At 51.7% G+C, this 109,907-nt stretch carries 134 protein-coding genes, 3 tRNA genes and 1 pseudogene (2 of these 138 running past the window's edge); 59 read left to right on the top strand and 79 right to left on the bottom strand.

What is annotated here, in order from left to right:
• The 4 genes from fliD to amyA all read left to right on the top strand — a co-directional run.
• Positions 1–765, top strand: partial view of a flagellar filament capping protein FliD gene (gene fliD, locus IMQ48_RS09890; RefSeq protein WP_196208890.1) — the 3' portion only. It extends 636 nt beyond the left edge of the window; only the last 765 of its 1,401 coding nucleotides appear in the window; its start codon lies beyond the left edge, outside the window; its stop codon occupies positions 763–765.
• Positions 766–780: 15 nt separating this feature from the next.
• A complete protein-coding gene (fliS, locus tag IMQ48_RS09885) occupies positions 781–1,188 on the top strand; it encodes a flagellar export chaperone FliS (protein ID WP_137399410.1) in 408 nt (135 codons plus the stop codon).
• Positions 1,188–1,556 carry a flagella biosynthesis regulatory protein FliT gene (fliT, locus tag IMQ48_RS09880; RefSeq protein ID WP_137399409.1) on the top strand — a complete coding sequence of 123 codons (369 nt, stop codon included), beginning with the start codon at positions 1,188–1,190 and terminating at the stop codon, positions 1,554–1,556. Before fliS ends, fliT begins: the two co-directional genes overlap by 1 nt.
• A gap of 71 nt (positions 1,557–1,627) precedes the next feature.
• Positions 1,628–3,115, top strand: coding sequence for an alpha-amylase (gene amyA / locus IMQ48_RS09875; RefSeq protein WP_196208889.1), 1,488 nt, complete (start codon positions 1,628–1,630; stop codon positions 3,113–3,115).
• 39 nt (positions 3,116–3,154) lie between these two features.
• On the opposite strand, the gene yedD is transcribed toward amyA, so the two are convergent.
• Positions 3,155–3,568 (bottom strand): lipoprotein YedD, encoded by a 414-nt coding sequence (gene yedD / locus IMQ48_RS09870; RefSeq protein ID WP_196208888.1) that lies wholly within the window; start codon positions 3,566–3,568, stop codon positions 3,155–3,157.
• Positions 3,569–3,732: 164 nt separating this feature from the next.
• On the opposite strand from yedD, the gene yedE reads away from it, so the two are divergent.
• Positions 3,733–4,959 (top strand): selenium metabolism membrane protein YedE/FdhT, encoded by a 1,227-nt coding sequence (yedE, locus tag IMQ48_RS09865; protein ID WP_370551846.1) that lies wholly within the window; start codon positions 3,733–3,735, stop codon positions 4,957–4,959.
• Positions 4,956–5,189: a sulfurtransferase-like selenium metabolism protein YedF gene (gene yedF, locus IMQ48_RS09860; RefSeq protein WP_000790504.1), complete on the top strand. Its 234-nt coding sequence runs from the start codon at positions 4,956–4,958 to the stop codon at positions 5,187–5,189. The genes yedE and yedF overlap by 4 nt, the downstream gene beginning before the upstream one ends.
• 666 nt (positions 5,190–5,855) lie before the next feature.
• On the opposite strand, the gene IMQ48_RS09855 is transcribed toward yedF, so the two are convergent.
• A complete protein-coding gene (locus IMQ48_RS09855) occupies positions 5,856–7,826 on the bottom strand; it encodes a phage tailspike protein (RefSeq protein WP_196208886.1) in 1,971 nt (656 codons plus the stop codon).
• Positions 7,827–7,993: 167 nt separating this feature from the next.
• Here IMQ48_RS09855 and IMQ48_RS09850 point away from each other — a divergent pair, with 167 nt between their 5' ends.
• Positions 7,994–8,215 carry an Arc family DNA-binding protein gene (locus IMQ48_RS09850; protein WP_230326352.1) on the top strand — a complete coding sequence of 74 codons (222 nt, stop codon included), beginning with the start codon at positions 7,994–7,996 and terminating at the stop codon, positions 8,213–8,215.
• Positions 8,216–8,267: 52 nt separating this feature from the next.
• Here IMQ48_RS09850 and IMQ48_RS09845 read toward each other — a convergent pair whose 3' ends face one another.
• From IMQ48_RS09845 to IMQ48_RS09835, 3 genes are all read right to left on the bottom strand, one after another.
• Positions 8,268–9,011, bottom strand: a complete 744-nt coding sequence (locus IMQ48_RS09845) for a hypothetical protein (protein WP_196208885.1) — start codon at positions 9,009–9,011, stop codon at positions 8,268–8,270.
• Positions 9,012–9,094: 83 nt separating this feature from the next.
• Positions 9,095–9,724 carry a BRO family protein gene (locus tag IMQ48_RS09840; RefSeq protein ID WP_349111784.1) on the bottom strand — a complete coding sequence of 210 codons (630 nt, stop codon included), beginning with the start codon at positions 9,722–9,724 and terminating at the stop codon, positions 9,095–9,097.
• Positions 9,725–9,797: 73 nt separating this feature from the next.
• Positions 9,798–9,959 (bottom strand): hypothetical protein, encoded by a 162-nt coding sequence (locus IMQ48_RS09835; RefSeq protein ID WP_165362053.1) that lies wholly within the window; start codon positions 9,957–9,959, stop codon positions 9,798–9,800.
• Between the two features lie 108 nt (positions 9,960–10,067).
• Here IMQ48_RS09835 and IMQ48_RS09830 point away from each other — a divergent pair, with 108 nt between their 5' ends.
• Positions 10,068–10,427: an Arc family DNA-binding protein gene (locus IMQ48_RS09830; protein ID WP_196208883.1), complete on the top strand. Its 360-nt coding sequence runs from the start codon at positions 10,068–10,070 to the stop codon at positions 10,425–10,427.
• Positions 10,428–10,480: 53 nt separating this feature from the next.
• The gene (locus IMQ48_RS09825) at positions 10,481–10,906 is read left to right on the top strand and encodes a hypothetical protein (protein WP_196208882.1); all 426 of its coding nucleotides are present in this window, start codon (positions 10,481–10,483) and stop codon (positions 10,904–10,906) included.
• A gap of 17 nt (positions 10,907–10,923) precedes the next feature.
• Here IMQ48_RS09825 and IMQ48_RS09820 read toward each other — a convergent pair whose 3' ends face one another.
• The 34 genes and pseudogenes from IMQ48_RS09820 to IMQ48_RS09655 form a co-directional block, all read right to left on the bottom strand.
• Positions 10,924–13,161, bottom strand: a complete 2,238-nt coding sequence (locus IMQ48_RS09820) for a hypothetical protein (protein WP_196208881.1) — start codon at positions 13,159–13,161, stop codon at positions 10,924–10,926.
• On the bottom strand, positions 13,161–14,342 hold the full coding sequence (locus IMQ48_RS09815) for a phage DNA ejection protein (RefSeq protein WP_196208880.1): 1,182 nt from the start codon (positions 14,340–14,342) through the stop codon (positions 13,161–13,163). Before IMQ48_RS09815 ends, IMQ48_RS09820 begins: the two co-directional genes overlap by 1 nt.
• Complete coding sequence (locus IMQ48_RS09810; RefSeq protein WP_196208879.1) at positions 14,342–14,986, bottom strand: DNA transfer protein; 645 nt, start codon at positions 14,984–14,986, stop codon at positions 14,342–14,344. Before IMQ48_RS09810 ends, IMQ48_RS09815 begins: the two co-directional genes overlap by 1 nt.
• A complete protein-coding gene (locus IMQ48_RS09805) occupies positions 14,970–15,353 on the bottom strand; it encodes a hypothetical protein (protein ID WP_196208878.1) in 384 nt (127 codons plus the stop codon). The genes IMQ48_RS09810 and IMQ48_RS09805 overlap by 17 nt, the downstream gene beginning before the upstream one ends.
• A 2-nt stretch (positions 15,354–15,355) precedes the next feature.
• Complete coding sequence (locus tag IMQ48_RS09800) at positions 15,356–16,222, bottom strand: tail needle knob protein (RefSeq protein ID WP_196208877.1); 867 nt, start codon at positions 16,220–16,222, stop codon at positions 15,356–15,358.
• A complete protein-coding gene (locus tag IMQ48_RS09795; RefSeq protein ID WP_196208876.1) occupies positions 16,222–17,640 on the bottom strand; it encodes a packaged DNA stabilization protein in 1,419 nt (472 codons plus the stop codon). The genes IMQ48_RS09800 and IMQ48_RS09795 overlap by 1 nt, the downstream gene beginning before the upstream one ends.
• Entirely contained in the window at positions 17,600–18,103 is a 504-nt protein-coding gene (locus IMQ48_RS09790; protein WP_196208875.1) for a packaged DNA stabilization gp4 family protein, read from the bottom strand. The genes IMQ48_RS09795 and IMQ48_RS09790 overlap by 41 nt, the downstream gene beginning before the upstream one ends.
• Positions 18,087–18,341, bottom strand: a complete 255-nt coding sequence (locus tag IMQ48_RS09785; RefSeq protein WP_196208874.1) for a hypothetical protein — start codon at positions 18,339–18,341, stop codon at positions 18,087–18,089. Before IMQ48_RS09785 ends, IMQ48_RS09790 begins: the two co-directional genes overlap by 17 nt.
• Before the next feature lie 53 nt (positions 18,342–18,394).
• Positions 18,395–19,687 (bottom strand): P22 phage major capsid protein family protein, encoded by a 1,293-nt coding sequence (locus IMQ48_RS09780; protein ID WP_117343720.1) that lies wholly within the window; start codon positions 19,685–19,687, stop codon positions 18,395–18,397.
• Positions 19,687–20,601 carry a scaffolding protein gene (locus IMQ48_RS09775; protein WP_117343719.1) on the bottom strand — a complete coding sequence of 305 codons (915 nt, stop codon included), beginning with the start codon at positions 20,599–20,601 and terminating at the stop codon, positions 19,687–19,689. Before IMQ48_RS09775 ends, IMQ48_RS09780 begins: the two co-directional genes overlap by 1 nt.
• Positions 20,602–20,614: 13 nt before the next feature.
• Positions 20,615–22,785, bottom strand: a pseudogene (locus tag IMQ48_RS09770) (portal protein).
• On the bottom strand, positions 22,786–24,285 hold the full coding sequence (locus IMQ48_RS09765; protein ID WP_196208873.1) for a terminase large subunit domain-containing protein: 1,500 nt from the start codon (positions 24,283–24,285) through the stop codon (positions 22,786–22,788).
• Complete coding sequence (locus IMQ48_RS09760) at positions 24,263–24,751, bottom strand: DNA-packaging protein (protein WP_196208872.1); 489 nt, start codon at positions 24,749–24,751, stop codon at positions 24,263–24,265. Before IMQ48_RS09760 ends, IMQ48_RS09765 begins: the two co-directional genes overlap by 23 nt.
• A gap of 2 nt (positions 24,752–24,753) precedes the next feature.
• Positions 24,754–25,140 carry a hypothetical protein gene (locus IMQ48_RS09755; protein WP_196208871.1) on the bottom strand — a complete coding sequence of 129 codons (387 nt, stop codon included), beginning with the start codon at positions 25,138–25,140 and terminating at the stop codon, positions 24,754–24,756.
• A gap of 2 nt (positions 25,141–25,142) precedes the next feature.
• Positions 25,143–25,385, bottom strand: a complete 243-nt coding sequence (locus IMQ48_RS09750) for a DUF2560 family protein (RefSeq protein ID WP_182269456.1) — start codon at positions 25,383–25,385, stop codon at positions 25,143–25,145.
• A 63-nt stretch (positions 25,386–25,448) separates the two neighbouring features.
• Complete coding sequence (locus IMQ48_RS09745; RefSeq protein WP_172971197.1) at positions 25,449–25,727, bottom strand: DUF2829 domain-containing protein; 279 nt, start codon at positions 25,725–25,727, stop codon at positions 25,449–25,451.
• A 185-nt stretch (positions 25,728–25,912) separates the two neighbouring features.
• Entirely contained in the window at positions 25,913–26,119 is a 207-nt protein-coding gene (locus IMQ48_RS09740) for a lysis system o-spanin lipoprotein Rz1 (RefSeq protein WP_196208870.1), read from the bottom strand.
• A 225-nt stretch (positions 26,120–26,344) separates the two neighbouring features.
• Complete coding sequence (locus IMQ48_RS09735; protein ID WP_196208869.1) at positions 26,345–26,785, bottom strand: lysozyme; 441 nt, start codon at positions 26,783–26,785, stop codon at positions 26,345–26,347.
• The gene (locus IMQ48_RS09730) at positions 26,772–27,077 is read right to left on the bottom strand and encodes a phage holin family protein (protein ID WP_122008274.1); all 306 of its coding nucleotides are present in this window, start codon (positions 27,075–27,077) and stop codon (positions 26,772–26,774) included. Before IMQ48_RS09730 ends, IMQ48_RS09735 begins: the two co-directional genes overlap by 14 nt.
• 320 nt (positions 27,078–27,397) lie before the next feature.
• Positions 27,398–28,177, bottom strand: a complete 780-nt coding sequence (locus IMQ48_RS09725; RefSeq protein WP_196208868.1) for an antitermination protein — start codon at positions 28,175–28,177, stop codon at positions 27,398–27,400.
• Entirely contained in the window at positions 28,174–28,296 is a 123-nt protein-coding gene (locus tag IMQ48_RS09720) for a hypothetical protein (protein ID WP_196208867.1), read from the bottom strand. Before IMQ48_RS09720 ends, IMQ48_RS09725 begins: the two co-directional genes overlap by 4 nt.
• Positions 28,293–28,895 (bottom strand): recombination protein NinG, encoded by a 603-nt coding sequence (locus IMQ48_RS09715; protein ID WP_370551845.1) that lies wholly within the window; start codon positions 28,893–28,895, stop codon positions 28,293–28,295. The genes IMQ48_RS09720 and IMQ48_RS09715 overlap by 4 nt, the downstream gene beginning before the upstream one ends.
• A complete protein-coding gene (locus IMQ48_RS09710; RefSeq protein ID WP_032612199.1) occupies positions 28,885–29,055 on the bottom strand; it encodes a NinE family protein in 171 nt (56 codons plus the stop codon). The genes IMQ48_RS09715 and IMQ48_RS09710 overlap by 11 nt, the downstream gene beginning before the upstream one ends.
• Complete coding sequence (locus IMQ48_RS09705) at positions 29,055–29,492, bottom strand: recombination protein NinB (protein ID WP_196208865.1); 438 nt, start codon at positions 29,490–29,492, stop codon at positions 29,055–29,057. The genes IMQ48_RS09710 and IMQ48_RS09705 overlap by 1 nt, the downstream gene beginning before the upstream one ends.
• A 206-nt stretch (positions 29,493–29,698) precedes the next feature.
• On the bottom strand, positions 29,699–30,439 hold the full coding sequence (locus IMQ48_RS09700; RefSeq protein ID WP_196208864.1) for a hypothetical protein: 741 nt from the start codon (positions 30,437–30,439) through the stop codon (positions 29,699–29,701).
• The gene (locus IMQ48_RS09695; RefSeq protein ID WP_115257959.1) at positions 30,436–30,672 is read right to left on the bottom strand and encodes a hypothetical protein; all 237 of its coding nucleotides are present in this window, start codon (positions 30,670–30,672) and stop codon (positions 30,436–30,438) included. Before IMQ48_RS09695 ends, IMQ48_RS09700 begins: the two co-directional genes overlap by 4 nt.
• 1 nt (position 30,673) lies before the next feature.
• Complete coding sequence (locus tag IMQ48_RS09690) at positions 30,674–31,537, bottom strand: ead/Ea22-like family protein (protein ID WP_196208863.1); 864 nt, start codon at positions 31,535–31,537, stop codon at positions 30,674–30,676.
• Entirely contained in the window at positions 31,534–31,791 is a 258-nt protein-coding gene (locus IMQ48_RS09685; protein ID WP_196208862.1) for a DUF4752 family protein, read from the bottom strand. The genes IMQ48_RS09690 and IMQ48_RS09685 overlap by 4 nt, the downstream gene beginning before the upstream one ends.
• Complete coding sequence (locus IMQ48_RS09680) at positions 31,788–32,255, bottom strand: hypothetical protein (protein WP_196208861.1); 468 nt, start codon at positions 32,253–32,255, stop codon at positions 31,788–31,790. The genes IMQ48_RS09685 and IMQ48_RS09680 overlap by 4 nt, the downstream gene beginning before the upstream one ends.
• Before the next feature lie 122 nt (positions 32,256–32,377).
• Entirely contained in the window at positions 32,378–32,833 is a 456-nt protein-coding gene (locus IMQ48_RS09675; protein WP_196208860.1) for a helix-turn-helix domain-containing protein, read from the bottom strand.
• Positions 32,833–34,266: a DnaB-like helicase C-terminal domain-containing protein gene (locus IMQ48_RS09670; RefSeq protein ID WP_196208859.1), complete on the bottom strand. Its 1,434-nt coding sequence runs from the start codon at positions 34,264–34,266 to the stop codon at positions 32,833–32,835. The genes IMQ48_RS09675 and IMQ48_RS09670 overlap by 1 nt, the downstream gene beginning before the upstream one ends.
• On the bottom strand, positions 34,256–35,152 hold the full coding sequence (locus tag IMQ48_RS09665) for a DNA replication protein (RefSeq protein WP_196208858.1): 897 nt from the start codon (positions 35,150–35,152) through the stop codon (positions 34,256–34,258). The genes IMQ48_RS09670 and IMQ48_RS09665 overlap by 11 nt, the downstream gene beginning before the upstream one ends.
• Positions 35,153–35,327: 175 nt before the next feature.
• Positions 35,328–35,627, bottom strand: coding sequence for a CII family transcriptional regulator (locus tag IMQ48_RS09660; RefSeq protein WP_196208857.1), 300 nt, complete (start codon positions 35,625–35,627; stop codon positions 35,328–35,330).
• Between the two features lie 120 nt (positions 35,628–35,747).
• Entirely contained in the window at positions 35,748–35,963 is a 216-nt protein-coding gene (locus tag IMQ48_RS09655) for a helix-turn-helix domain-containing protein (RefSeq protein WP_196208856.1), read from the bottom strand.
• Between the two features lie 98 nt (positions 35,964–36,061).
• Between IMQ48_RS09655 and IMQ48_RS09650 the strand changes: the two genes are divergently transcribed.
• The 20 genes from IMQ48_RS09650 to IMQ48_RS09560 all read left to right on the top strand — a co-directional run bounded on the left by IMQ48_RS09650 (position 36,062) and on the right by IMQ48_RS09560 (position 45,867).
• A complete protein-coding gene (locus IMQ48_RS09650) occupies positions 36,062–36,694 on the top strand; it encodes a LexA family transcriptional regulator (RefSeq protein WP_196208855.1) in 633 nt (210 codons plus the stop codon).
• Between the two features lie 667 nt (positions 36,695–37,361).
• Positions 37,362–37,610 carry a hypothetical protein gene (locus IMQ48_RS09645; protein WP_230326351.1) on the top strand — a complete coding sequence of 83 codons (249 nt, stop codon included), beginning with the start codon at positions 37,362–37,364 and terminating at the stop codon, positions 37,608–37,610.
• Positions 37,611–37,933: 323 nt separating this feature from the next.
• On the top strand, positions 37,934–38,083 hold the full coding sequence (locus IMQ48_RS23200) for an antirestriction Ral family protein (protein ID WP_196208854.1): 150 nt from the start codon (positions 37,934–37,936) through the stop codon (positions 38,081–38,083).
• Positions 38,084–38,129: 46 nt separating this feature from the next.
• Positions 38,130–38,558, top strand: a complete 429-nt coding sequence (locus tag IMQ48_RS09635; protein WP_196208853.1) for a hypothetical protein — start codon at positions 38,130–38,132, stop codon at positions 38,556–38,558.
• A 154-nt stretch (positions 38,559–38,712) separates the two neighbouring features.
• Positions 38,713–38,961, top strand: coding sequence for a hypothetical protein (locus IMQ48_RS09630; protein WP_196208852.1), 249 nt, complete (start codon positions 38,713–38,715; stop codon positions 38,959–38,961).
• On the top strand, positions 38,958–39,116 hold the full coding sequence (locus IMQ48_RS09625) for a hypothetical protein (protein ID WP_196208851.1): 159 nt from the start codon (positions 38,958–38,960) through the stop codon (positions 39,114–39,116). The genes IMQ48_RS09630 and IMQ48_RS09625 overlap by 4 nt, the downstream gene beginning before the upstream one ends.
• A gap of 133 nt (positions 39,117–39,249) precedes the next feature.
• A complete protein-coding gene (locus IMQ48_RS09615) occupies positions 39,250–39,552 on the top strand; it encodes a hypothetical protein (RefSeq protein ID WP_196208850.1) in 303 nt (100 codons plus the stop codon).
• Positions 39,553–39,632: 80 nt separating this feature from the next.
• Positions 39,633–40,637, top strand: a complete 1,005-nt coding sequence (locus IMQ48_RS09610) for a hypothetical protein (RefSeq protein WP_196208849.1) — start codon at positions 39,633–39,635, stop codon at positions 40,635–40,637.
• Between the two features lie 8 nt (positions 40,638–40,645).
• Complete coding sequence (locus tag IMQ48_RS23195) at positions 40,646–40,834, top strand: hypothetical protein (RefSeq protein ID WP_370551843.1); 189 nt, start codon at positions 40,646–40,648, stop codon at positions 40,832–40,834.
• A gap of 7 nt (positions 40,835–40,841) precedes the next feature.
• Positions 40,842–41,471, top strand: coding sequence for an ERF family protein (locus IMQ48_RS09605; RefSeq protein WP_196208848.1), 630 nt, complete (start codon positions 40,842–40,844; stop codon positions 41,469–41,471).
• Positions 41,468–41,935 carry a single-stranded DNA-binding protein gene (locus IMQ48_RS09600; protein ID WP_370551842.1) on the top strand — a complete coding sequence of 156 codons (468 nt, stop codon included), beginning with the start codon at positions 41,468–41,470 and terminating at the stop codon, positions 41,933–41,935. The genes IMQ48_RS09605 and IMQ48_RS09600 overlap by 4 nt, the downstream gene beginning before the upstream one ends.
• A gap of 13 nt (positions 41,936–41,948) precedes the next feature.
• Complete coding sequence (locus IMQ48_RS09595) at positions 41,949–42,233, top strand: hypothetical protein (protein WP_196208847.1); 285 nt, start codon at positions 41,949–41,951, stop codon at positions 42,231–42,233.
• Positions 42,233–42,826 carry an MT-A70 family methyltransferase gene (locus IMQ48_RS09590; protein WP_196208846.1) on the top strand — a complete coding sequence of 198 codons (594 nt, stop codon included), beginning with the start codon at positions 42,233–42,235 and terminating at the stop codon, positions 42,824–42,826. Before IMQ48_RS09595 ends, IMQ48_RS09590 begins: the two co-directional genes overlap by 1 nt.
• Complete coding sequence (locus IMQ48_RS23030; RefSeq protein WP_230326350.1) at positions 42,823–43,041, top strand: hypothetical protein; 219 nt, start codon at positions 42,823–42,825, stop codon at positions 43,039–43,041. The genes IMQ48_RS09590 and IMQ48_RS23030 overlap by 4 nt, the downstream gene beginning before the upstream one ends.
• A gap of 97 nt (positions 43,042–43,138) precedes the next feature.
• Positions 43,139–43,357, top strand: coding sequence for a TraR/DksA family transcriptional regulator (locus IMQ48_RS09585; RefSeq protein ID WP_196208845.1), 219 nt, complete (start codon positions 43,139–43,141; stop codon positions 43,355–43,357).
• Positions 43,357–43,719 (top strand): hypothetical protein, encoded by a 363-nt coding sequence (locus IMQ48_RS09580; RefSeq protein WP_196208844.1) that lies wholly within the window; start codon positions 43,357–43,359, stop codon positions 43,717–43,719. The genes IMQ48_RS09585 and IMQ48_RS09580 overlap by 1 nt, the downstream gene beginning before the upstream one ends.
• On the top strand, positions 43,682–43,921 hold the full coding sequence (locus IMQ48_RS09575) for a DUF4222 domain-containing protein (RefSeq protein ID WP_117343686.1): 240 nt from the start codon (positions 43,682–43,684) through the stop codon (positions 43,919–43,921). The genes IMQ48_RS09580 and IMQ48_RS09575 overlap by 38 nt, the downstream gene beginning before the upstream one ends.
• Before the next feature lie 9 nt (positions 43,922–43,930).
• Positions 43,931–44,173, top strand: a complete 243-nt coding sequence (locus IMQ48_RS09570) for a hypothetical protein (protein WP_196208843.1) — start codon at positions 43,931–43,933, stop codon at positions 44,171–44,173.
• 107 nt (positions 44,174–44,280) lie between these two features.
• Entirely contained in the window at positions 44,281–44,526 is a 246-nt protein-coding gene (locus IMQ48_RS09565) for an excisionase family protein (RefSeq protein WP_196208842.1), read from the top strand.
• A 45-nt stretch (positions 44,527–44,571) separates the two neighbouring features.
• Entirely contained in the window at positions 44,572–45,867 is a 1,296-nt protein-coding gene (locus IMQ48_RS09560) for a site-specific integrase (protein WP_196208841.1), read from the top strand.
• Between the two features lie 26 nt (positions 45,868–45,893).
• Here the strand turns inward: IMQ48_RS09560 and fliE are convergent, their stop codons facing one another.
• Complete coding sequence (gene fliE, locus IMQ48_RS09555; protein WP_196208840.1) at positions 45,894–46,208, bottom strand: flagellar hook-basal body complex protein FliE; 315 nt, start codon at positions 46,206–46,208, stop codon at positions 45,894–45,896.
• A 216-nt stretch (positions 46,209–46,424) separates the two neighbouring features.
• Between fliE and fliF the strand changes: the two genes are divergently transcribed.
• The 14 genes from fliF (at position 46,425) to rcsA (ending at position 57,918) form a co-directional block, all read left to right on the top strand.
• Positions 46,425–48,095: a flagellar basal-body MS-ring/collar protein FliF gene (gene fliF, locus IMQ48_RS09550; protein ID WP_196208839.1), complete on the top strand. Its 1,671-nt coding sequence runs from the start codon at positions 46,425–46,427 to the stop codon at positions 48,093–48,095.
• Positions 48,088–49,083 carry a flagellar motor switch protein FliG gene (fliG, locus tag IMQ48_RS09545; RefSeq protein ID WP_135322317.1) on the top strand — a complete coding sequence of 332 codons (996 nt, stop codon included), beginning with the start codon at positions 48,088–48,090 and terminating at the stop codon, positions 49,081–49,083. The genes fliF and fliG overlap by 8 nt, the downstream gene beginning before the upstream one ends.
• Entirely contained in the window at positions 49,076–49,783 is a 708-nt protein-coding gene (fliH, locus tag IMQ48_RS09540; RefSeq protein ID WP_196208838.1) for a flagellar assembly protein FliH, read from the top strand. Before fliG ends, fliH begins: the two co-directional genes overlap by 8 nt.
• Positions 49,783–51,153, top strand: a complete 1,371-nt coding sequence (fliI, locus tag IMQ48_RS09535; protein WP_196208837.1) for a flagellar protein export ATPase FliI — start codon at positions 49,783–49,785, stop codon at positions 51,151–51,153. The genes fliH and fliI overlap by 1 nt, the downstream gene beginning before the upstream one ends.
• Before the next feature lie 21 nt (positions 51,154–51,174).
• Positions 51,175–51,618 (top strand): flagellar export protein FliJ, encoded by a 444-nt coding sequence (gene fliJ / locus IMQ48_RS09530; protein ID WP_196208836.1) that lies wholly within the window; start codon positions 51,175–51,177, stop codon positions 51,616–51,618.
• On the top strand, positions 51,615–52,826 hold the full coding sequence (fliK, locus tag IMQ48_RS09525) for a flagellar hook length control protein FliK (RefSeq protein WP_196208835.1): 1,212 nt from the start codon (positions 51,615–51,617) through the stop codon (positions 52,824–52,826). The genes fliJ and fliK overlap by 4 nt, the downstream gene beginning before the upstream one ends.
• A gap of 104 nt (positions 52,827–52,930) precedes the next feature.
• Positions 52,931–53,398 carry a flagellar basal body-associated protein FliL gene (fliL, locus tag IMQ48_RS09520; protein WP_181619156.1) on the top strand — a complete coding sequence of 156 codons (468 nt, stop codon included), beginning with the start codon at positions 52,931–52,933 and terminating at the stop codon, positions 53,396–53,398.
• 4 nt (positions 53,399–53,402) lie between these two features.
• Positions 53,403–54,407 (top strand): flagellar motor switch protein FliM, encoded by a 1,005-nt coding sequence (gene fliM, locus IMQ48_RS09515; protein ID WP_115258830.1) that lies wholly within the window; start codon positions 53,403–53,405, stop codon positions 54,405–54,407.
• Complete coding sequence (fliN, locus tag IMQ48_RS09510; RefSeq protein WP_196208834.1) at positions 54,404–54,817, top strand: flagellar motor switch protein FliN; 414 nt, start codon at positions 54,404–54,406, stop codon at positions 54,815–54,817. The genes fliM and fliN overlap by 4 nt, the downstream gene beginning before the upstream one ends.
• Positions 54,817–55,194 carry a flagellar biosynthetic protein FliO gene (gene fliO / locus IMQ48_RS09505; protein ID WP_196208833.1) on the top strand — a complete coding sequence of 126 codons (378 nt, stop codon included), beginning with the start codon at positions 54,817–54,819 and terminating at the stop codon, positions 55,192–55,194. The genes fliN and fliO overlap by 1 nt, the downstream gene beginning before the upstream one ends.
• Positions 55,194–55,931 (top strand): flagellar type III secretion system pore protein FliP, encoded by a 738-nt coding sequence (gene fliP / locus IMQ48_RS09500; protein ID WP_196208832.1) that lies wholly within the window; start codon positions 55,194–55,196, stop codon positions 55,929–55,931. The genes fliO and fliP overlap by 1 nt, the downstream gene beginning before the upstream one ends.
• A 9-nt stretch (positions 55,932–55,940) precedes the next feature.
• Positions 55,941–56,210: a flagellar biosynthesis protein FliQ gene (fliQ, locus tag IMQ48_RS09495; protein WP_003030425.1), complete on the top strand. Its 270-nt coding sequence runs from the start codon at positions 55,941–55,943 to the stop codon at positions 56,208–56,210.
• A gap of 8 nt (positions 56,211–56,218) precedes the next feature.
• Positions 56,219–57,013 (top strand): flagellar biosynthetic protein FliR, encoded by a 795-nt coding sequence (fliR, locus tag IMQ48_RS09490; protein WP_196208831.1) that lies wholly within the window; start codon positions 56,219–56,221, stop codon positions 57,011–57,013.
• Positions 57,014–57,294: 281 nt separating this feature from the next.
• Positions 57,295–57,918 (top strand): transcriptional regulator RcsA, encoded by a 624-nt coding sequence (rcsA, locus tag IMQ48_RS09485; RefSeq protein ID WP_196208830.1) that lies wholly within the window; start codon positions 57,295–57,297, stop codon positions 57,916–57,918.
• A gap of 55 nt (positions 57,919–57,973) precedes the next feature.
• Here rcsA and dsrB read toward each other — a convergent pair whose 3' ends face one another.
• The gene (gene dsrB, locus IMQ48_RS09480) at positions 57,974–58,162 is read right to left on the bottom strand and encodes a protein DsrB (RefSeq protein ID WP_170974186.1); all 189 of its coding nucleotides are present in this window, start codon (positions 58,160–58,162) and stop codon (positions 57,974–57,976) included.
• A gap of 154 nt (positions 58,163–58,316) precedes the next feature.
• Here dsrB and yodD point away from each other — a divergent pair, with 154 nt between their 5' ends.
• Entirely contained in the window at positions 58,317–58,544 is a 228-nt protein-coding gene (gene yodD, locus IMQ48_RS09475) for a YodD family peroxide/acid resistance protein (RefSeq protein WP_196208829.1), read from the top strand.
• 202 nt (positions 58,545–58,746) lie between these two features.
• Here yodD and IMQ48_RS09470 read toward each other — a convergent pair whose 3' ends face one another.
• Positions 58,747–58,926: a YodC family protein gene (locus tag IMQ48_RS09470; protein ID WP_196208828.1), complete on the bottom strand. Its 180-nt coding sequence runs from the start codon at positions 58,924–58,926 to the stop codon at positions 58,747–58,749.
• A gap of 78 nt (positions 58,927–59,004) precedes the next feature.
• Positions 59,005–59,952, bottom strand: coding sequence for a DUF808 domain-containing protein (locus IMQ48_RS09465; RefSeq protein WP_196208827.1), 948 nt, complete (start codon positions 59,950–59,952; stop codon positions 59,005–59,007).
• Positions 59,953–60,095: 143 nt separating this feature from the next.
• Between IMQ48_RS09465 and yedA the strand changes: the two genes are divergently transcribed.
• Positions 60,096–61,016 carry a drug/metabolite exporter YedA gene (gene yedA, locus IMQ48_RS09460; RefSeq protein ID WP_196208826.1) on the top strand — a complete coding sequence of 307 codons (921 nt, stop codon included), beginning with the start codon at positions 60,096–60,098 and terminating at the stop codon, positions 61,014–61,016.
• On the opposite strand, the gene IMQ48_RS09455 is transcribed toward yedA, so the two are convergent.
• The 3 genes from IMQ48_RS09455 to IMQ48_RS09445 all read right to left on the bottom strand — a co-directional run bounded on the left by IMQ48_RS09455 (position 61,008) and on the right by IMQ48_RS09445 (position 63,655).
• A complete protein-coding gene (locus IMQ48_RS09455; RefSeq protein WP_196208825.1) occupies positions 61,008–61,475 on the bottom strand; it encodes a very short patch repair endonuclease in 468 nt (155 codons plus the stop codon). The genes yedA and IMQ48_RS09455 overlap by 9 nt on opposite strands.
• Positions 61,456–62,886, bottom strand: a complete 1,431-nt coding sequence (locus IMQ48_RS09450; RefSeq protein WP_196208824.1) for a DNA cytosine methyltransferase — start codon at positions 62,884–62,886, stop codon at positions 61,456–61,458. Before IMQ48_RS09450 ends, IMQ48_RS09455 begins: the two co-directional genes overlap by 20 nt.
• A gap of 73 nt (positions 62,887–62,959) precedes the next feature.
• Positions 62,960–63,655 carry a phosphohydrolase gene (locus IMQ48_RS09445; protein WP_196208823.1) on the bottom strand — a complete coding sequence of 232 codons (696 nt, stop codon included), beginning with the start codon at positions 63,653–63,655 and terminating at the stop codon, positions 62,960–62,962.
• Between the two features lie 399 nt (positions 63,656–64,054).
• On the opposite strand from IMQ48_RS09445, the gene ompC reads away from it, so the two are divergent.
• The gene (ompC, locus tag IMQ48_RS09440) at positions 64,055–65,233 is read left to right on the top strand and encodes a porin OmpC (RefSeq protein WP_196208822.1); all 1,179 of its coding nucleotides are present in this window, start codon (positions 64,055–64,057) and stop codon (positions 65,231–65,233) included.
• A 170-nt stretch (positions 65,234–65,403) separates the two neighbouring features.
• On the opposite strand, the gene IMQ48_RS09435 is transcribed toward ompC, so the two are convergent.
• Positions 65,404–65,493 (bottom strand) — tRNA-Ser (locus tag IMQ48_RS09435).
• Positions 65,494–65,586: 93 nt separating this feature from the next.
• On the opposite strand from IMQ48_RS09435, the gene mtfA reads away from it, so the two are divergent.
• Both mtfA and IMQ48_RS09425 read left to right on the top strand, forming a co-directional pair.
• Positions 65,587–66,384, top strand: a complete 798-nt coding sequence (gene mtfA, locus IMQ48_RS09430) for a DgsA anti-repressor MtfA (RefSeq protein WP_196208821.1) — start codon at positions 65,587–65,589, stop codon at positions 66,382–66,384.
• A 100-nt stretch (positions 66,385–66,484) separates the two neighbouring features.
• Positions 66,485–66,560, top strand: a tRNA-Asn gene (locus IMQ48_RS09425).
• Positions 66,561–66,602: 42 nt separating this feature from the next.
• Here the strand turns inward: IMQ48_RS09425 and cbl are convergent.
• Positions 66,603–67,556, bottom strand: a complete 954-nt coding sequence (gene cbl / locus IMQ48_RS09420; protein WP_196208820.1) for an HTH-type transcriptional regulator Cbl — start codon at positions 67,554–67,556, stop codon at positions 66,603–66,605.
• Positions 67,557–67,657: 101 nt separating this feature from the next.
• A complete protein-coding gene (nac, locus tag IMQ48_RS09415; RefSeq protein ID WP_196208819.1) occupies positions 67,658–68,575 on the bottom strand; it encodes a nitrogen assimilation transcriptional regulator NAC in 918 nt (305 codons plus the stop codon).
• A 326-nt stretch (positions 68,576–68,901) separates the two neighbouring features.
• Here nac and IMQ48_RS09410 point away from each other — a divergent pair.
• Positions 68,902–68,977, top strand: a tRNA-Asn gene (locus tag IMQ48_RS09410).
• A 560-nt stretch (positions 68,978–69,537) separates the two neighbouring features.
• Here the strand turns inward: IMQ48_RS09410 and IMQ48_RS09405 are convergent.
• From IMQ48_RS09405 to IMQ48_RS09395, 3 genes are all read right to left on the bottom strand, one after another.
• Positions 69,538–70,176, bottom strand: coding sequence for a 2OG-Fe dioxygenase family protein (locus tag IMQ48_RS09405; RefSeq protein WP_196208818.1), 639 nt, complete (start codon positions 70,174–70,176; stop codon positions 69,538–69,540).
• Positions 70,177–70,258: 82 nt separating this feature from the next.
• The gene (locus IMQ48_RS09400) at positions 70,259–70,468 is read right to left on the bottom strand and encodes a 2-hydroxymuconate tautomerase family protein (RefSeq protein WP_196208817.1); all 210 of its coding nucleotides are present in this window, start codon (positions 70,466–70,468) and stop codon (positions 70,259–70,261) included.
• 162 nt (positions 70,469–70,630) lie between these two features.
• Positions 70,631–71,842, bottom strand: coding sequence for an MFS transporter (locus IMQ48_RS09395; RefSeq protein ID WP_196208816.1), 1,212 nt, complete (start codon positions 71,840–71,842; stop codon positions 70,631–70,633).
• 107 nt (positions 71,843–71,949) lie between these two features.
• On the opposite strand from IMQ48_RS09395, the gene IMQ48_RS09390 reads away from it, so the two are divergent.
• The 4 genes from IMQ48_RS09390 (at position 71,950) to IMQ48_RS09375 (ending at position 77,761) form a co-directional block, all read left to right on the top strand.
• Positions 71,950–72,822, top strand: a complete 873-nt coding sequence (locus IMQ48_RS09390) for a LysR family transcriptional regulator (RefSeq protein WP_196208815.1) — start codon at positions 71,950–71,952, stop codon at positions 72,820–72,822.
• 249 nt (positions 72,823–73,071) lie between these two features.
• The gene (shiA, locus tag IMQ48_RS09385; protein ID WP_196208814.1) at positions 73,072–74,394 is read left to right on the top strand and encodes a shikimate transporter; all 1,323 of its coding nucleotides are present in this window, start codon (positions 73,072–73,074) and stop codon (positions 74,392–74,394) included.
• Between the two features lie 118 nt (positions 74,395–74,512).
• On the top strand, positions 74,513–75,967 hold the full coding sequence (locus tag IMQ48_RS09380; RefSeq protein WP_196208813.1) for an AMP nucleosidase: 1,455 nt from the start codon (positions 74,513–74,515) through the stop codon (positions 75,965–75,967).
• Between the two features lie 15 nt (positions 75,968–75,982).
• Entirely contained in the window at positions 75,983–77,761 is a 1,779-nt protein-coding gene (locus tag IMQ48_RS09375; RefSeq protein ID WP_196208812.1) for an aminopeptidase P family protein, read from the top strand.
• Between the two features lie 55 nt (positions 77,762–77,816).
• Here IMQ48_RS09375 and ptsG read toward each other — a convergent pair whose 3' ends face one another.
• From ptsG to yceD, 14 genes are all read right to left on the bottom strand, one after another.
• On the bottom strand, positions 77,817–79,250 hold the full coding sequence (gene ptsG, locus IMQ48_RS09370; RefSeq protein WP_135322338.1) for a PTS glucose transporter subunit IIBC: 1,434 nt from the start codon (positions 79,248–79,250) through the stop codon (positions 77,817–77,819).
• A gap of 417 nt (positions 79,251–79,667) precedes the next feature.
• Complete coding sequence (locus IMQ48_RS09365; RefSeq protein WP_196208811.1) at positions 79,668–80,465, bottom strand: metal-dependent hydrolase; 798 nt, start codon at positions 80,463–80,465, stop codon at positions 79,668–79,670.
• Positions 80,466–80,475: 10 nt separating this feature from the next.
• Positions 80,476–81,480, bottom strand: coding sequence for a DNA polymerase III subunit delta' (holB, locus tag IMQ48_RS09360; RefSeq protein WP_196208810.1), 1,005 nt, complete (start codon positions 81,478–81,480; stop codon positions 80,476–80,478).
• The gene (tmk, locus tag IMQ48_RS09355; RefSeq protein ID WP_196208809.1) at positions 81,477–82,118 is read right to left on the bottom strand and encodes a dTMP kinase; all 642 of its coding nucleotides are present in this window, start codon (positions 82,116–82,118) and stop codon (positions 81,477–81,479) included. The genes holB and tmk overlap by 4 nt, the downstream gene beginning before the upstream one ends.
• Positions 82,108–83,130 carry a cell division protein YceG gene (gene yceG, locus IMQ48_RS09350; protein WP_196208808.1) on the bottom strand — a complete coding sequence of 341 codons (1,023 nt, stop codon included), beginning with the start codon at positions 83,128–83,130 and terminating at the stop codon, positions 82,108–82,110. Before yceG ends, tmk begins: the two co-directional genes overlap by 11 nt.
• Positions 83,127–83,942, bottom strand: a complete 816-nt coding sequence (pabC, locus tag IMQ48_RS09345; protein WP_196208807.1) for an aminodeoxychorismate lyase — start codon at positions 83,940–83,942, stop codon at positions 83,127–83,129. The genes yceG and pabC overlap by 4 nt, the downstream gene beginning before the upstream one ends.
• A 129-nt stretch (positions 83,943–84,071) precedes the next feature.
• Positions 84,072–85,313 carry a beta-ketoacyl-ACP synthase II gene (gene fabF / locus IMQ48_RS09340; protein WP_196208806.1) on the bottom strand — a complete coding sequence of 414 codons (1,242 nt, stop codon included), beginning with the start codon at positions 85,311–85,313 and terminating at the stop codon, positions 84,072–84,074.
• Between the two features lie 85 nt (positions 85,314–85,398).
• On the bottom strand, positions 85,399–85,635 hold the full coding sequence (gene acpP / locus IMQ48_RS09335; RefSeq protein ID WP_000103754.1) for an acyl carrier protein: 237 nt from the start codon (positions 85,633–85,635) through the stop codon (positions 85,399–85,401).
• 155 nt (positions 85,636–85,790) lie between these two features.
• Positions 85,791–86,525, bottom strand: a complete 735-nt coding sequence (gene fabG / locus IMQ48_RS09330) for a 3-oxoacyl-ACP reductase FabG (protein ID WP_196208805.1) — start codon at positions 86,523–86,525, stop codon at positions 85,791–85,793.
• A gap of 12 nt (positions 86,526–86,537) precedes the next feature.
• On the bottom strand, positions 86,538–87,467 hold the full coding sequence (gene fabD / locus IMQ48_RS09325) for an ACP S-malonyltransferase (RefSeq protein ID WP_196208804.1): 930 nt from the start codon (positions 87,465–87,467) through the stop codon (positions 86,538–86,540).
• A gap of 15 nt (positions 87,468–87,482) precedes the next feature.
• On the bottom strand, positions 87,483–88,436 hold the full coding sequence (locus IMQ48_RS09320) for a beta-ketoacyl-ACP synthase III (protein WP_196208803.1): 954 nt from the start codon (positions 88,434–88,436) through the stop codon (positions 87,483–87,485).
• A gap of 77 nt (positions 88,437–88,513) precedes the next feature.
• The gene (gene plsX / locus IMQ48_RS09315) at positions 88,514–89,593 is read right to left on the bottom strand and encodes a phosphate acyltransferase PlsX (protein ID WP_196208802.1); all 1,080 of its coding nucleotides are present in this window, start codon (positions 89,591–89,593) and stop codon (positions 88,514–88,516) included.
• A 122-nt stretch (positions 89,594–89,715) separates the two neighbouring features.
• On the bottom strand, positions 89,716–89,889 hold the full coding sequence (gene rpmF / locus IMQ48_RS09310; RefSeq protein ID WP_003036242.1) for a 50S ribosomal protein L32: 174 nt from the start codon (positions 89,887–89,889) through the stop codon (positions 89,716–89,718).
• 16 nt (positions 89,890–89,905) lie between these two features.
• The gene (yceD, locus tag IMQ48_RS09305) at positions 89,906–90,427 is read right to left on the bottom strand and encodes a 23S rRNA accumulation protein YceD (RefSeq protein WP_135322349.1); all 522 of its coding nucleotides are present in this window, start codon (positions 90,425–90,427) and stop codon (positions 89,906–89,908) included.
• Positions 90,428–90,624: 197 nt separating this feature from the next.
• Between yceD and IMQ48_RS09300 the strand changes: the two genes are divergently transcribed.
• A complete protein-coding gene (locus tag IMQ48_RS09300) occupies positions 90,625–91,209 on the top strand; it encodes a nucleoside triphosphate pyrophosphatase (RefSeq protein WP_196208801.1) in 585 nt (194 codons plus the stop codon).
• Between the two features lie 100 nt (positions 91,210–91,309).
• Here the strand turns inward: IMQ48_RS09300 and rluC are convergent, their stop codons facing one another.
• A complete protein-coding gene (rluC, locus tag IMQ48_RS09295) occupies positions 91,310–92,260 on the bottom strand; it encodes a 23S rRNA pseudouridine(955/2504/2580) synthase RluC (protein ID WP_196208895.1) in 951 nt (316 codons plus the stop codon).
• A gap of 699 nt (positions 92,261–92,959) precedes the next feature.
• Here rluC and rne point away from each other — a divergent pair.
• Complete coding sequence (gene rne, locus IMQ48_RS09290) at positions 92,960–96,220, top strand: ribonuclease E (protein ID WP_196208800.1); 3,261 nt, start codon at positions 92,960–92,962, stop codon at positions 96,218–96,220.
• 40 nt (positions 96,221–96,260) lie between these two features.
• Here the strand turns inward: rne and IMQ48_RS09285 are convergent, their stop codons facing one another.
• Positions 96,261–97,196 carry a LysR family transcriptional regulator gene (locus tag IMQ48_RS09285; protein ID WP_196208799.1) on the bottom strand — a complete coding sequence of 312 codons (936 nt, stop codon included), beginning with the start codon at positions 97,194–97,196 and terminating at the stop codon, positions 96,261–96,263.
• Between the two features lie 111 nt (positions 97,197–97,307).
• Here IMQ48_RS09285 and IMQ48_RS09280 point away from each other — a divergent pair, with 111 nt between their 5' ends.
• Positions 97,308–98,507: an MFS transporter gene (locus tag IMQ48_RS09280; RefSeq protein WP_196208798.1), complete on the top strand. Its 1,200-nt coding sequence runs from the start codon at positions 97,308–97,310 to the stop codon at positions 98,505–98,507.
• Between the two features lie 77 nt (positions 98,508–98,584).
• Here the strand turns inward: IMQ48_RS09280 and flgL are convergent, their stop codons facing one another.
• The 11 genes from flgL to flgB form a co-directional block, all read right to left on the bottom strand.
• Entirely contained in the window at positions 98,585–99,538 is a 954-nt protein-coding gene (gene flgL, locus IMQ48_RS09275; protein ID WP_196208797.1) for a flagellar hook-associated protein FlgL, read from the bottom strand.
• Positions 99,539–99,552: 14 nt separating this feature from the next.
• A complete protein-coding gene (flgK, locus tag IMQ48_RS09270) occupies positions 99,553–101,205 on the bottom strand; it encodes a flagellar hook-associated protein FlgK (protein ID WP_196208796.1) in 1,653 nt (550 codons plus the stop codon).
• Positions 101,206–101,269: 64 nt separating this feature from the next.
• Entirely contained in the window at positions 101,270–102,220 is a 951-nt protein-coding gene (gene flgJ / locus IMQ48_RS09265; RefSeq protein WP_196208795.1) for a flagellar assembly peptidoglycan hydrolase FlgJ, read from the bottom strand.
• Entirely contained in the window at positions 102,220–103,296 is a 1,077-nt protein-coding gene (locus IMQ48_RS09260; protein ID WP_196208894.1) for a flagellar basal body P-ring protein FlgI, read from the bottom strand. Before IMQ48_RS09260 ends, flgJ begins: the two co-directional genes overlap by 1 nt.
• A gap of 33 nt (positions 103,297–103,329) precedes the next feature.
• Positions 103,330–104,028 carry a flagellar basal body L-ring protein FlgH gene (locus IMQ48_RS09255; protein WP_196208794.1) on the bottom strand — a complete coding sequence of 233 codons (699 nt, stop codon included), beginning with the start codon at positions 104,026–104,028 and terminating at the stop codon, positions 103,330–103,332.
• Positions 104,029–104,085: 57 nt separating this feature from the next.
• Complete coding sequence (gene flgG, locus IMQ48_RS09250) at positions 104,086–104,868, bottom strand: flagellar basal-body rod protein FlgG (RefSeq protein ID WP_196208793.1); 783 nt, start codon at positions 104,866–104,868, stop codon at positions 104,086–104,088.
• A 13-nt stretch (positions 104,869–104,881) separates the two neighbouring features.
• Positions 104,882–105,637 carry a flagellar basal body rod protein FlgF gene (locus IMQ48_RS09245; protein WP_196208792.1) on the bottom strand — a complete coding sequence of 252 codons (756 nt, stop codon included), beginning with the start codon at positions 105,635–105,637 and terminating at the stop codon, positions 104,882–104,884.
• Positions 105,638–105,657: 20 nt separating this feature from the next.
• Positions 105,658–106,869: a flagellar hook protein FlgE gene (flgE, locus tag IMQ48_RS09240; RefSeq protein ID WP_196208791.1), complete on the bottom strand. Its 1,212-nt coding sequence runs from the start codon at positions 106,867–106,869 to the stop codon at positions 105,658–105,660.
• A gap of 26 nt (positions 106,870–106,895) precedes the next feature.
• Positions 106,896–107,594, bottom strand: a complete 699-nt coding sequence (gene flgD, locus IMQ48_RS09235; protein ID WP_196208790.1) for a flagellar hook assembly protein FlgD — start codon at positions 107,592–107,594, stop codon at positions 106,896–106,898.
• Between the two features lie 11 nt (positions 107,595–107,605).
• A complete protein-coding gene (gene flgC / locus IMQ48_RS09230; RefSeq protein WP_196208789.1) occupies positions 107,606–108,010 on the bottom strand; it encodes a flagellar basal body rod protein FlgC in 405 nt (134 codons plus the stop codon).
• Positions 108,011–108,013: 3 nt separating this feature from the next.
• A complete protein-coding gene (flgB, locus tag IMQ48_RS09225) occupies positions 108,014–108,430 on the bottom strand; it encodes a flagellar basal body rod protein FlgB (protein ID WP_096757563.1) in 417 nt (138 codons plus the stop codon).
• Between the two features lie 157 nt (positions 108,431–108,587).
• Here flgB and flgA point away from each other — a divergent pair, with 157 nt between their 5' ends.
• The 3 genes from flgA to flgN all read left to right on the top strand — a co-directional run.
• Entirely contained in the window at positions 108,588–109,247 is a 660-nt protein-coding gene (gene flgA / locus IMQ48_RS09220) for a flagellar basal body P-ring formation chaperone FlgA (RefSeq protein WP_196208788.1), read from the top strand.
• Positions 109,248–109,340: 93 nt separating this feature from the next.
• On the top strand, positions 109,341–109,634 hold the full coding sequence (gene flgM / locus IMQ48_RS09215) for a flagellar biosynthesis anti-sigma factor FlgM (protein ID WP_196208787.1): 294 nt from the start codon (positions 109,341–109,343) through the stop codon (positions 109,632–109,634).
• A 3-nt stretch (positions 109,635–109,637) separates the two neighbouring features.
• A protein-coding gene (flgN, locus tag IMQ48_RS09210; protein ID WP_196208786.1) for a flagella biosynthesis chaperone FlgN crosses the window boundary here: on the top strand, positions 109,638–109,907 show its 5' portion. The gene runs 153 nt beyond the window's last position; the window shows 270 of its 423 coding nt (coding positions 1–270); the start codon lies at positions 109,638–109,640; the stop codon falls past the right edge of the window.

The following is a 109,907-nucleotide window of genomic DNA, read 5'->3' as shown; positions in this document are numbered from 1 at the left end:
ACCGGTAAAATGAGTGAACTGGTTGAAGCGCAAAATGCCCAGTTAACCATGAACGGCATTCCTATTGAGCGACAGAGCAACAAAGTGACTGATGCCCCACAGGGCGTGACGCTGGAACTGACCAAAAAAGTCACCGACGCGCGGGTAACTGTCACTAAAAGCAATGAAAAAGCGACGGAAGCTATCAAAGGTTGGGTCGATGCTTATAACTCACTGATCGACACCTTTAATACGTTGACCAAGTATAAAGAAGTTGATCAGGGCGCGGAAGGTCAGGATAAAGACAACGGCGCACTGGTAGGCGATAGCGTGGTACGTACGATCCAGACCGGTATCCGGGCGCAATTTGCTAACTCGGGCAGCGAAGGTGCCTTTAAAACCCTGAATGAAATCGGCATCAAGCAAGATGGCAAAACCGGCAAGATGTCCATCGATGATACCAAGCTGAAAAAAGCGCTGGACGAAAACACCGCTTCAGTACGTGAACTGCTGGCAGGCGATGGTAAAGAAACCGGGATCACCACCAAGATTGCCGCCGAAGTAAAAAGCTATCTGGCCGATGACGGCATTATCGACAGTGCGCAGGACAGCATTAACTCAACGCTGAAAAAACTGACCAAGCAATATCTCTCCGTCAGCGCCAGTATTGATGACATGGTTGCGCGCTACACGGCACAGTTTACCCAGCTTGATAGCATGATGAGCAAATTGAATAACACCAGTACCTATCTGGGCCAACAATTTACAGCGATGAATAAATCCTGATAACACGAGGTAAGCATGTATACCGCGAGCGGTACCAAAGCCTATGCACAGGTCAGTGTGGAAAGCGCCGTAATGAGCGCCAGCCCGCATCAGCTGATCGAAATGTTGTTTGATGGCGCGAACAGCGCCCTGGTGCGCGCTCGCCTGTTTATGCAGCAGGGTGATATCGTCGCCAAAGGCGAGGCCTTAAGCAAGGCCATTAATATCATCGATAATGGCCTGAAAGCGGGACTGGATCAGGACAATGGTGGTGAAATCGCCACCAATTTGTCAGCGCTGTATGACTATATGATCCGCCGCCTGCTGCAAGCTAACTTGCGCAATGACAGTCAGGCCATTGAAGAAGTCGAAGGGTTGCTCAGCAACATTGCGGATGCCTGGAAACAGATCTCACCCAAAGCATCTTCCCAGGAGTCTCGTTAATGACCTCAGCCGTGGAGTTCGTCAACCGTTGGCAGCGCATCGCGCTACTCAGTCATTCGCTGCTGGAACTGGCACAGCGCGGTGAATGGGACCTTTTACTGGAACAGGAAGTTAGCTATCTGCAAAGTATTGAAGTGGTCATGGAAGACGAAACTCCACCAGGCATAACGCGAAGTATTCAGGACATCGTGGCTGGCTATATTAAACAAACGCTGGATAACGAGCAGTTACTTAAAGCATTGCTGCAACAGAGGCTGGATGAACTGAGCGGTCTGATCGGTCAGTCAACCAAGCAGAAAACGTTGAATAATGCCTATGGTCGTCTTTCCGGCATGCTGCTGGTACCCGACGCCCCCACCACGCCGTAAAATTTTCCCGTCTCGCCTGAATAATCTTCCATACTCCAGAGGTCGGCCAAACGGCTTCTGGAGCACGGAAGATGAAAAATCCCACGTTATTGCAGTACTTCCACTGGTATTACCCTGAGGGCGGGCAACTGTGGCCCGAACTGGCCGCACGCGCAGGCGGCCTCAACGATATCGGCATCAATATGGTGTGGCTGCCTCCTGCTTATAAAGGCGCGTCCGGCGGCTATTCCGTTGGCTATGACTCCTACGATCTGTTTGATTTAGGCGAATTCGACCAAAAAGGCACCGTCGCCACCAAATACGGCGATAAAAATCAGTTACTGGCAGCAATCGACGCGTTAAAGCACAACGACATTGCGGTACTGCTGGACGTGGTGGTTAACCACAAAATGGGTGCCGATGAAAAAGAAGCCATTCGCGTCCAGCGCGTGAACGCGGATGATCGTACGCAGATTGACGACGAAATCATCGAATGTGAGGCCTGGACGCGCTACACCTTCCCGGCCCGTGCCGGGCAATATTCACAGTTTATCTGGGACTACAAATGCTTCAGCGGCATCGACCATATTGAAAATCCTACCGAAGACGGCATTTTCAAAATCGTCAACGATTACACCGGCGAAGGCTGGAACGATCAGGTCGATGACGAGCTCGGAAACTTTGACTACCTGATGGGCGAAAATATCGATTTTCGTAACCACGCCGTCACCGAGGAGATCAAATACTGGGCGCGCTGGGTGATGGAGCAAACCCAGTGCGACGGTTTTCGCCTCGATGCCGTCAAGCACATCCCGGCCTGGTTTTATAAAGAGTGGATCGAACACGTGCAGGAGGTGGCCCCCAAACCGCTGTTTATCGTCGCTGAATACTGGTCCCACGAGGTCGACAAACTGCAAACTTACATCGATCAGGTAGAGGGAAAAACCATGCTGTTCGACGCTCCCCTGCAAATGAAGTTTCACGAAGCATCGCGTCAGGGACGCGATTATGACATGAGCCAAATCTTCACTGATACGCTGGTGGAAGCCGATCCGTTTCACGCGGTGACGCTGGTCGCCAATCACGATACTCAACCGTTACAAGCACTGGAGGCCCCGGTCGAGCCGTGGTTTAAGCCGCTGGCCTACGCGCTGATCCTGCTGCGCGAAAACGGTGTGCCGTCGGTGTTCTACCCCGATCTGTACGGCGCGCACTATGAGGATACCGGCGGGGATGGCGAAACCTATCCCATCGACATGCCGATCATTGAGCAGCTTGATGAGCTGATTCTGGCCCGCCAGCGTTTCGCCCACGGCGTGCAAACGCTGTATTTTGATCACCCCAACTGTATCGCCTTTAGCCGTAGTGGTACCGACGACGACCCTGGCTGTGTGGTGGTGTTGTCCAACGGCGATGACGGTGAAAAAAGCATCACGCTCGGGGCAAACTACGGCAATAAAACGTGGCGTGACTATCTGGGCAATCGAGAAGAAAGCGTGGTAACGGATGAAAACGGCGAAGCAACGTTTTTCTGCAACGGCGGCAGCGTCAGCGTGTGGGTGATTGAAGAGGTGTTGTAATATTCTCCCCGGTAGCGGTCAGCTACCGGGGTTAAACGCTTACGGCAGCGGTGTGGCCAGCGGCGTTTTCTGTAACACCTCGGCGCATTCCTGCGTTGGCCGGTCGACCCGTTGCAGCGTCATCCCGTCATATTCAAGCGTATTGCCTTCACGCTCAATCTCATACAGCTCACGTTTTACCGTCACGTTAGTGAGATCGCCGGAGAGCATCGTCAGTTTCCCCGGTAACGCAATCACCCGCTGCCACTGACGGCAATCCAGCGTATCGCCCTCTTTCGTTACCACCAGAGAGGCGATGGCTTCCGGACTCACCAGCGCACGCTGCGGACCTTTTGACTGCCAGTAGCCTTCCAGACCGGCGGGCGCTGGCGTTTTCACGACATCGTTATAATTTTCAACTTCGGCACATCCGCTAAGAAGCAGAAATGCACCAACGATTGCTAATTTTTTCATCATTCATCCTGCATGCGAAGAAAATGGGATTGTGGCATTAAACCCCTGATGTCGCCAGCCTTTCGCGGCGGCGGATAAAGATTGATCCCGTCGGGATTACTTCTTATTACTGATAGGCAAAAATATGGATCGGTGTAATATCCACACTTCTTGTTACATACCTTCTGAGTTCAGAGGCAAAACGCATGTCATGGCAACACTTCAAACAGGCCTGGTTAATTAAATTTTGGGCCCCTGCCCCTGCGGTCATCGCGGCGGGTATTCTCTCCACTTACTATTTCGGCATTACGGGAACCTTCTGGGCGGTAACCGGTGAATTTACTCGCTGGGGTGGTCAAGTCCTGCAGTTATTCGGCGTTCACGCCGAAGAGTGGGGTTACTACAAACTGATCCACCTCGAAGGCTCTCCGCTGACCCGCATCGACGGCATGATGATCCTCGGCATGTTCGGCGGCTGCTTTGCGGCAGCACTGTGGGCCAACAACGTGAAATTACGTATGCCGCGCAGTCGGGTGCGTATTATTCAGGCCATTATCGGCGGGATGATCGCCGGCTTCGGCGCGCGTCTGGCGATGGGCTGTAACCTCGCGGCGTTCTTCACCGGGATCCCACAGTTCTCCCTGCATGCGTGGTTCTTTGCGCTGGCGACGGCAATTGGCTCATGGTTTGGCGCACGCTTCACCCTGCTGCCGATGTTCCGTATTCCGGTCAAAATGCAGAAAGTCTCTGCCGCCTCGCCGCTGACGCAAAAACCGGAGCAGGCACGTCGGCGTTTTCGCCTCGGCATGCTGGTGTTTATCGGCATGATCGGCTGGGCGCTGTTGACTGCCATGGATAAACCCAAGCTCGGATTAGCCATGCTGTTCGGCGTGGGATTCGGTCTGCTGATTGAACGGGCGCAAATCTGTTTCACCTCGGCATTTCGTGACCTGTGGATTTCCGGGCGTACCCATATGGCAAAAGCCATTATCTTCGGCATGGCGGTCAGCGCCATCGGGATCTTCAGCTACGTGCAACTGGGCGTGGAGGCGAAGATCATGTGGGCCGGCCCCAACGCGGTGATTGGCGGCTTGCTGTTTGGCTTCGGCATCGTGCTGGCGGGCGGGTGTGAAACCGGCTGGATGTACCGCGCGGTTGAAGGTCAGGTGCATTACTGGTGGGTCGGTCTGGGCAACGTGATCGGCTCGACCATCCTGGCCTACTACTGGGATGACTTCGCCCCGGCGCTTGCCACCAGCTGGGATAAAGTGAACCTGCTCAACACATTCGGTCCGCTCGGCGGCCTGCTGGTAACTTACCTGCTGTTGTTTGCCGCGCTGATGCTCATCATCGGCTGGGAAAAACGTTTCTTCCGCCGTGCAGGGCTAGCGCCTGCTAAGGAATCCGCATGAAAAATATCGTCCCTGATTACCGTCTGGACATGGTGGGTGAACCGTGTCCCTACCCGGCTGTCGCCACGCTGGAGGCGATGCCGCAGTTGAAGAAAGGTGAAATTCTGGAAGTGGTGAGTGACTGCCCGCAATCGATCAATAATATTCCGCTGGATGCGCGTAATCACGGCTATACGGTGCTGGATATTCAGCAGGATGGACCCACTATTCGCTATCTGATTCAGAAGTAAGTGTTTGCCGGATGGCGCTACGCTTATCCGGCCTACATTTTCTGCACGTTGCACCTACACCTGCATGGACATCATATGACCATGTATTTTTCATAAATGACAAAGATCGTCCAAGAGCGCACCAAATAACAGATGGTTAGAGTAGTCGAAAGCATCAGTCGTCTAAGTTCACCTTAGAGCGAGTGCTGTTTTGTGCCACATCCATGCCCCATCACACATCCCATCATGAGCACACAAAGCCTTGCAAACCGATGCAAAGCTTTGTGTGTCCCGTTTTTGTCTCACGTCACCGGACACTCATCAAAACCAGTACGACCATTCCCGTGTACAACCACGATACACATCTGGATACGCGACTGGAGATGATGCAGTGGTGGATTGATTGGCTTGATGAGAATATTGTCTAATGTATAAGCCTAAATCCGTGCATGAACTTAAGTTTTCTCTACTTGTTTATTTTCACATCTGATATTAAAAGCCAGTTATGCAGTACGTGGTCCTTTCCATCAGGCGACTCTGCGGTAAACATATCAGAATCGCGAATATTCCCCCTTGCGATTCACTAGTCCTTCGCCACCATCAGGCTGGACAGTGGACTTTCATCCCAGAACTGCTAAGCATGCCCAGCACACAACAAAAAGCCCACTCAGTGGGCTTAAATTAAAATTATATTATTTCTTGGATAATTATATTCGATTGAGGGTTGATATTAAATACTGACCCAATATTAAGCATATCAAATGCTATGTTTGCGCTTGCATCTAGCGCGAGAGTTAAAGAATGTGATGCGCCAGCAGCGTTAGCTCCTCCAGATGATGCCACGCTAATAGTTGTGTTACCAACTAAAATGCGAAGAATTCCTCCGGCGTTACCTGACAAACCAGAACCAACTGCTAGCATAGAAACAGACAACATAACTGTGCATGGTCTTGAAAAACTGATTGCATTGTTAGCTACGGTAAACAGCCCGTTATCACTAGCAGTTGTCAAGCTTATTGACGTATATGCCCCTGAATTGTTTGGTATCAATTGCCCGGAAACAATCCCTACGCCATAAAGAGTTCGCCAACTGGTATCAGGTGAAACATTCAATCCATATCTAACAGTAGGAGCTCTAATCAATATCTGATCACCAGCTGATGCAAATGTTACCCTAATAAACTGAAGAACTCGGTCTACGGTGCTGCCAATTTGCTGAGCAGCACTATATCGCCTGTAAAGATTATCCAGACCGACAATGGAATACTCAGCAGTTTTAGTTGTTGATGAGCCAGAAAAAGCATTCAGACCTATTGATGCAGAAGTAACGGAACCAATCATATTTCGTACTGCCGCAGAAAAATTGACTGTTTCTCCATTTTTCATGCGCATTGGTATACTTCTCTGTACTAAGCATGAACCAGGAGCGGTGGCTGTTACATAAATATCGCCATTAGCAGAAACTGAAACAGACCCGTTAGTAGCAGTCCAGCCACTGGTATTGTTAACCAGTGTTCTTCCCTTAATATATATCATTGATGGGATGCAGGGAGATACCGTAGCTGAAGCAGCGGCAATGGATGGTGGAACAACATCAACATCATGCGCAACGGCATAATCAATAACATCTGATATTAGCTGAAGCTTATCACTATCGGCAGGAACGTCATGCGCATAAAATACCACAACGCCTGATGCTTCTACTGCCGAATCAATTATCGCTTGGGCAGTGGATAATGAAATAATACCATCTGATGTTTCAAGACCATATCGATACAATTCGGTAGGAAGCATGTTTTTCATTGGCGTAGCATTGGGGGCCGTTGTAAACGCATACTCGAACATACTCCTAATTAATGGTTGAAAAGAATCATCAGCAACAGAACTGGGAGATTGCATAATCCTTGGATTAATCCCCATTTCGTTAAAAAATGATTGAGCTGTCTCAAGCTCAGCTCTAACAAATGTAGCGTTAACTGATGAACTGAATGGTACAGATGAAAATGAATGATTAATAATCTCAAATCCTTGCGCTGCAAGCTCAATTATCTCAGTTCCACTCATGTCACTAGTTAAGTTGACATTTCCAGTATTTACAGCAAATCCGCATGATTTTCCCTTTGAGGCAAACAGTGGAGCTACTACTGAATAATGAGATTCTTTGGCATCATCAAAAACAAAAGAAATACATGGAGTATAATTTTTCTTTGAGCTAAGTGAATCTTGGTGAAGATTATCTATTTCTTCCTGCACGCTCTTACCACTTTCACTTCCAATAAGGCCTGCTCCATCATCACTTTCCAACTGATTCCTGAACTGATCAGGATCATACTTCAAGACGTTCGGATAGTAGAACTGCTGAGTTCCATATGCGTCATAAACAGCCATAGAATGGCCCTGCACGGTAACAAACTTTGCAATCTGTCCGTTATATACCGGATATCCTCCGGCGTTGATGATAAGCGGCTGGGCGACAGGCACATGGCTGCCATCTTCATTCTCAAGGTATACCTGAATCTGGTTCGCAGGGTTAACCGGATCCGTATCAATCTGGCCGATGTAGATTTTACCGTTAGCCACAGCTTTGAATGAGCGCGGCATAGTGAACAACTGCGAAGGCATGCTTACAACGACATTGGCGGTTATATAATCTGACATTTACTGTGCTCCAGGCGCAAGTAATCCCCACAGGCGAGCTGCGGTGAGATATAGTTACATACCGAAATAGTACGATTGTTGATTTATCCAGTAGGTTTTACGATGCCATTCCACCCACTGGTGAGGCATCAAGGATGTATAGCAAATAGGATGAGGCGCAGTTCCACTTGAGGCTTACACACGAGTTGCACGCTAAGATTAAGCAGCGTGCAAAAATGAACAACAGGTCTATCAATGCAGAGATTGTGGCAACGATGGAAGAGTCATTGGCCAGGCCGTCACCGGTACGCGGGTACCGTGATGATGCTGAGCGATTGGCCTCCTTGATTTCAGAGCAGGTAAAAGAAGTAGCTGCTGATATTCTTAGGAAAGAAAAAACCCGCGATTAAGCGGGTTTACTTAGCAGAGTGCAAAAATGCACTCTGGATAAATATCAATTAGTTATGCTACATCAGCACCATGGATCAGGTGGCGCAGCGCTTTCACACCCTCAGCATTGTAGCGGAACGCTTCAACCTGCTTGCTGGAATGGGCCGATTTGTCCAAGAAAAACTTACCATGCTGCTCAGTCTTGAGGTTATTGGCATTGGCAGTGCGTCCGATCTTCTGAGCAGACACGCCAAGCATCTCGCCCACTTCGCCAGCGGTATGGTAATGCTCCTCCAATACCGGCAGCGGAATCGCATCATAGCCGATGAGTGGATTAATCAAAGATGCTGCAAGAACCTGATGCGCCATTGGATCAAGGCGCGGCAGCATAGCCATAATCTCACGGGCGCTGGCAATGTTCTTTTCCAATGCCTGAGCTTTCAGCTGATCAGCCTTTGCTAGGCGATATTCAGTGATACCAGACTGGCTTTTCGGCATTGCCGGGATCGCCTGCATATCTTCGAGCTTATCTACCAATGAGCGGCGAACAGCTTTCGACTCGCGGGCGGCCACGCGGAGAGCCTGCTTGATGGACATTTCAACGACTTCAATTTCTGAGCCGTTTTTTTGACCTACAAAAATTTTGTAGGTCTCGCCATCAAGTTCATCCTTAATGCGGTCAATGAATACGTTATTACGCACCACCCCTTCCCCGCACTCCTTGCGAGCCTTATTGACCATCTCCAGCAGATACTGGCTATCAATAGTTTTCTCGGTGACAACAGAACCAGTAACTGCTAAATTCATCTTAGTCATATACGTTCCTATGCGTTGTTAGACTTCAGTAGACCGCCAGCTGTAACTGGCGGTTTTTCTTTTTGCGCCATCCCATACGCCCATCAGTGAATCCATCCTTCTTCTCCGCGGAGTTTTGCCAGCACAGGCTGAGCGCGACTTACGACAAAATTCGAGTTATCCAGGTTCTGCGTTTCGCGGAGTAATAACTTTTTGGTTTCGTCCGTCATGTACCTGGTTTCATGTGCGATATCGCGTAGCTTGCCTGAAAGTTCAGATCCCAGTTCGCGCATCGCAGGATAGAGCTTCTTGCTGATCTGCTGGCTCTTTTCCATCCAGAGCTGCAAGTAACAAAGACTCACCAACTCCTCATCAGAAAACTGCTTAGCGATCGGTGAGTCCTGCACCTCGCGATCCAGGATATCCAGCACCCAGCGACGAAACTCTTTGGCTACATCGGTACGGGCAAACATCGCGATTAGGTGAGCGCCGCGCAGTGAGAAAACGCGCACCTTCTTGCGGTAATTTCCTGAGGTACTCACTTCGAGTACCTGAGTCATTCCGTCGCTAAATTCATCCGCGTACTTATTGTAAATCATGGTCACAGCGCGACTGTTTGAGTATTCCAGCGCAGAAGCAAGATCCGATGACGTGAACCAAACGCCTTGCTTATTTTCTACTGGCACCAAATTAACTCCGTGGAAGTTGTAATCTGATTTTGCTACAATATTCATGTTGGTTTCCTTGCATACGGTTTCCGACATAGAGGCCCGGTTAGTGTTAGCGCACTGCTGGGCTTCGCTATTTTTAGAGAGCATTCTGCATTTTCTCCCGGTACTTCAACCACCAAGCCAATCCTTGAACCAACACAGAGTTTTCTGACATTCCCTCTTCCTCTGCGATACGTTTAACTTCTTCCTTAAAGCGGTACGGATAGCGAAGAGTTGTCTTCACTTCATTCTTTTCCATGCTGTCTCCTCATCTCATCAATGAAGGCAAATTGCCTTTAGAGTCAATTTACCACGATTGCGCATGAAGTCAAGTTGCCTCTACAATGATTTTTATTTGAGGTGAATCATGTCTGAAAAATTCCCGAGCCAGATGCAAGATAAGTTCACGGTAAGATTCCCTGATGGGATGCGTGATGTAATTGCCGAAATGGCTAAAAATGACGGTAGATCTATAAACTCTGAAATAATTGCGTTGCTAGAATTGGCGATTAGAGTTTGTCGTGATTTTGGTCCAGATGATGGTCCGGTCGTTCAACAGTTCAGGGAACGGCTAAGTGCATTAGATAAAAAAAGTGATGACATTGAAAAAACTGTAACGTTATCACATAAGGAGATGGAGAAAATGCTTGATAGATTCAGCGATAATCTACTCGGTATGATCAACGAAAAATACGAACTGATACCTAAAAACAAAAAGCCTACCTGAGTAGGCTTCCGCTTTTCACCCGTGCTACAGTAATGGAACCTAAGGAGGTTGGTGTGTTTGGTCTATCAAAAAAAGAACAAATCGCTTCTCTTCAGAAGCAGCTAACAAAAGCAAAAAGCGACGCAAAGCATTTCTACAGCGTGAAAGGCGAGGTTGAAGAGCGTGCTTTCTATGACCTTGCTGAATTGGCTCGCGAAAAAAACACATCAGCCAGAGAGGCCGCCAAAACAAAAGAAGGATTGATTATCCTTTCTGAAATTGTGCTTAACCGCCAATGGGCCTTTTACCTGAACGAGCATGCCATCCAGATCCAGGCGCAAATCAATTCACTGATAGATCCGGATTACCTTAATGACCTTGCCGATAAATCCATCTGGTTTGATAAAGTGGTCACGCCCGCAGGATTAGATATTGTGATAGATCAGCTAGAGCCGATGTGTGGAAAGCTAATTGGCGAAGTCGACGATTACATCAGTTAGCCTTCCGTGGCCAATGGTTAGTTCCCGCCTTCCTCAGCCTCACCTGATAGCCAGCCGATAATTCCCGCCCTGGCTATTCTCTCTTTCTGCTCTGCCGGAAGTGAGCGATAAAACTCTTTCCATGCAGGAATTGCAGCAATTCTCTTTTCAAAATGGGCGGCGATTTTTTCCTGTGCCTCTGCGCTAGGTCTCCGTTTGGCGGCAGAAACCATATCCTTCCACACCGGGCTAGTCATCAACTCCTGCGCAGCATCAGCCCCTGTTTTCCTAATAGCCTCCTTCGCCCCCATATGGGCGGCAACGGATGTATTCAGGATTGGGCCAACTACAGGAACATGCCCCAATGCAGTGGCGATTATCGCCATTTTCCCATGCCTTGAAAGCTGATCAATAAATCCTCCAGGCTGGTCTAGTTTTTTTAGAAATCCATTTAATTTTCCGTTGGGTATGTGAAATCTATTTGTCGCTTTAACTTCACGTCCCAGTTTGTAGAAATCATTGAGTTCGCGCATCGTTTGCGCTGGAAGTTCCTTCTCGAGAAGGCGGATGGTGCCCTTTCTTTTAAGCTCCCCATAAAAATCAACCAATCCATTTATATTATCAGCCAGATCCGATCTGCTCCCTTTGCGCAGCATGTCGCGCATTCCGGTAGCTATAAGTTGGCTGCGCATGTCCTTGTCTGGCATAGAGCGCATCAGTTGAACGAATGGTTTTGTATTCCCGCTATAAAGCCCATCAAGTGCGCTTTTAGCTTTAACCGTCACATCGCCCGTCAAATCCTTGCCAATAAGGTTGTAAACTCGTTTCTCCATCATTTTTCGCTGTGCGGTAACAGCATTGGCGGCCTTTAACTGGTCTGATAGCCCGTGAGAAATAGCCACGGCATCACGGTCTTTCGATAATGTGGAATAAAGGGCGCTAAGGTTCCTCTCTTTAGTGCTGCCAAATGGTGTTCCCGCCTTTTCAAGTTCAGCGCCAACCATAGACATCATGTTCCTAAGTCGCCGGTATGTTAACGGGCCTGCCTTGTCAGTGGTCGGGGATATTGCCTCGTACACTTCCTTTTCAACAGGTGAAAGATATTGATAACCGCCAACATCATCAGCCATATCATCAAGCATGCTTTTGGTATTTACTGACTCAACAGGTGTGCGCGGAGAAATGGCGTTATTAATAGGTGTAAAAAGCTCCTTTTCTTTTGCCTTTAACGCCCTTCTCGTGGTCTCAAATCCTGTTTTGAACTTGTCATCCATTGCTAGCCGATCGGGCATGGCCCCGGCATCGTCAATGATTTTTGAAGCTCGCTCAGATATCCGCTTAATGCTATCCCTCTTAACCGCAGCCAGTACCGACTCGTCTTGCGAGGCAAGCCCCATCTGAACCGCCTTGAAAGCATCATTCCCGGAAGTGTATGCCTCAAGCATATCATCAGGATCAAGGCCGAGATTCTTGGTGGCATCAATTACATCCTGCTTTGGCTGAATGTCGTTAACAACGTCAGCTATACGACTTGGCTTGCCTGATTGCGCAGCCTCGCCAACCTTTGCGGCGGTTTCCTGCACTCCGGGCGTGGGGATGGCTTCCTTAGCGGCGGTCGCAGCACCCGCGCCTTCATCTATCGCTGATGTTGCAGCTGATATTGGCGCGGCTTCCGCCCCTCTTCCAATCAGTGCTTTTGCACCACGATATAGGGAGGGGATGCCCATTAATGCGGTATTTATCGCCATTTCCTTTGTGGCGTTTTCCGCAAAATCGCCAGGCTGATTGCCAGCGTTTGCCACCGAACCAATCATTGCGCCACCCACAGGGCCAGCGCCTGGTATCAAATAGTTGCCAATCTCTTCACCAATCTTGGCGTATGGATCTATTGGCTGATCGATAGGGCGATAAACATCTTGTATAGGAGTAAAGCCACCATCGTTTACACCTAAAACTCCATTTGCCCATGCCGCCGCCTTGCCTACAGTATTAAGAATGTTGACCCCACCCTGAGCCAAGTCTGCTGGAATGTTGGCAATCCCTCTTGCGGCCTGTTCGGCTGCCCCGGGGAAGTCTTCTCCGATACTCCGGCCAGCGGCTTTAAGCGCGCCAATCATGCTGCTATCCAAACTATCTGAACCCTGCTGACTTTGTGGTTGCGGAGATTCTGGCTGAGCCTGCGCTTGCTGATACTTCAGCCATGGCTCAGTGCTACTGCCAGTATCTGCTTCATCTACAGCGGTTGCTCCTTGGTATTTCTCCCATGGTTTAGCCATTATTGCGCCTTCCAGTTTTTAGAGTTAGACGGATCGCCGCCGAGGAAAATATGCCCACCATCCACCGTACCTATCTGTGGGGCTCCAGGGTAATTCCTCTGCGTGTAGGAGTCAGTTACCGGAATGCGTGAGGCTGCATTTTCAATTTTCTGCTGAATGGCATTTAGCCGCTTATCAAACGCATCAGTAGGCATGCTGGTATTAAGTCCACTTGCGGCATTTCTTACCAATTTCATGTCTGATTCTGAAAGCGTACCTTTCAACACGCCTGACTTATCCAGTGAAAGCATGGCGTTCAGCCGTTCAACCTTATCCCTGTAGGCCGCCCCTACAGTGCCTGGAACGCGGGGAAGAATGCCTGCTTGCCCTTCAAGTCCACCGTAGCGCCCATCCTTGTCTGTTTTTAAATCACCAATGAGGTCAAGAGTTTCCTGCAACCCTTCCCTTTGCGTGTCATAGGCGCTATCTCGCTCTTGTCTAACTCGTGTAATTTCTTGCTGGTTTTGCTGTCGTTTATCCTGCAAGTCAGCAAGCTTAATGGCATTTGTTTCCCTGGCGATCTGTCGGTCAAATCCCTTATCAGCCAGCTCCATGCGCCGCAGGTTAACGTTCTGCTGCGCGATGCTGTTATTCGCCCACTGGACAGCATTGCTTTCCCGATTGTTACGAGCGGTTTCATCTAACTGCTGCTGCTTTTGCTGCGCATCAACCTGCTTCTCGAAAGGCATAGTCGCGTACATAGACGCCTTAAGGAGTGATCCAAATTGCTGCGGGTCGTTTTGGGCCATTTGAATGGCTTCCTGCGGATCAACGCCGAAGCTCATTAGCGCTGGTTTGTTTTGCTCTATTGCGGTTTGAATCATTGCCGGATTGCCGGTTGCTGCCGCTACAGATATTTTGTTGAGCGCCTTGTTAACAAACGTAGCGTGCTCAGCATCCTGCACGCCGATCTCCTTCTGGATGAGATCCGCAAATTCAGGGTATTGTCTGCGAAGCGCTGGTAAATCCTCCGGCTTTGCATTCTGCAGCGCAGCGTAAGCACTGTCTTGCCGCTCCTTCGCCGCAGCCGCTTTCTGATTTTCCAGCTCCTGCTGGTTTGCCACACCCATCAGGCCGCCGAGTCTCGCCCCGTTCGCAATGGAGCGATCCAGACCTGCGGTATAATCAATTGGATCAACCATCAGTAACCTCCTTTTAGGCCGCTACCATATAGGCTTTTGCCACCTGTCGCCCAGGCAGCGCCAAGGCCAGCAAGCGTGTTAAAGCCTGCGGTCGCCGCTCCGGCATTGGCCGCGCCGATTTGCCCCATATTCTGACCGTAGGCGTTTGAGTAATTCCCTGCCGCCGCATTGTTGGCACCTGCTGCTGACAGCCCGACATTGCTCAAACCGAGCAACTGGCCGTACATGTTGTTCTGTTGATCGGTCATCATAGACAGGTAGTTTTGCCCAAGCTGCGGAGCAATTGATGAGAGCATATTGCCGGTGGCGGTTGAGCCAAGGCCGCCGGTTGCTTCGGCAGCATTCAGCGCCTGATAGCGCGCCTGATCGCTCTGCATCTGATATTCGGGTGAGGCGTAGTATTGCGACAGCATCTGGTTTCGGTCGATTGGCTGACCAGCGATACCCTGCAACCCGTTAAGCCCCTGCAACCCAGCCTGGAGGAATGGCTGGTTGGTTTTCTTCTGGTCCTGGTAGATATTCCAGGCCATCTGATTGGAGTCTTTCGCCGCGCTAACCTGAGCGCTAGCTGCTTGATTAGCGCCGGTGATACCGCCGACGACGCTACCGACTGCGTTACCAATACCTTTAGCGATACCGCCCATTTGCATACCTCTTCATTAGAATTATAACGCCGCGGGTATCGTCGATATACTCGACCTCGCCGCGCCACGTTTCGATGAATCCAAACTTTTTCGCCAGGTTGCACACCTGCTTATGCTCGATGCGGATCGGCGCATGCACCTCACGCCCGCCAATCATCGTCAGCGCATCAGCCACAGCATCACGGCATCGATGGCGCTCACCGGGTTTCATTGCCATATGCAGATCGACATGCGAACCGTGGTCGATAGTCACGAACACGCCGCAGCCATCAAACAGCCAGTAGTCAGCATCGAAATCCGGCCACGACGGGACACCCCACAGGCGCATTAATGCCTGCCCGGTGAGAGCATCGATATTCGTTAGCATGGTTACTGTTCCGCTATGATTTTGATGGTCGTTGCGGTGAAGACCGCGCCGTTGGCCTGAATGGTCAATGTGCTGCCGTTGGTGGCGAGGAACCCGCCCTGGTCGACACTGAAAAAAGTAGAAAGAAGAATGTTGCTGGTAGCTGTTGCTGCGTTACGGCTGTCAACAAGCGTGTCAGGAACCGCTCCAGAGAAAGTCAACTGCATAGATCGGTTTGTCGTTCCCCCAGGCCAGGTTCCGACGATGGATAGCTTGAAATTAAGCGTCTTGTTCTCGTTAAAGACAACCATTTTGTTGGATGTCGTATTGAAGAAAGGTGCTAGCGTTCCTGACGTCGGCGTCAATGCCTTGAGCATCGTCACCAGGTTGGTGGCGGTAGTTGGGATAACCTGCGATATGCCGGTATAAACCACCTCTGACTTCTTGCGCGTTACAGCGTATTCAAGCGCATCTATCCGAGTTTCGTGGTCTGCCAGCTCCGCCTCATTGGCAGTGATGCGCGTCTCATGGTCTGCCAGCGTCGTCTCAATGTCAGCGACTTCATCAATCAGGAGATCGACATCGTTACGCAAGACATCAATCTTACCTTCTGCTGTCGTCAGCCGTACATCGAGCAACTGAATAGCATGGGTGTTGGCGGTGATCCTCCCCTCGTGGTCAGCAAGGGTAACGTCCTGCTCATCGTTCTTAACCTGCGCATCGTATGCGCCTTTTCCGGCTTCGTTAGCCTTTCCAGTAACGCTGGTGAAGTCAGCAGCCTGAGACAGAATATATTGCTCATACGCAGGGCTATAACCAGCTGGTAATGATTTTGCACTTAAGCTAATTGCCCTAATCATTACCGGATTATTTAGGGACTCATCAGCCATCACTCAATCCTTATCTGGCAGCCTGACAGAGTTACAGGTGATTTTGTTATGATTCGAATCTTGAAGCCGATGTTCTTTCGAACCCTTCCAACCCTTCGCCATATCTGCCTTTTGTCATACTGGAAAGGTGCATTCCATGGGACCATCTGCTCCCTTCCATAATTTATTCCGTCAGTGGTTGCAGAATAAAAAAGTCGTTCAGCAAATTGAGATACTCCGGTAGAAGACTCAAGTTCAAGATCGAAAATGCGCCCGTTGTCCGCCTTGAATAGCGGCGTGAACAACAAAAATTCCTGTTGTTTTTCATACTGTGAAGATATGTCGAACTTGAGCGCACCCTTCACGGGCTCCAGCTTGTCGCCGCAGGTTATCGAGTTGCCTTCATACATGAAGTCGATAGCGCGGTACACATCGTCATGCAGTCCTGTTTTCAGGATGCACCACTGGGCCCCGTTCAGTGATGCTGTGCCGTCGTATACCAGCACATGGCGCGGCAGGTGGATCATCAGCAACTCGTGAGAGTCGAAGCGCAATGACTCCATCACCACTGTGGATAGCTCGGATGATGTGTAGCTGCGGATTATCTTCTCGATGCTGGCGGTGGCGATCGGAGTCGCCCGGCCCGAGTCGATGATATATACCGACGGTGCACCGGTAGCAGGGTTGCTGACGATGGCATACGCATCCATGAACACGCATTTACAGAATGTACCGGCGATACCTTTCGGCACCATATATGCCAGGTTGGCAACGTACAGCGCCGCGCCTGCCGTGCTGGCGCCAGTCAGTGAGAAGAACTCTGTTGTTGTGGCACCGAAGCAAACAACGAAATCACGCCATGTACCAATGCCGATGATGCCGTCGGGTTGCGACTCGGCCCGGTACTCCGCCGCGTTACGGTCAGGGTGCGACTCGTCCTGCAGGTCAGAGATAAACCATGAATCCGTCCCATCCTTCGCCCAGGCATAACGTCCGCGCAGCCGGGTTACGTCACGCGCGGATCCGAGTTCGTACTGAGTGAACCCGCTATCAACAGGCCAGTTGGCAATCGTCTTAACCGTTCCGTCATACCGGTACTCGACGATATTCCCGTTCACACAAACAGCCTGAGACGTGCGACCGTGCGCCAGAGATACGCGCGCCGAACCGCCAACATCACCAACCGTTGCGTCTGACCGGTATAGCTTGCCACCCATAACGCGATATACGGCATTCTGAGAGGTGTTGTACTCTGCCCCGCGTGATGTTCCAGCAACGTCTGATAGCTTCGTTACGCCGGGGAATGAGCGAAGATAGCCCGATGCATTGAGCACCTCCTTCGGCGTCGCCAAAAGGTTAACCGGAAGGAAGTCGATATAGTCGGCGTTGCGAAAGTCTTTACCCGTTCCCTTCATCAGAGGAAGTTGCTGGATCGGCATCTTGTTTCTCTCCCGGGAAGAAATGCCATCCATTCAGGGTGGCTAATTGATTTCCGCTGCCAATAGGCATACGGCTTGGATAAGGTGCGCGTTTGGCGCGTGATATAGCGGTCTGCTTGTACAGCAACTCTTTGCCGTATCTGGCGGTGGTGATAATTTTTGCTGTCGCTTCCAGCGCGTAGTCTGGAGCAATACGGCAGGCCAGATTGTGGTATACGGCACTCACTGCGCTCGAACGTAATCCGTGGTCATCGCCTTCGGCTGGAGGATTATCCGGGTCCGCGAATACATAGCCGGTGATAATGCCCTTTCCGTCCTGGTACCACTCAGCCATCATCGACTCAAGGTCATCTACCGCATCCTGCATAGACTGCGGTTCAACGTCGGTTAGGGTGGCGTTTGATGCAATTGCTAACTTGCGCAGCGCCGCTCTAACCAGGTCACCTTTAGTTGCTATCAGCATCTTTATCCGCCTTAGGTTTTGGCCCCGGCTTGTTCTTTGGCTTAACTTCTGGCTCTGGCTCTGGCTCTGGCTCTGGCTCTGGCTCTGGCTCTGCAAGAGAGTTCACCAGATCATCAGGATGCGCAAACCAGCCAGCATCGAGATATTCCTGCAGATCGTCTTCCTGGATAATCTCGAAGTCGTAGCCCACACCCTTCCACTTCTTCATCTCGCCATGGCGAAATACCATCTGTGTCATGCCTTGCTCCAGAATGAAAAAAAAGGGGCCAAAGCCCCTGGGTGGTTTAGTTATTACGCCTGACCAGGAAGGCCGACGACGATTGCTTCCGGGCGAACAGCGCAAGCTGAATACCAGACCGCGATACGGCACTTACCAGTCAGGGTGTTGATATCACCCTGGGTAGCAAAGATGCCGTTAATGCCAACGCCAGGAATGCTGAACGACTGGGTTTTCATGCCAGAGAACAGCTCATGGTTAAGCGGGATCGGCTGTGACAGCAGTCGAATAGAGTCATCAGCCCAGCCGATGTTGGCGGTGGTCGTGGTGGTGTTCAGCAACGTGATCGGTGCAGCTGCAGCCAGCGAAGTGTTCACGTTGGCGTAGGCCTTCTCTTCCGCAGTCAGCGCGGCGTCGTCGAGAGCTACCGGTTTCGGAGTGATCTCGATGTGAGTACCATCGATAACACGGGTGATAGAGAAGGTGGCGTCGTCGGTGAGGACGTTCTTCGCCATCTGCGACAGGTATTTCACGCCAGCAAAGCTGATCTTGTCGCCACGCTTCAGGCCCGCAGATGCTGATACAACTACCGTTGCGACACGGTTATCAACGTTCTCGTTGTTGCCGTCGGTGTCAGTAATGTAAGCCTGTGGCTTAAACTTCTGCGCGCCGGTGACGGTGATGCCGGTGACGGTGGAACCAACGACAGTTGGCAGTTTTGGCGAACGCAGGACGTCATCAAAGCCAGCAACTTGCTTCTGGATCGTTCCGTTGCGATATGCCTCTTCCGGTACGCGCCCGAAGATATCGCCAGCAGTCAGATCACGACCGGACTTGCGATAGTCAGATGGGTTCAGGAAGTAGCTGATGCCCATGTCTCGGTTAAGTTCGCGCGCAAACATCAGTTCTTCAGCGGAGGACAGGAAATCCCAACCGCTCAGGCCGGTAGCCGGACCAATAGATCGCGAGTCATGCACGACCAGTGATCCCATTTCCGTGGCCTGCTTGGCGATAGCCGTTTCGATGTTGTTCGCCAACTTCTTGGCTGATGCCTGGATGCGACGGCGGTACGAGCGCTCATCACGCAGATCGTCAGCGCGCAGCTGGAAGAAGTCGTTATCCGGCAGGCCCATGTTGCACTTAACTGACAACTCCAGAACGTTGGTTGACTTGTTGGTCAGATCCCAACCTTCCTGAGTTGGCGCTTCCTGCTCGAGTGGCATCCAAACGGTGTTACCGGAACGCTGCATTGAGTCAGCTTCCGGGGTGTACTTGGTGGTTTTTGACGCCATTGGCGTCAGGTTTTGAACAGTCTCGATGATCTCATCGATTGCATACGTGACCAGTTGGCCTTCTTTTAAGCTCATTATTTGATTCCTTTAAGCTGAGATTTCAGCTGGCGGTAAAGCACTACGTCGCCTTTGTTAGCTGCGGCTTCCATCTTCTTCTGGAGCGCTGCAACGTTGGCGGCGACGGCCTGGCCCTGCACCGGTTCGTCAGGGGCTGGGGCTTCGGATACTTGCTTACCGCGCGGCTTGAGAGTTAAACGTTCAGAGAGTCGAGTGAGTTCAATCAGCGCTGACTGCCCATCCATCGACAAGATTCGACGGGTGGTCTCCGGGTTTGCACCCAGGTGATATACGAGCGCCGCGGATTTCTCAGGGAAGAGGCGCATGATATCGACGGTTACCTGTGGCGGAACCATCTGAGAAAACGCATCTTCTTTCGCCTGGTAATCAGGAAGGTTGAGTTTTTCCGCAGCGTCGTAGTGTTTACGGGCTGCCTCGACGTGTTGCGTTGATTGCTGGGTGTACTCCTGAGTCTTGCGCCCCTGCTCGGCTACCGCATTGCTGCGCGCGTCCTGAGCTTTGGTACTCCATTCGTTATTGGCCTGCTGGAATGCAGCCGACGCCATGGCAGTGTCACCGTTGTACTTGCTGTATAAGGCATCATCACCAAAGAAGTCGTTAACGTTTGGCTGTGGAGGGAGATCTGGGGTAACCCGTAAGTTCTCCGGCAACTCGCCACGCTTAACAGCTTCCGCCTGTTGCTCAAGGTCGCGTTGACGCTTGCGCTCCAGGCGCTTAGCTGCAAATTTCGCGTTGGTTTCCGGGTCTTGTTTCTGCTTACCCTCATCGTCACTCAGGACAACATCGAAGCCTGTATCCAGTTCTGCGTTATCGTTGGCATTATCGATAACTAAGCCATCAGCGGGTGCGGCCGCCTGAGTGCCGGACAGGGTTGAGTCTTCAGTTGCCTGAATTACGTTGGTATCTTTCATGTTTAGCTCTCTCTTATTGAGGAATCTCGGCTACGCCGCCGGAGGGGGTGTTTGTCTCTGCGATTGCAGGAGGTTGGCTACGTCCAGCTGCTGCTTATGCCGCTGTCCAGCGCCTTTGAGTAGAAGATCTGCGTTTGCTCGCGCATCAGCAGCGCTTTCGTTCTGAGCGCGCTGCATGAGGTCGAGGAAGTCGCGGAATGCGGCTTGCTTATCGAGATCCATGTTGTTGAAGATTTCAGCAATCTTCGCCTGGTTGAGCTGGTTGACACTTTCAACCTTGGCTGCGTCAACCTGCAGTTGCTGTTGCTTAACCTGCGCGTTGAGTAGATCGGCCTGACCGGTAAGCAGGACACCTTGAGCCTGTAGCTGCTCTGGTGATGGCTGCTGCGGTTGCTGTTGCGCCTCCTGAACCATCTGCATTTCTTCAGGTGTTTCAGGTTTCTTAAGGCCCATCGTGACGAGTTGCTTGTTCGCGTACTCTCGCATCATCTCGACACCCTTACCGTCGAGCAGCGTGAAGTACTGGAGCAGCAGCATCTGCCATTCCGGCGTGCCTGGCGGAACCTTGGCGAGCAGCTCCTGAATCTCTGCGCGGTTCTGGTCTTTCATGCTCTGGAATGACGGGCCAACGTCGGTATAGCACTCGTACCGGCCGCGAATATCGTTGAGCGTCACCACCTGCCCGGACTGATAATCGACAACCTGAGTAAGCAGTTGAACCTGCTTCTCGCTGCCGTCTTCCAGCGTCATCATCACGTTGCGCGGAACGTCGTAGATGTCGTTAACCATCGAGGCGTAAATCTCCCCGTCACGGCGCATAGCAGTGGCGAGGTTATCCTGAAAGACGTACGTCTCAAGGTCGGCACGCATGTTGAGCTGGTTGACGGTATCGAATGCCACCTGACCGTTAGCGGCGTCAGCATCAACACCCATCGTCGCAACATGATTAACCGACTGAGTTGCGGCTTCAAGCATGTAGGCGTTGGCCTGAGGAACGGCTGGCTCCTCCATGTATGCAACCGGAGTAGGTGGCAGGTCGCCACCATTCTCGTCAGTTCTGTTGATCAGGTAATACGGGTAGGCATCAGTGCCGCTGTACATGTGCTCATATCCGGCGATCTGCTCGGGATAGAAGAACGGCTTCTTCTGCGGGTTTCGCGCGACGATGTCAGCGTTGAACGACATGATCATGTTGCGCAGGCGTTGCCCGTCTTTCGTCAGGCGAACTACACCCTCATACACCTCTTTGTCGCCTGCGAATGACCACTCGCCAAAAACCGGCACAATCGGGATATGCTCACCGGCGATAAGCTCGCGATCCTTCAACACTGAGGTGCAGGTGATGATTGATTTGTACACCCGGCGCCGGGTTACTTTCTTCTCCGCCACCTTCTGCATGCCGCGCTCGGCCAGTTCGTCGATCACATCTTTGATGTCACGCTTGAAGTAGCTGACAGGTTCGCCCGTCATCGGGTCGATGTAGATAAAGACAGTTTCTTTCTTCTCTTCTACCTCGTAATACTCGCCGACGTAGACAACATCTTTGCTGATCCACGGGAAAAGCCAGTTGCTATCAGGTGACTGAAAGCTAGGCATTTCCTCTTCATCAAGCCCATGCTCTTCAGCGTACTGTTTCCAGCCGTCCGTGCTCATTGGGTTGATGATGGTGCAGTGCCGGGCATCGCTCTTGTCCATCTGCTTACTGTTGCAGTCCCAGATTACATGGGAGCAAGCTTCGTGGATCGGAACGCGACGGATCACCTGGTTATTGCTGGTCGGGTCCTGGTCTTCGTGCTCAGCAACCAGACGCCAGGCACCTACGCCAGCCTCAATCTGCTCACGAACGCCAACGTTTACCGATATCTTCGCGGTGTTGTGGCGCATATCAGTACGGTACATGCCCATGAGGACATCGGCACTATCAGGTGCTGCGCCATCCTTCGGGCGGTACATGACATCAATCGGGTTCTTGCGCATCTCAGCGACGAGCTTACGCACGACAGGACGGACAACATCGAATTGCCCGCGGTACTGCAAGGTGGTGTATTCAGATAGCCAGTCATCCCATTGACTAACCCGGCTGAAATACAGGTCGTTGGTCGCCTCGGTTCTGGCTTCATCACTCGACATCCAGTCCATGTCGAACTTGCACAGGATGGAGTTGAGTCTTTCGTTATCGGCCATTTAAGTTCTCCGTGCGATGGGCCTGATTGGTGCTGGGGCTTTCTTCTCTTTTGGCTTCTTAATGTCCCGCATCGTTCTGGCAAAGCGGCGCATCATGTAGGCGTATCGAACAGCCGAAAGCACGTCATCATTGAGCTTGACGATCTTCCCGTTCTCATCGCGGTGGTACAGGCGAAACTCTTCGAAGAATGGTTCGCAGGTGTTGAACACTTTGAAGCGACCATCGAGCATCATGTCGCGCAGTTCGGTGATACCAGGCTCGACGGCGTTGCCGCCATCAGGCCATGTCGCGTGCTCTGGCAGCATGCTGAATCCGGCGTCGGCGTACTGGCCTTTTAGCTGCTCACCGCCACCCTTCTCATGCTGGTTCCCATCGTGTGGCCACGAAGTGGGTATTTTCTGCGCCCAAGCCTTCACTGCGCCCCACGCCTGCACAGCCGTTTGCTCTTTCTTCTTCCACGTGCGAGCGACGTAGATGGTGTCTGCGTCTTTATCCCACCATAGCTGAATCTGTGCCTGAGGGTGATCCCAGCCAAAGTCCATTGCGTTGATGACGTAGAAGTGTTCAGGGCATTCGAACGGCTGGCACTTAATGGTCTCTTCCGGTATCTGGAATATGCGGCCACTACCCATCGTCGGAATACCACGGGCCCGAGCTTCACGCTCATGCTCAGGATACGAGGCGACGATCTGCTCTTTCTGGTCGTCGCTGTAGTGGTCTGCGTCGTAGATTGTCATGGTGACAACCTTCTGCGCCTTGCTCGGGTTCTTGATGAATTTGGTAACGACGTCTGACATACCCATTAGTGGGGTAAACGTCAGCATTGAGAACTGACCGTATTTGTTGGTACGGGTCAGGCCTTCACCGTAGATACTGTATGGCGGCTCCTCATCGAACCAGACGCCGTGGATTGTGTCACCCTGCCAGCGGGCGCGGCCCTGTGAGTACGGCTTGAAGTAGCAGATGGAGATGCCATCTTCTGCGCCGTCGGCGTTGTGGTGCTTAATCAGCAGGTGATCGACAAGGTTTGGGAAGAATGGCGACTTCTTCCAGCTAATGATGTCCTCTTTCGGGATTGACCCGTAGCCAGGCTCATCATTCTCTTCGATGCGACCGCACAGAATGCGCTGTGTCGTCTTCGTTACGGTTTCGTTGGTCTCACCACCAACCCAGAATACGACGGGCTCATAGAAGCGTTTACCGCCCCACGATTCGCCATATGCTCCATCAGTCGGATAACCTTTCGTGCCGGGATAGCGGCCGGTGAGATGGAACGCCACCTCTGCGCCGCCAGTGTAAGACTTACCCAACTGGTTACCGGCCATGAAGCAACGCTCAGGGAATTCAGATCCAGCATCAATAAACTCACGCTGTTTGCCATACGGGGAGAACTCATACAACAGGTGAGTTTCCCGGTATCGCTCCTCTTCTTCCAGTTGCTCAAGCAATTCTATCTGCTCGTCTTCTGTCAGCTCATCAAGTATCGCGTCCAGTTCCACGGCTTAGTAACTCCTTGATACGAGAGCGGCGCTTATCGCGATCTCCCTTGTCAGGTGTCACGTCTTCAACTTGCGACTGCTCTTTGAGGCCCAAATCACGGGCGATGATATTGGCGTTAAGCAGGTCAGCAGCTGCGCCAGAGAACTTCTGGTCGTAGATGATTTCCTCTGCTCGCGTAGTGACCGTAAGAAAATCTTCGCGAGCCTTATACGTCGCCCATGTCTGCCTGGTGATATCGAGGAAAATAATCATCCCCCCGAGTGTCATTGCTCGCATCTTGGCGATCGGCTCTTGTGTCACCTCACCCTGATACGAAAACGCCTTCATCTCCCACAGCGGATTCTCTTCCACCCATGTGAAATACTCACAGCATGCATCCCACAGCGCCTCAGGCGACTCGAACTTCGGGTTGCGCCCATGACTACTGCGGGCCTCCCAGAATCGGTTACCCTTTGGTGCTGCCATAGTTACTTACCTTCTGTTGTGATTTCCTGAATGGATGGCAGGAAATGGCTAAACATGCGGTCAAGCATGTAGCAGTAGGTTTCGTTAGCGTCGCCAGGATAAGTGGTTACACCAACATCTCTGCACACGTAGAATGCAACGTGAGCACACTCATGAACCAGTGTGGCCGCATCACCATTGAATACACCAAGCAGGTAAAGATTCTCGCCTGTTTCGGTATTGCAATATGACTGCGTTGCACCCGCGAGCATTTCATTGCCACCACTATCAACGCCAAGATGGGCGCAAGCATGCTCCCACTCTTCCTTTGACCGGCAAAGATAGACATTGGCGCAATGGAATAATGGGACGAAGAACCGGGGTAATTTAGGCCACTTCGCCTTTGCCATGGTTATGCTCCGGTAGTGAACAGGTCCAGTGCTTCTTTAGCTTCGCGGATCGCCTTCTCAGCACGAGCCAGCGCGGTACCTTCACCGGCAGCCAGTACCAGTTGGTCTTTGAATAGCTCAAAGTTCAGCTTGCTACCCTTAACGAAGGTGATTGCCTTTTCTGCTGCTGCGGTATCACTCTGCACCAGGCGAAGGATGTCGAGGTTCATCTGCTGTAATTCTGTCAATGCGGTAATCTCTGCCATTGTTGGCTCCGGTTGTTGGGATAAGCCATTATCAAGCGCCCCAGTAGAGACGCTTTGGAATGGCTATTCCGCTACGGGTTCAGCAAGCCAGTCTTCGGCAAACAGATCGCCTTGTGATGGCACCCAGCCCGGCTGCATATGGCCTTGTGCATTCTTCAGGTCGAGATGAGGCTGAATAGTGAATTCGCCGACGATACCAGCGCGCGCATAATCAGAACCAGGCCGCGCCTCGCTTACTGTGTAGCCGCCAGCTTTGATGACGAATTGACCCTTGCCATTCCAGCCTTCACGGTAAATCTTTGCGCCGCTCTTAACGGCCTCAAGTGCTTGTCCAAAATTCATTGTCATATCCTGTGTGTTCGTTGGGTTGTTCGCCGCATTGCCACGTATTCCCATAGTTGCGCCGCCACTTCTCGTCTGTTCCGAGCCGTCAAGATAGTGATCACCTCCTACGGGGTTACACAATCTGGTCCTTGTCGGGAGGATTCATTTCAGGCACTGCGTGTTGATGTATTCCTGCAGCGTTCTCAGTGATGTTTGGTCACTGACGATTCCGGATCGGATACCGAGAACGTTTCGTCCAGCAACTGGAGAGAGTTCGATGGAGGCATCATTGCCCATGCTGGAGGTGCCGGTGGTTTTGGTTGTGGCAGACACTGGACACTTGCCTTTGACGAGCACCCGGCCACCATTATCAAGCTTGCGCTGCAGAGCAGCATTCTCAGCATTCGCATCAGCGAGCTCCTTCGTGTATTTGGCATCCAGAGCAGCAACATCACGCTGGCGTGTCTGCATGTCTTTAATGGTGGCGTTCGCCAGGCTGAGTTTCTCAGTGGCCTTATCGCGCTGGTCTTTGTAGTTGATAGCGTTGTCGCGGTAGTGGTTCACGAAGAAAGCCAGTGCGCCGATTAACGCCAGCACCAGCAACTGCAGCCAGTAACGCTTAACCAGTGCGCTAATCATGACAGGAACAGAGCTCGCTCTGCCTCCCGCCGACGGGTCAGCCCGTTCAGCACTTTGCCACCAGCTTTATTCCAGCGCAGGAACTCATCGGCAGCGCCAGCATAATCACCGGCGTTGAGTTTTCGCAGGAGAGTCGATGTCGACAGTGACCTGGCGCCAAGGTTATACGTGAACGACACCAGGGCGTCGAATTGCCCCTGAGTCACGCCGACTTTAACCAGGCGGGACACGTCACTTTCGTAGCTGACCAGTCCGGTCTTCAGCAGACGTTCTGCTGTTTCCTGCTTAATCGTCATCCCGGCGCGGATTGGTTTCCCGTCAACAGGCTGAGTCCAGCCATAGCCGATCGTCCAGACGCCAACGCTGTCCTGGTACGCGGTAAGCTTGCAGCCTTCGAACTCTTTGATCAGGGCAATGCCTTTATCACTGGTTTGCATTCTTCATCCCCGTCAGGCGTTCCCAGAAGTACGTCAGTGCCACGGAACCCATCGCCCCGCTAATGCCTGAAGTAACCAGAATCATATAAAGGCTAAGCCCGCTTTCAACGCTGATCAGGCCACCAATGAGACCGGTAAAGCCGGACACTGCAATTTGCGCCAGCGCGTTGATCCAGCTCCAGGTGGCTTTGTTCTGCTTAACGTCAATAAGGTATCGGACAAGCCCGCCCCAGCATGACAGAGCAAGGACAATCAGCCATGACACTCCGGCAATGCTTTCTTTATCTTGCATACGTTTAGCCATATCACCTCCGAAAAAACGGGGTGCTGTTTGTAGTAAGGGATCAGGCCCTCGGGACGATTTAACAAGTAGGCATGTCGAGGATGGTTCACGGGGCCTGGAATAAAAAACCTGGCGACAAGCCAGGAAGGTGAGGGTGTGGCAATGTCAGCTCTGCGGCTGAAGATACCCTGGCTGGGATTTGGCAATAAAAAAGCCCGAGGCGTTAACCTCAGGCTTGAATTCTTTACCGTAACAATTCACGGATTTTTAGTGTTAGGGCGATGATATTCTAACTTTCGTCATTATGCAAGCTGCAATCGTTATCGGAATCAAACTTTGCTAGTAACTTTCGATAAAATCGCATTTGCCGCTGATTCCGCCTTTTCAATCTCTGCAATTAAAGTCTCATAGAATGGCTTAACGGCCTTGTCCCATACACCTGGTGAAATAGCGTCAGTAAACTGGCGGATGGATCGATAGCAGGACGCTGCCGGAAGGCGCTCATATCCCCTGCCTGAGCATTGACGGCAAGCGCTCATAACTGGAACACCCTGCTCCTCTGACTTCTTGCGATCCAATGCCATACCTCTTCCTCTGCACTTCACGCAGGATGTTGAAATGACGCCTCGGCCACTACATTTCTTGCACGTCTCTTCTACCTGTTCATTCGCTGTTTTTGCAGGCGTTTTTTCTCCACATCCGGGATGCTTAACTACCAGTGTTTCCTTCCTGATTACGCCGCGACCTTTACAGCATGAGCAGGTAACCTGGCTGGCTGCTGACCGGCAATAATCCTGATATGCAAAAGTTGCGAGAGTTTGCAGAACCTTGCCCTTAACATTAGTCTCAAGCTTGCGAATGGCTGCCACCTTATCGCAGTGCTTTATCCCGTATTGCATTAGCAACTGAACGGATTTCTTTTTATCAGCATCACTCAGATTCATCTTTCCGCTAAAAGCACTGAATCCAAGCGGGGCGCGACTTTGCACCATGCCGAATGCCGCCATAACATCAGTACCAGTTAAAGAATCTGATGTGGTCGCCCTTGGTGAATCTGATAGTTGCGGTGATTTAGGAGAGTGAAATTTAACTGTGCTTTCAAGATTCATGCTGCTTCTCCTAATGGCTGTTTGGTTTTGGTCTGGTTCTGGCTGTGCTTTGCTACTGGCGGCAGGTTGGCGCGCATGACGCTTTCGGCCTGGTATCGGGCTATCTGGTCACGGGTCATGCTGCCTCCTGCTGTTTCAGTTCTTTGAGTTTTGCGCGGTACTCATCTCGGATCCGGATGTAGTCGTCGCGTTTCCATTTCGGTAATTCGTGCGGCCCCATCAGGGCATCAAAGCGGGATTGGCCTATCTTGGCGATAAGTGCTGGCTGATAGGCGATCAGGTTGCCTGAAAGGTGGTTATTACAGGGGGCACACTGGCGATGGCAGTTGTCTTCGTTAAAGCGCAACTCCGGGTTAGCGCCGGTCGTGCGGAAGTGTCCTGCGTGGTATTGCCCGTCATGGTAGCGACCGCAGCTGATGCATGGCTGATGCCGATCCCGGTACCGGATAAACTCGTTGAAAGCCTGCTGTGCCTGCTTTGCGAAGTAACTTAGCGGCTTAACCTCAAGGCGTTTTTTGGCCTGGCGATCCCTACTCTCTTTCTCGGCCTGATGCTTCTCCCTGATGCGCTTAGCCTCAGCCTTAATCTTCTCCTTGGCACGCAACTCCAGCGCGTAGATAGCGCCGTGAGCCGGGCAGCACCATCGGATGTTGTCGTATTGCGGGGTGAACTTCTCTCCGCACACCTTGCACTTACGGCGGGCTGGCTTACGCATGATTTCTCCTCGCTGCCAGGCGCAGCCATTTCTGATCGACGAGACGGGCGGTGTAGCCCTTGAGGGTTGGGATTTCAGATGGCTTCAGTTCCGGCTTGCGCTTGCGGCGAGTCCGGACCCGGTAGATTTCGTTGGTGATGATGCGAGCGAGAGGGCTAGCCATTACGCAACCCTCCCGAAGTAATCACCTGAGTAGCGAACTTCACGGAGTTGCACGCCGTTTTGCACAGCAAATGCCTGGCTGTATTCGATGAGACTGGTCATGCGACGGATGCCCATCTTCGCAGTGCTTTCCCGGATGGCGCAGAACTCCCCTTCCAGACCCGGCACCACTTCACCAGGCTTACCGGTGGCAATGGCATGGCCTGAGACATACAGGACTTTCCATGAAGCGAGGTCGCGCGACTTGCCAGCCCATTGCAATTGCTTCGCTGTATCTCCACAGAGAGCGTGGAAGAGGTCGTTTTGGGCGAGAGTGCGGTCAGCCTCAGAAAACTTCACCACGAGCGGCAGAGCGTCGTTAACGGGAAGCTTCCTGATGTAGCCGATGAGGTTATCGCGAACGCGTTCGTCGCGGAGGTAGAAAACAGGCTGTTTCATACGCCACCTCCGAGAGGTAACGCAGAATGCAGAAAATCGCAGGTGCATTTCTGCATCTGTGACAGGTGGTTTGAAGTACTCTTTGTGTTTCGCATCTAATTTCCCAATCAGATGCAGAGGTCACAACCAGTTGCTCAGACTGGCTGCGACATAATTATAACACTAATTTTGAGGGTGAGTAATGTTGCTTGACGTTGCGTTATCTATCACTTATCCCCTTCTGACAGTTTTTGCATAGCACCGGCGTAACGCTGCATTCCATGTTCAAGCGCGGATTTCACCTCCTGCTGCGGTGCTGCTGGGTATGCACTACCTTCCTGCCCCGGCTCGTTACTTCCAGTGCAATCATTCCTGTGGTCATTGGCATGCGGACAGCGCTTGTTTCCGCAATCCGGGCAAACGACGAATCGCATGTCACTCATTGTTACGGGGCGGCAAGTGCGACACCAACAATCCGTAGTTACCGGATAGTTGCCAGCCTGAAGCATGGCGGCGCGGCAAGCTTCATCTATGCGGCATTGAATACGAGACAGCAACTGAACATCACCACCGAGAAACTCATGTCGGCGGTTTACGTCACACATAATTTCTGTGGCCACCTCAAGCGCAATCGTATCGAAATGCTGAGTTATCGATTTGTTGTCAGGCACTACTGGCGCTGGCTTGGCGGTGTATAGCGGCGTCGAATGAAGACCCAATATTCCCTCAGCATTAGCAACGTAATTTCCGTCAGTGGTTAACTGGTCACCGGTACGAGCGTGAACTATCCACGCTACAGGCTCCGCATCCTTCACTGCCAGCACTTCATCAATCACCTTCACAGCATCAGCCATTGCGTAGCCGAGATTACCGCCGTCGCTTTGTGCTGCTGCTTTGCTGAGTATTTTGCTTATCTGATGCAGGCGATCGAGTGATAATGGACCGTGCGCCGGGTGGTTAGTTGTCATGGGTTAGTCCTCACGGTTCTAAACAATACTGATTGCTGAAAGCCGGTAAGAAACCATAGCCCATCGACTCGCTGGCTCATCTCGTACCAGTCTTCCGGGTTAAGGTCGGACACGAGGTCGTCACCACAAATACAAATATCAGGTCCGCGTTTCTCGGAATCATAAATATCACCTGGTGAAAACCACTCAGGATTAGTGGAATGAACGCACTCCATTTTGGTTACGTCAGCCATCTCAATCCCCCTTCACGCCAATGCCAGCGGCGGCGACACGTGATTGAATATCTGCTTTCGCAACACCTTCCCACTTATCGCCATGCTCTAGGTAAATGCCAAGAAACCAGTGGATAACAGCGGCCTGTTCATGCTCAGATTTACGTCTGATTTCGTCGCCACTTTTGCGCATAAGCTCCGCCAAGTGTGAGCATGTAAAATTAGGCCGGCCTAATATCGCGATCAGGTCATCATTCAGCGGGGGCAGTGTTACCTCCCGAGCCTCCAGTTCAGCGATGCGACTCCGTGCCGTCGAAAGCTCTGATATGTGCTCATGAAGGCTCTCGGTCGCAGCTTCAAGCGCATCCCAGTCAGGGTTGAAGTTGGCTAGCTGTGCCATCCGGCCTTTCAGAAAACCGATGCGCTTCTCTGCGGCTTCCAGCTTGGCCTCAGCCTCTTCTGCTCTTCCCCTCCAGATGGCGCGTCGTCTATGGGTGTGGTCTAAAGACTTCTGCATCTCGTCTACCTCCCTAAACGCCTCTTCTCGACCAGCGCATGCGCGGGCAAGCTGCTCCTTCATCTCGGTTGCATATTTTATTGCTTCGTGGGCCTCTTCCTGATTTGCAATGAATCCCTGCTGTAATTCATCTTTTTCATGCTGAGCGGCTTCCAGTTCGTCCAGCAGCGCCAGGACTGCTTGAGGGTTGGCAGCGGCGATGAATGCTGCATGAACCTTTAGGCAGTGCTGGGCAACTGCATTCACCCCAACCTTTACCTCATAGCCTCTCGCGCCTTTGTGCGGCTTATACGCTTCCCATTTTCCAAATGAGGCGATGTTTGCTGCATTAGCCGCTTCACGCAGCGCCTGTTTGTTGAGTGCTGTCATTGTGCTGCCTCCTTGCGAAACATCAGTATTGTCAGGTCGCCTTTGGTGGCTAGGCGAACGGTAGAGCCAGGTTCCAGGCTGTTAAGCTCAAAGGCGTCATAAAACTCATTCACAGCTTTCTGGCGGCGAGATTCCTTATGACGCTTGTCCCACTGCCTCAGAGCATTTTTGGTAATCCACTGGCCTGTTTTAACCATGATGTATGCCCATCCAAGAATGGCTAAACCTGTATTGAGATAAGTGGCGATGCTCATTTGTCGGCCCCCTCGCGCAGCAACTCTGCGTATTCAGATGCCGCTCTGCTTGCTCTGGCTTTCCAGCCGGTTGTAATGTTGTTGTCTTTGATTGCCTCTTCAGCAAACATCAGAGCAAACATCTCCACACCCTGCGCCCGCACTTCAGCCAGGAAAGCTTGATATGCTGGAATCTGCAATACAGCCAGTGAGCGAATCATCTTCTGAACTTCTGGCGGGCATTGTTCGTAATGGTCGTCGGTGATGAATACCGCTTCGTTGTGAATTTTATCTACAGCGCTTAATTCCGCTGCCAGTTCCCTGCACTTGCTCTCTGCGTTAGCGAGCTGTACTGCCATGCCTGTGAGTTTTTGCTCGAGCTCTGCGTAATCGCTATGCCGAACCATGTCAGTGCAAAATGATTCGCCAATAACTGGAGGTGAAAGCTCGTCACTTACCAATGTATAAATTTTTACTTCGCTCATAACCCTACCCTCATAAAAAAGGCCCGCGATGCGAGCCTGTTAATCGATGTTTTTGCGTATTGCATAAAAAAGGCCGGCTATCACGGCCACGCTGGCAGATAGCTCTGCTATGTAAGGTTCAGTCATGACGCCCTGACCTCTCTCAGTGCATTGTTGATGAATGCGGTCAGATGGTTAGCGCAGCCAAATACAAACGGTGCTGATTTGCTGTATACCCACAGTTTGCGCTGACCATGCCATTCCCTGTGCAATTCGCCCTGCTTATTCAGCGAAATCAGAATCTGTGTGACCGTTGTTTTGTCCAGTCCGGTAATGTCCGAAACCTCGCCAGATGTTGAGCTACTTCCATCTTCGAAATAATCCAGAACAGCTTTCACGCGCTGATTATGTAAATCAGTAAGCCGGTAGTGATTAACCTTGTTGGTGACGCTGTGGATTTCTAACTGGCCTGATTCGAGGAGGTCGCGCACAACCTGATTGATGCGGTTAACTGGTAATTTTGTTACTGCGATAAGCTCTTTCTTTGATGCAGGCTTGTGAGTTTCAAGGTAAGTGATGATTTTGTCTTTAGCGTTCATCAGAATCCGCCTTTCTGTTTTGGTTGGTTTTCACGTCCGCGTCTGGTTGCCGCTGCGGATTGCTGGTCTGTGTCGTAGATAGCGCCGTTGTACTGGTTGCAGTAGACGGTTCCGGTGTTTCCATGACGGTTTAGCCTCAGGATTAACTCGGTTTCACCTGCCGGAACGCTGTCATCAAATGCGCCTTCTCGGTGAATACCTACCCAGTAATCACAATCCTGCTCAATCTGTCCGGTATCACGTGAATCACTTGGTAAAGGCCGCTTGTTAACGCGCTTCTCCAGCTCACGGTTTAGCTGAGTCAGCAGCACAACGACGCAACCAAGCTCTTTGGCGAGGTTCTTGAGGCCTTTGGTTATCATCCCGTATGCAAGGTCGTTACGGTCGGCTTTCTCGGCGGTCATGAGCGTCAGGTAATCCACAAGAATCATCCCGACAACGCCTTTCTCTCGCTTGATTCGGCGGCTTTCGCTAACGATGTGCGCCAGTGATAAACCGGGCGTGTCGTCGATGTAGAGCATGTCGATTTCACTGAGTCTCCCGGCGGTCGCCATGGCTTTCTTGAAATCACCGTCATAATCGCCATGGTATTGATCGTCAGCATCGTCGGTTACCGGCATATAGAAAATGCTCGGGTTAACGCCTGACTTCTGACCGACAAGCTTTTCCAGAATCTGATCGCCTGGCATTTCAAGGCTGAACATCAAGGCTGGCTTGCGTTCTCTCACGGCGCAGTTGATAGCCATCTGACCGTAAAGCGTCGTCTTACCCATCTTCGGACGGGCACCGATGACGAAGAGCGAACCTTTAACCAGCCCTTTCGGTGCAAGCATCCGATCTAGCGATGGGATACCGGTACTCATTCCACGCTGCTCACCAGATGGGTCGAATCGCTTTTCCAGATCTGTCACCCAGTCATCCATAACCTCACCGAACGAGCGCAAGCCGCGACGACTGCCAGTCTTTGAGTGGTCGGCAAGTTGGGTGAATATGCTCTGAATGGCTTCGTACTTCTCGTTGGCGCTCATGCCGTTTCGGGCGTAAAGCAACTCGGTAGCCTCAGTCATACGCTGGATGCCGTATCGTTCCATTGCAGACTCACGAACGGAGTGGGCGTAGTGGACAATGTTTGCCGCGCTGGGCGTGTTTTTCGCAATCTGGGCGATGTAAGCGAAACCGCCGATCTGCTCAGTAAGGCCTTTGCTTTCCAGCGTGTCGAACAGCGTCAGGCCGTCTACCGGTTTGTTGGCGCGGAACATGTCACGCATTTCAGCGAAAACTATCTGGTGAACTCTGACGTAGAAAGACTCTGGCTTGAGCATTGCCAGAACACGCTGTACGCGGTCGCTGTTGTCGTCATCCAGTAACAGACCACCGATAACGCTTTGCTCTGCCTCAAGGCTGTGCGGCGCAGTGATTATGCTATCGGTCATCACGCTCTCCTTCACGAACCTGCGCGTAAAGTTCCGCGTTCAGAATGAATTCGTAATTACGCTTCTGCCAGGTCTTGCCAGTTTTCTGGTCAGGGCGAGATTCGAACATCCATCGGCAGGAGGTGTGCAGGTATTCCAGATACTTCCTGAACGATGTCATACCAAATGGCTCCGCATCACCAAGCTGTTTAGCAATCGGCTTTGCCTCTCTCCAGAATTTCTGGATCAGCTGACGGCGCTTAGGAGTAATTGCCTCCCACCCTCTGGCATCAGGAACGCATTCTTTCAGTGCAGACCAGACTTCTTCGCAGGATAGCTTGGTGACTTTCCTGTCTGAACTTTCATCTGCTGTGGCGACATACTTACTACCTTTAGGTAGTAAGTTATTTAAAGACTTATTGTTTATGGACAACCGTTGGACAACCGTTGGACAATCTTCGCTGAGAGGTGCTTCGTTACTGGTGTTCCCGTTGGACAACCGTTGGACAACCGTTGGACAATTTTTTACCTGAAAATCGTCATATTTTACGATAGTTAGCAGGCTGAATTTCTTTCCCATCGAGCTAATGTGAAGCATTCCCTTTGCTTCGAAACTCCGTAGCAAACTCCTCACCTTGTTGTCAGGGATGAAGGTCTCACTGACCAGGGTTGGTCGTCCTGTAAGCATCTGCCCGCGACCTACTGTTATCGGGCCAATGTCAGTGTTAACTACTGCATCATCGTGATTGGCTTTGAGGATCAGATGAAGCCACAGGTGAACTGCCTGAGAGTCCTTGTAAAGACGGCTATCCATAAACTGACGATGTATAGAGACATACCCCATACTGGCTGCCTCCTGCGTTGGTACGGCGATATGCCTGTAATCAGCTAATCTAACGACGCCCATGCTTCACTCCTGACTTAGCCATTGCGATTCGGATAACGCCTACCAGGCGCTCTGCGAATGCCTGATTTTTAGAAGCAGCTACGACCAAACCATCAGGTGAATCGGGATGGCGACGTTCCTCTTTTTCCTGGTACTTCGTGCATTTTCGTGCCATTATTTACTCCTGATTGAGCCATCAAAATTCAATCGTTAGTTGGTCTGATCGCTCGGTTGCCGCCGGGCGATTTTTCTTTGTGAGAACAGCAGCTACTTCCTTCGCAAGACGGGCCATGTCGTCATCGACAACACCCCACTCGAGAACAGCGAGAAGCATTGATAGCTTCGGCAGCATGCTTTCCTTCCATCGCGTAATACCTGATTTATCCATCCCCAGTGCTTTGGCGATATTTGTCGTTCCTCGCATAGCAATCTGATTCAGGATCCATGACTCGATTTTTCGAGCCTGGTCTTTGTTTCGTGTCGTTGTGGTTTCCATTGAGTAAAATTCCTTTGTGTTGAAATAGTTAATGCGCATCCTGTGATGCGTAGTTGTTATCTCCACATGGGCGGAGAGGATGTGCAGCGATGTTAAAGAGCGGTGGTTCTTATCTTTGAATCAGTGCTGGGCTTGGCGGTTATCGCCAAAGAGCAGCCATTCCGGATCGCACTTAAGCGCACGAGCCAGCTCAACCAAATAACGTGGACGCTTCGTAGTCCCTGCCTCGATGGCCTGAAGGGACTGTTGTTTCATTCCTGCCAGTGTTGCCAGCTGGGACTGAGACAAATTCATCTCTTCACGTTTTTGCTTGAGGCGCTGAGAAATTGTTTCCATATCACCTCCACAGTTTTATCTGTATTCTGTGACAGTTATTTCTGTTTGTCAATTACAGTTTTAGCTGTGACTATCAAGGCATACAGAAAGAGGTATTTATGAGCCTTGCAGATCGCGTTAAACAAAAAAGAAATGAGCTTGGCATGACTCAGACAGAGGCCGCTGAGAAGGCCGGCATTCGTCAGCAGTCATGGCAGAGCATTGAAGATGGGAAAACTCTGAAGCCACGTAATATAATTGGCATAGCCAAGGCACTGCGTTGCGATGCTGAATGGCTTATGAATGGCGGCGCATTTATGCCTATGGCTGAAGTGAACAGCAGGAGAGTTCCTTTGATTAGTTACGTGCAGGCTGGTGCGCTTGCAGAGAAGAACCCTATTGAGGCATTCGACGGAAGCCTTGAATATATCCTGACAGATCTGGATTTGTCAGAGCACAGCTTTGCTTTACGCATTGAGGGTGACTCAATGGAGCCAGACTTCAAGGCTGGTGACGTGATCATCGTAGACCCAGAGGTTGAGCCTGTCCCGGGGGAGTTTGTGGTGGCTAAGAACGGCGGTGATCAAGCTACATTCAAAAAATATCGCCCTACCTTCACCGACATGAACGGCTGCCAGCACTTCGAGCTTGTGCCATTGAACGATGATTACCCTGTAATTAACAGCAGCATCCAGCCCCTGACAATCATAGGCGTGATGATTGAGCACAGGATATACCGCCGCAAGCGTTAACCTTCGTCAACCCCTTCTTACAGAACCGGCTTAGGCCGGTTTTTTTTCGTCTATACAAAAATAAATATCACTTAATTACAGGCACATATGTTTATCACGAGAATAAATACAGTTTTGTCTGTTGACGATAATACAGTTTTATCTGTATCTTTATCCCATCGGCAGGACGCACTACCGAGACACGGAACGAAGTCTCAGCTCTTTAACATTGATGGGGTTACTTCTCCCGCCCTTGTGGGAGACAGAAAGTTTAACCAAACAGGAGGTGCCAAATGGTGCACTAACGCGGTTAGACCGCAGCCGAAAGGCAATGCAGCAGTCATGATGCTGCCCTGAGTCGCCATTGAGCGAGCCTGCTTAGCATCGGGTCAAGGTTCTAATTAAAAGCAGCTCCGGTAGAGCAGCGCGAACGCCAGACGCGCACCGGTTATCAGCGGCGATGAAGCGACACAACCTCAAAGGCATGAGCGCCGCCACTGCGAGAGTGTGGCCCAAAGGAAGTTGCTTTGGGGTGTGGCTGGGTGAGCCATACGAGATGCGAGCTAAGCCACCTGAGTAACGCTGCAAGTGCGTTTAACCAAGACGGATGCAAGCAAGACTCGCCAATCTGCTTGAGCACAGAAAAGCAATAGCCCAGCACACCACCAAAGCAACCACTGGAGGATGTATGACCAAATTTATCGCAACCAACAGCGTTACACGGCGTTATCTGAAACGTGGCGAGCTGATGGCTAAACGACGCGCCGAAGCAGCTCAGAGCGCGTCACAGGAAGTTAAGCATGACATGGGCCGCGTTGACCGGGCTACTTCGCTCGGCAGTCTGCGAGATAAGGAATCAGGCAGCGCGATGTGCTTGCCAGATGTAGCAATATTCGCTGCCGGTCACCGCCGGAGCAAACAGGTAACTGCGAGATAAGTGAGGTGAGATGTGAATCAAACGTATATGCCACGTTGCCTTAGAAACTTGCCGAAGAAAAAGGTCACACCTCGTAAGCAAGCCATCAGAGAAGCAAAGTCGGATGTTATTAATAAGGCGATTTCAATGCTCAGAGATGAGTTAAGAAGTGGAAAGCTGGATGGAATGATGATGCCGTACCAGAGGGGTTATTTGTCGGCGATAAGTCATCTTGAACAGTTGCGAGATGAGGTTTGAACGTTCCGGAATTTCCGGATAGTTGGGTCGCATAACGCGGCCTTTTCTTTTGGTTACGGCACGTTAATTAACTTATGAGGTGAGGCGTGGCAGAGAAATGGTGCTCACAGTTCAAGCTCTGCAAAGGATGCAAGTTCGTAGGCAATCAGTGCGTTGTTAAGCCTGGTGAGACAGGAAACAACAGCAGATTTTACGAGAGGATGATAGCTCTCATTAAAACAGAAACGGCTGCCTAACTGGCGGCCTTTTTATTAGCTCACGATACAAACAGAGGGTAAGGCGATGGAAAAACTCGGTTATTGCGAGGGTGAACAATGCGAGCGAGACGGGTGCTCTGGAATCATTGAACTTGAGGAAGCTGAGGACTGCAGTTGCCACCTTTCCGCCCCATGCCATTACCATACTGATGCAGATATGTGGTGCCCTGAGTGTGGCTGGCGCGCAGCTGATGACCCTCTTTGCGTTCGCGACATATCAGCTATCAGCGTAGGCGGCCCGTTTGCATTAGTTGAAACAAAACGCAGGGTTCTGGATCCGACGAAAATCGACTGGATATCAAAAATGCACAGCGGTTGCTCAATGATAAAGGAAGGTGTCTATCCAGAGCATCTTACCTGGCAAGAAGTAGAAAAAGAGGTGAAGGGAACCTTCGGAGGGCGATTCGAGCACTTTGGAAATGGCAAGTTTAAATACATTGCTTACACAGACTAACCCGCTCCGGCGGGTTTTTTATTACTGATACCACAGCGCCTTCACGAGGGTGCTCTGTTATCACGGCGGCTATCCACCGCTTAATTTTGCAGCGATGAAAATTGCATGCAGAGGTCTTTACGTTCAGCGGCGCGGCTTAAGCGCGGAGATGATTATGAGCAATCAAAATAATGGCGGTCCAGCTTTCCCAGAATTAGGCAATGTTGGGCACAACTCAGATTGGCAAAGTGAATCCGGCATGACTCTGCGTGACTACTTCGCAGCTAAGGCCGTTGGTTTGTGTTTCGCGCAATACCTCAATCATGCGGAAGTTGAAGGATTCCAAGATGGATGGAGAGACGGAGTTGCGGCTGACGCATATTTAATGGCCGACGCAATGCTCCGCGCCCGGGAGACATCATGAAAGTCACCCACAATGGCAAGCAGTACCACGCATCAAAACTCAACGACAACGAGTGGCAACTCTCATCAGTCGATAAACCTCGCGAGAAAATCACAATGACAAGTCGGCAGATGCACATTGCCGGGTTATTGCAGCAGGTGGAGGGTAAATCATGATTAATCACAACATGCTTCGTGCAGCTCAGAACAAAGCGCTAATCGCCAGATTCATAGGTGATTCGGTGATGTGGATGTCGGCCTACAACGATATGAAGGCGGCAATTGGTTTTCCGTGGCACAGGAAATGATTATGGACCCTTTATCTAAATGGCTAGTAAGTGGTGAATATCTTCCTGAGTTCATGCGTGACTTTCACGACCAGAAAGATGTGTTCAAAGCCATGCATAACACCATTAAAAATGCAGACGAAAATGGCAACCCGCGTGATGGTCATATCTATGTGGTTGACACCTTCCTTTGGTATATGGCCCGCTGCGGATACACGCTGCAAAAATCGCGAAAAAACGTCACATTCAAAGATATGCAATCTGATATTGACCTCTTCAAAAGAGAAATGACCGACGCCTTCTCCAAGATGCTATCTGACAAGTAAATACTAAATTCAACCCCACCCCCCCCTACTCGTCCGGCTATCGCAGACGGGAAGCGCACAACCAAATTTCAGGAGAGACCATGAGTGAAGTAACGGATTTAACCGTCATCGAGATTAAAGCGGAACAGGCTCCAGCGCTGTACAAGTCTGGCGGCCTTGATGATTACCTTGAGCAGATCCGCCAGGCTGTTAACGAAGTGCCGGATCTGAGCACGAAGAAAGGACGTGACCGTGTGGCATCTCTGGCGGCGTCGGTATCACGCAGTAAGACGGCCATCGAAAAGCCAGGGCGTGAGTACCTGAAACGTCTGAAAGAAGCCGTGCGCCCCGCTGAGGCTGAAATTAAGCGCTTCGTTGATGCGTGTGATGAGCTTCGCGATGCCACCCGCCGACCGCTTACCGAGTGGGAAGCCGAGCAGGAACGTATTGCAGCAGAGAAAGCTGCTGAAGAAGAGCGTCTGCGTATTGAGGCTGAAGAAAAGGCAGCAGCCGAAGTTCTTAAAAAGCAGCGTGAATCAGACCATGAAATGGCCCTGCTGATGAACGACGCATTTGACCGCGAAGTGGAAGAGAAGAAAGCCGAAGCAGAACGCCAGCGAGTTGCTCATGAAGAAGAGTTGAAGCGTCAGGCTGCAGAACAGGCCAAGCGCGAAGCCGAAGAGAAAGCTGCTGCTGAACTGGCGGCAGCGAAGAAACGCGAAGAGGATGCGATTGCAGCAAGAGCACAGGCTGAATTACTGGCTAAGCAAGAGCGGGAACGCGCTGAATATGCGGCAGCAGCAGCGGCTGCTCGTGCAGAACGTGAAAAGCAGGAAGCTATTGAAGCAGAGAAGCGTAAAGCCCAGGAAGAGGCAGATCGAATTAAGCGTGAAGCTGAAGCGAAAGAAGCTGCCCGCCTGGCAGAAGAGAAGCGCATCGCCGACGAAAAGACAGCTCGTGAAGCTGATGTTAAGCACCGCAAGGCTGTTGGTACTGAAATCGTTAACGCACTCACCGCTAATACCAGCATTTCACGCGAACAGGCGATCGAAGTCCTGAAGGCGATGATGGATGGCCTGGTACCGAGAACACAAATTAACTACTGAGGTGAAAGATGATCCCAGTTGATTTAGCAACAACACCAGAGCTCAGTCGCATTAAGCGCCAGTACCACGTTACAGAGGCGCTTTACTGGCGCAAGTCAGGTAACAAGTCGATGAAAAGCTTCTGCCTTTCTATGGCTAAACGTGAGCGCCTGAATAAATGCGAGTTCCTGGCTAACACTTCCGAACTTCCATTCTGAGGAAATTATGGAACAGAAAAAAGTTTACGCAGCGATTAGCGCGGTAGCCCGGGATATGGCTGAAGTTGGAATCAGCAAAGACCGGGAAAACCGGCAGCAAGGATTTTCATTCCGTGGAATCGACCAGGTATATAACGCTCTGGCACCGATGCTAGCTAAGCATGGCCTTGTCATCCTTCCACGCATTACAGAGCGCACCGTAACGGAACGTGTAACGCAGAAAGGCGGCGTTTTGTTCTACGTTGTCGTCAAGGCTGAATTCGATTTCGTGGCTACTGAGGACGGTAGCATGCACACGATTGTGACGTATGGAGAAGCAATGGATAGCGGCGATAAGGCCACGAACAAAGCTATGTCGATCGCCTACAAATACGCGGCGTTCCAGACCTTCTGTATACCGACAGAACAGACTGCCATTGATGCTGATGCTGATATTCACCACGTATCTCCACAACAGGCAGAAGAGGCTCTCAAAGAGTTTGCTGGTAAGGCGGCGGTGAGTGAATCACTTGAAGAGCTGATCGCAGCATACAAAGAAGCATGGCCTAAGTTGGGCGGATCAAAGCCTCACGAAGAACGCTGTACAGAAACCTACCGTACACGCGGCAAAGAACTTAAAACACAACAGGCGGCATGATGGCAATTAACGTAATTACAGTATCAGGCAATGTCGGTAAAGACGCGGTTCTCCGTGTCACTCCGAATGGCAAGAACATTAGCTCATTCTCCATTCCTGCAAAGACCGGGTTTGGTGAAAACGAGAAAACATCGTGGCTCAACTGCAAAATGTTCGGGGCTATGGCCGAGAAGTTATCTGTAGCCATCGTCAAAGGCGCGAAGGTAACGGTCTCAGGTGAGTTCGTTATTGAAGAATGGACTAAGCAGGACGGAACGCAGATGCAGACGCCGACTATCCTGGTGCGGGATATCGATTTGCCTCCTCGTGGTACTTCTGGAAACGACCAGCCCCGTCAACAGCAATCACGGGCGCAACAACCACCGGCAAATCAGAACAACGAGCCGCCGATGAATTTCGACGATGAAATTCCCTTTGCACCGGTAACTCTTCCCTTCCCTCGTCACGCTATCCACGCCATTTAATCAGGAGCATCAAATGTCGGCACCTCTCACCGTGGCGGGATATCTGCGCCCGCCTAAAAAATCAGGCACCAAAGCTGAGGTGCTGGCACGATGTTTCGCAGCTATCGCTAATGACGATTTCAAGAAGCCAACCATGGAAGACAGGCTTCTGGAGTTGCACGAAAAGGAAGTCTGGTACGCAAACTTAGAGGCGTCATTCAGGCCGATTTGGATGGCAGTCGGACCGGTTCAACCAACCTACGTAGACGACCGCATGCGCGAGCATCGTGGAAAGTTCGGGCATACAAGGAGCGACTGATGACAGGCAAATACACTCTTATCTACGCCGACCCACCATGGACATACCGAGATAAAGCCGCCGACGGAGATCGGGGTGCCGGGTTCAAATACCCAGTGATGACAGTGCAGGATATCTGCCGGCTACCGGTATGGGATCTGGCGGCTGATAGTTGTCTTCTGGCGATGTGGTGGGTTCCGACTCAGCCGACTGAGGCGCTGAAGGTTGTCGAAGCGTGGGGATTCCGCATGATGACCATGAAGGGATTCACCTGGCATAAGACGAATAAGCACAAGGGTAACAGTGCGATCGGAATGGGCCACATGACCAGGGCGAATAGCGAAGACTGCCTGTTTGCAGTGCGCGGCAAGTTGCCAGAGCGCATGGACGCTTCCATCTGCCAGCACATCACCGCGCCGCGGCTGGAAAATTCCCGCAAGCCGGATCTAGTTCGCGAGAAACTGGTGCAACTGCTCGGAGACGTTCCTCGAATTGAGCTATTCGCTCGCCAGTCGTCGCATGACTTCGATGTATGGGGTAATCAGTGCGACGGTCAGGCGGTTCAGTTACTCCCAGGCTACGCGATTGATGTGATGAAAACGGAGTCAGCATGACACCAGAACAGGATAACGCTATCCGCACACAGGGACGTAAATGCGTGGCAGAGATTCAGCAGGCACTGAAATGCAGGCCTAAGCCGAAATGGAATGCAGTCGTGCCGCCTACCCTCAAGAAGCATCACCAGAAAATTGCGCCGCTTGGTATCAGCCTGGTGGCATTCGTTAGCAGCATCGGTCGAATGCAAGGCCGGTACGGAGTCGAATCATGACGCTAACCAAACGAATCACAAGGTCGCTAATGCGGCCTTTTTATTTTCTCGCGTTCACCTTCAACCGAATTAACCGACAGTTCATGGAGCACTGACTATGGCTGACATTATCGATAACGCATCACAGCTTGAAGATTTGCAGCGTGACGCGGCACTGAGCATGCACAGACTCAACCACTCAGCAGTATCAGCAACGCACTGTGAGGAGTGCGGTGACAAGTTACTTGATGCGCGCCGGAAAGCGTATCCGGGATGCACGATGTGCGTTGAGTGTCAGGGTGAGCAGGAATTGCGTAAGAAAATTGGGAGGATGTGATGGATTACAGCAAGCTGAGTGATGGGGAGATTAGCGTCAGGCTGGCATATTTCCTCAAACCAAAATACAGCGCCACCATTCACCCGTATGAAACTACCGGCGCCAATCTGTCATGGAACTGGTTCAACACAGTACAGAACACCGGTTATTTCCCGCTACGTCGTGCTGAAGAGCTTTTCCCGGTAATGAAGAAACATAGGATCGGACTTTCCCCATCAGGTAAGACGGTATGGCAGGCATCACACGAATCTGGAATTAGTGTCATCCATCGTAACCCACTTCGCGCCGTGGCAATCGTCTTCCTTCTTTTGCAGGAGTCAGCCAATGTTCCAGCTAATTCAACGGGGTCAGATATACGCTGACCAGCATAACTGGCCCGTCATAATCCATTCAGTCACATCACAGATAGTCCGCTACTGGCGACAAGGCCGGGTCAACACCGCTTCAATAGACCGCTTTAATAACGATTTCGAGCACCTCGACCCACACGAGGCGGCACAGATACGCGCCGAACTTGAAACAGCAGAACACTTAAAACGCCTCCGCGCTATGCGGGCGGCATGAGGAGAGAGTATGGGGAAGATGACATTTGTCGTTGAGTTTGAAGATGGAAAGGAACCGCCAGTTAGCGCCGACATGGATATTGCCGGTGGTCGAGTTGTTGCCGCGGCATTCTATGACTATCGCAAGGACTATTTTACTGATGAACAGAAAGACGTAATCGCTGACTTGATTAGCAATGACGAAATGGAGGGATTTCTTAGTAGTGAGTCAGCGACAGAATTGAATGCAAAGCTTGACCTCCTTACCTACTGAACGCAACTGATAGCCAGTTATGAGCTGGCTATTGGGTGCGATGCACTGCCACGTTATCCCCCATTTGCCCTCCATTGCGAGGGCATTCTTTTTGCCTGGAGACACCCATGAGCAAAATGACCTTAATTGTGCCCAACGACTGGGTAACACAAGAGAAGCTCGTCGAGATTACCGGACTTCGCCCGGGAACTATCGAGGCAGCTCGTAAAAAGTCTTGGATGGTTGGACGCGAATATCTTCACGTTGCACCTGACGGAAATCCAAAAGAAAACAGTGAGTGCATGTACAACCGCAAGGCTGTCGACCAGTGGGTTGAGAGCATGTCAAAGAAACAGCCGGGTGCGCGCCAATGAAGATCCGTTTATGCTTAGCGGGCTCTTGGACGTCAGGAGGGAATAATGGCTAAGTCAGCATACCCAACAGGCGTGGAGAACCATGGCGGAACGCTCCGCATATGGTTCATCTATAAAGGCGGCCGGGTGCGTGAAAGCCTAGGCGTGCCGGATACACCAAAAAACAGGAAGATCGCTGGCGAGCTGCGCGCGTCGGTGTGCTTCGCGATAAAGACCGGTAACTTCAACTATGCGACCCAGTTCCCTGATTCGCCGAACCTGAAGAAATTCGGAGTCGAGAATAAGGAAACCACTGTGCTCGAGTTGGCGAACAAGTGGCTTGATTTGAAGCGCATGGAGATCAGCACCAACGCGATGTCACGCTATTCATCTATAGCGCGCAACATGATACCGAGAATTGGTGGGGACAAGCTGGCATCTGCGGTGACACAAGAAGACCTGCTGTTTATCAGGAAGGAGTTGCTAACCGGTTATCACGTATTGAAGACAGGACAGAAGACACCAGTAAAAGGAAGATCTGTCAGAACCGTCAACAACTACATGAGAACAATGTCAGGCATGTTTAACTTCGCTGCTGACAGTGGTTATGTTAAGGCGAATCCGTTTAACGGCATTTCCATGCTCAAACGATCACGCACTGAACCAGATCCGCTCACACGAGAGGAGTTCGTCAGACTGATTAACGCATGTACTCATCAGCAATTGAAAAACATGTGGTCTCTGGCCGTGTACACAGGGGTGAGGCATGGAGAGCTGGTATCGCTGGCATGGGAAGATATCGACCTGAAAGCGGGAACTATGATGATCCGTCGCAACCACACGTTAACGAAGGAGTTCACCCTTCCCAAAACGGAGGCCGGAACGGATCGAATCATAAACCTTATTCAGCCAGCCATTGATGTGTTGAAGAAACAAGCTGAAATGACAAGGCTGGGCAAGCAATATCAAGTTGAGGTTAAGCTTCGTGAATACGGTCGTACCGATGTGCATCCATGCACATTCGTGTTCAACCCGCAAAACGTATCGCGCAATGGCCGTGCCGGGCATCATTACGCAGTGGGATCGATCAACCAGTCGTGGGAGGCGGCAATGCGACGTGCCGGAGTTCGCTATCGCAGAGCATACCAGTCACGACACACTTATGCATGTTGGTCGTTAGCTGCCGGCGCAAACCCTAACTTCATCGCGAAGCAAATGGGCCACACCGACGCGCAAATGGTTTACCGGGTGTACGGATCCTGGATGGCAGAAAACAACCAGGACCAGGTACTCATACTCAACCAGAAATTGAGTGAGTTTGCCCCACCCATGCCCCACGCAGTAGGATCGGATGGGTATTAACAATAAATATCAGTAAGTTATGTAACCTAAACTTGCATGGACATCACTTCCTGGTAGGCTGATACCAGTTTATTACGTACCTGAATACCCATCTGCATTGAGACTGAGGCTTTTTGCATATCGGTCATCACATCATTCAGCGCAATGCCCGGCTCACCCAGGGTAAATTTTTCTGCCTGCACGCGAGAGGCGGTTTGCACATCGCTGATCCTGTCTAGCGCAACATGCAGCTGACCGGCAAAGCTCACGGTCGGTTGTGGCTGCAACTCCTGCATCTTCGCTGACGTCGCCGTGGCCTGTAGCTGGCTGATGACCCCTTCAATCCCCTGTATTGCCGACATTCTGATCCCCTGGATGATTTTTCACATAGCAGAGATTACCAGCTCGTCAATAAGATAAAGGCGCTAAATAACGATAAAAACCCTCGGTTTTTGGCGCATAGAAAAATTTGAAACCGCAAATAATGTGACGGTCAATTTTTCGAGTTTGCTGACCCGGGAGTGAGTCTTGTTCCACTTTGCAAAAAACGCCGTCCACGATAATCCACGAGGTGCGAGATGAGTGCGACTGCATCGACTGCAACCCCACTGAAACCTCTCGAGTGGTTAAATCGCCTGCGCGCGAATCCCAGAATTCCTCTGATCGTAGCGGGCGCTGCTGCTGTCGCTATCATCGTGGCAATGGTCCTGTGGGCCAAAGCGCCAGATTACCGCACGCTGTTCAGCAACCTTTCCGATCAGGACGGCGGGGCCATCGTCACCCAACTGACGCAAATGAACGTTCCCTATCGCTTCACCGAAGGAAGCGGCGCTATCGAAGTTCCCGCGGATAAAGTGCATGAACTGCGTTTGCGTCTTGCCCAACAAGGTTTGCCGAAAGGCGGCGCGGTGGGCTTTGAGCTGCTGGACCAGGAAAAGTTTGGTATCAGCCAGTTTAGCGAACAGGTGAATTACCAGCGTGCGCTGGAAGGCGAATTGGCTCGTACCATTGAAACACTGGGGCCGGTGAAACGCGCTCGCGTCCATCTGGCAATGCCAAAGCCTTCATTGTTTGTTCGTGAGCAAAAATCCCCTTCAGCCTCCGTTACCGTGAATCTGGAACCGGGCCGGGCGCTGGATGAAGGTCAAATTAGTGCAGTTACTCATCTGGTTTCCAGCGCTGTAGCCGGTTTACCACCGGGTAACGTCACGCTGGTCGATCAGGCCGGTCACCTGTTAACTCAGTCAAATACCAGTAGCCGTGACCTGAACGACGCACAGCTGAAATATGCCAGCGACGTCGAGGGTCGCGTTCAGCGTCGTATCGAATCGATCCTGTCACCGATTGTCGGTAATGGTAACGTCCACGCGCAGGTCACCGCACAGCTGGATTTTGCCAATAAAGAGCAAACCGAAGAACAGTACAGCCCGAACGGCGACGAGTCGCGGGCCGTGCTGCGTTCACGCCAGCTCAATGTCAGCGAACAACTGGGAAGCGGCGCGCCTGGCGGCGTACCGGGCGCGTTGTCGAATCAGCCCGCCCCGGCGAATACTGCGCCGATCAATACGCCACCGGCTAATCAGCAAAATGCGCAAACCACGCAGACGGCCAATAACGCGAACGCAGGACCGCGCAGTACTCAGCGCAATGAAACCAGTAATTATGAAGTCGACCGTACTATTCGCCATACCAAAATGAACGTCGGCGACGTGCAGCGTCTCTCCGTGGCGGTGGTGGTTAACTATAAAACCTTGCCAGACGGTAAACCGCTGCCGCTGACCGCCGATCAGATGAAACAGATTGAGGATCTGACCCGCGAAGCCATGGGCTTCTCCGACAAGCGCGGCGATACCCTGAACGTGGTGAACTCGCCCTTCACGGCAACCGATGATGCTGGCGGTGAACTGCCGTTCTGGCAACAGCAGTCCTTTATTGAGCAGCTGATGGTTGCCGGACGTTGGTTACTGGTTCTGCTGGTGGCGTGGATCCTGTGGCGTAAAGCGGTCCGTCCACAGCTGGCACGCCGCAGCGAAGAGGCAAAAGTCGCACAAGAACAAACGCGCGCTCGTCAGGAAACCGAAGACGCGGTAGAAGTTCGTCTCAGCAAAGACGAGCAAACCCAACAGCGTCGTACGAACCAGCGCCTGGGCGCAGAAGTTATGAGCCAGCGTATTCGTGAAATGTCAGATAACGATCCGCGTGTAGTGGCGCTGGTCATCCGTCAGTGGATAAATAACGAACATGAGTAATCTAAGCGGCACCGATAAAAGCGTCATTTTACTGATGACCATTGGCGAAGATCGCGCGGCAGAGGTGTTTAAGCATCTGTCCACGCGCGAAGTGCAGACCCTCAGTACGGCGATGGCCAACGTGCGGCAGATCTCCAATAAGCAATTGACCGAGGTGCTGGCCGAGTTTGAACAAGAAGCCGAGCAGTTTGCTGCGCTGAACATTAACGCCAACGAATATCTGCGTTCGGTACTGGTGAAAGCGCTGGGCGAAGAGCGCGCCTCCAGCCTGCTGGAAGATATTCTGGAAACCCGTGATACCACCAGCGGTATTGAAACGCTTAACTTTATGGAGCCGCAAAGCGCCGCCGACCTTATCCGCGACGAGCACCCGCAGATCATCGCCACCATTCTGGTACACCTCAAACGAGGTCAGGCTGCCGATATTCTGGCGCTGTTCGACGAGCGTTTACGCCACGATGTGATGTTACGTATTGCCACCTTCGGTGGCGTGCAGCCAGCCGCGCTGGCGGAACTGACCGAAGTGCTGAATGGCCTGCTCGACGGCCAGAATCTGAAGCGCAGCAAAATGGGCGGCGTGAGAACGGCAGCAGAAATTATCAACCTGATGAAAACGCAGCAGGAAGAAGCGGTCATTACCGCCGTACGCGAATTCGACGGCGAACTGGCACAGAAAATTATCGACGAGATGTTCCTGTTCGAAAACCTGGTGGACGTCGACGATCGCAGTATCCAGCGCCTGCTGCAGGAAGTGGATTCCGAGTCGCTGCTGATTGCCCTGAAAGGTGCCGAACAGCCGCTGCGCGAGAAATTCCTGCGCAACATGTCACAACGTGCCGCCGATATTCTGCGCGACGACCTCGCCAACCGTGGCCCGGTACGTCTGTCGCAGGTGGAAAACGAACAGAAAGCGATTCTGCTTATTGTGCGTCGTCTGGCGGAAACCGGCGAGATGGTGATTGGCAGCGGCGAGGATACCTATGTCTAACGAACTGCCGTGGAAAGTCTGGACCCCGGACGACCTCGCACCGCCATTGGCAGAGTTCGTGCTGGCCGATGACAGTAGCCCCCAGCAGACGGACGAAGCGGCAGAACCACAGCTGTCCGCTGAACAGCAACTTGAGCAACAGCTGGCACAGCTGCAACTACAGGCACATGAACAAGGCTATAACGCCGGACTGGCAGAAGGCCGGCAAAAAGGCCATGAACAGGGTTATCAGGATGGGTTAGCGCAGGGGCTGGATCAAGGTCAGACGCAGGCCCGCGCACAGCATGCGCCGATTCACGCCCGCATGCAGCAGTTAGTAAGTGAGTTTCAAAATACGCTGGACGCGCTGGACAGCGTGATTGCCTCGCGCCTGATGCAGATGGCACTGGAAGCCGCACGTCAGGTGATTGGCCAGACGCCGATCGTCGATAACGCCGCGCTAATTAAACAAATCCAACAGTTGCTGCAGCAGGAGCCGCTGTTTAGCGGCAAACCTCAGTTGCGCGTGCACCCGGACGATCTCCAGCGTGTAGAAGAGATGCTCGGCGCAACCCTCAGTCTGCACGGCTGGCGACTGCGCGGCGACCCGACCCTGCATCATGGCGGGTGTAAAGTCTCAGCCGATGAAGGCGATCTGGACGCCAGCGTCGCCACCCGCTGGCAGGAACTCTGCCGTCTGGCTGCACCGGGAGTCGTGTAATGACCACACGTCTGACCCGCTGGCTCACCTCGCTGGATAACTTCGAAGAGAAAATGTCGCTGTTGCCGTCTGTGCGTCGCTACGGGCGTCTGACCCGCGCCACGGGACTGGTGCTGGAAGCCACAGGCTTACAATTACCGCTGGGCGCAACCTGCGTGATTGAGCGTCAGAACGGCAACGACACTCAGGAAGTCGAAAGCGAAGTGGTCGGTTTTAACGGCCAGCGTCTGTTTCTGATGCCGCTTGAAGAGGTGGAAGGCGTTTTACCCGGCGCACGCGTGTACGCGAAAAACATTGCTGGTGAAGGCCTGCAAAGTGGCAAGCAGTTGCCGCTGGGTCCAGCCCTGCTTGGCCGCGTGCTCGACGGCAGCGGGAAACCGCTCGACGGTCTGCCCGCACCCGACACCACCGAAACCGGGGCGTTAATTACACCACCGTTTAACCCGCTGCAACGTACCGCCATTGAGCACGTACTGGATACCGGTGTGCGCCCCATCAATGCGCTGTTAACCGTCGGTCGCGGCCAGCGTATGGGCCTGTTCGCCGGTTCCGGCGTGGGTAAAAGCGTCCTGCTCGGCATGATGGCGCGCTATACCCAGGCCGATGTCATCGTCGTTGGTTTAATTGGCGAACGTGGACGCGAAGTAAAAGACTTTATCGAAAATATCCTCGGTGCCGATGGTCGCGCACGCTCGGTAGTGATCGCCGCCCCAGCGGATGTTTCTCCACTACTGCGCATGCAGGGCGCCGCCTATGCCACGCGTATTGCTGAAGATTTTCGCGATCGCGGACTGCACGTCCTGCTGATTATGGATTCCCTCACCCGCTACGCCATGGCGCAACGTGAAATCGCACTGGCCATCGGCGAACCGCCCGCAACCAAAGGCTATCCACCCTCGGTGTTCGCCAAATTACCGGCGCTGGTGGAACGCGCCGGGAACGGTATCCACGGCGGCGGTTCGGTCACGGCATTTTATACCGTACTGACCGAGGGCGATGACCAGCAGGATCCAATTGCCGATTCCGCGCGTGCGATCCTCGACGGCCACATCGTGCTGTCCCGTCACCTGGCGGAAGCGGGCCATTATCCGGCCATTGATATCGAAGCCTCAATCAGCCGTGCAATGACCTCGCTCATCAGCGAAAAACACTATGCGCGGGTGCGTAACTTTAAACAGCTGCTGTCCAGTTTCCAGCGTAACCGTGATTTAGTCAGCGTGGGCGCGTATGCCAGAGGCAGTGACCCGATGCTGGATAAAGCCATCACCTTATGGCCGCAGCTGGAAGCCTTTTTACAGCAAGGTATCTTTGAACGGGCTGACTGGGAAGATTCTCTGCAGGCTCTGGATCTGATTTTCCCTGATGTGTGATTAAGCAGGAGAGCATAGGTCATGGCACAACATGGTGCACTGGCAACACTGAAAGACCTGGCTGAAAAAGAAGTCGATGACGCAGCTATCTTATTGGGAGAAATGCGGCGCGGATGTCAGCAGGCAGAAGAACAATTAAAGATGCTGATCGATTATCAGCATGAGTACCGAAACAATCTCAATAGTGATATGGGTCAGGGGATCACCAGTAACCGCTGGATCAACTACCAGCAATTTATTCAGACGCTGGAAAAAGCGATAGACCAGCATCGCCAACAGCTGAATCAGTGGACGCAAAAAGTTGAGCTGGCACTGAACAGCTGGCGCGATAAAAAACAGCGGCTGCAGGCCTGGAAAACGCTGCAAGACCGACAAACCACGGCGGCCTTACTGGCTGAAAACCGCCTGGATCAGAAAAAAATGGATGAATTTGCTCAGCGTGCAGCTATGAGGAAACCCGAATGATTACGTTGCCCCAACTGATTACTACCGACATCGACATCGCCGCAGGTCTTCAGTCAGGAAAAGCGGTCGATTCGCCCGAGGATTTTTTAGCACTGCTGGCTGGCGCGCTAGGCGTGGACGACGTGCAGGGAAAAGATGCCCCGCTGTCGCTGGCCGATATCCAGGCAGCAGGTAGCAAACTACAAAAAGGGTTGCTGCAACCACATGACGATAGCGGCCAGGCCACAAAGTCAACGGATTTGCTGGCACAAAAAGGCGGAATAACGGACGCAACGCTTGCCGACCTGACCGACGCCCAGCAGTTGTTGTCGGCACTCACGCCGTCGTTGAAGGTAAACGCCCTGACGGCGACAGGCAAAGCCGCGCTACACGATGATAAGACCACCACGCTAAGCGATGAAAATCTGGCGAACCTGAGCGCGCTGTTTGCCATGCTGCCGGGCCAGCCCATCACCACGCCAGCCGGTGAAATCACGCCCACCCCGGCAGACACCACGCTGACCACGTTGTTACGCAGCAATACGTCCGGTGGTGCTACGGATAGCCGCGTAGAACTACCAGTTGGTGAAGTGAAAAAAGGCAAGGCAGATGCCGCAATTCAAACTAATGGCGGCGACCAGACCCGCAATCCGACCTTAACCCCGCTGACAGCTGCCGCAACCACCCACGCGGAGATGGAAAGCACCCCATCCCCGGTAAGCGTTGGCGCGGTGATATCGCCACCGGCGGCGCAACCCCACGCACAGCCGCTCCCCGCAGCCGCACCGGTATTGAGCGCCCCGCTGGGTAGCCACGAATGGCAGCAATCACTAAGCCAGCACGTCACGCTATTCACCCGCCAGGGCCAGCAAAGCGCAGAACTGCGCTTACATCCACAAGACCTGGGCCAGGTGCAAATCTCCCTCAAGATCGATGACAACCAGGCGCAACTGCAAATGGTGTCACCACACAGTCACGTGCGCGCGGCGCTGGAAGCGGCGTTACCTATGCTGCGGACTCAGTTGGCTGAAAGCGGGATCCAGTTGGGGCAAAGCAGCATTAGCAGCGAAAGCTTCGCCGGCCAGCAGCAATCTTCTGCCCAGCAGCAACAGGCCGGGCGCTCTCAGGGACAAGACATTTTTGCCGGCGAAGATGACGCCGCTCTGGCCGCCCCGGCTTCATTGCAAGCCGCCGCGCGCGGTGACGGCGCAGTAGACATCTTCGCCTAACGCCAGAGGTAGCATGATTATCCGCGTCTTTTCCACGCTTTGTCGGGGACAGGACACGGGATAATCAGCCCATAAGCTGTACCGAAACAGGAAGCTCGTATCTGATGACTGACTCCGCGATTAACAAAAAGAGTAAACGCGCTATTTGGATCCCTCTGCTGGTGTTAATTACCCTCGCCGCCTGCGCAACTGCGGGATATAGCTACTGGCGAATGCAGCAGCAGCCGTCCGCCAGCGTTAGCGCGGAACCGGCCCCACCGCCAGCCCCGGTGTTTTTTGCGCTGGATACGTTTACCGTCAATCTGGGTGATGCGGATCGCGTGCTGTACATTGGGGTTACGCTGCGTATGAAGGACGAAGCGACGCGCGCGCGCCTAAGCGAATATCTGCCGGAAGTGCGCAGCCGTTTGCTGCTGCTGTTTTCACGTCAGAATGCCGCCACGCTCGCCACTGAGCAAGGTAAGCAGCAGTTGATTACTTCCATCAAAGAGACGCTTGCGACTCCGCTCGTTGTCGGGCAGCCGAAACAGGTTGTTACCGACGTTCTTTATACAGCTTTTATTCTGCGGTAAAGACATGGGCGACAGTATTCTTTCTCAGGCTGAAATTGACGCATTGCTTAACGGCGATAGCGACACCAAAGACGAACCTATTTCCGGTATTGCAAACGAAAGCAATATTCGTCCGTACGATCCCAACACCCAGCGCCGCGTCGTTCGTGAGCGTTTGCAGGCGCTTGAGATCATCAACGAACGCTTCGCACGCCAGTTCCGGATGGGATTATTTAACCTGTTGCGCCGTAGCCCGGATATTACCGTGGGTGCAATCCGCATCCAGCCGTATCACGAGTTCGCGCGTAACTTACCGGTACCAACCAACCTGAACTTGATCCACCTGAAACCGCTGCGCGGTACGGGTCTGGTGGTGTTCTCACCGAGTCTGGTGTTTATCGCCGTCGATAACCTGTTTGGCGGTGATGGACGCTTTCCGACAAAGGTGGAAGGTCGCGAATTTACGCATACCGAACAGCGCGTTATCAACCGCATGCTGAAGCTGGCGCTGGAAAGCTACAGCGATGCCTGGAAAGCGATCAACCCACTGGAAGTGGAGTACGTGCGTTCGGAAATGCAGGTGAAATTTACCAATATCACCACCTCACCTAACGACATTGTGGTGAATACCCCGTTCCACGTTGAAATTGGCAACCTGACCGGTGAATTTAATATCTGTCTGCCCTTCAGCATGATTGAACCGTTGCGCGAGCTGCTGGTTAACCCGCCGCTGGAAAACTCGCGTAATGAGGATCAGAACTGGCGTAATAACCTGGTACGTCAGGTTCAGCATTCCGAGCTGGAGCTGGTGGCGAACTTTGCCGACATTCCGCTGCGCCTGTCGCAGATTTTAAAGCTCAAACCCGGCGATGTGCTGCCGATTGAAAAACCCGACCGCATTATTGCTCATGTGGACGGCGTGCCTGTGCTGACCAGCCAATATGGCACCGTAAACGGTCAGTATGCGTTACGCGTAGAACATTTGATAAACCCGATTTTGAATTCGCTGAATGAGGAACAGCCCAAATGAGTGACATGAATAATCCGTCCGATGAGAACACTGGTGCATTGGACGATCTGTGGGCTGACGCGTTAAATGAGCAAACAACGACCACCACCAAAAGCGCGGCAGATGCGGTATTCCAGCAGCTAGGTGGCGGTGACGTCAGCGGCACATTGCAGGATATCGACCTGATCATGGACATTCCGGTCAAACTGACTGTCGAACTGGGCCGTACCCGCATGACCATCAAAGAGCTGCTGCGCCTGACGCAGGGCTCCGTCGTCGCGCTGGACGGTCTGGCGGGCGAGCCGCTGGATATTCTGATCAACGGTTACCTGATTGCCCAGGGCGAAGTCGTTGTCGTCGCAGATAAATACGGCGTGCGCATCACTGACATTATTACGCCGTCTGAGCGTATGCGTCGTCTGAGTCGTTAATGATGAACACCCAGGCTACTGTCTCTCAGCCCGCCGCCGTACCCGGTTCACCGTTGGTGCAGGTCAGCGGCGCGCTGCTTGGGATTATCGTGTTGATCCTCGCCGCAGCCTGGGTCATTAAGCGCCTGGGCTTTGCACCCAAAGGGGCCAGTACGCGAGGACTGAAAATCACGGCCAGCACCTCATTGGGCCCGCGCGAACGTGTGGTGATTGTTGAGATTGAGGACGCGCGTCTGGTGCTGGGCGTGACCGCTGCGCAAATTAACGTGCTGCATACCCTACCCCCAGCCCCCATAGTTGCAGACGAAAAGCCGGCCTCCCCTGCGGATTTCCAGGCCATGATGAAGACTTTGATCAAGCGTCCTGGGAGATCCTGATGCGCCGTTTGTTATCCTTTACGCTGCTCAGCTTGTGGCTGTTCAGTCCGGTGGCCATTGCCCAGCTTCCCGGTCTGGTTAGCCAGCCGCTGCCCGGCGGCGGACAAAGCTGGACGTTACCGGTGCAAACGCTGGTATTTATCACTTCGCTGACGTTCCTGCCCGCTATTTTGCTGATGATGACCAGCTTCACCCGCATCATCATTGTTTTCGGTCTGTTACGTAATGCGCTAGGTACCCCATCAGCCCCGCCAAACCAGGTGTTACTCGGACTGGCGCTTTTTTTGACTTTTTTCATCATGTCCCCGGTGATCGACAAAATCTATGTTGACGCGTATCAGCCGTTCAGCGAAGAAAAGATCTCCATGCAGGAAGCGATAGAGAAAGGTGCACAGCCGCTACGTGAGTTTATGCTACGCCAGACCCGTGAGGCCGATCTGGCGCTGTTTGCGCGTCTGGCGAACAGCGGACCACTGCAGGGACCAGAAGCGGTACCGATGCGAATTCTGCTACCAGCCTATGTCACCAGCGAACTGAAAACGGCTTTCCAGATAGGTTTTACGATTTTCATTCCTTTTTTGATAATCGACCTGGTGATTGCCAGCGTGCTGATGGCGCTCGGGATGATGATGGTACCGCCCGCCACCATCGCGCTGCCGTTTAAGCTAATGCTGTTTGTGCTGGTTGACGGCTGGCAACTGCTTGTCGGCTCACTGGCGCAAAGTTTTTACAGTTAGAGGCGCGAAATGACACCTGAATCGGTCATGATGATGGGCACCGAGGCGATGAAAGTTGCCCTTGCCCTCGCCGCACCGTTGTTACTGGTCGCTCTGGTGACAGGGCTGATTATCAGCATCCTGCAGGCGGCAACCCAAATTAACGAAATGACGCTATCGTTCATTCCGAAAATTGTCGCGGTCTTTATCGCCATTATTGTGGCCGGGCCGTGGATGCTTAACCTGTTGCTGGACTACGTACGTACGCTGTTCAGCAATATCCCCTACATCATCGGGTAGGCGACGCCATGCTGCAGGTGACGAGCGATCAATGGCTTTACTGGCTGAACCTGTATTTCTGGCCGTTACTGCGCGTACTGGCTCTCATTTCAACGGCGCCCATCCTCAGTGAACGTGCGATCCCCAAGCGGGTAAAGCTGGGGCTGGGCCTGATGATAACGATCGTCATCGCCCCGTCGTTGCCCGCCAACGACGTGCCTATTTTCTCCATCGCGGCATTATGGCAGGCGTTGCAGCAAATCCTGATCGGCATCGCGTTAGGACTCACCATGCAGTTTGCGTTTGCAGCGGTACGTACGGCCGGTGAACTCATTGGCCTGCAGATGGGGCTTTCCTTTGCCACATTCTTTGACCCCGGCAGTCGTCTGAACATGCCCGTGCTGGCACGACTGATGGATTTACTTGCCATGCTGCTGTTTTTGACCTTTAACGGTCACCTATGGTTGATCTCACTGCTGGTAGACACGTTTCATACCCTACCGATCGGCGGAAATCCAGTAAACAGCAATGCCTTCCTCGCCCTCGCTCGCGCCGGTAGCTTAATATTCCTCAACGGGCTGATGCTGGCGCTACCAGTGATGACGCTGCTGCTCACCCTTAACCTCGCTCTTGGGTTATTAAATCGTATGGCTCCCCAGCTGTCCGTTTTTGTCATTGGCTTTCCGCTTACCCTGACAGTAGGTATTTCATTAATGGCCGCGTTAATGCCATTAATTGCGCCGTTCTGCGAACGTTTATTCAGCGAAATTTTCAATTTACTTGCTGATATAATCAGTGAAATGCCCACAAATAATAACCCATAGTATTTATCCTGTTTTACTAAGGATTGTCCGAAATTCAAAAACCAACCACATTTACCAGGATAACGCTGCCGCGGCTTATTTGTTTTTGCCTTACTCACAGAACGCAACATTTACTTTACTTTAAGATGTTTCCTGGCAAATTATACGCGACTTTACGGGATAGTAAATCCGCCTGAAAACAAGCAGTAAAAGCGTCATCTTGGGTTGTTATTATTCCGTTTAGTTGTGCAGAAATAATCAGGTAAGGGGAATTATCGTTACGCATTGAGTGAGGGTAAGCCATGTCAACGATTATTATGGATTTATGCAGTTACACCCGGTTAGGATTGACCGGGTATCTGGTAAGTCGGGGGGTGAAGAAAAGGGAAATCAACGGTGTTTCAACCGTTGATGAACTCAGTATCGCCTGTGACGCACATCAACCTGCTGTGGTGTTTATTAATGAAGACTGCTTCATCCACGATCCTGCTAACAGTCGGCAAATAAAGCAAATCATTAATCAGCATCCCAGCACGTTATTTATCGTATTTATGGCAATTGCCAATGTTCATTTTAATGAATATCTGCTAGTCAGAAATAATTTATTAATAAGTTCGAAGTCGATTAAACCAGATTCACTGGACGAATTGCTTGGCGATATTCTGAAAAAGGAGATTGATATTGTCGTCAATGTCAATCTACCGACACTGTCATTAAGTCGTACTGAGTCCAGCATGTTACGCATGTGGATGGAGGGACAGGGAACTATTCAGATCTCCGATCAAATGAATATTAAGGCAAAAACCGTCTCATCCCATAAGGGGAATATAAAGCGAAAAATCAAGACGCATAATAAACAGGTTATCTATCATGTCGTTCGACTCACCGATAACGTCACCAACGGTATCTTTGTGAATATGCGATAACACGTGCTGACTGGTGGGAATGCCACCAGTCAGCATAAAGACGAAAGCGGTATGATTAGTCTACCTTCTCCACAAAGATACCATCCTGATGACCTGACTCATTAAAGAACCAGATACCGAGCGGGTAGTCTTCCAGCGAAACCAGGTACATGGTGCCTTCACTAAACTCTTCAATTGCCAGTACCCGGCCAGGCCGACGAGGGCCGCCGTCCGTTTTGACTGTAACCCGATCATTCACCTTCATAGTTTTCCTCCTGTGGCTTTGTGCCAGTGTAGAACAAATTCTATTTTCTGGCAGCGCCCGGCGCGTGCGACTGCGGGTTTTCTCGACGGTCTATACTTACTTTGTGGGCATAAGTGATTTTTCCCGACATCCGTAACGGTTGAGAGGTAGGTGAATGAAAACCGCGAAAGAGTACAGCGAGACGGCCAAACGTGAGGTTAGTGTTGATGTGGACGCACTGCTGGAGGCGATCAACGAAATCTGCGAGAGCGAAATTCATCGCAGCCACGATGACCCGGATCGCGTCAGCGTCGATGGTCGTGATTACCATACATGGCATGAATTAGCTGAGGCGTTCGAGCTGGATATCCACGACTTTAGCGTGACGGAAATCAATCGCTGACGGCGAAAAAAATCCCGGCCCGCAATGGGTCGGGATCAAGCTTGCTTATGCAAGAAGCACTTGAAAATTCGTTACACCAGGAAATCTGATGTGGAGCCAACCTTATCTGCAATTTTTTTGCCTGACAAGTAAATAATTCTCACCAAAATGATAAATATAACTAATGGTTGAGAGTGCACTCGCTTACGGCTGAACGTTGTGTTCAGACTTCCTGGCATTGTTGTCCCTCACCGGACATCAGTTCATCTTCACGGAATGCTTCCCGTTTAACGCCAAAGCCATCGTACCAGCGACACTCAACCATGCCGCTGGCGTATCCGGTGACAATCATGCGCGGGCCACCCTGTTTCACGGTGACTTCCTCACTGACAGAAAAGACCATACCTGCCTCCTGTACCAAGAGAAAACCTTTTCACCTTAGACGACAGGGAGCCGTTTTGCGTAATCAGATAGTGAAAAATTAGTGTGCGACACCGCGCATTTTTGCCACCATTTTCACCAGCAGCACCACAACCCCACCAATAATAAAGCCCAGTACAAGGTTTAGCAGCGTCGGGATCATCATTGCCATAAATGCGCTTTGTTGCTGAGAAAAATGTTCAATCGCATGATGCAACGGTGCAATCCCGTGGACCACAATCCCGCCGCCGACCAAAAACATCGCCAGGGTTCCCACCACGGATAGCGTTTTCATCAGCCATGGAGCCACCACCAGCAAACCTTTACCCAGAGCCTGAGCGACAGCGCTGCGCTTTTCAGCCAGCCAGTAACCAATGTCATCCAGTTTAACGATAATGCCGACCAGGCCGTACACGCCAACGGTAACTGCCAGCGCAATGCCTGATAGCACCAGCACCTGATTGAGCAACGGTGCATCGGCCACAATTCCCAGCGTAATGGCTACGATCTCTGCGGATAAAATAAAATCGGTGCGCACGGCCCCTTTGATTTTATCTTTCTCAAAGGTCAGCGGATCCTGCGCCGCCATCTCGACCAGACGCTGCTGCCGCTCTTCCGGCGTTTCCTGATGTTTACGCGCCTGCAGCGTATGCAGGACTTTTTCCACACCTTCAAAACAGAGGAACGCCCCGCCGATCATTAATAATGGAGTAATCGCCCAGGGAATAAAGGCGCTTATCAATAACGCCAACGGCACGAGGATAACTTTGTTGACGAAAGATCCTTTTGCCACACTCCAGACGACCGGGAGCTCGCGATTTGCCCGTACCCCCGACACCTGCTGCGCGTTAAGCGACAGGTCATCTCCCAGTACGCCCGCGGTTTTTTTTGCGGCCAGTTTTCCCATCATGGAGACATCGTCAAGCAGCGTGGCGATATCATCGAGTAAGGTCAGTAAGCTACTTCCTGCCAAAATTTTCACCCTCAATATTATTTTTTTTGCAGTCATCAGTATGAAGTAAAAAACGTGATGCTGAAACTCACCTTTATGGTCAACAAATATTTAACAACATCGGGTAATTATAAATCTCGCCAGCACGATAGTTTTGACGTTTACTATGTTGCGCCTTTTTATTTCCACCGTGAGGGATTATGCGTTTCAGGCAATTGTTACCACTTTTCAGCGCGCTGTTCGCACTGTACATCATTTGGGGTTCCACCTACTTCGTTATCCGTATTGGCGTTGAAAGCTGGCCGCCGCTCATGATGGCCGGCGTGCGGTTTCTGTCTGCGGGGATTTTGTTAACCGCATTTTTACTTCTGCGCGGTCACAAGCTGCCGCCGTTACGCCCGCTGCTCAACGCCGCACTGATCGGTATTCTGCTGCTGGCAGTAGGAAATGGGCTGGTCACCGTCGCCGAACACCAGAACGTTCCTTCCGGCATCGCTGCCGTGGTGGTCGCCACCGTCCCACTGTTCACACTGTGCTTCAGCTATTTCTTTGGTATCAAAACCCGCAAACTGGAGTGGATGGGCATTGCTATCGGACTGGCCGGGATCATCATGCTCAACAGCGGCGGGAATTTGAGTGGCAATCCCTGGGGCGCGGTGTTGATCCTGATTGGCTCAATGAGCTGGGCATTCGGTTCCGTGTACGGTTCCCGCATCACCTTACCCGTGGGTATGATGGCTGGTACGATTGAAATGTTAGCCGCTGGCATCGTGCTGATGGGCGCTTCACTTATCTCCGGAGAAAAGCTGACTACCCTACCGTCATTTTCCGGGTTTATGGCGGTCGCTTACCTGGCGCTGTTCGGCTCCATTATCGCCATCAACGCGTATATGTACCTGATCCGTAATGTGAGCCCGGCGCTGGCGACCAGCTATGCCTACGTCAACCCGGTTGTTGCCGTATTATTAGGAACCGGTCTGGGAGGTGAAAGCCTGGCGTTCATCGAGTGGCTGGCCCTCGGAGTGATTGTTTTTGCCGTGGTACTGGTGACGTTGGGTAAATACCTGTTCCCGGTCAAAGCGGACGCGGTCGCCGCACCGTCGGAAAAGTCGTTACAGTAAATGAATACCCTGAGTGTCGATCTGCGCGGTGGCACCACCGCTGCAGATCCACTCCACCACACGCTCTGACAGAGCCTCATCGCTGAGTTTTTTTCGCCCCCGTAAGGCGCATTCCCAGATAATCAGCACGCGCCAACCAAGCACCTGCAACTTCTCGCAATCCCGCGCATCGCGCTCGACGTTTTTACCTATCTTTTCCAGCCAAAATTCCGTGCGCGTCGCAGGGGTCTTAAACAAATAGCAATCGTGATAATGCCAGAAACAGCCATGGGTAAAAATAACGCACTGGTAATCATCCACCACAAAATCAGGGCGGCCAGGTAACGCCGCATCCTGCACGCGAAACGTTACTCCTTGCTCCGTCAATACGCTGGCCAGACGTTGCTCAATAGCCGTATTGCGGGTCGCGATTGCCCGCATATTCTTACTGCGCGTGGCCTTATCGTGAACGTCTGCCATGCAGACTCTCTTTCTCTCGCAGCGAGACGGCCTGTTTGATTTTTGGCTCCAGCAATCGGGCTACCGCCGCAAATGCCGGAACAACCACCGAATTGCCGAACTGGCGATAGGCCTGGGTATCAGATACCGGGATGCGGAACTGATATCCCTGAGGCGACTCAAATCCCATCAGACGCGCGCACTCTCGGGGTGTAAGCCTGCGCGGTCGATGCAATTGGTTATGCGGATCGTCAAAATTCTGTTCACCCAGCGCCATATCCCAGCCACGGTCAATTAAGATTTCCGCCCCGTCTTTGTAATAGCGTGCAGATAATGTGCGCGTCACGCTATGCGGATTACCGGGATACACCATGCCATAGCCAAATCCATTCCCCCGCGCCTGATGCTTTTGCGCGTAGCGATACAAATATTTCCACAGTACCGGCGTCAGGATGTACTTCGCATCAATGGTCGGTTCGAGCAACTCAGCCAACGTAGTACGCCGTTGCGGGTAGCGAGTGACAATATCCCGTAGCGTAAAGTCAGTTTTCAGATTCAGGTCGCGTCGAAAGCCCACGAGGACAATACGTTCGCGATGCTGCGGCAAAAAATGTTTTCCATCGATAATTTTAGGGTCGTCTGGTCCGTTATCCGCCGCATCCGCCACGTCATACCCCAACTCATCCAGCGTTTGCATAATGATGCGAAACGTTTTCCCCTGGTCATGACTCTTCAGGTTTTTGACGTTTTCCAGCACAAAGATTGCCGGGCGGCGGGCATCAATGATTCTGACCACGTCGAAAAATAGCGTGCCTTGCGTGTCACAAGCAAAACCGTGCGCACGACCTAAGGCATTTTTCTTGGATACGCCCGCCAGCGAAAACGGCTGACAAGGAAAGCCGGCCAGCAATACATCATGCTGAGGAACATGCTGGCGAATATGTTCAGCCGCCTCCCCATCGCTCACCCCGGCACGATGGCTTAACGTAATATCGCGAATATCTTCATTAAAATGGTGCTGCTCAGGGTCGCAATAGTAATTCGCTTTGTAGGTTCGCACCGCATGCTTGTTCCACTCGCTGGTAAACACGCACTGCCCACCGATCGCTTCGAAACCACGGCGAATGCCGCCAATTCCGGCAAAAAGATCGATAAAGCGAAAAGCATACTGCGGATGATGTACCGGCGGCGTCGGTAATAAGGTCTTCAGGTGGGTAAATTCTCGATCGCTCAGACGGTGCCATGTCTCATTCGCAACCACACGTTTAAAGATGGCCGGGCTCCAGTGATGCTCACCGACGCCATTAAGATGAGCCACCAGCGTTTTCACGTCATAAATCTCAAGCAGCTTAGCCAACATCACCTGCACGGCGATCCCGGTATCCTCTGTCATCAGGTTCATGGTGCCTGTTACTGAAAAATTTTCCTGCATACATTTAACCGGCCGAAATGGATTATCGACAGGTTAACATAAAACAGAGGCGTTTACGTTTCAGCTAAGCAGACTACTGATGTGCCTTAAAGGGCTGAATAGCTGCAAGATCCAGCCCCTCATACTCCCCTTTTAGCTCGGCGCTTAATTTCGCCATGTAGTTCAGCAAAAAATCGGCGTTATGCTGCGCTAAATACCGTCCCTGCTCTGTTTGCATCGTCAGTGGCAGTTGCAATAATTTGGTCTGGAAATGATCGAGTGCATACTGCTTGTCGTCGAGCACGCGTCGTTGTGCAAAAGGGTCTTCTGCATCAAACAGTGCCACACCCAGTGCGCCAGAAACCGCAAACACGCGAGCTAATCCGATGGCCCCCAAAGCCTCCAGCCTGTCAGCATCCTGAACAATTTTGGCTTCGATTGTGGTGGGTGAAATTTTGGCACTAAAACTGTGAGCTTCAATGGCATGACTTACCGCTGGCAACCGGTCCACTGGAAAGGTGGGGAAAGACTGCGTCAACACGCGGCAGGTTTCTTCTGCAGCCAGTACAGACGAACGATGACGGTCAGGATGGTTTTTCGGCAAGCTGATAAGATCGTGGAAATAACAGGCGGTCAGCACCACCAGCCAGTCGACCGTTACATCGGTACTCAGTTGTTGTGACGTCATCCACACACGACGAAAATGAAAGAGGTCATGGGCCGCATCCTGCCCGAGATGATTTTCACGCAGCCATGCTTCAAATTGCGACTGCCAGTGTTGTAATTCCATGCTATTCCTCACGAACGCGACATCAATATATACACAACGTAAATTATCGCACCATTTTTATAATATCAAATGATTAATCACAATGAACCAGCATCAGAATCTATAAGTTATAAATACAATCAACAATGACATATATAATTTATATTGAATAAAATTTTAATATGAATCGATTGCGATCCATAAATTAATGACAGATTAATCATTTACATAGAAAATGCAAAACATAAAAACATATTAAATGAATAATAAAAACCCAAATAGAAACATTTTGAAATCTTTTAAATACATTTGTTACATGTAATATTTTAAAATAAATGAACTTCATAGAATAGTATCCAAATGTAGTCTTTCGGATAGAACTATATATTCACATCAATTATTATCATAAGGGAATACATAATGAAAAGAAAAGTACTGGCGCTTCTTCTCCCTGCATTATTAGCTGCAGGCGCAGCAAATGCGGCTGAAATCTATAATAAGAATGGCAACAAACTGGATCTGTACGGAAAAGTTGATGGTCTGCGCTATTTTTCTGATGACGCTGGCAGCGACGGCGACATGACCTATGCGCGTCTGGGCTTTAAGGGCGAAACCCAAATTAACGATATGCTCACCGGCTACGGTCAGTGGGAATATAACATTCAGGCCAATGGCACCGAAGGTGACAAAGGCGACTCATGGACCCGTCTGGCTTTCGCTGGTTTAGGTTTTGGTCAGAACGGTACCTTCGACTACGGTCGTAACTACGGTGTGGTCTACGACGTAGAAGCCTGGACCGATATGCTGCCGGAGTTCGGTGGCGATACTTACACCCAGACCGACGTGTATATGACCGGTCGTGCCAATGGCGTTGCCACCTACCGTAACAAAGGCTTCTTTGGTCAGGTTGATGGTCTGAACTTCGCCCTGCAGTACCAAGGTAATAACGAAGGAACCAGCGCAGGTCAAGAAGGTTCCGGCAATAGCGCCGGTCGCAAACTGGCGAAGGAAAATGGCGACGGTTTCGGTATGTCGACCTCTTATGACTTCGACTTCGGCTTAAGCCTCGGCGCCGCGTATTCCAGCTCCGATCGAACAAATGATCAGGTTGCTGCTGGTCGTGGTGATCGTAGCTATCGCAATAGCTATGCTGGCGGTGATACCGCTGATGCGTGGACTGTTGGCGCAAAATATGACGCCTATAATGTTTACCTGGCAGCCATGTATTCTGAAACTCGCAACATGACCTATTACGGCTCTGGTGATGGGCATGCAGGCGGTATTGCCAACAAAACCCAGAACTTTGAAGTGACCGCTCAGTACCAGTTTGACTTTGGTCTGCGTCCTGCAGTTTCTTTCCTGCAATCTAAAGGCGTTGACTTAGGCGGCTGGGATCACAATAGCAATGGTACACCACGTTATACCGACAAAGACCTGGTCAAATATGTTGATGTGGGAATGACTTACTACTTCAACAAAAACATGTCCACCTATGTTGATTACAAAATCAACTTGCTGGACGAAGACGACAACTTCTATGAAAGCAATGGCATCGCAACTGACGATATCGTTGCAGTTGGTTTAGTCTACCAGTTCTAATTCTGCTCAACACGCAGCAAGCCCGCTTCATATGAAGCGGGCTTTTTGTTTATACGAAGCGTATTTTCGTGCCAGGCAGGCAATACAGCGACAAACTTGTGAGGATATTCAAAGAAAAAAACATCGGTGAGAACTGTCGTTGAAAGCAAGGCCTGCAAGTGCTTGAATAGTGGCGGAGAGAGGGGGATTTGAACCCCCGGTAGAGTTGCCCCTACTCCGGTTTTCGAGACCGGTCCATTCAGCCGCTCTGGCATCTCTCCGTTCTGGCGGTTGCCATGATGCCAGGTAATTTGGCATTTTAACAGACCCCGTTCCGTCAATTTCGTTCAAGTGACGAGTTTGCGAGCAAAACGATGATTAAGTGGCCCTGGAAAGAGCAAGAAACAGCCCGGAATGATGACTGGCCTTGGGATAACGCTCTGGCAATTCCTCTTCTGGTGAATCTCACCGAGCAAGAACAAGCCAGACTTATCGCCCTGGCTGAGCGCTTTTTACAGCAAAAAAGGTTAGTTGCACTCCAGGGGTTTGAACTAGACCCGCTAAAAAGTGCACGTATTGCTCTGCTTTTCTGTTTACCTATTCTGGAATTGGGTATTGAGTGGCTTGATGGTTTTCATGAAGTCCTGATCTACCCTGCCCCGTTTGTTGTGGATGATGAATGGGAAGATGACATTGGGTTGGTGCATAATCAACGCGTTGTTCAGTCCGGGCAAAGCTGGCAGCAGGGTCCAATTATCCTGAACTGGCTCGATATTCAGGACTCCTTCGATGCCTCGGGTTTTAATCTGATTATTCATGAAGTGGCGCATAAACTGGATATGCGCAATGGCGATCGCGCCAGCGGTATTCCGGCGATCCCGCTGCGGGATATTGCTGGCTGGGAACACGATTTGCATGCTGCTATGAATAACATTCAGGATGAAGTCGACCTGGTAGGCGAAACAGCTTGCAGTATAGACGCCTATGCAGCGACCGATCCTGCCGAATGTTTTGCTGTGTTATCTGAATATTACTTCAGCGCTCCCGAGTTATTTGCGCCTCGTTTCCCTGCATTATGGCAACGTTTCTCTCAGTTCTATCGGCAGAATCCCTTACAACGATTGCGTGATAACCGGGAAGATGAGAATAATTGTTCATCGAATGTGCATTAACACTGCATTTTGAGGATTAATTAACCAATTGAAATGACGTGCTAATTTTACTGTTGACACGGCATGGAGAGGTCAGTAATATTCGCCTCGTTCAAACGATTCCTCTGTAGTTCAGTCGGTAGAACGGCGGACTGTTAATCCGTATGTCACTGGTTCGAGTCCAGTCAGAGGAGCCAAATTTAAGAAGCCTGCTTAGGAAACTAAGCAGGCTTTTTGTTTTAGATCTGATAATCAATCATCACTTCATCATCCGGTTCCATGGCCTGCCGCTTGATCTCCTCCACGGATAACCCTGCATTGCATAACTCAATGAATCGCCAGACGTAATTGCGCTGTAATTGCCCACGTTTTAGGCCAAGCCAGACGGTATTGGCATCGAATAAATGCCGGGTATCAAGACGGGTTAGCGTCCCCTCTTCCTGCTCACCACTGGATTGCTCCGCCACCAGACCGATACCCAATCCCAGTGCCACATAGGTTTTGATAACATCAGAATCCTGCGCACTGAGGATAATATCAGGCAGTAATCCTTTACGGGCAAACGCCTCATCAATACGTGAACGGCCGGTAATTCCCTGCCGGTAAGTAATAAGCGGCCAGCGAGCAATGGCCTCCAGCGTCGGCGGAGACGTCAGGACCAATGGATGATCGTGAGGCACGAGCAGGCTGTGATGCCAGCGAAACCAGGGGAAAGCCACCAACAACGGATCGCTGCTTAACCGCTCGCTGGCAATACCGATATCGGCCCCGCCATTTTGCAATAGCACGTCGATTTCCTGCGGCGTACCCTGAATTAACTCCAGACGAACCTCGGGGAAAAGTTCGCGAAACGCTTTAATTACCGCGGGCAGGCTATAACGTGCCTGCGTATGGGTAGTGGCAATCGTCAGCACACCAGAAGTGTCATTGGTGAACAGATCGGCAAGTCGGCGAACATTGCTGGCTTCATTGAGAATACGTTCAGCGATAACCAGCAAGGCTTTACCCGGCTCAGTCATACCAAGCAGGCGTTTACCGCGACGGATAAAAATTTCAATACCGAGTTCATCTTCAAGCTCACGAATATGTCGGCTTACCCCCGATTGCGAGGTATAAAGGATATTCGCGACCTCCGTCAGGTTGTAATCCTGCCGTGCCGCTTCACGGATGATTTTAAGTTGCTGGAAATTCACTCTACACTCCGGATACATCAGACATTACGCTATTGTTAAAGTCTGATGCCCGGCATAACAAATAATAAAAACCTGCATCTTATTCCTACACGGAATAAGGTTTAACTCACCAACTGTAGTTCACGGTTTTCCAGTGCCGGGCTACCAACCAACGACAACAGGATCTCTTTCACTGCCTGAGCCTGAGGTGACAAACTCCCCCTGGCCGACACATTCAACGATAATGGCAGACTCATCGACGGCGTGGTAATACGCGCCATCCAGCCATTTGCTGCATTGCAGAGCGAACGAGCCGCCGACTCCGGCAAAACAGTCCCCCCCATGCCACTGGCAATTGCCGCGGTTAAGGTGGAGATAGATTCAATTTCCCCAATCACTTTGGCCGTTAAACGACGTAATGAAAAGGCTTCATCCACTCGCAATCGCACCGCGCTGTAATCCCGGGGAAGAAACAGATTCATCTGGGCCACAGCGGCTAAATCAACACTTTGCCCTGGACAATCTCGTGTACCGACAAGGAAAAGATCCTCTTTTAGCAATGGCTGGCTGGTAATACCTGCTATCGGAGAACGTTCGTAGAGTACGGCCATGTCGAGCTGACCACTGAGCAACTTTTCGTTCAGCGCCGCGCCACTGTTCTCATGCAAGTAGATTAACACCTCTGGCAGTTCAGCGCGCACGGTCTGTAATAATGGCATGGTGATAGATGACGCAGCCGTACCGGGTGCCAGGCCAATAGACACCTGGCCGCTCAAAGTCTGTCCGATATTACTGACGGCAAGCTGCGCCTGCTCACACTGGCGTAAAATCGTACGGGCATGGGTATACAGCACTCTTCCAGCTTCCGTGGGGGTCACGCCGCGCTTGGTGCGAATCAGTAACTGCTGATCCAGCTCGCCTTCCAGCGTGGCAACTTGCTGACTCAGCGCAGGTTGCGCGATATGCAACACTTCCGCTGCCTGGGTCAGGCTACCAATGTCGACGATTTTTACGAAGTATTTAAGTCGTCTGAAGTTCATCTTGCCTCCTGTCGGAATACCAGAACCCTTGCTGGCAGTCATGCGAATCAGGGTTGCAAAATACTTGCCAGTTTCGACTGACTACAGGCCAAAGCGCTCAGGGCCTGTAAAATAGGGGGAGGAAGGTCAATGACAAATATTATTTACTCTCTCCACAGTTCTCCTCCTGCCCCACCGCAGAGTGAGGTGCACCAGAATAGAGCAAAGGCCTAAAAAGTTGGAAAGATCGCCGCTTTGTCGATTTTGTCAGCAAACAAACACACAATTGCATTTACCCCTTTGACAACACCCACGCCCCTCGCTAATATGCGCCTCGTTCACACGATTCCTCTGTAGTTCAGTCGGTAGAACGGCGGACTGTTAATCCGTATGTCACTGGTTCGAGTCCAGTCAGAGGAGCCAGATTTTAGTATCATGACATCTCTATGAGTCCTGATATGCGTTGAAAGTAATAAATTATCTTTACCCGGTCATCCTGAGAAGGATTACCGGGTTTTTTGATATCTATATTCTTTGGAGGCTTAATTGAGACCTCATGTTTCGTTGAAACAATGGAACTTCGACCGATAAATCCTTCAAGATTACAGGCAGTTCGGAACTGTACCAGCCGATCAAACCGAACGGCTCAACGTTCTGGTATATGAAGTACTGCATTGACAGAAAAGAAGATGGCCTTTAATTCTTACCCGGGTGTATAGCTGCAAAATATTATTCCGCATTCATCTGTCTTTTCCGAAATAAAATCAATGCAGGGACGATATAAATAATCAGTATGCAAATAATATGATTAGCCATAATAAAGCTCGCTTTAGCGCCATCGCTGCTATGCCCCCAGGAGAGCATTGACACCGGAAGGGATAATCCAGCAAGTATGCGAAGGTGATTATTGCTTAATTCGTTGATTGCTTGAGCTTATGCTGAGTGTTGTAAAATAATTATGGGTGCGCACAATAAGATATTTATTATTTTTCACCCTCAATATCAAAAGTAATGACAAATACATCCCGAACCCCTTTCCCGGGCAACAGCGATACGACAGGTGTAGTATAGTGTAGATAATTAGCATCATTGAAAATGATCGCTTCCCCTGCCTGAATCTTAAAGGTTGCCCCGTCATTTCCGCCGTCGTGATGAGGGATTAGCGTGGTATCGCCACCAGCTATGTTTTCTATTTTACTACAGTAGATAGCAATATACTTAAAGCCAGCCTGATGAACACTTTCCGGAGTCGGTTCACCCGATTGTTGATCATTTGTTTCAATTCTTATTTGATGAATTCCCACATCATAGTTAGTTTTCGGTAACAGCGGCAGTAATTTACTGAAAACCAGATTCATAATTTCTTCAGCAACATCCTTTCTTATTTTTGGGTATTTATCGAAAACACCAGATGAATAAAAGTTAAGTTTTTTAGACGGAAAAAAGGCATCGTGTTCGCACAGGCTAAAATATTTCTCGCACCCAGTCTTTGCCTGGAGATAACTTCGAAAAATAAACATTCCGTCTTCGTCTTTAAGCCAGGGTTCAAGTAGCAACTCATCAAAACTTTTTTTAACGTTAATCGAGGTATTACCCAAATGTATACGATGGTAAGCATGCATATATGATATCCTCTTAAAAGAGATGACGATGCAAATTGACTACAGATATCAGGAGAGGAATTTACGCTCTCCTCCATCAGATTCATTTTTTACTGACTTTTCTGCGCAATTCGGTCACCGGTATGCCACCAATTCCCCAGTTATCGGTATCGACTTCGTCAATAACTACAATGGTTGTGTTAGGGTTTTTATTAAGCACATCCACCAGTAGCTGAGTAGCACCTTCCATCAGCTGTTTCTTTTGCTTATCGGTAACACCTTCTTTGGTAATCTTAATATTTATGTAGGGCATAATAACTCCTGTAAACAAGATGATTATGGATAATGCGTTGAGACAGATAAGTGCAAATACGTCAGACTGTAGAAAAAAGTCACATTGTCAAATAATATCATTTAACAGGAAACTGTATTATCCAATAAGTATTTACACAGAGATAAATCCTACGGCCCCATATCAAGTACAATCACTGTCTTTATTATTTTTTCTCACACCGTCTGAATATTTAACTTTACCGTATTGTACATAGCTAACCCCTGCCGCAGTAAATAAAGAAGTTGCACCCAATAGAATAGAGTAGGTCATTCCATTTTTATTATTTTGGAAAGCACTGACAATTAATGGACCAAGGATCTGGCCTAGCCCATAAGTCAGCGTAACGAGACCAAGGAGATTGATCTTTTTTGGTGCGCTTATTTTTCTTGCCAACGGCATGACTAAGGAGCTTGTCCCCATAAATGTGCCGCCAAAACCAATACAGCTAATGGTTAGTAGCAGTGGCGAGTTAATAAATACAGCCATGACCACACAACTCGCCTGCACTATCAAATTAACACTCAAACAGGATAATACATTCCATTTGCGGGCAGCCCATAACCAGCTATAGCAGCCTGGAATAACGGCAAGACCAACAATAGACCAGATATGGTCAGCTAAAAATGTATTGCCGACACCCTGGGCCATTAATGGCAAATACGTAGCAACAATGATATAGCCGAACCCAGCCAGGCCATAAAGTAAGGCTAAATTCCACCACTGGATATCGGGTCCCGCGCTTACAGGAGCTTTTACCGGAGGGAGCATATGCTTATCTTTCGGCAATAAAATCACCAGGATAACGCAAAGTATCGCTGAAAGTATGGAAGCACCAATCCACAATACCTGTGAATTTAAGGCGTAAGATATCCCAGCAATGACATATTCATTACCGATAAAAATACCCACTCCTACGCCCGAAAACAGAGAGGCGATAACAAAGGGATTATGGGTATGCTGGAGTACCAGCATTGAACCAAATATCATCATTCCCGCGCTTGCTACGCCAGCGAGGAACCTGATTAGCAGTATAATTTCTGGCTGGGTTACTTTTGCCATCAAAAAAATTAGCATACAAGTGAGTAATGCTGAGGCTATTAGCAGCGTGCTTAATTTATTGACAGCGTTAAAAATAGCAAAGGAAAAAAGGAGGCTACCGACGAGGTAACCTGCATAGTTAGCACTGGCAATTAAGGATAATTGCGAAAAGGTAAAAGTTCCTTCATGAAGCATAACGGGAAGCATGGGAGTATATAAAAAACGCCCAATGCCCATTCCTAAGGTCAAGACGATCATCCCAAATACAGCAGTACTCAGCTGACGATGGCCAACAACTCTGTGATCGTGATCCATATTTTGGCCTCAAAAGACGAATTAAGTTTGATTGTTATCTTACACAAGGAAATGATAACAAAAAGTTAATATAAATGACAAAAACATTCACTTTGAGTAATGCCTCTATGAACAGTACCTCTCTGAATTTGTTTAAAACGGTTGCGGAAACAGGTTCCATATCCGCGGCTGCGCGTAGTCTGCACTGCGTTTCTTCGAATGTCACAACCCGTCTTAAACAACTGGAAGCCAGTCTTGATGTCTCTCTGTTTGTCCGCGAGAAAAATCGACTCTACATCACCCCTGAGGGCGAACTTCTTCTACGCTATGCCCACAAAATTCTGGCCCTGTTAGATGAAGCAGAATTGTCCATGAATGGAACAAAAGTGGCGGGTCCGTTACGCATCGGCGCAATGGAAACAACCGCAGCGATACGTCTCCCTTCGATACTGGCGAATTTCCACCGTGAAATGCCTTCCATAGAGCTAAACCTGAAAACCTCCCCAACGGAGGTACTGGTGCAGCACATCCTGAACAATGAACTGGAAATCGCTTTCGTTGCCGACCATCAGGGGCTGCATACAGAAAACTCGCCTCTACAATCGCATGTTTTATGCCAGGAAACGCTAATACTGGTGACGCCGGCAGAGCACCGTGATGTCATTACCGGTGCTGACCTCCAGGTGACAAGACCGTTGGTCTTTGTTAAGGGATGTAACTATCGATCCCGCCTGGGGCAATGGCTTCAACTGCAGGGAGTCGATTATGCCGATCCTCTGGAATTCGGTTCTTTTCAGGCGATTCTTGGCTGCGTGAGTGCCGGAATGGGGATCGCCTTGTTGCCGGAGAGTGTCGTCAGGCAATATGAGTATAATTTCCCTATCCGAAGCCATACGATTACACCGCAGATAGGTAACGTGAACACTATGATGATATGGCTCAAAAACCGCGAAGTCAGCCGGGTAATTAATCGCTTTGTCTCGTTTATTACCAAGCCTTAATTGATCGCGCCAGCCAGCTGCGCAAAGAAGTCCCATCAGACGGGAAATTTAGAAAAACCTGCTTTCGAGCAGACTTTTTTGTATTTTCTCATTCGTCTTATTTTTCATCTTGCCCTCCTGTGAGGGATAAAATCGTTTTATCTTCCCGCCTGTCGCGGTAGTCTCATCACAGTCGCTGATATATCGACTGCAATGTGCGTAACCTAATTCCAATACTAATAATTAAAAATCAGTACAGACAGGATAGCTATGGATTCCACCCTTATCTCCACAAGTCCTCAGGATGACAACTTTTCACAACATCGCGAGCGTGCCCGACGTGCCGCACTGGGCAGCTTCGCCGGTGCAGTGGTCGACTGGTATGATTTTCTGCTGTATGGCATCACCGCCGCGTTGGTCTTTAACCGCGAATTTTTCCCGCAAGTCAGCCCGGCGATGGGCACACTGGCGGCCTTTGCCACCTTTGGTGTCGGATTTTTATTCCGCCCATTAGGTGGGGTGATCTTCGGCCACTTCGGCGATCGTCTGGGCCGTAAACGTATGTTGATGCTCACCGTCTGGATGATGGGTATCGCCACAGCGTTTATTGGCATCATTCCCTCTTTTGACACTATAGGTTGGTGGGCCCCCGTCCTGCTGGTGACGCTACGCGCCATTCAGGGATTTGCTGTCGGCGGTGAATGGGGCGGCGCGGCGTTACTCTCTGTCGAAAGCGCGCCAAAAAACAAAAAAGCGTTCTACAGCAGCGGCGTTCAGGTGGGTTATGGCGTTGGCCTATTGCTCTCGACAGGATTGGTCTCACTGATCAGTTCGCAAACAACCGATGAGCAGTTCCTGAGTTGGGGTTGGCGCATCCCGTTCCTGTTCAGCATCGTACTGGTGCTTGGCGCATTATGGATGCGTAACCGCATGGATGAATCAGTTGAGTTCGAGCAGCAAAAGCAGCAGGAGCCGGAGACTAAACAGCGGTTGCCGGTTGTCGAAGCATTAACCCGGCATCCGGGGGCATTTATGAAAATCATCGCCCTGCGCTTATGTGAACTGCTGACCATGTATATCGTCACCGCGTTTGCCCTGAATTATTCCACACAAAATCTTGGACTACCGCGCGAACTTTTTCTGAATATCGGATTGTTAGTCGGTGGATTAAGCTGTCTGACTATCCCCTGTTTCGCCTGGCTTGCAGACCGTTTTGGCCGCCGACGAGTCTACATTACCGGTGCACTGGTCGGCACGCTGAGCGCCTTCCCATTCTTCATGGCCCTTGAGGCACAGTCTGTCTTTTGGATTGTATTCTTCGCCATTATGCTGGCAAACATCGCCCATGACATGGTGGTCTGCGTGCAACAGCCGATGTTTACCGGGTTATTTGGCGCACGTTATCGTTACAGTGGTGCCGGTGTTGGCTACCAGGTAGCCAGCGTCGTCGGCGGAGGTTTTACGCCATTTATTGCCGCTGCACTGGTGACCTTCTCGGGCGGAGACTGGCACAGCGTGGCCATTTACCTGATGGCGGGGTGCCTTATTTCTGCCGCAACCGCAATCTTGATGAAAGAGAAACCACTCAGCTAAGCTGTTATGCGAGGGCCATTCGGTCTTCGCATATTCTTCCTCAACGACTGACTTTTGTTTCACATTCCTGTGACATACTATCGGGAGAGCAGCACATCTGTGGAACAAGGAGACAGACATGAACAATAAGGGCTCTAGCCTGACCCCGGCTCAGGCACTGGATAAACTGGACGCATTGTATGAGCAATCGGTTAAGGCTCTGCGAAGCGCCATTGGCAAGTACATTGAAACCGGGACGCTTCCTGACATCATCGCCCGAGATAAAGGTCTTTTTGTTTACCCTTCACTTTCGGTGACCTGGGATGGCAGCGCAACGAATCCTCCGAAAACGCGCGCCTACGGTCGTTTTACCCATGCTGGCTGCTACACCACAACCATTACCCGACCTTCTCTTTTCCGCCCTTATCTTGAAGAACAACTCACCCTGCTGTACCAGGATTACGATGCACATATCTGTGTCGAGCCATCACAGCATGAAATCCCCTATCCCTATGTGATAGACGGCTCTGAACTGACACTCGACCGCTCAATGAGTGCCGGATTAACGCGCCATTTTCCTACCACCGAACTGTCGCAGATTGGCGATGAAACCGCCGACGGTACGTACCACCCAGCGGAATTTTCCCCGCTGTCGCACTTCGATGCACGACGCGTTGATTTTTCACTGGCGCGCCTGCGTCACTACACGGGCACACCGGTGGAGCATTTTCAGCCTTTCGTGCTGTTCACCAACTACACCCGCTATGTCGATGAGTTTGTACGCTGGGGCTGCAGCCAGATCCTCGACCCGGACAGTCCGTATATCGCACTGTCATGCGCCGGTGGAATTTGGATCACCGCAGAAACCGAGGCGCCGGAAGAAGCTATTTCCGATCTTGCCTGGAAGAAACACCAGATGCCCGCCTGGCATTTAATCACCGCCGACGGTCAAGGGATTACGCTGGTGAATATCGGCGTCGGTCCGTCAAATGCCAAAACCATTTGCGATCACCTGGCGGTCCTGCGTCCTGACGTCTGGCTAATGATTGGGCACTGTGGCGGCCTGCGTGAGAGCCAGGCCATTGGTGATTACGTTCTCGCCCACGCCTACCTGCGAGACGACCACGTGCTGGATGCCGTACTGCCACCAGATATTCCAATTCCGAGCATTGCCGAAGTCCAGCGCGCGCTGTATGACGCCACAAAAGAAGTCAGCGGCATGCCCGGCGAAGAAGTCAAACAACGGCTGCGTACCGGCACGGTCGTTACCACCGACGACCGTAACTGGGAGCTACGCTATTCTGCCTCTGCGCTACGTTTTAACCTCAGCCGCGCCGTCGCTATTGATATGGAGAGCGCCACAATTGCCGCTCAGGGTTACCGCTTTCGCGTGCCTTACGGCACCCTGCTTTGCGTCTCCGATAAGCCACTGCACGGTGAGATTAAACTGCCCGGCCAAGCCAACCGTTTTTATGAGGGTGCGATTTCCGAGCACCTGCAAATTGGTATTCGGGCAATCGATCGTCTTCGCGCTGAAGGCGACCGGTTGCACTCCCGCAAATTACGTACGTTCAACGAACCGCCGTTCCGTTAAGGACTCAAGGTAACTATGCATAACTCAACGCCCCTCTCCGCTCTGCGCAATCAACTGTTAGCGCAGGGACTGGATGGTATGATTGTTCCCCGCGCCGACGCTCATCAGAGTGAGGATTGCACGCCGCACGACAATAAACTGGCCTGGCTGACTGGTTTTAGCGGCTCTGCAGGCCTGGCTCTGGTACTTCGCGATCGCGCATTAATATTTGTTGATGGACGTTACCAGGTCCAGGTCCGCAACGAAGTTTCCCTGGATGACTTTGAAGTTCATCATTTACACGACGAACCACTGGCCGATTATTTGCAGACGCATGTGCCAGCAGATACCCGCATCGGTTTTGAGCCTCTGCTGATGGTCAACAGCCAGTTTGAGGCACTGTCAGCCACTCACTGCGAACTGGTCGCGCTGGAAACCGACCCTTTCGACACGGTTTGGCTCGATCGTCCGGCAGCCCCCTGCGGTATCATCCGCGAAATGCCCATTGAGATAAGCGGCGAAAGTAGTGCGCAAAAACGCGCGCGGATCATTGAACAACTTGCTCAACATCAGGCTGATTTTCTGGCGATCACCCTACCCGATAACATCGCCTGGCTGCTCAATGTGCGCGGTTCAGATCTCAATATGGTTCCGGTGCCTTTTTCGTTTGCCTTGCTGCATCGCGGCGGTGAACTGGAGTGGTTTGTGGATGCCAACAAAACGCAGCAGTTACCCGAAGCGCTACTGAACGCATTAACGATTTCTCCGCAAGAGGATTTCCTGCCGCGCTGCCGGCAACTTGCCCAAGGGAAACGTTTCCTGGTCGATAAAGACTACGCACCAGTTGCACTGCGATTCGCCATTGAACAGCACGGCGGCGAACTCCTCTGGGCACCCGATCCCATCACGCTGACCAAAGCGCATAAAAATGACACTGAACTGGCGGGCTATCGCGAATGCCATGAGCAGGATGGTGCTGCCTGGGTGAATTTCCTCGCCTGGCTGGCGCATGAAGTGCCATTACGTGAGGCGGCAGGTAAGCCAGTAACCGAACTGGAAGCGCAGGCAAAACAGCTGGAATTTCGTCAACAACAACCGGGATTTATTGAGCAGAGTTTTGGCACGATCTCAGCATCAGCCAGCAATGCGGCAATGTGTCATTATCATTCCAGCGAGAAAACCAATACACCGATCACCTCTCAGGCGATGTATTTAAATGATTCTGGCGGTCAGTACCAAAACGGCACCACGGATACAACACGCACCCTCGCCTTTGGCCCACAGGATCCGCAGCGTCGACTGCATTACACCGCTGTGCTGAAAGGTTTTTTATCACTGATTACGCTGCAATTCCCGAGTGGCACTCAGGGACATCAACTGGATGCGTTTAGCCGTCGGGCACTTTGGGAGCTGGGTCTGGATTATGATCATGGCACCGGCCACGGTGTCGGGCATCAGTTATTGATCCACGAACCGCCGCACCGCATTGCGAAGAAAGTGAATCCCTGGCCTCTGGCCGCGGGCAACATTATTACCATTGAACCAGGATATTATCTGGCAGGGCAATACGGTATTCGTATTGAGAATCAGGTGGAAATAATCGAGAGTCGCCCTGGTTTTTGTCGCTTCTCCACACTGACGCTGGTACCCATCGACCTGAATCTGGTTGAGTTACATCTGCTGAGCGAAACAGAGAAGCAGTGGATTGATGATTACCATCAACAAGTCAGAGAAACCTTGTCACCACGCGTGAACAGTGACGCACGTCCATGGCTATTCGCTGCTACCGCGCCAATCCGCGTTCAGGCCAGTTAATGCATTAAAAAAGGCAGCCCTCAGGCTGCCTTAGTTCTCCCCAACTTCTTACCGCTTAGCTGTTACGGATGTATTCATCCATTTCAGTTTTCAGGTTATCGGACTTGGTCCCGAAGATAGCCTGAACACCAGAACCCGCAACGACCACACCTGCAGCACCTAGTTTCTTCAGGCCAGCCTGATCCACTTTAGCAACGTCAGCCACGCTGACACGCAAACGCGTGATGCACGCATCGAGGTTAGTGATGTTTTCTTTACCACCGAATGCAGCAACCAGAGCCGGAGCCATTTCGCCAGTCGCGGCCGCTTTGCTGTCTTCTGTCGCATCTTCACGACCAGGCGTTTTCAGGTCTAACGCTTTGATCAGCACGCGGAAGATGGTGTAGTAAATAATCGCATAACCGATACCCACAATCGGGAACAACCACAGTTTGCTGCTGTTACCAGACAGAACGATAAAATCGATCAGACCATGAGAGAACGACGTACCGTCACGCATACCCAACAGGATACAGATTGGGAATGCCAGGCCTGCCAGAATCGCGTGGATGATGTACAGGATCGGCGCCACGAACATGAAGGAGAACTCGATCGGCTCGGTAATACCGGTCAGGAACGAGGTCAGCGCTGCGGAAATCATGATACCGCCCACTTTCGCGCGGTTTTCTGGTTTTGCAGAATGCCAGATAGCAATAGCGGCAGCCGGCAGACCGTACATTTTGAACAGGAAGCCACCGGACAGCATACCCGCAGTCGGGTCACCCGCCATATAACGAGGGATATCGCCGTGGAACACCTGGCCCGCAGCGTTGGTGTATTCGCCAATCTGCATCTGGAATGGAACGTTCCAGATATGGTGCAGACCAAACGGTACCAGGCAGCGTTCAATGAAGCCGTAGATACCGAACGCCACAACCGGGTTCTGGTATGCAGCCCATTGGGAGAATGTCTGGATAGCAGTACCGATCGGCGGCCAAATGAAGGACAGGACCACACCCGTAAAGATGGCGGCCAGACCAGAAATAATTGGAACGAAGCGCTTACCGGCAAAGAAGCCAAGATACTCAGGCAGTTTGATACGGTAGAAACGGTTGAACATGTACGCTGCAATCGCACCGGAGATAATCCCCCCGAGAACACCCGTATCAGCAAGGTGTTTTGCTGCGATCTCTTCAGCAGGTAAATGCAGAACCAGCGGCGCAACCACAGACATGGTCTTAACCATGATGCCGTAGGCAACCACTGAAGCCAGTGCGGAAACACCGTCATTGTTGGTGAAGCCTAACGCCACACCGATGGCGAAAATCAGCGGCATGTTTGCAAAAACAGAACCGCCTGCTTCTGCCATTACGTGCGATACAACGGCTGGCAGCCAGCTGAAGTTAGCGGAACCGACGCCCAGCAGGATACCTGCGATCGGGAGTACGGATACCGGCAGCATCAGCGATTTACCGACCTTTTGCAGGTTAGCAAATGCATTCTTAAACATAATTGAGAGTGCTCCTGAGTATTTGTGCTTATACACTTCATCCTTCCAAGCGCCTCAGCGTTGGCTGCGTTCGTTCACCCCAGTCACTTACTCAAGTAAGCACCTGCGATTCACTCACTTGCCGCCTTGATGCAGCTTGAATGATTTTGTGTATTTCTACGTTCTCACGCATTGGCGAGGGGGGAGAACCTCGCCGTGAACAGGGCATCTAAGTACCCTTTATTTATTACACAGAGTAAAATAATTCAGCTTATTTTTGTTTGACGGTTATCACAATTCAGCTGTGGATAGCCGTTAAATTCGCACAATCCGATAAAATGAGTATCTGAATGTGTCTAACTGGTTATTCACCGCCCATTTCACGGCGGTGAACTTTACTCGGTTTACTTATTAATTACGAGCTTTAAAAAAACTCGGTTAACGGATAGATTGCAGGCGAGAAGCGTTGATGTGAAACAGGCGGGCAAAGTTATCAGTGGTGATTTTCGCCAGTTCTTCAACGGCAACACCTTTTAATACAGCCATATACTCTGCAACATCACGAACCATGGCGGGCTGGTTCTCTTTGCCACGATGCGGTACCGGCGCAAGATACGGAGAGTCAGTCTCAACTAACAAACGGTCCAAAGGAACATAGCGTGCGGCTTCGCGCAGCTGTTCAGCGTTACGGAACGTAACGATGCCAGAAAAAGAGATATAAAATCCAAGATCCAGCAATTTGCCTGCAGTTTCCCTGTCCTCTGTAAAACAGTGTAGTACGCCGCCACAATCCGTCACGTTTTCTTGGCGCAGAATCGACAGCGTATCGGCTCTCGCATCGCGGGTATGGACGATCACCGGTTTTTGCAGCTCGCGGCCAATCTGGATGTGATGAATGAACGACTCCTGCTGGCGAATTTTTGTTTCCGGGGTGTAAAAATAGTCCAGCCCAGTTTCACCCATCGCCACCACGCCCTCTTCAGCAGCAAAGCGACGCAGGTCTTCTACATCATAGGTTTCATCCTGATTTAACGGATGGACGCCGCAGGAGAACACCACATTGTCACGCTCACCGACCAGTTCACGCATACTGCGGTATCCGGGTAAGGTGGTCGCCACTGCAAGACAAAACTTCACATCACGCGCTGCCGCTTTCGCCAGCACGTCATCCACGTCCTTATGCAGAGATTGATAATCCAGGCCATCAAGATGGCAGTGTGAGTCGACTAAAAACATAATGTCTCTCTCAAAGATGGGGAACAGGCAATACGGTGCCTGGTTGCAGGTAATGCTCAATACGCAGGATAAGATCGGTTACTACCAGTTCACGGTTCACACCCGTCACATTGAGTAACTGCTGACGGCAGTGGCACACATCACCCAGTATCGCCTGAATCTGTGCAACAGATAGCCGTTCAGCGATGGATGATATCAACGCCAGCGCATCGGGGTTCGTTAAATGAGCTACACCATACGGCCGCTTAAGCGCATCCGTAAGCAGCGTTGCCAGCCAGTGTAAACGGGCTGCGGCTTGTTCATGGTTGAGCGCCGCCAGCAGCTGATACCAGTCGTCGGAGTGCAAGGTGTTGGCCAACGCCGCGCAAAAATCGCTACGGTGTGCCCAGCTTTCAGCCTGAAGCAACGTTAATGCTGCCCCAGGAGACCCAGCGCTCAGGCGGAGTGCGCTTAGCAGCGCATCCTGTGGGGCGGTTACTTCTCGGGCCAGCCAGGAAACCGCGTATGATTCCACCGGGGGCGCGAGGTGATGCAATCGACAGCGACTACGCAATGTGGCAAGTAAGCGTGCCGGCTCGGTAGTGGCAAGGAAAAACCACGTTTGCGCCGGTGGCTCCTCCAGTGTCTTCAGTAAGGCATTGGCCGCGGCTTCCGTCAATTGGGCAGCATCGGGGATCCACACCACTTTGGCACCACTCAGACGGGAATGTTCGTACAGCTTTTCACTGATCTCGCGTACCGCATCAACGCCCAGCGTACTTTTGCCTTTCTCCGGCAGTAGTGAGTAATAGTCAGGATGCGTTCCTGCCTGCATCAACTGACAGCCACGGCAGTGCCCACAGCTTTTATGTCCTTCCGGCTGCTGGCACATCAGATAGCGGCTGAGGGCGTAAATCAGCGCATCGTCACCCATGCCGGGTAACGCCTGAATCAGTAACGCATGGTGACCGCGGCCCGCCTGGTAACTGGCGACCAGTTTTTCAAAATCAGGCCGTAACCATGGGTACCATTTCATGCGCCCTGCTCCCGCACCCACTGGGTAATGGTGCTACGGATATCGTCCATTACCGCCTCAAGCGACTGCGTGGCGTCAATGGTACGAATACTGGGATCATTCGCCGCCAGCTCAAGATAGCGGGCACGGGTACGATTGAAGAAATCAAAAGACTCCTGTTCAATGCGGTCCAACTCACCGCGAGCACGGGCACGCTTTAAACCCACTTCAGGCGTCACATCCAGATAGAGCGTCAGGTCCGGGCGAAATTCACCGAGCACCGCATCACGCAGGGTTGCCAGCATCGTTTGGTCGATACCCCGGCCACCGCCCTGATAGGCCTGGGTCGACAGATCGTGACGATCGCCGATCACCCAGGTGCCTTCTGCCAGCGCGGGCTTAATGACGGTTTCAACTAGTTGAACACGTGCAGCGTAAAACATCAGCACTTCCGCTTTATCGGTAATCACTTCGTCACCGACTGACTTGATGTCCAGCACGAGGCTTCTTAATTTCTCTGCCAGCTGGGTCCCACCTGGCTCGCGGGTAAAAACCATGTCACGAATACCGAGTTGCTCAAGTGTCTCCACCACTACATCCCGCGCGGTAGTTTTTCCGGCGCCTTCCAGGCCCTCGATGACGATATAATTACTGCCCATTTTTTTCCTTAAGCACTTTCAGGTAATCCTGCACTGACCGGTTGTGGCTGGCAAGATTGGTATTAAATGTGTGACCACCTTTACCGTCAGCCACAAAATAAAGATACGGTGTTTTTGCCGGATGCGCGGCGGCCTGCAATGAGGCTTCACCCGGCATAGCAATTGGGCCTGGCGGCAGCCCGGTAATGGTATAGGTGTTATAGGCGGTCGGCGTTTCCAGATCGACACGCGACAATTTACCATTATACCGTGTACCCATCCCGTAAATCACGGTCGGATCGGTCTGTAAGCGCATGCCAATGCGTAAACGGTTTATAAACACCGAGGCCACCTGGTCGCGTTCGCTGGCAACAGCGGTTTCTTTTTCAATGATCGAGGCCATCGTCACCAGCTGATTTTTGTCTGTATAAGGCAGCCCTTCAGCGCGGCCTTCCCAGGCGGTATCAACAGCTTTGACCATTTTTTGGTGCGCGCGCTTCAGCAGCGCCACGTCCGAGGTATTGGCGGTGTACATCCAGGTATCGGGCCAGAACCAGCCTTCCACCCATTCCGGGTTTTCCAGCTTTAGCGCCTTGGCAACAGTCGCGTAGTTATCGTCGCTCAAGGTGTGTTTGATATATGGCGCCTCACGCAGTTGTTTCAGGTAGTCGCTCAGGCGCATACCTTCAACCAGACGTAACGGAAACTGCGCTTCTTTACCGCTTTCCAGCAGTTGCAGCATATCCCGTACCGTCATATCAGCCGTCAAACGGTAGGTCCCGGCTTTAAAATGCGAAAGGTCGGGTTCAATGCGCAGCAGCCACTGGAATACGCGCGGACGATTAATCACCTTATCCGCATACAGCTGTTCACCAAGCGCCAGACGGCCCGTCCCCGCTTTCAGCGTAAAAATCGTTTCATCTTTAATCAATAATTTACTGTCCGCCAGATGACGAACTTTCCACATTCCCACTCCCGCGGCAATGCCCAGCACAACCAGCAATAAAAGAACAACAAGTAACAATTTTTTCATGACGAATTTGGGTGCTCACAATGTGGGGCTAAAAAATCGAATAACAAACGTGAAGATAGCATCCTGTCCTCGCAAGCGCGCACGGGAACCACCGGCATTAATGCATTACAGACGATCATCTCATCCGCCTGCATCACGTCCTCTTCCCGGGCATACACTTCGACAATCTGGAACGGTGATTGTGCCAGCATCCGCATACAGAATTGTCGCATAATGCCGTTCACTCCAGCCTGGTCCATTCGAGGGGTATAAACCACATCATCTTTACGCCAGAACACGTTAGCCGCACAGCATTCCGTAACCCATCCCTCACTGTCAAGAACCAGCGCTTCATCGGCGTCTGTCTGCTCAAGATGAGAACGAATCAGCACTTGTTCCAGCCGATTCAGGTGTTTAATCCCGGCAAGCATCGGATTACGCCCCAAACGCACAGGGCTTAATCCCAGCGTAATCCCCTCTTCCCGCCATCGAATATAATGTGCAGGAAAGGCAGAAGTAGAGAGAATGCGCGTAGGCGAATGGCAGTTTGCGCCACTGTAGCCCCTACCTCCGCTGCCACGGCTAATAATCACTTTCAGTACACCGTGTGTATGCCCGGCCGCCAGCAGCTGCATTTCATCTTGCAGTTCTGACCACTTATCGAAGGGGATCTGCAATTTTTTGCACGCGTCGTTTAAACGCCGGAGATGCGCCAAAAAGAAACATACTTTACCGTCGATAATTCGCGCGGTAGTAAAACACCCATCACCGAACTGCGTCGCGCGATCGCCTGCATTTAGCGTATCCTGCTCACGGCCATTAATTAAGAACATGGTGGCTCCTTATTCGTGGTCCGCTAGTTTGGCAGGATGCCAAAGCCAGAACAAGGTCGAAAAACCGAATAAAAAAAGGCCCGCCAAGCGGACCTTTTCTGATGAAGCCAGGTAAGTTACCTGCGGGACTTAGATCTTTTTAAAGATCAGAGAACCGTTAGTACCACCGAAGCCGAAGGAGTTGCACAGCGCATATTCCATGCCGCTAACCTGACGCGCTTCATGTGGAACGAAGTCCAGATCACAACCTTCATCCGGGTTATCCAGGTTAATGGTTGGTGGAACCACCTGATCGCGCAGCGCCAGAATAGAGAAAATAGACTCTACCGCGCCCGCCGCACCCAACAGGTGTCCGGTCATGGATTTGGTCGAACTGACCATCACGCTACGTGCCGCATCACCAAAGACAGATTTCACTGCCTGAGTTTCCGCTTTATCGCCTGCAGGTGTAGACGTCCCATGTGCGTTGACATAGGCAATCTGACCGGGTTCGATAGCCGCGTCACGCAATGCATTAACCATCGCCAGTGCAGCACCCGCACCGTTTTCCGGTGGTGATGTCATATGGTAAGCATCGCTGCTCATCCCAAAACCGACCACTTCAGCGTAGATTTTTGCACCGCGCGCTTTTGCATGCTCGTACTCTTCCAGTACCACCATACCTGCGCCGTCACCCAGCACAAAACCGTCACGCTCTTTGTCCCACGGACGGCTAGCCGCTTGCGGGTTATCATTACGCGTAGACAGCGCACGCGCTGCGCCAAAACCGCCGACACCTAATGGTGTACTGGCTTTTTCAGCACCACCCGCAACCATCGCGTCTGCGTCGCCGTATGCAATGATACGCGCAGCCTGACCGATGTTATGCACACCTGAAGTACAGGCGGTTGCGATGGAGATGCTAGGCCCTTGCAGGCCATACATGATGGTCAAGTGACCGGCCACCATGTTAACAATCGTCGACGGAACGAAGAACGGGCTGATCTTACGCGGTCCACCATTTACCAGAGAAGTATGGTTTTCTTCGATAAGACCGAGACCGCCAATACCGGAGCCAATAGCGGCGCCAACACGGTGTGCGTTCTCTTCCGTAATTTCGAGGCCAGAATCCTGCATGGCCTGAACGCCAGCGACAATTCCATATTGAATGAAGGCATCCATCTTGCGCTGTTCTTTGCGCGAGATAATGTCATCACAGTTAAAATCCTTTACTAAGCCAGCAAATTTCGTTGCATAGGCGCTAGTATCGAAATGGTCGATCAGGCTGATGCCACTCTGACCGGCAAGGAGAGCTTTCCAGGTAGACTCTACGGTATTGCCGACAGGAGACAACATGCCCAGTCCGGTCACAACTACACGACGCTTAGACACGGTTGTCCTCCAGGGAGGGAAAATAATTCAAGTGGGATAAAAAGATAAAACTCAGGCGGTCGAATGACCGCCTGGAGATGTTCACTTACGCCTGGTGACCGTTGATGTAATCAATGGCTGCCTGAACGGTGGTGATTTTCTCAGCTTCTTCGTCCGGAATCTCAGTATCAAACTCTTCTTCCAGAGCCATTACCAGCTCAACGGTGTCAAGAGAATCTGCGCCCAGGTCTTCAACGAAGGAAGCATTGTTGGTTACTTCTTCCTGCTTAACGCCCAGCTGTTCGCCGATAATTTTCTTAACGCGTTCTTCGATAGTGCTCATACTCTTAAATTTCCTATCAAAACTCGCTTTCGCGATGGTTTTCGTAGTGTATAAAATGTTGAAAAATTTGCAACTAAATCCCGGCAGGTCTTACCACGATTTTACGTTATTTTGAGGGCATTCACCCTAATAACGCAAATTTTTTTATCTCGTGGTTAAACCATGTACATCCCGCCGTTGACATGCAAAGTCTCACCTGTGATGTAACTTGCTTCGTCAGAAGCTAAAAATGCAACCGCACTGGCGATTTCATTTGGGGTGCCAAGGCGCCCCGCCGGAACCGCCGCCAGCGTACCCGCACGCTGCTCATCAGTCAGCGCACGCGTCATGTCCGTTTCAATAAAGCCCGGAGCAACAACGTTTACAGTAATGCCACGAGACGCAACTTCACGCGCCAGTGATTTACTGAAGCCGATCAAACCCGCTTTCGCCGCAGCGTAGTTGGCCTGACCTGCATTTCCCATGGTACCAACCACAGAACCAATAGTGATAATACGACCATGACGCTTTTTCATCATAGCGCGCATTACCGCTTTTGACAGACGGAAAACTGATGACAGGTTGGTTTCGATGATATCGTTCCACTCGTCATCTTTCATGCGCATTAGCAGGTTATCACGAGTAATCCCGGCATTATTAACCAGAATATCGACTTCCCCAAATTCTGCGCGAATATTTCCCAGAACAGATTCGATAGATGCAGGATCGGTCACATTCAATACCAGACCTTTACCATTTGCACCCAAGTAATCGCTAATGGCTTGCGCACCGCTTTCGCTGGTTGCAGTGCCGATCACTTTCGCGCCACGGGCAACGAGTGTTTCAGCAATAGCGCGGCCAATGCCACGGCTTGCACCGGTAACCAGCGCGATTTTTCCTTCAAAACTCATGGTTTTCCTCTTTTATTGCGCAAGCGCCGCAGACAGCGCCGCCGGCTCATTCAACGCCGAAGCAGTCAGGGTATCAACAATACGTTTTGTCAGGCCTGTGAGGACTTTACCCGGCCCTACTTCATACAGATGCTCTACGCCCTGAGACGCCATAAACTCAACGGTTTGGGTCCACTGAACCGGGCTGTACAGCTGACGAACCAGCGCGTCGCGAATCGCGTCAGCATTGGTTTCGCACTTCACATCGACATTGTTCACAACTGGAACGGTCGGTGCGTTAAAAGTGATTGTCTGCAGTTCAACGGCCAGTTTTTCAGCTGCAGGTTTCATCAACGCACAGTGGGAAGGCACGCTGACTGGCAATGGCAGAGCACGTTTCGCACCCGCAGCTTTACAGGCTGCACCCGCACGTTCTACGGCTTCTTTATGTCCGGCAATCACCACCTGGCCCGGTGAGTTAAAGTTAACCGGCGATACGACCTGACCTTCTGCTGACTCTTCACAGGCTTTTGCGATAGACGCATCGTCCAGGCCAATGATAGCAGACATGCCGCCAGTGCCTTCCGGCACGGCTTCCTGCATAAACTTGCCACGCAGTTCAACCAGGCGTACGGCATCAGCAAAGTTGATGACACCCGCGCATACCAACGCAGAGTATTCACCCAGGCTATGCCCTGCCATCAGCGCAGGCGTTGCGCCACCCTGCTGCTGCCACACGCGGTACAATGCAACAGAGGCTGTTAACAGTGCTGGCTGCGTTTGCCAGGTTTTATTCAGTTCTTCTGCCGGTCCCTGCTGGGTCAGTGCCCACAGATCATAGCCCAGCGCAGCTGAAGCTTCAGCAAAAGTTTCTTCAACAATGGGGTAGGCTGCTGCCATTTCAGACAACATACCAACGGTTTGAGAACCCTGACCCGGGAACACAAATGCAAATTGCGTCATGTTAAAATCCTTATACTAGAAACGAACCAGCGCAGAGCCCCAGGTGAATCCACCCCCGAAGGCCTCAAGCAATATCAGCTGACCGGCTTTAATTCGCCCGTCACGGACGGCTTCGTCCAACGCACATGGAACAGAAGCCGCTGACGTATTGCCATGTCTGTCCAGCGTTACCACGACATTATCCATCGACATGCCCAGTTTTTTCGCCGTCGCGCTGATAATGCGCAGGTTAGCCTGGTGCGGTACCAGCCAGTCCAGCGCCGAACGGTCGAGATTATTGGCTGCCAGCGTTTCATCAACGATGTGTGCAAGCTCGGTAACCGCCACTTTAAAGACTTCGTTACCTGCCATGGTCAGATGAATCGGGTTTTCCGGGTTCACACGGTCGGCGTTCGGCAGCGTCAGCAATTCACCATAGCGGCCGTCAGCATGCAGATGCGTGGAAAGAATGCCGGGCTCTTCAGACGCGCTCAGTACTACAGCACCGGCGCCATCGCCAAAAATAATGATCGTCCCACGATCGGTCGGATCGCAAGTACGTGCCAGCACATCAGAGCCGATCACCAGCGCATGTTTCACGGCGCCGGACTTAACGTACAGGTCAGCAACGCTCAGAGCATAAGTAAAACCGGCACAGGCAGCCGCAACGTCAAACGCCGGACAGCCTTTGATTTCCAGCATACTTTGGATCTGGCATGCTGCGCTTGGAAAGGCGTGCGTGGATGATGTGGTCGCAACCACAATCAAACCAATTTGATCTTTATCGATGCCGGCCATTTCAAGTGCGCGGTTTGCGGCGGCAAAGCCCATCGTCGCAACGGTTTCATTTGGCCCTGCAATATGGCGTTCACGGATACCTGTACGAGTGACAATCCACTCATCAGATGTCTCGACCATTTTTTCCAAATCGGCGTTGGTACGCACTTGTTCAGGCAGATAGCTGCCAGTACCAATAATCTTTGTATACATGTACGCTCAGTCACTTTTTGGTTATATACCGCTACGAACAAATCACTGGTACGTAGGCTGCACACCCAGGCGCACTATTATCTGCGCGCCCGCGAGCGTGTACTTTCGCCACCGTCCAGCAGTTCGAATCCAGCTGGGTATACAGATTCCAGGCGAGCGGCAATTCGCTGAGGAACTTGTCGCTGCACCGCCTGCACTGCCTGTTCAATCGCGACTTCAAATGCTCGCTGATTGGCCGCACCATGACTTTTTATCACTGTGCCGCGCAATCCTAACAGACAGGCGCCATTATACTGGTCGGGGTTGAGGTGACTGAATCGCCTCGTTAGGCTTTTTTGTAACCAACGTTTTAATAACAGCAGCCACCACGACCGTTTTTTGCTCTCACCCTGAGATTTCAGCAGTGAAAGGAACATTCTTACAACACCTTCCATCGTCTTTAATGTGACATTGCCTGTAAAGCCGTCACAAACTAATACATCGGTCTTACCCGTCAACAATTCATTGGCTTCAAGATAGCCGATATAGTTGATGGAAGGGATTGTTTTTAGCACAGCAGAAGCATCCCGAATACTGTCGAGACCTTTAGTTTCTTCTTCACCAATATTGAGCAACGCAACGCGAGGAGTGGCAATCCCAACCACCTCCTCTGCCATCACGGAGCCCATGACGGCAAATTGCACCAACATCGTACTATCGCAATCGACGTTGGCACCTAAATCCAGCACCACCGTTTTGCCCTTTTGCTGATGCGGTAACACTGTCACCAGCGCAGGCCGCTCAATCCCCTCAAGGGGTTTGAGTAATAACTTCGCAAGCCCCATTAACGCGCCCGTATTACCGGCGCTTACACAGGCTTCTGCTCGACCTTCTTTCACGAGCTCCAGGGCAACACGCATAGAGCTACCACGACTGGCGCGGATAGCCTGCGAGGGCCGGGCATCACTGGCAATAACTGACTGAGCAGGGATAATCTGCAGACGTGAACGTTGTTCGAAGTCAGCTTTGGCAAGTAATGGCGTGATTGTATCGGGATCCCCGACTAAAAGAAGTGTGAGTTGCGAATTAGAATTCAGTGCCTGCAGTGCTGCAGGCACTGTCACGGTAGGGCCAAAATCGCCCCCCATGACATCTAACGCCAGGGTTAGACGTGTCAAGGTATCGTCGCTGCTCGGCTAGGTGTTTCCCCAGTTACCCGGGGAAAGCCTCACTAAGCTTCATCACGCTGGTTCTCTTTGTCTTTCTCACCGAGGTGGGAAATTCATTGAACCATGCGTGATTACTTAGCGATTACCTTACGGCCGCGGTAGAAACCATCGGCAGTGATGTGGTGACGCAGGTGTTGTTCACCAGAAGTTTTGTCTACAGACAGGCTGGTGACTGCGGTCAGAGCGTCATGAGAACGACGCATGCCACGTTTGGAACGGGTTGGTTTATTCTGTTGTACGGCCATGGACCTTACTCCTCAATTACTTACGCTTTAAGCTGGCTAATACGGCAAATGGGTTTGGTTTTTGCGCTTCATCAGGCAATTCGCCAAAGACCATGTCCGCCTCGGACACTTCACAGTGTTCAGAATCATGCACCGGAACTACCGGCAAGGAGAGGATAATCTCATCTTCAACCATTGCAAGCAGATCGATTTCACCGAATTCGTTAACCTCAATCGGCTCATACGCTTCCGGCAGTGCTTCAGCCTGCTCGTCAGAACGGACAGGACTAAAACAATATGTTGTGTGGACATGGAGTGGGAACGGTTTCCCGCAACGCTGGCATGCGAGCGTAACCGAAACCTTCGCATCACCGGTAATAACGGCAAGACGTTGGTTATCGATCGCGAACGACATGGAGCATTCCACATCACTGTCCACACTGACTACAAAATCGGAGACGCGCTCAACCAGATCAGAAGTATAGATACCTTCATAATCGAGGCGTTTTTGAGCCGTACGAACCGGATCAAGAGTCAGGGGTAATTTTACCTTTTGCATAGGGCGCGCATATTAACTTTGTAACGTCATATAGTCAAAGAAAAAGGCAGCCTGCGGTTGCCTTTTGCCAATAATTCGCACACATTGCGGGTCATCGACTTAAAATCGCTCAAGCCTGGCCATAGCAGCCAACTTGAAGGTCGAGAGCCCTAGTTTAAAATGGCTCTCATCAATACGCTATATGCGAGGGAAAAAATATGCCTCAACTCATTCTTGCGTCCACCTCTCCCTGGCGTCGCGCCTTGCTCGAAAAACTAGCCATCCCGTTCGAATGCGCAGCGCCTGAGGTTGATGAAACACCATTACCCGGTGAAACACCTCGGCATTTGGTATTACGCCTGGCACAGGAAAAAGCACAATCTCTTGCCCACCGCTACACATCACATCTCATTATTGGCTCCGATCAAATTTGTGTGCTTGATGGCGAAATCACCGGAAAACCGTTAACAGAAGAAAAAGCCAGGCAACAATTAACCAAAGCCAGCGGCAATATTGTGACATTTTACACCGGGCTGGCACTGTATAATTCTGCAAACGGACACTTACAAACTGAAGTCGAACCGTTCGATGTTCATTTCCGCCATTTAAGCGAAACAGAAATTGACGATTACGTGCGCAAAGAACGTCCATTACATTGTGCCGGCAGTTTTAAAAGCGAAGGATTAGGTATTGCGCTCTTTGAGCGTCTGGAAGGCCGCGACCCGAACACCCTGGTTGGCCTGCCGCTCATCGCGCTGTGTCAGATGCTGCGTCGTGAAGAGATGAACCCGTTGAAGGCTTAGCGAACGTCGGGTTTTGTAGGCCGGATAAGGTGCGTACACCGCTATCCGGCAACAAAATAGCAGAATTGCCTGATGGCGGCACTTGTGTGCCTTATCAGGCCTACGGTCGACGTAATACCTCGAGGCAGCGTTTCAGCTGATTATCCATCGGGGCTTCAACACGCATGACCTCGCCGGTCCCTGGATGGGTGAACTTCAAAGCTGCAGCGTGCAGAAACAATCGATTCAGTCCCGTTCCGGCCAGCTGCTTGTCGAACTCACGGTCACCATAGCGATCGTCAAAAGCAATAGGATGTCCAGCAAACTGGGTATGCACGCGAATTTGGTGGGTACGCCCGGTGACCGGGCTACAACGCACAAGCGTGGCAAACGCGTAGCGCTCTTCCACTTTAAATCGCGTCTCCGACGGTTTGCCTTCCTGATTTACCCGCACGATTCGCTCACCGCTTTGCAGAATATTCTTTAACAGCGGTGCCTGTACAGTTTTGACATGCGACTGCCACTGACCTCTTACCAGCGCCAGGTAATCTTTTTGCATTCCTTTTTCACGCAACTGTTCATGCAGCGAACGCAGTGCAGAACGTTTTTTGGCGACCAATAGTACGCCGGAAGTGTCACGGTCAAGGCGATGCACCAGTTCAAGGAAACGCGCTTCCGGGCGTAACGCACGCAGGCCTTCGATCACGCCAAAGCTTAATCCGCTGCCGCCATGTACAGCCGTGCCTGATGGTTTGTTAAGTACCAGAATATGGTCATCTTCATACAGAATAACGTCAGCCAGCGCGGCGACTTTCTGCAGATGCGGTGAAATCGCCTCTTCTTCACGCTCAGCGACGCGTACAGGCGGAATACGCACAATATCCCCGTCTTCGAGCTTGTATTCGGGTTTGATGCGTTTTTTATTCACCCGCACTTCGCCCTTACGCAAAATGCGATAAATCATACTTTTTGGCACGCCTTTAAGCTGGGTGCGTAGAAAGTTGTCGATGCGTTGCCCTGCTTCGTCGGCAGTAATGGCAACTATTTTTACGGCTGGAGTCTCTGTTTTCATGGGTGTCGATTTTAAATAGCCATCAAGATTCGCGCCACTCATTTTTCTATGCTTATATTAACTGCTATACCCTATTACACAGGTTTGACAGTTTCGATTTGGTGGTTATTAAACCAATCACTCTGCGGAAGTGTAAAAACTGTGAGTAACCGGGTGATAAATGGCAAAAGTCATCTTGCTATAACAAGGTTAGCAGTGGAATAATGAGGTCGTCTCCGTGTTGAATCTTGTTAAAACAAGAACTTTTCCGGAATGACCCAATTTTGCCCGACCGATCATCAACGCAGCAATGGCGTAAGACGTATTGATCTTTCAGGCAGTTAGCGGGCTGCGGGTTGCAGTCCTTACCGGTAAGTGCTCTATGAATTTCGCGTTGTAGGAAGACGGCAAGTCTGGGAACCCCCAAGAATTTACTCCGGTGAGTGACTGGGGTGAGTAGATGAAGCCAACGCACCGATAGCGTGAAAGACGACGAGCACAATGGAAGCGTCTCTGGAGAGTAACACCCAGACTGTTCCCCTGATAATTGCGCTGTGTTTCCGTATGAAATACAGGCAACCGACACTCTGCGCCTCTTTGAGCTGACGATAACCGTGAGGTTGGCGACGCGAATAGACACGAGGCCATCGGTTCACACCCGGAAAGGCATTACTCTGCCCGCAGCTTAGTCGTCAATGTAAGAATAATGAGTAAGTTACGATGAAAAGAATGTTAATTAACGCGACTCAGCAGGAAGAGTTGCGTGTCGCCCTTGTAGATGGGCAGCGTCTGTACGATCTGGATATCGAAAGTCCTGGACACGAACAGAAAAAAGCCAACATCTATAAAGGCAAAATTACCCGTATTGAACCGAGTCTGGAAGCCGCTTTTGTTGATTACGGCGCTGAACGTCACGGTTTCCTCCCGTTAAAAGAAATTGCCCGCGAATACTTCCCCGCTAACTACAATTCCCATGGCCGTCCCAACATTAAAGATGTGTTGCGTGAAGGTCAGGAAGTGATTGTTCAGATTGATAAAGAAGAACGCGGCAACAAAGGCGCTGCACTGACTACTTTTATCAGCCTGGCGGGTAGCTATCTGGTTCTGATGCCTAATAACCCGCGTGCGGGTGGCATCTCTCGTCGCATCGAAGGCGATGACCGGACTGAACTCAAAGAAGCGCTGGCAAGCCTGGAACTGCCTGATGGCATGGGGCTCATCGTACGTACTGCGGGCGTCGGCAAATCTGCCGAGGCGTTACAGTGGGACCTGAGCTTCCGCCTGAAGCACTGGGAAGCGATTCAAAAAGCCGCTGACAGCCGCCCTGCTCCGTTCCTGATCCATCAGGAAAGCAACGTTATCGTTCGTGCATTCCGCGACTATTTACGTCAGGACATCGGCGAAATCCTCATTGATAACCCAAAAGTCATGGAGATGGCGCGTCAGCATATCGCCGCGTTGGGTCGTCCGGATTTCAGCAGCAAAATTAAGCTCTACACCGGTGAAATCCCGCTGTTCAGCCACTATCAAATCGAGTCTCAGATTGAGTCTGCGTTCCAGCGTGAAGTACGCCTGCCGTCTGGCGGTTCAATCGTTATCGACAGTACTGAAGCGCTGACCGCAATTGATATCAACTCCGCACGTGCAACGCGCGGCGGCGATATCGAAGAGACCGCATTTAATACCAACCTTGAAGCGGCCGATGAAATCGCTCGCCAGCTACGTCTTCGTGACCTCGGCGGCCTGATCGTCATCGACTTTATCGACATGACCCCGGTACGCCACCAGCGCGCGGTAGAAAACCGTCTGCGTGAAGCGGTACGCCAGGACCGTGCGCGTATCCAGATTAGCCATATCTCTCGATTTGGTCTGCTGGAGATGTCCCGTCAGCGTCTGAGCCCGTCACTGGGCGAATCCAGCCACCACGTTTGCCCGCGTTGCTCCGGCACCGGTACCGTGCGTGACAACGAATCGCTGTCACTGTCTATTCTTCGTCTGATTGAAGAAGAAGCGCTGAAGGAAAACACCCAGGAAGTCCATGCGATTGTCCCGGTGCCGATTGCCTCTTATTTGCTTAACGAAAAACGTACTGCGGTTAATGCCATTGAAACCCGCCAGAACGGCGTACGCTGTGTGATCGTGCCCAACGATCAAATGGAAACACCGCACTATTCTGTTCTGCGCGTTCGCAAAGGTGAAGAGACGTCTACCCTGAGCTATCTGCTGCCGAAACTGCACGAAGAAGAAATGGCGTTACCGACGGAAGAAGAGTACGTCGAGCGTAAACAGCCTGAACAGCCTGCGCTGGCGACTTTCGCTATGCCAGAAGTGCCGCCGGCCCCTGCTCTGCAGGAGCCTGTCGCTAAAGCCGCCGCCGCACCAAAAGCAGCCGCAGTTACAGCAGGATCCGAGCAACCTGGTTTGTTTGGTCGTTTCCTCGGCGCACTGAAGTCAATCTTCGGTGGCAGTGAAGAAGCTAAGACGGTTGAACAGCCTGCGCCGAAAGCTGAAGAGAAATCTGAACGTCAGCAGGATCGTCGCAAACCTCGTCAAAATAATCGTCGTGACCGTAACGATCGTAACGATCGCCGTGATAATCGCGATAACCGTGGCGAACGTGATAACCGCGATCGTGACAACCGTAATGAACGTTCTGATAGCAGCGAAAACCGCGATGACAACCGCCGTAACCGTCGCCAGCCGCAAAATGCCGAAGCGCGCGATACCCGCCAACAATCCACCGATGTTGCTGATAAAGCGAAGTCAGGGGACGAGCAGCAGGCTCCGCGCCGTGAGCGCAATCGCCGTCGTAACGATGACAAGCGTCAGGCTCCGCAGGAAGTAAAAGAACTGAATCAGGTTGAACAACCGGCGCAGGATACCGATCAGGAAGAGCGCGTTCGTCAGCCTCAGACTCGTCGTAAACAGCGTCAGTTGAACCAGAAAGTTCGTTACACCGATAGCGTAACCGTCGAAGCCGAAGTCGCAACTGCGGCAGCAGTTGTGGAAGCCGTTGTGGCAGAACCTGTTGTACAGGCTCCTGTAACCCAGCGAACTGAACTGGCGAAAGTCGACCTGCCAGCCGTCGTCACTACCGAGCATGAAGACAACAACGATACACGTGATAGCAACGGTATGCCGCGTCGTTCTCGTCGCTCGCCTCGCCATCTGCGCGTAAGCGGACAGCGTCGTCGTCGCTATCGTGACGATCGTTACCCGACACAGTCACCGATGCCGATAACGGTCGCCTGTGCGTCTCCGGAATTAGCATCTGGTAAAGTATGGATCCGCTACCCTGTTGCCCGTGCGCAGGAGTTACAGGTTGAAGAACAGCCTCAGCAGGACGTTGCACAGGTGCAACCGGTTGTCGCTGAACAGCAAACCATTGCTGCGGTCATCGAGCCTGCTGTTGAAGCCGTAGCGGAATCTGTAGCAGTAACAGAAGCACCGGTTGTCACTGAAACCGTCGTTGCCGAACCTCAGGACGTGACGATTGAAACCACGCATCCAGACGTTATTGCGACAGCCGTTGAAGAACAACCGCAGGTTATCGCTGACGCTGATGTCCCAGTTGCGGAAGCAATCGTTGCTGAAGCTGAGCCAGTGGCAGAAGTGATAGAAGCACCGATTGCCGAAGAACCTGTTCAGATCGCCATCGCCCAGCCAGAAGTGGCTGAACCGGTTGTCGAGGCCGCACCAATTGCCCAGGCATCGCAGGCAGAAGTAGCAACTGTTGCTCCAGTCGTTGTCGCTGAAGCGGTTGTAGAACCTGCGTCTGTTGTCGCTGAAACTGAAACAGTTCACAGCCATGCAACTGCACCGATGACCCGAGCCCCTGCACCGGAGTATGTGCCGGAAGCTCCACGTCAGAGCGACTGGCAGCGCCCTGCTTTCGGCTTCGAAGGCAAAGGTGCCGCAGGCGGTCACAGCGCCACGCATCAGGCTACTGCGCCAGCTACACGTCCGCAGTCTGTTGAATAAACCATAATCAACATCAAAGCCGACCTTCGGGTCGGCTTTTTTATTTCTTATCGACCTGTTTCATCCCCGTCAGTTGTGGCATCACATCCTTCATCAACGCTAAAAATTTACGCAGTCGGAGAGGATAATAACGCGCCCAGGGATACACCAGATGTACCGGCAGCGATGCTGCAGGCCAGTCTACGAGTAGCGTGACTAAACGCCCTTCAACGATATCCTCTTCCACCATCCAGCTTGAAACGATAGCTACTCCCAGCCCCGCCAGGGCCGCATTTCTGGCGACATAAATACTGTCCGTGCTTAATCGTGGGGAGATATTTATCGTAATGGGCTCATTATGCTGCTGGTGGCGCAGCGACACACTATGCTGATAGAACGTGTTTACCGCAATCCACGGCAATATTGATAACTGTTCAGGATGCGTAATATCACCATGTTGCGCCAGCAGCGCCGGACTGGCCACAATGCTTCGGGGAACTTCGGCCAGCAGCACGGAGACCGTGGCCGGATCGACTTCTGCACCAACCCGGATCGCGCAATCAATATTGTCGCTGAGAAAATCGACAGTTTTGTCATTGAGCATCCACTCCACAGATAACTGCGGATAGCGGGCCAGAAATTGCAGCAGCGGCTCAAGGAGTTGTTGCTGACCAAACGCATGCGGTGCCCGCACCCGCAGCGTACCCACCGGTTCATCCTCCGTGATATTCAGCCCATCTTCCAGCGCCAACCAGGCGTCAATAATGTGCTTAGCGTGCTGATATCCCCGTTCACCGTCATCGGTCAATTTCATCGCGTGGGTGGTACGTAAAATCAGTTTCACACCCAGCAGCGTTTCAAGGGATTGTAATCTCCGACTAACGGTCGCCTGGGTGGTCCCCATCTGTTTTGCCGCCGCAGAGAGCGATCCTGCCTCAACGATGCGCACAAACGTCCGCATCAGTTCAACCCTGTCTATACGTTCATTTTTCAACATAACCATGTTCATCATACGTTAAACGTATAACTGTTTTACCACCGTCGCCGCTACCGTGCCAGCAGCAGAAAGATAAAAATAGCCGCACATCCTGTGATTGAGGAATCATTTGTGAACACATCTACCGCACTTTCCCGTTGGGTTATCTTTGTTCTGGCGCTTGGCGCTGGATTCAGCGTGGCGGCTATCTACTATGCTCAACCTCTTCTGCCATTGATCGGTCAGGATCTGACCTTAAGTCTCACCGGCATAGGACTGGTGCCGACGCTCACCCAGGCGGGATACGCATTGGGGATTTTGTTTCTCTTGCCGCTCGGCGACCGCTTTGACCGCCGGACATTAATCTTACTGAAAAGCATCTCGCTTGCCGTGCTGCTTCTGGCCTGCAGCTTTAGCGGACAACTACATTCACTGCTGTTGATTAGCCTGCTGATGGGGATGGCGGCAACCATGGCCCAAGACATCGTTCCCGCAGCAGCCATTCTTGCCCCCGAGGGGAAACAAGGAAAAACGGTAGGTACGGTGATGACCGGGCTGTTACTGGGCATATTGCTCTCACGCACCATCAGTGGTCTGGTGGGCGAAGCGTTTGGCTGGCGTGAAATGTATCAACTCGCCGCCATCAGTATCGCCATGATTACTATGGTGATGTGGAAAATGCTGCCCCGCTTTGCGGTCAATTCCACACTGAGTTATCCGTCGTTAATGATCTCAATGGCAAAACTTTGGCGATGTTATCCTGCACTGCGCCGGGCGGCGCTGGCACAGGGATTCTTGTCAATTGCCTTTAGTGCCTTTTGGTCAACACTGGCGGTGATGTTATCTGAGCATTATCACATGGGTAGCGCAGTGGCTGGGGCTTTTGGAATTGCAGGAGCAGCAGGTGCGCTTGCGGCACCGCTCGCAGGACACCTTGCAGACAAAGTCGGGGGCGAAAAAGTTACGCAGTTGGGGGCATTACTCGTGACGCTTTCTTTCGCACTGATGTTCTTACTGCCCGTTCTGCCGGTACAAGGGCAGTGGATACTGATTGCCCTTTCAGCTGTCGGTTTTGATCTCGGCCTGCAATCCAGCCTGGTAGCCCACCAAAATCTGGTCTATAACCTGGAGCCTCAGGCCCGGGGCCGACTAAACGCTCTGCTGTTTACCCTGGTGTTCATCGGCATGGCGCTGGGTTCAGTTCTCGGTACGCAAGTTTACGCCCTGGCGAACTGGCAAGGGGTAGTCGGACTGGCAACCGTTAGCGGCGTGATTGCGCTGATGATAAGACTGACGGGTAAACCGGCGATGGGTCGGGCAACAACAGCCTAAAAAAATGCCCGCTCCGGGGTGTCGTGGAGCGGGCAGACAAACATATCCAGTTTCATGATATGTTTCAAAAATAGGCGTTAACGATTTAGCTGGAACAACGACATTCCCTGCATATCAGTAAACGCTTTATAGGATGCCTGCAGCGCAGCCTGCTGCATAACATAGGACGAAATCGCCGCGTTCCAGTCTACATCCACCAGGTTACTCATCTGCTGAGTTTGGCCTAATGCACGATCGGCGCCCAGTGAATCCAGCGAGCTCAGTTCACTGAGCTGTGTGCCTAATTCGGCGCGCACAGACAGAACGTTATTAAGCGAGTTCTTCAGGCCCCTGTTTGTTTTATCAATAGCCGCAGCCGCTTTATCTTTTGCCACATCGTCCCCTGCAACAGGCGTTTTTAGGGCATCAATGGCTGTATCCAGCATTTTGAAAAGGTTTTTTTCCTGGGCACTACCCGGCGGTTCCGGCACGGCATTACTGGTCACGTCAGCAAATATTTTATCACCTGTATGTCCAATCACCATGGTACGTGCGGCATCCACCTGCTGGGTGACGTTTTTAGATCCACCCGTGTAAGTGCCATCTGCCTGGGTAAATGGGGCGCTTTCTGTTTTGTAGCCACCAAAAATATAGCGACCATTGCCATCTGTGCTGTTTGCCAGATTCATCAGCTGATCGCGTATCCCCTGTAAGTCAGTCGCCAGCGATGCACGGTCGTCATCACTTAACGTGCCGTTCGCGGCATAGACAATTTTTTCCTGCGCGGCCTGGATAGCCGTTGTCACCTGCCCCAGCACGTTTTCTTCCAGCGAGACTTTTTGCGTCGCAAAAGAACGGGCCAGCGTGTACTGGCTGTTTTGCGCCTGAGCTTGAGACAGCACCACGGCCTGCGACGCCGCAATCGGATCGTCAGACGGATTGATTACCCGTTTTCCGGTCGACATCTGTTCGCCGAACTTCATCCATTCCGCCTGAGAGTTGGTGATGCCGCGCATGTTCTGCTGGTACATCATCTGGGTACTGATACGCATGAATTCCCTCTCCCTTAGCGAATATTAATCAGTGCATCAAACAGTGCATTCGCAGTTTGCAGCACTTGAGCGTTAGCCAGATAGTACTGCTGATAGCGCTGCAAATTACCGTACTCTTCGTCGAGGTTCACCCCGGAAATAGACTGTTGCTGATTGGAGAGTTGTGTGACCACGTTGTTTTGCGTGGTACTACTGGTTTTCAGCGTCGCAGTTTTGTTCCCTACATCGCTTACCAGCGTGGCGTAAGCGTCGTTAAAGGTTTTATTCCCGACGGTGGCCTTGGTTTGCAGATCCAGCAGTTTCTGACCGTTGCGGTTGTCGCTTGCGCCCGTATCTGTACCCGGTGCATTTTTTTTCTCAGAGGCCATGGCGATTTCCGACTCGTCGGTTACCATCACCTTCATATCCACAATGGCGTTACTGACCGGTTTCAATGTGAAGCTGTCATTTGCTTTCGCACCGGCACCTACCGTTATCTCCATCCCGTCAAAGGACATTTTTCCACCGGTAACGGTAGCTTTAAAACTGGTGTTGTCAGCAAGACGAGTCACCTGCCAGTCCTTACCATCAAACGCGATTTTATAATCTGTCGCCTGCACGGCAGAGCTGTCCGTAATCTTCGCCGCTAACGATCCTGTCCCAGTATTTTTAGTGTTACTGAGTATCGACGGACTGCCGATAGAGAAGAAATCTTTCCCTTTATCACCGTTAGCATCAAAACCATCTTTATGCTGTGTGTTAAACGCATCAGCAAATGCCAGTGCCAGCTGACCCAGCGTGTTACGCGTCTGGTCCAGTTCCTGAGAACGAAACGTCAGCAACCCGCCCAATGAGCCGGTATTCAGCAACTTTTCCGGGATCTCAATGTTTCCGGCCACGTCGTCGACATAAGCCACGGTGGTACGACTTGGGTCGGCGCTGGACGGTACGGCAGCGAGCTGACGCGCGCTGCTGCCCTGCACCAGCGAGTAACCATTTGCCATAGTAACGTTATAGGTACCGCCGTCCTGCAGGCTGACCTCTACGCCGACAATCTTGTTCAACTCGCTCACCAACTGGTCACGCTGGTCCAGCAGATCGTTAGGTGAGGCCCCGGCGCCGACGCCGGTCAGACGAGAGATTTGGTCATTGAGGCTGGCAATTTGCTGCGAGTAGTTATTGATCTGGTCTACGCTTGCAGAAATTGCGATGTTAACCTGCTTATCCTGATCGCGCAGATACTGATCGGTGGTTTTAAATTGGTTGACTAAACCATCCGCTTTGCCAATCAACGCCTGACGCGCCGCCGGATCTTCCGCGTTACTGACCAGCGTTTGTAAGCTGGTGAAAAAGCCCTGCATCGAGGTAGAAATAGAACTGGTCTTGCTGGCAAGCAGGTTATCGATTTTCGACATTTGCTCATAGCGCGTTGTCAGTCCGCTGCTTTGGTTCTGCGCAGCGCGTAATTGATTACTGATGAATGAGTCATACTCACGCTGCACGCCAGAAACATAGACGCCATTGCCAACCCAGCCCCCCGCACCCAGCGTGCTGTTCGCTTGCGCCATAATGGTCGTCTGGCGGGTATACCCGGCAACGTTATAGCTGGAGATGTTATTACTGGCAGTATTCAACGCGGCCTGCGCTGCGCTAAGACCACTCATGGCGTTGTTAATCAAGCTGGACATGGAGGTTCCTTGTAATCCTTCAATACTCGTTATTATCGGCAGCGGGTGGGCAGACTTGAGCTATTTAAAACAGATTGTCGAGATTGCTACTGTAAGTTTTACTCACTTTCTCACTCATCGATTTCAGCTGCTGGATCATCGTGGTTAATTTACGTGCATAGTGTGGGTCGGTGGCATAGCCGGCATTCTGCAATGCCTGCGCGCCCTGCTCGGCGGTAGCCGCACCGGTTACTGCGGCGTAGCGAGGATTACGCGATATCAACCCAACATAATCTGACAGCGCCTCAAGGTAAGAGCTATAGACACGGAATCGTGCTTTCACCTTTTTCGCCTCACCGTTTTCATATTCGGTGGTAGTGATTTCGGTAGTTGGTCCTTTCCAACTGCCAGAAGCTTTCACGCCAAAAATGTTAAAGCTCGGTTCGCCGTTCTCGCGGCGGATTTGGCGTTGCCCCCAACCGGATTCCAGTGCCGCCTGTGCCAGGATCAGATGATGCGGTACACCGCTTTGCTGACTTGCCAGTTTTGCCGGCAGTGAGAGTTGGGCGAGGAAGTCTTTGCTATCACCCGACAGCGGTTCATCGTTACCTTCCGTCGCTTTCGGTAGCGCTTTACGCACCATCTGCGTCAGCGCCTGATTTTGATAGCTGGTCACCGTTTCCAGTGAAAATTTCATCGGCACCTGTGGCGCGTCATCAGCAGGCGTCACCTGCCCTTCGGTCATCTGCTTAACCATCATTTCTGCCAGCCCCAGACCTTTACCTGCGGTCATTTGCTGGGCAATCTGCTGGTCATACATACTGGTGTACAAGCGCGTCGAGTCGCTGCTAAAAACCCCATCTTTTGGCAGCGCTTCACGCATGCTTTTCAGCATCATCTGGACGAACATCCCTTCAACCTGGCGGGCAACCGGGCGGAGATTTGCCGCCGGATCCTGACCCGCCTTCGCCTTGAGTTCATTCAGAGATTGCGCGTCCCAGGCGGCACTGGTCAGCAGTTTGCTGTCGCCAATCATCAGATAATTTCCAGTTTGGCACGTAAACAACCCGCACTTTGCATGGACTGCAGGATTGACATCAAATCCATTGGCGTTGCGCCCAGTGCATTCAATGCGCGAACCACGTTGTTCAGATTGGCGCTGGAGCGCACGCTCTGCAACGAGCCGCCACTTTGACGCATATCGATCTGGGTTTGTGGGGTCACCACGGTTTGCCCGCCACCAAACGGCGTATCCGGTTGGCTGACGTTGGCCTGCCGATTCACCGTGATCGACAGGTTGCCCTGAGCAACGGCACAGCTGTCCAGCGTGACTTCACGGTTCATCACTACCGATCCGGTACGGGAATTAATAATCACCTTCGCATCCTGCGGCGTAACGTTTACCTCTATATTCTGGATATCGGCGAGGAAGCGCACCTGTGAGCTATTGCCGCTCGGCACGCGTACCTGAATCGTGCGCGCATCCAGCGCCGTTGCGCTGCCATAACCACGCGCACGGTTGATGGTGTCGGTTATCTGCTGCGCCATAGTGAAATCTTCATTATTAAGCTGCAGGTTGATGGTGTTTCCCCCGCCAAACTGGCTGGGAAGTTCGCGTTCAATAATGGCCCCATTGGTGATCCGTCCACCGTTAAGCTGGTTCACCTGGACGCTACTGCCACCTGCCGCCGCGCCCGCGCCGCCGACTAAAATATTGCCCTGCGCCAACGCATACACCTGGCTATCGACCCCTTTCAGCGGGGTCATCAGCAACGTGCCGCCGCGCAAACTTTTGGCATTACCCATCGAAGAAACCACGACGTCAATGGTTTGTCCCTGACGTCCAAATGCCGGGAAAGATGCCGTGACCATCACCGCCGCCACGTTTTTCAACTGCATATTAGTGCCGGTTGGCACGGTGATCCCCAGTTGAGAGAGCATGTTATTGAGCGTTTGAGTGGTGAACGGTGTCTGGGTTGTCTGATCACCCGTACCATCCAGCCCCACCACCAGCCCGTAGCCAATCAGCGAGTTTTCACGCACTCCCTGAACGCTGGCCAGATCGCGAATACGATCGGCATGAGCCAATGCGGTTGCCAGCAGCAGGACCATAGCAACAAAATGTTTAAACACGGAAGACCTCGCTTACATCGGCGACAAATTAAGGAAGAAACGCTGCAACCAGCCCATATTTTGCGCTTCGTTGATATAGCCGTTACCGACATACTCGATACGTGCATCCGCGACCTGGGTTGACGGAACAGAGTTACTGCCACTGATGGTGCGCGGGTTAACAACACCGGAGAAGCGGATAAATTCAGTGCCCTGGTTAATGGCGATCTGCTTTTCACCCACAACGTGTAAATTGCCATTGACCAGGACCTGATCGACGGTCACGGTCAGCGTACCGCTAAAGGTGTTACGCGCATTCGCGCCGCCTTTGCCATTAAAGGAATTCCCACCAGAAGCTTCGACGTCAGCACGCTCGTTGCCAAACAGTCCCTGCAGATAGCGCGGCACCGTGTCGAAACCAAAGCTCGTCTTGCCATCGCGGCTGGCGTTAGCAGAGGAACTTTTGCTCGCACTGACGTTTTCCTGCAATACGATAGTCAGCGTATCGCCAATATTGCGCGGACGGCGGTCTTCAAACAGCGGCTGATAGCCATAGTTAATGGGCTGCGCAGACTGAAATATTGAACCATTCGCCACCGGCGTCGGGCCGGGTATCGGCTGAGCAGAGGTTGCACCCTGCACCAGCGGCGTGGCCGGGATCCAGGCACATCCTGTCAGTGATACTACCAGCAGGGCCGTAATCGGGTATGAGTGAAGCGCGTATTTTCGCATTGCCGTCATCTTCAAAATCAGTGCGCCGGTGAGGTTCTCACCCCACCGGACAACACGTTAGAGTTGCGTCAGTTTTTGCAGCATCTGATCGGTAGTCGATACCGCTTTGCTGTTTATTTCGTAAGCACGTTGAACCTGGATCATATTCACCAGCTCTTCCGCCACGTTGACGTTAGAGGTTTCAACATATCCCTGATACAGCAGACCTGCGCCATTAAGCCCCGGAGTGCTCTCGTTCGGCGCACCCGAAGATTGCGTCTCGGTGTACAGATTCTCACCAATACTTTCCAGACCGGTATCGTTCATAAAGGTGGTCAGGTTGAGCTGGCCTACCTGTACCGGCGCAGCCTGTCCCTGCTGAGTCACGCTGACGATGCCGTCACGCCCAATCGTGATACTGAGCGAATTCGCAGGAATGGTGATCGCTGGCTGAACCTGAAAACCGCCCGCCGTCACCAATTGGCCGTTTTGATCGACCTGGAAAGAGCCGTCACGCGTATAAGCTGACGTACCATCCGGCAACATGATCTGGAAAAAGCCCTGACCTTTAATCGCCACATCTTTGCTGTTGTTAGTCTGCGACAGGTTACCCTGACTGTGTAAACGCTCGGTCGCCACCGGGCGCACACCGGTACCAATCTGCAAACCCGAAGGCAGTACAGTCTGTTCAGAAGACTGTGCGCCCGGTTGACGAATCGTCTGGTACAACAGATCTTCAAACACCGCACGCTGACGCTTGAAACCATTGGTGCTGACGTTTGCCAGGTTGTTGGCAATCACATCCATGTTGGTTTGCTGTGCATCCAGGCCGGTTTTGGCGATCCATAATGAATTGATCATAAAATGTCCTGTATTAACTCATCGACAGCAGTTGATTGGCGCGACCCGCGTTATCATCCACGCTACTGATAATCTTCATCTGCATTTCGAAGCGACGGGCGCTGGCGATCATGTCGCTCATCGCGGCAACCGGTTTGACGTTACTGCCCTCCAGCACGCCCGACATCACGCGGATACTGGGATCGGCCGGAAGCGTCGGCCCACGAGTCGCCTGTGCCGCCGCGCTCAGACGGAACATACCGTCATCACCACGTTGCACTTCACTCCCCGTTGCTTTTACCAGCTTCAGACGCCCGACTGGCGCGACGGTATTCGCCGGATCGCCAGGGTTCAGCGCAGAAATCGTCCCGTCAGCAGCGATAGTGATTTCTGAACCTTCTGGTACCGCTATCGGCCCGGCTTCACCAATCACCTGATGCCCCTGAATCGTCAGTTCACCCGTAGGGCTTACCTGAATGGCGCCATTACGGGTATACCCTTCGCTACCGTCAGCGGTCTGCACCGTCAGCCAGCCGTCCTGCTGTAACGCAACGTCCAGCGGGCGGGAGGAGTAGTCCATCTGACCGGGCGTCATATCGGCACCCGGCGTGGAGGCCACCACCAGCGTACGCGTCGGTAAAGAGAGTCCTTCAACCGGCACCGCACGCAACGCATTAAGCTGCGCGCGGAAGCCTGGTGTTGAGGCATTTGCCAGGTTGCTGGCCGTCACTGCTTGTTGATTCAGCGTCTGACTGGCCGCCCCCATGGCGGTATAAATTGCGTGATCCATTAAGCCATCCCGTCAGGCGCTTAGCGCAGGTTGACCAGCGTGTTGAGGATCTGATCCTGGGTTTTGATGGTCTGCGCGTTCGACTGATAGTTACGCTGGGCGACAATCATATTCACCAGTTCTTTACTCAAATCCACGTTCGATGCTTCCAGCGCGCCGTTCGTCAGCTTGCCGAAGTTACCGGTACCCGCGGTGCCCAGCAGTGCGACGCCAGAGGACTGGGTCGCGGCCCAGACGTTATCGCCCTGAGAAGCCAGACCTTCGTTGTTGGCAAAGTTAGCCAGCACGATCTGACCCAGGACTTGCTTCTGTTCGTTGGAGTAGTTACCGACCACGGTGCCGTCATCGTTAATCTGGTAGCTCACCAGATCGCCCGGTTTGTAGCCGTCCTGATTCGTCGCAACGATGTTGTTGGCACCGGTGTTCTGCTGCATGGAGTTCTGGAAACTCATCGAGAATTTAACAGCGGTGGCCCCATTAATAGCACCCGTGGTGATATCAAAGGTACCGCCTTTGGTTAACATACCGTTGTTATCAAACTCCAGCGTTGTTGACGGCGTCGTTGGCGTGGTCGCTTTAGGATCGCTGCTATCAATGGTATACACGGCCCATTTGTTATCATTCACTTTCACAAAGTAGGCGTTAACTTCGTGGGCATTACCCTGACTGTCATAAACGGTTACTGGGCCTTTTTTGTTGTAGCTGTCAGCATTTTTTGGGTCGAACGTTTTCTCAGTCGGCAACTTATCCGTTGAGTTCAGGTTGATCTGCATTGACGCTTTGCTGGTAGCCTGTGCCGCCATCAACGTATTCGGAATGGTGATAGGCCCTGGGTTCGCGCCCTGCTGTACCGTCGGCGGCGTACCGGTAGCCGGGAAACCCGTCAGTTGCAGCCCCTGCATATTGACGATATTACGGTTTTCATCGAGCTTGAACTGACCGTTGCGGCTGAAGAAAACAGAACCGTTGCTGTCGACCATGCGGAAGAAACCGTTCTGGCTAATGGCAACGTCCAGCCCGCGCCCGGTGTTGGTGGTGGTGCCATCGGTAAAGTCCTGGGTAATACCCGCAACTTTCACGCCCAGACCCACTTTAGAACCGGCAAACATATCCGCAAAGGAGGCTGAACCGGATTTAAACCCGTAGGTCGCGGAGTTGGCGATGTTGTTACCAATGACATCGAGGTTGGTCGCTGCAGCGTTCAGACCGCTGACCGCTTGAGAAAAGGCCATGACTTACTCCTGATAAGTGTGAAGGCTTAGATGATCTGCCGTACTTCGTCGAGGGTGGTGGTTCCATAGGTGCCGAGGTCCAGCGTATTACCGCCGTTGCTACGAATAACCCCCTGCACCAACGCAAACTGAAGCGGCTGTGCCACAAGCTGCGTACCGCCATTACTGGCGGCTATCGCCACGTTGTAGGAACCGCTCGGGGCCGTCGTGCCATCCGTCATGGTGCCGTCCCAGGTGAAGGTATGAACCCCAGCTTTCAGCTCACCAATATCAATCGTGCGCACAACTTTGCCGTCTTTATCGGTAATGGTGGCCGTGACTTTGTCGGCCGGCTGCTGCAGCTCAACGCCAAACGGTGTCGTGGTGGTGGTTGCCCCTTCTTCCGTCCCTTTACCGGTCAGGATAGTGGTACCCGGGATCATAACGCCGTGACCAATAAGCGTACTGGCCTGCATCGACTGATTGTTATCGATCTGCCCGGAGATCGACCCCAACGTAGTATTCAGTTTCTCAATCCCGCTCACGGTACTGATTTGCGCCAGCTGGGTAGTTAACTCGTTATTTTGCAGGGGATTAGTCGGATCCTGGTTTTTCAGCTGCGCGACCAGTAGCGTCAGAAAGCTGCTTTGCAGATCGGCGGCGTTGCTGCCCGTCAGCGAGCTTTTGCTACTGGTGGAATTAGCGCCCGTTGTGTTCGTGTCATTCATTGTTACAGCAATTGACATGTTCGGCTCCTTTACTGGCCTAGCGTCAGCGTTTTAAGCATCAAGCTTTTCACTGTGTTGAGCACTTCAACGTTTGCCTGATAGCTACGCGAGGCTGACATGGTGTTGACCATCTCTCCGACCACGTCCACGTTGGGCATTTTTACGTAACCATTCCCATCGGCCAGTGGATTACCCGGTTCATAAACCAGTTTATCCGGCGCCTGGCTTTCAATGACTTCAGCAACTTTTACGCCACCGGTTGCCGCCCCTGGTGCGGCGTTAACCTGGAAAACAACCTGCTTCGCGCGATACGGTTGACCGTCAGGCCCCGTCACGCTGTCCGCATTCGCCATATTACTGGCCGCCACGTTCAGACGTTGGGATTGCGCGGTCAGCGCAGAACCTGCGATATCAAAAATATTTAACAACGCCACGAATTAGTTCCCTCCTTGCAGCACGGTCATCATGCCCTTGATTTGTCCACCCAATGCGGTGAGTCCCATCTGATACTTCAGACTGTTATCCGCAAACTGCGTACGCTCCCGATCCATATCTACCGTGTTGCCATCCAACGATGGCTGATCTGGAATGCGGTAGAGCAACTCCGTCGAGGGCGCTGAAAGCGTCTGGGCCGGAATATGCTGTGCAGAGGTCAGCGTCAACGAAACACCGCCGGTTTCTTCCCGTCCACGCACCATGACTTTTTTTAATTCACTGGCGAAATCCAGATCGCGCGCCTGATACCCCGGCGTGTCGGCATTGGCAATGTTGGCCGCTAATACTTCCTGGCGTTGGGCGCGTAGATTCAGCGCTTCCTGTTGAAAACGTAAGGCGGCGTCGAGCTTGTCGAGCATATCTCCTCCGCAAATGACAAAATTCAGCCGACAGCTTAAATCCCATTACGCGCGCGTTATCGCTGGAATAAACGCAAAATGCGTCGCTATTTGTTGCGTTGATGACTGCGTCACACAGGTAAAATCCAGCCACTGCCTGAAAAAGCGAGAGGTATTGATGCAAACGTTCAAACGCGGAATAGCCATAGCAGCACTGCTGTTCAGCCCCCTGACGCTGGCGCAAGACCTGAATTCGCAGTTAACAGCGTGGTTTTCCGAGCGACTGGCGGGATTCAGTGACGATGTGGTCGTTACCCTTCGGACACCGACCAACTTGCTGCCCGTTTGTGAGCAGCCTGCATTGAGCGTTTCCGGCAGTGCAAAACTATGGGGTAATGTGAATGTGCAGGCGAGATGCGGCAATGAAAAACGTTACCTGCAGGTAAACGTGCAGGCTACGGGCAACTACGTGGTTGCCGCCGCCCCCATTTCCAGGGGGAGTGCGCTTAACTCAGCCAGCGTAACGCTAAAAAGGGGTCGTCTGGATCAGCTACCGCCACGCACCGTACTGGACATCAACCAGGTACAGGACGCGGTGAGTCTACGTGATCTGGTATTAGGTCAACCAATACAGCTCACCATGTTGCGTCAGGCATGGCGTATAAAAGCAGGTCAGCGCGTGCTGGTTATCGCCAATGGCGAGGGTTTTCGGGTGAATGCGGAAGGCAAGGCGCTGAACAATGCGGCGGTTGCGCAAAACGCAAGGGTGCGAATGCTTTCGGGTCAGATAGTAAGCGGTGTCGTCGATTCTGATGGGAATATTCTTATTAACCTATAATAGGTTAAAGATTTTTTAGCGGATGCCGATAGATAATCAACCAATGATTAAAGCGGGTCGCTGTAGCGTACCCCCTCGATGAGGATAAAAAAAATGAGCATTGATCGTACCTCACCATTGAAGCCAGTTAGCACTGTCCAGCCGCGTGAAGCCAACGACACATTGGTGCAAAAAACGCGCAAGGAAAAAACATCAGCGACGAACAGTACCAGCGTAATGTTGAGCGACGCGCAGGCAAAGCTGATGCAGCCTGGCACCAACGACATCAATATGGAACGCGTTGAAGCACTGAAAACCGCCATCCGTAACGGTGAGCTGAAAATGGATACCGGAAAAATTGCCGACTCGCTGATCCGCGAGGCACAGAGCTACCTACAGAGTAAATAAAGTATGACTCGTTTGTCAGAAATACTTGATCAGATGACGACCGTCCTTAATGACCTGAAAACGGTGATGGATGCGGAGCAGCAGCAACTGTCCACAGGCCACATCAACGGTAGCCAGCTACAGCGTATTACAGAAGAAAAAAGTTCTTTGTTGGCGACCCTGGATTACCTGGAGCAGCAGCGCCGTCTTGAGCACGACGCGACGCGTAGCGCGAATGATGATATTGCCCAACGCTGGCAGACAATTACCACTAAAACACAGCATTTACGCGAT

The sequence above is a fragment of the Citrobacter sp. Res13-Sevr-PEB04-36 genome (assembly GCF_015672735.1).
In the GTDB taxonomy this organism is placed as follows: domain Bacteria; phylum Pseudomonadota; class Gammaproteobacteria; order Enterobacterales; family Enterobacteriaceae; genus Citrobacter.
Note: the sequence above shows the minus strand (reverse complement) of the source record. Positions and strands in the feature narration are given on the sequence as shown.

Excerpts from the sequence above, each read along its gene's own strand:
- IMQ48_RS09675 (WP_196208860.1), bottom strand. The coding sequence starts at position 32,833 with ATGAACGCTAAAGACAAAATCATCACTTACCTTGAAACTCACAAGCCT.
- IMQ48_RS09660 (WP_196208857.1), bottom strand. The coding sequence starts at position 35,627 with ATGGAAACCACAACGACACGAAACAAAGACCAGGCTCGAAAAATCGAG.
- IMQ48_RS09575 (WP_117343686.1), top strand. The coding sequence starts at position 43,682 with ATGTTCCAGCTAATTCAACGGGGTCAGATATACGCTGACCAGCATAAC.
- IMQ48_RS09720 (WP_196208867.1), bottom strand. The coding sequence starts at position 28,296 with ATGACCCGTGACCAGATAGCCCGATACCAGGCCGAAAGCGTCATGCGC.
- mtfA (WP_196208821.1), top strand. The coding sequence starts at position 65,587 with ATGATTAAGTGGCCCTGGAAAGAGCAAGAAACAGCCCGGAATGATGAC.
- IMQ48_RS09320 (WP_196208803.1), bottom strand. The coding sequence starts at position 88,436 with ATGTATACAAAGATTATTGGTACTGGCAGCTATCTGCCTGAACAAGTG.
- IMQ48_RS09465 (WP_196208827.1), bottom strand. The coding sequence starts at position 59,952 with ATGACTGCAAAAAAAATAATATTGAGGGTGAAAATTTTGGCAGGAAGT.
- IMQ48_RS09810 (WP_196208879.1), bottom strand. The coding sequence starts at position 14,986 with ATGGGCGGTATCGCTAAAGGTATTGGTAACGCAGTCGGTAGCGTCGTC.
- IMQ48_RS09590 (WP_196208846.1), top strand. The coding sequence starts at position 42,233 with ATGACAGGCAAATACACTCTTATCTACGCCGACCCACCATGGACATAC.
- IMQ48_RS09755 (WP_196208871.1), bottom strand. The coding sequence starts at position 25,140 with ATGGCAAAGGCGAAGTGGCCTAAATTACCCCGGTTCTTCGTCCCATTA.
- IMQ48_RS09380 (WP_196208813.1), top strand. The coding sequence starts at position 74,513 with ATGAACAATAAGGGCTCTAGCCTGACCCCGGCTCAGGCACTGGATAAA.
- IMQ48_RS09300 (WP_196208801.1), top strand. The coding sequence starts at position 90,625 with ATGCCTCAACTCATTCTTGCGTCCACCTCTCCCTGGCGTCGCGCCTTG.
- yceD (WP_135322349.1), bottom strand. The coding sequence starts at position 90,427 with ATGCAAAAGGTAAAATTACCCCTGACTCTTGATCCGGTTCGTACGGCT.
- IMQ48_RS09585 (WP_196208845.1), top strand. The coding sequence starts at position 43,139 with ATGGCTGACATTATCGATAACGCATCACAGCTTGAAGATTTGCAGCGT.
- IMQ48_RS09655 (WP_196208856.1), bottom strand. The coding sequence starts at position 35,963 with ATGGAAACAATTTCTCAGCGCCTCAAGCAAAAACGTGAAGAGATGAAT.
- IMQ48_RS09375 (WP_196208812.1), top strand. The coding sequence starts at position 75,983 with ATGCATAACTCAACGCCCCTCTCCGCTCTGCGCAATCAACTGTTAGCG.
- fliK (WP_196208835.1), top strand. The coding sequence starts at position 51,615 with ATGATTACGTTGCCCCAACTGATTACTACCGACATCGACATCGCCGCA.
- fliO (WP_196208833.1), top strand. The coding sequence starts at position 54,817 with ATGATGAACACCCAGGCTACTGTCTCTCAGCCCGCCGCCGTACCCGGT.
- IMQ48_RS09685 (WP_196208862.1), bottom strand. The coding sequence starts at position 31,791 with ATGAGCATCGCCACTTATCTCAATACAGGTTTAGCCATTCTTGGATGG.
- IMQ48_RS23030 (WP_230326350.1), top strand. The coding sequence starts at position 42,823 with ATGACACCAGAACAGGATAACGCTATCCGCACACAGGGACGTAAATGC.
- IMQ48_RS09405 (WP_196208818.1), bottom strand. The coding sequence starts at position 70,176 with ATGCATGCTTACCATCGTATACATTTGGGTAATACCTCGATTAACGTT.
- IMQ48_RS09625 (WP_196208851.1), top strand. The coding sequence starts at position 38,958 with ATGAAAGTCACCCACAATGGCAAGCAGTACCACGCATCAAAACTCAAC.
- fliF (WP_196208839.1), top strand. The coding sequence starts at position 46,425 with ATGAGTGCGACTGCATCGACTGCAACCCCACTGAAACCTCTCGAGTGG.
- IMQ48_RS09570 (WP_196208843.1), top strand. The coding sequence starts at position 43,931 with ATGGGGAAGATGACATTTGTCGTTGAGTTTGAAGATGGAAAGGAACCG.
- IMQ48_RS09780 (WP_117343720.1), bottom strand. The coding sequence starts at position 19,687 with ATGAGCTTAAAAGAAGGCCAACTGGTCACGTATGCAATCGATGAGATC.
- IMQ48_RS09700 (WP_196208864.1), bottom strand. The coding sequence starts at position 30,439 with ATGACAACTAACCACCCGGCGCACGGTCCATTATCACTCGATCGCCTG.
- IMQ48_RS09605 (WP_196208848.1), top strand. The coding sequence starts at position 40,842 with ATGGAACAGAAAAAAGTTTACGCAGCGATTAGCGCGGTAGCCCGGGAT.
- IMQ48_RS09815 (WP_196208880.1), bottom strand. The coding sequence starts at position 14,342 with ATGGTTGATCCAATTGATTATACCGCAGGTCTGGATCGCTCCATTGCG.
- IMQ48_RS09790 (WP_196208875.1), bottom strand. The coding sequence starts at position 18,103 with ATGCTGATAGCAACTAAAGGTGACCTGGTTAGAGCGGCGCTGCGCAAG.
- shiA (WP_196208814.1), top strand. The coding sequence starts at position 73,072 with ATGGATTCCACCCTTATCTCCACAAGTCCTCAGGATGACAACTTTTCA.
- IMQ48_RS09255 (WP_196208794.1), bottom strand. The coding sequence starts at position 104,028 with ATGCGAAAATACGCGCTTCACTCATACCCGATTACGGCCCTGCTGGTA.
- rcsA (WP_196208830.1), top strand. The coding sequence starts at position 57,295 with ATGTCAACGATTATTATGGATTTATGCAGTTACACCCGGTTAGGATTG.
- IMQ48_RS09710 (WP_032612199.1), bottom strand. The coding sequence starts at position 29,055 with ATGGCTAGCCCTCTCGCTCGCATCATCACCAACGAAATCTACCGGGTC.
- fliL (WP_181619156.1), top strand. The coding sequence starts at position 52,931 with ATGACTGACTCCGCGATTAACAAAAAGAGTAAACGCGCTATTTGGATC.
- IMQ48_RS09615 (WP_196208850.1), top strand. The coding sequence starts at position 39,250 with ATGGACCCTTTATCTAAATGGCTAGTAAGTGGTGAATATCTTCCTGAG.
- IMQ48_RS09705 (WP_196208865.1), bottom strand. The coding sequence starts at position 29,492 with ATGAAACAGCCTGTTTTCTACCTCCGCGACGAACGCGTTCGCGATAAC.
- flgJ (WP_196208795.1), bottom strand. The coding sequence starts at position 102,220 with ATGATTGGCGACAGCAAACTGCTGACCAGTGCCGCCTGGGACGCGCAA.
- fliH (WP_196208838.1), top strand. The coding sequence starts at position 49,076 with ATGTCTAACGAACTGCCGTGGAAAGTCTGGACCCCGGACGACCTCGCA.
- IMQ48_RS09260 (WP_196208894.1), bottom strand. The coding sequence starts at position 103,296 with ATGGTCCTGCTGCTGGCAACCGCATTGGCTCATGCCGATCGTATTCGC.
- IMQ48_RS09745 (WP_172971197.1), bottom strand. The coding sequence starts at position 25,727 with ATGAATTTTGGACAAGCACTTGAGGCCGTTAAGAGCGGCGCAAAGATT.
- IMQ48_RS09560 (WP_196208841.1), top strand. The coding sequence starts at position 44,572 with ATGGCTAAGTCAGCATACCCAACAGGCGTGGAGAACCATGGCGGAACG.
- fliT (WP_137399409.1), top strand. The coding sequence starts at position 1,188 with ATGACCTCAGCCGTGGAGTTCGTCAACCGTTGGCAGCGCATCGCGCTA.
- IMQ48_RS09820 (WP_196208881.1), bottom strand. The coding sequence starts at position 13,161 with ATGGCTAAACCATGGGAGAAATACCAAGGAGCAACCGCTGTAGATGAA.
- IMQ48_RS09730 (WP_122008274.1), bottom strand. The coding sequence starts at position 27,077 with ATGCAAGATAAAGAAAGCATTGCCGGAGTGTCATGGCTGATTGTCCTT.
- IMQ48_RS09785 (WP_196208874.1), bottom strand. The coding sequence starts at position 18,341 with ATGACACAGATGGTATTTCGCCATGGCGAGATGAAGAAGTGGAAGGGT.
- IMQ48_RS09760 (WP_196208872.1), bottom strand. The coding sequence starts at position 24,751 with ATGGCAGCACCAAAGGGTAACCGATTCTGGGAGGCCCGCAGTAGTCAT.
- IMQ48_RS09740 (WP_196208870.1), bottom strand. The coding sequence starts at position 26,119 with ATGCGAATGCTGAGAATGCTGCTCTGCAGCGCAAGCTTGATAATGGTG.
- IMQ48_RS09635 (WP_196208853.1), top strand. The coding sequence starts at position 38,130 with ATGGAAAAACTCGGTTATTGCGAGGGTGAACAATGCGAGCGAGACGGG.
- IMQ48_RS09725 (WP_196208868.1), bottom strand. The coding sequence starts at position 28,177 with ATGAATCTTGAAAGCACAGTTAAATTTCACTCTCCTAAATCACCGCAA.
- fliG (WP_135322317.1), top strand. The coding sequence starts at position 48,088 with ATGAGTAATCTAAGCGGCACCGATAAAAGCGTCATTTTACTGATGACC.
- fliR (WP_196208831.1), top strand. The coding sequence starts at position 56,219 with ATGCTGCAGGTGACGAGCGATCAATGGCTTTACTGGCTGAACCTGTAT.
- tmk (WP_196208809.1), bottom strand. The coding sequence starts at position 82,118 with ATGGGCAGTAATTATATCGTCATCGAGGGCCTGGAAGGCGCCGGAAAA.
- IMQ48_RS09400 (WP_196208817.1), bottom strand. The coding sequence starts at position 70,468 with ATGCCCTACATAAATATTAAGATTACCAAAGAAGGTGTTACCGATAAG.
- dsrB (WP_170974186.1), bottom strand. The coding sequence starts at position 58,162 with ATGAAGGTGAATGATCGGGTTACAGTCAAAACGGACGGCGGCCCTCGT.
- yedA (WP_196208826.1), top strand. The coding sequence starts at position 60,096 with ATGCGTTTCAGGCAATTGTTACCACTTTTCAGCGCGCTGTTCGCACTG.
- rpmF (WP_003036242.1), bottom strand. The coding sequence starts at position 89,889 with ATGGCCGTACAACAGAATAAACCAACCCGTTCCAAACGTGGCATGCGT.
- IMQ48_RS09395 (WP_196208816.1), bottom strand. The coding sequence starts at position 71,842 with ATGGATCACGATCACAGAGTTGTTGGCCATCGTCAGCTGAGTACTGCT.
- holB (WP_196208810.1), bottom strand. The coding sequence starts at position 81,480 with ATGAAATGGTACCCATGGTTACGGCCTGATTTTGAAAAACTGGTCGCC.
- fliI (WP_196208837.1), top strand. The coding sequence starts at position 49,783 with ATGACCACACGTCTGACCCGCTGGCTCACCTCGCTGGATAACTTCGAA.
- fliJ (WP_196208836.1), top strand. The coding sequence starts at position 51,175 with ATGGCACAACATGGTGCACTGGCAACACTGAAAGACCTGGCTGAAAAA.
- IMQ48_RS09595 (WP_196208847.1), top strand. The coding sequence starts at position 41,949 with ATGTCGGCACCTCTCACCGTGGCGGGATATCTGCGCCCGCCTAAAAAA.
- flgA (WP_196208788.1), top strand. The coding sequence starts at position 108,588 with ATGCAAACGTTCAAACGCGGAATAGCCATAGCAGCACTGCTGTTCAGC.
- IMQ48_RS09600 (WP_370551842.1), top strand. The coding sequence starts at position 41,468 with ATGATGGCAATTAACGTAATTACAGTATCAGGCAATGTCGGTAAAGAC.
- IMQ48_RS09565 (WP_196208842.1), top strand. The coding sequence starts at position 44,281 with ATGAGCAAAATGACCTTAATTGTGCCCAACGACTGGGTAACACAAGAG.
- IMQ48_RS09610 (WP_196208849.1), top strand. The coding sequence starts at position 39,633 with ATGAGTGAAGTAACGGATTTAACCGTCATCGAGATTAAAGCGGAACAG.
- IMQ48_RS09795 (WP_196208876.1), bottom strand. The coding sequence starts at position 17,640 with ATGCCGATCCAGCAACTTCCTCTGATGAAGGGAACGGGTAAAGACTTT.
- IMQ48_RS09455 (WP_196208825.1), bottom strand. The coding sequence starts at position 61,475 with ATGGCAGACGTTCACGATAAGGCCACGCGCAGTAAGAATATGCGGGCA.
- IMQ48_RS09470 (WP_196208828.1), bottom strand. The coding sequence starts at position 58,926 with ATGGTCTTTTCTGTCAGTGAGGAAGTCACCGTGAAACAGGGTGGCCCG.
- rluC (WP_196208895.1), bottom strand. The coding sequence starts at position 92,260 with ATGAAAACAGAGACTCCAGCCGTAAAAATAGTTGCCATTACTGCCGAC.
- yedD (WP_196208888.1), bottom strand. The coding sequence starts at position 3,568 with ATGAAAAAATTAGCAATCGTTGGTGCATTTCTGCTTCTTAGCGGATGT.
- flgE (WP_196208791.1), bottom strand. The coding sequence starts at position 106,869 with ATGGCCTTTTCTCAAGCGGTCAGCGGTCTGAACGCTGCAGCGACCAAC.
- rne (WP_196208800.1), top strand. The coding sequence starts at position 92,960 with ATGAAAAGAATGTTAATTAACGCGACTCAGCAGGAAGAGTTGCGTGTC.
- IMQ48_RS09835 (WP_165362053.1), bottom strand. The coding sequence starts at position 9,959 with ATGGAAAAGAATGAAGTGAAGACAACTCTTCGCTATCCGTACCGCTTT.
- flgG (WP_196208793.1), bottom strand. The coding sequence starts at position 104,868 with ATGATCAATTCATTATGGATCGCCAAAACCGGCCTGGATGCACAGCAA.
- yodD (WP_196208829.1), top strand. The coding sequence starts at position 58,317 with ATGAAAACCGCGAAAGAGTACAGCGAGACGGCCAAACGTGAGGTTAGT.
- yceG (WP_196208808.1), bottom strand. The coding sequence starts at position 83,130 with ATGAAAAAATTGTTACTTGTTGTTCTTTTATTGCTGGTTGTGCTGGGC.
- IMQ48_RS09450 (WP_196208824.1), bottom strand. The coding sequence starts at position 62,886 with ATGCAGGAAAATTTTTCAGTAACAGGCACCATGAACCTGATGACAGAG.
- IMQ48_RS09650 (WP_196208855.1), top strand. The coding sequence starts at position 36,062 with ATGAGCCTTGCAGATCGCGTTAAACAAAAAAGAAATGAGCTTGGCATG.
- amyA (WP_196208889.1), top strand. The coding sequence starts at position 1,628 with ATGAAAAATCCCACGTTATTGCAGTACTTCCACTGGTATTACCCTGAG.
- flgD (WP_196208790.1), bottom strand. The coding sequence starts at position 107,594 with ATGTCAATTGCTGTAACAATGAATGACACGAACACAACGGGCGCTAAT.
- flgB (WP_096757563.1), bottom strand. The coding sequence starts at position 108,430 with ATGCTCGACAAGCTCGACGCCGCCTTACGTTTTCAACAGGAAGCGCTG.
- fliS (WP_137399410.1), top strand. The coding sequence starts at position 781 with ATGTATACCGCGAGCGGTACCAAAGCCTATGCACAGGTCAGTGTGGAA.
- IMQ48_RS09580 (WP_196208844.1), top strand. The coding sequence starts at position 43,357 with ATGGATTACAGCAAGCTGAGTGATGGGGAGATTAGCGTCAGGCTGGCA.
- IMQ48_RS09445 (WP_196208823.1), bottom strand. The coding sequence starts at position 63,655 with ATGGAATTACAACACTGGCAGTCGCAATTTGAAGCATGGCTGCGTGAA.
- fliP (WP_196208832.1), top strand. The coding sequence starts at position 55,194 with ATGCGCCGTTTGTTATCCTTTACGCTGCTCAGCTTGTGGCTGTTCAGT.
- IMQ48_RS09630 (WP_196208852.1), top strand. The coding sequence starts at position 38,713 with ATGAGCAATCAAAATAATGGCGGTCCAGCTTTCCCAGAATTAGGCAAT.
- IMQ48_RS09800 (WP_196208877.1), bottom strand. The coding sequence starts at position 16,222 with ATGGCTGATGAGTCCCTAAATAATCCGGTAATGATTAGGGCAATTAGC.
- yedF (WP_000790504.1), top strand. The coding sequence starts at position 4,956 with ATGAAAAATATCGTCCCTGATTACCGTCTGGACATGGTGGGTGAACCG.
- IMQ48_RS09665 (WP_196208858.1), bottom strand. The coding sequence starts at position 35,152 with ATGGGCGTCGTTAGATTAGCTGATTACAGGCATATCGCCGTACCAACG.
- IMQ48_RS09245 (WP_196208792.1), bottom strand. The coding sequence starts at position 105,637 with ATGGATCACGCAATTTATACCGCCATGGGGGCGGCCAGTCAGACGCTG.
- IMQ48_RS09680 (WP_196208861.1), bottom strand. The coding sequence starts at position 32,255 with ATGAGCGAAGTAAAAATTTATACATTGGTAAGTGACGAGCTTTCACCT.
- IMQ48_RS09285 (WP_196208799.1), bottom strand. The coding sequence starts at position 97,196 with ATGTTGAAAAATGAACGTATAGACAGGGTTGAACTGATGCGGACGTTT.
- fabD (WP_196208804.1), bottom strand. The coding sequence starts at position 87,467 with ATGACGCAATTTGCATTTGTGTTCCCGGGTCAGGGTTCTCAAACCGTT.
- IMQ48_RS09750 (WP_182269456.1), bottom strand. The coding sequence starts at position 25,385 with ATGGCAGAGATTACCGCATTGACAGAATTACAGCAGATGAACCTCGAC.
- IMQ48_RS09805 (WP_196208878.1), bottom strand. The coding sequence starts at position 15,353 with ATGCTAACGAATATCGATGCTCTCACCGGGCAGGCATTAATGCGCCTG.
- IMQ48_RS09365 (WP_196208811.1), bottom strand. The coding sequence starts at position 80,465 with ATGTTTTTAGTCGACTCACACTGCCATCTTGATGGCCTGGATTATCAA.
- fliN (WP_196208834.1), top strand. The coding sequence starts at position 54,404 with ATGAGTGACATGAATAATCCGTCCGATGAGAACACTGGTGCATTGGAC.
- nac (WP_196208819.1), bottom strand. The coding sequence starts at position 68,575 with ATGAACTTCAGACGACTTAAATACTTCGTAAAAATCGTCGACATTGGT.
- IMQ48_RS09775 (WP_117343719.1), bottom strand. The coding sequence starts at position 20,601 with ATGAAAGATACCAACGTAATTCAGGCAACTGAAGACTCAACCCTGTCC.
- flgK (WP_196208796.1), bottom strand. The coding sequence starts at position 101,205 with ATGTCCAGCTTGATTAACAACGCCATGAGTGGTCTTAGCGCAGCGCAG.
- fliE (WP_196208840.1), bottom strand. The coding sequence starts at position 46,208 with ATGTCGGCAATACAGGGGATTGAAGGGGTCATCAGCCAGCTACAGGCC.
- IMQ48_RS09670 (WP_196208859.1), bottom strand. The coding sequence starts at position 34,266 with ATGACCGATAGCATAATCACTGCGCCGCACAGCCTTGAGGCAGAGCAA.
- fliQ (WP_003030425.1), top strand. The coding sequence starts at position 55,941 with ATGACACCTGAATCGGTCATGATGATGGGCACCGAGGCGATGAAAGTT.
- IMQ48_RS09830 (WP_196208883.1), top strand. The coding sequence starts at position 10,068 with ATGTCTGAAAAATTCCCGAGCCAGATGCAAGATAAGTTCACGGTAAGA.
- flgL (WP_196208797.1), bottom strand. The coding sequence starts at position 99,538 with ATGCGTATCAGTACCCAGATGATGTACCAGCAGAACATGCGCGGCATC.
- IMQ48_RS23195 (WP_370551843.1), top strand. The coding sequence starts at position 40,646 with ATGATCCCAGTTGATTTAGCAACAACACCAGAGCTCAGTCGCATTAAG.
- acpP (WP_000103754.1), bottom strand. The coding sequence starts at position 85,635 with ATGAGCACTATCGAAGAACGCGTTAAGAAAATTATCGGCGAACAGCTG.
- IMQ48_RS09735 (WP_196208869.1), bottom strand. The coding sequence starts at position 26,785 with ATGCAAACCAGTGATAAAGGCATTGCCCTGATCAAAGAGTTCGAAGGC.
- fabG (WP_196208805.1), bottom strand. The coding sequence starts at position 86,525 with ATGAGTTTTGAAGGAAAAATCGCGCTGGTTACCGGTGCAAGCCGTGGC.
- IMQ48_RS09390 (WP_196208815.1), top strand. The coding sequence starts at position 71,950 with ATGAACAGTACCTCTCTGAATTTGTTTAAAACGGTTGCGGAAACAGGT.
- fliM (WP_115258830.1), top strand. The coding sequence starts at position 53,403 with ATGGGCGACAGTATTCTTTCTCAGGCTGAAATTGACGCATTGCTTAAC.
- IMQ48_RS09855 (WP_196208886.1), bottom strand. The coding sequence starts at position 7,826 with ATGTCAGATTATATAACCGCCAATGTCGTTGTAAGCATGCCTTCGCAG.
- IMQ48_RS09645 (WP_230326351.1), top strand. The coding sequence starts at position 37,362 with ATGACCAAATTTATCGCAACCAACAGCGTTACACGGCGTTATCTGAAA.
- ptsG (WP_135322338.1), bottom strand. The coding sequence starts at position 79,250 with ATGTTTAAGAATGCATTTGCTAACCTGCAAAAGGTCGGTAAATCGCTG.
- IMQ48_RS09840 (WP_349111784.1), bottom strand. The coding sequence starts at position 9,724 with ATGAATATTGTAGCAAAATCAGATTACAACTTCCACGGAGTTAATTTG.
- IMQ48_RS09845 (WP_196208885.1), bottom strand. The coding sequence starts at position 9,011 with ATGACTAAGATGAATTTAGCAGTTACTGGTTCTGTTGTCACCGAGAAA.
- pabC (WP_196208807.1), bottom strand. The coding sequence starts at position 83,942 with ATGTTCTTAATTAATGGCCGTGAGCAGGATACGCTAAATGCAGGCGAT.
- flgM (WP_196208787.1), top strand. The coding sequence starts at position 109,341 with ATGAGCATTGATCGTACCTCACCATTGAAGCCAGTTAGCACTGTCCAG.
- ompC (WP_196208822.1), top strand. The coding sequence starts at position 64,055 with ATGAAAAGAAAAGTACTGGCGCTTCTTCTCCCTGCATTATTAGCTGCA.
- IMQ48_RS09690 (WP_196208863.1), bottom strand. The coding sequence starts at position 31,537 with ATGACAGCACTCAACAAACAGGCGCTGCGTGAAGCGGCTAATGCAGCA.
- IMQ48_RS09695 (WP_115257959.1), bottom strand. The coding sequence starts at position 30,672 with ATGGCTGACGTAACCAAAATGGAGTGCGTTCATTCCACTAATCCTGAG.